The organism is Neptunomonas qingdaonensis (genome assembly GCF_900113275.1).
GTDB classification, from domain to species: domain Bacteria; phylum Pseudomonadota; class Gammaproteobacteria; order Pseudomonadales; family Balneatricaceae; genus Neptunomonas; species Neptunomonas qingdaonensis.
The window spans coordinates 345,114-456,140 of record NZ_FOOU01000002.1 but is presented as its reverse complement, the minus strand read 5'-3'; the positions used below and the strand labels follow the sequence as shown (position 1 = coordinate 456,140).

At 45.7% G+C, this 111,027-nt stretch carries 101 protein-coding genes (1 of these 101 cut by a window edge); 72 read left to right on the top strand and 29 right to left on the bottom strand.

Annotated elements, in window-relative coordinates:
- Positions 1–146 precede the first annotated feature (146 nt).
- Complete coding sequence (locus tag BM099_RS05015) at positions 147–2,441, top strand: COR domain-containing protein (protein ID WP_177201087.1); 2,295 nt, start codon at positions 147–149, stop codon at positions 2,439–2,441.
- A gap of 144 nt (positions 2,442–2,585) precedes the next feature.
- Here BM099_RS05015 and BM099_RS05010 read toward each other — a convergent pair whose 3' ends face one another.
- The gene (locus BM099_RS05010) at positions 2,586–4,385 is read right to left on the bottom strand and encodes a TniQ family protein (RefSeq protein ID WP_090725217.1); all 1,800 of its coding nucleotides are present in this window, start codon (positions 4,383–4,385) and stop codon (positions 2,586–2,588) included.
- Between the two features lie 578 nt (positions 4,386–4,963).
- Between BM099_RS05010 and BM099_RS05005 the strand changes: the two genes are divergently transcribed.
- The 10 genes from BM099_RS05005 (at position 4,964) to parC (ending at position 20,637) form a co-directional block, all read left to right on the top strand.
- Positions 4,964–6,532 (top strand): type I restriction-modification system subunit M, encoded by a 1,569-nt coding sequence (locus BM099_RS05005; RefSeq protein ID WP_090725291.1) that lies wholly within the window; start codon positions 4,964–4,966, stop codon positions 6,530–6,532.
- On the top strand, positions 6,532–7,761 hold the full coding sequence (locus BM099_RS05000; protein WP_090725214.1) for a restriction endonuclease subunit S: 1,230 nt from the start codon (positions 6,532–6,534) through the stop codon (positions 7,759–7,761). Before BM099_RS05005 ends, BM099_RS05000 begins: the two co-directional genes overlap by 1 nt.
- A gap of 24 nt (positions 7,762–7,785) precedes the next feature.
- A complete protein-coding gene (locus BM099_RS04995; RefSeq protein WP_090725212.1) occupies positions 7,786–10,686 on the top strand; it encodes a type I restriction endonuclease subunit R in 2,901 nt (966 codons plus the stop codon).
- Positions 10,687–11,241: 555 nt separating this feature from the next.
- The gene (locus tag BM099_RS04985) at positions 11,242–11,961 is read left to right on the top strand and encodes a hypothetical protein (RefSeq protein WP_090725206.1); all 720 of its coding nucleotides are present in this window, start codon (positions 11,242–11,244) and stop codon (positions 11,959–11,961) included.
- A 1,100-nt stretch (positions 11,962–13,061) separates the two neighbouring features.
- The gene (locus tag BM099_RS04980; protein ID WP_090725204.1) at positions 13,062–13,529 is read left to right on the top strand and encodes a hypothetical protein; all 468 of its coding nucleotides are present in this window, start codon (positions 13,062–13,064) and stop codon (positions 13,527–13,529) included.
- Positions 13,530–13,649: 120 nt separating this feature from the next.
- Positions 13,650–14,756 (top strand): GmrSD restriction endonuclease domain-containing protein, encoded by a 1,107-nt coding sequence (locus tag BM099_RS04975; protein ID WP_090725201.1) that lies wholly within the window; start codon positions 13,650–13,652, stop codon positions 14,754–14,756.
- The gene (locus tag BM099_RS04970) at positions 14,743–15,393 is read left to right on the top strand and encodes an MAE_28990/MAE_18760 family HEPN-like nuclease (protein ID WP_090725198.1); all 651 of its coding nucleotides are present in this window, start codon (positions 14,743–14,745) and stop codon (positions 15,391–15,393) included. Before BM099_RS04975 ends, BM099_RS04970 begins: the two co-directional genes overlap by 14 nt.
- A 285-nt stretch (positions 15,394–15,678) precedes the next feature.
- Positions 15,679–17,199: an AAA family ATPase gene (locus tag BM099_RS04965; protein ID WP_090725196.1), complete on the top strand. Its 1,521-nt coding sequence runs from the start codon at positions 15,679–15,681 to the stop codon at positions 17,197–17,199.
- 9 nt (positions 17,200–17,208) lie between these two features.
- Complete coding sequence (locus BM099_RS04960; protein ID WP_090725193.1) at positions 17,209–18,066, top strand: HNH endonuclease; 858 nt, start codon at positions 17,209–17,211, stop codon at positions 18,064–18,066.
- Positions 18,067–18,366: 300 nt separating this feature from the next.
- A complete protein-coding gene (gene parC, locus BM099_RS04955; protein ID WP_090725191.1) occupies positions 18,367–20,637 on the top strand; it encodes a DNA topoisomerase IV subunit A in 2,271 nt (756 codons plus the stop codon).
- Here parC and BM099_RS04950 read toward each other — a convergent pair.
- Entirely contained in the window at positions 20,631–22,217 is a 1,587-nt protein-coding gene (locus BM099_RS04950) for a hypothetical protein (RefSeq protein WP_177201086.1), read from the bottom strand. The two genes, parC and BM099_RS04950, sit on opposite strands and share 7 nt — an antisense overlap.
- 215 nt (positions 22,218–22,432) lie before the next feature.
- Between BM099_RS04950 and BM099_RS04945 the strand changes: the two genes are divergently transcribed.
- From BM099_RS04945 to BM099_RS04880, 14 genes are all read left to right on the top strand, one after another.
- On the top strand, positions 22,433–23,689 hold the full coding sequence (locus BM099_RS04945; RefSeq protein ID WP_090725185.1) for a glutamate-5-semialdehyde dehydrogenase: 1,257 nt from the start codon (positions 22,433–22,435) through the stop codon (positions 23,687–23,689).
- Positions 23,667–24,383 carry a nicotinate-nucleotide adenylyltransferase gene (gene nadD, locus BM099_RS04940; RefSeq protein WP_244889914.1) on the top strand — a complete coding sequence of 239 codons (717 nt, stop codon included), beginning with the start codon at positions 23,667–23,669 and terminating at the stop codon, positions 24,381–24,383. Before BM099_RS04945 ends, nadD begins: the two co-directional genes overlap by 23 nt.
- A 6-nt stretch (positions 24,384–24,389) precedes the next feature.
- A complete protein-coding gene (rsfS, locus tag BM099_RS04935; RefSeq protein WP_090725180.1) occupies positions 24,390–24,761 on the top strand; it encodes a ribosome silencing factor in 372 nt (123 codons plus the stop codon).
- Positions 24,758–25,225 (top strand): 23S rRNA (pseudouridine(1915)-N(3))-methyltransferase RlmH, encoded by a 468-nt coding sequence (gene rlmH, locus BM099_RS04930; protein WP_090725177.1) that lies wholly within the window; start codon positions 24,758–24,760, stop codon positions 25,223–25,225. The genes rsfS and rlmH overlap by 4 nt, the downstream gene beginning before the upstream one ends.
- A gap of 2 nt (positions 25,226–25,227) precedes the next feature.
- Positions 25,228–27,144 (top strand): penicillin-binding protein 2, encoded by a 1,917-nt coding sequence (mrdA, locus tag BM099_RS04925; RefSeq protein ID WP_090725175.1) that lies wholly within the window; start codon positions 25,228–25,230, stop codon positions 27,142–27,144.
- Positions 27,137–28,279 (top strand): rod shape-determining protein RodA, encoded by a 1,143-nt coding sequence (rodA, locus tag BM099_RS04920; RefSeq protein ID WP_090725173.1) that lies wholly within the window; start codon positions 27,137–27,139, stop codon positions 28,277–28,279. Before mrdA ends, rodA begins: the two co-directional genes overlap by 8 nt.
- An 8-nt stretch (positions 28,280–28,287) precedes the next feature.
- Positions 28,288–29,316, top strand: coding sequence for a lytic murein transglycosylase B (mltB, locus tag BM099_RS04915; RefSeq protein ID WP_090725170.1), 1,029 nt, complete (start codon positions 28,288–28,290; stop codon positions 29,314–29,316).
- Positions 29,317–29,322: 6 nt separating this feature from the next.
- Positions 29,323–30,195 carry a septal ring lytic transglycosylase RlpA family protein gene (locus tag BM099_RS04910; protein WP_090725168.1) on the top strand — a complete coding sequence of 291 codons (873 nt, stop codon included), beginning with the start codon at positions 29,323–29,325 and terminating at the stop codon, positions 30,193–30,195.
- Between the two features lie 110 nt (positions 30,196–30,305).
- Positions 30,306–31,454 (top strand): D-alanyl-D-alanine carboxypeptidase family protein, encoded by a 1,149-nt coding sequence (locus BM099_RS04905; protein ID WP_415860140.1) that lies wholly within the window; start codon positions 30,306–30,308, stop codon positions 31,452–31,454.
- A 70-nt stretch (positions 31,455–31,524) separates the two neighbouring features.
- The gene (locus BM099_RS04900) at positions 31,525–32,379 is read left to right on the top strand and encodes a D-amino acid aminotransferase (protein WP_090725166.1); all 855 of its coding nucleotides are present in this window, start codon (positions 31,525–31,527) and stop codon (positions 32,377–32,379) included.
- A gap of 2 nt (positions 32,380–32,381) precedes the next feature.
- Positions 32,382–32,654 (top strand): YbeD family protein, encoded by a 273-nt coding sequence (locus BM099_RS04895; RefSeq protein ID WP_090725164.1) that lies wholly within the window; start codon positions 32,382–32,384, stop codon positions 32,652–32,654.
- Positions 32,654–33,310, top strand: coding sequence for a lipoyl(octanoyl) transferase LipB (lipB, locus tag BM099_RS04890; RefSeq protein ID WP_177201085.1), 657 nt, complete (start codon positions 32,654–32,656; stop codon positions 33,308–33,310). The genes BM099_RS04895 and lipB overlap by 1 nt, the downstream gene beginning before the upstream one ends.
- A 1-nt stretch (position 33,311) precedes the next feature.
- The gene (gene lipA / locus BM099_RS04885; protein WP_090725162.1) at positions 33,312–34,295 is read left to right on the top strand and encodes a lipoyl synthase; all 984 of its coding nucleotides are present in this window, start codon (positions 33,312–33,314) and stop codon (positions 34,293–34,295) included.
- 203 nt (positions 34,296–34,498) lie between these two features.
- Positions 34,499–34,939: an OsmC family protein gene (locus BM099_RS04880; protein WP_090725159.1), complete on the top strand. Its 441-nt coding sequence runs from the start codon at positions 34,499–34,501 to the stop codon at positions 34,937–34,939.
- Between the two features lie 27 nt (positions 34,940–34,966).
- On the opposite strand, the gene holA is transcribed toward BM099_RS04880, so the two are convergent.
- From holA to leuS, 3 genes are read right to left on the bottom strand one after another with little or no spacing between them, the layout of a single operon-like run.
- Positions 34,967–35,995 carry a DNA polymerase III subunit delta gene (gene holA, locus BM099_RS04875; protein WP_090725157.1) on the bottom strand — a complete coding sequence of 343 codons (1,029 nt, stop codon included), beginning with the start codon at positions 35,993–35,995 and terminating at the stop codon, positions 34,967–34,969.
- A 30-nt stretch (positions 35,996–36,025) separates the two neighbouring features.
- Positions 36,026–36,526: an LPS-assembly lipoprotein LptE gene (locus BM099_RS04870; RefSeq protein ID WP_177201084.1), complete on the bottom strand. Its 501-nt coding sequence runs from the start codon at positions 36,524–36,526 to the stop codon at positions 36,026–36,028.
- Positions 36,527–36,586: 60 nt separating this feature from the next.
- Positions 36,587–39,181, bottom strand: a complete 2,595-nt coding sequence (gene leuS / locus BM099_RS04865) for a leucine--tRNA ligase (RefSeq protein ID WP_090725153.1) — start codon at positions 39,179–39,181, stop codon at positions 36,587–36,589.
- 159 nt (positions 39,182–39,340) lie between these two features.
- On the opposite strand from leuS, the gene BM099_RS04860 reads away from it, so the two are divergent.
- Positions 39,341–39,910 (top strand): zinc ribbon-containing protein, encoded by a 570-nt coding sequence (locus BM099_RS04860; protein ID WP_090725150.1) that lies wholly within the window; start codon positions 39,341–39,343, stop codon positions 39,908–39,910.
- 86 nt (positions 39,911–39,996) lie between these two features.
- Here BM099_RS04860 and BM099_RS04855 read toward each other — a convergent pair whose 3' ends face one another.
- From BM099_RS04855 to BM099_RS04845, 3 genes are all read right to left on the bottom strand, one after another.
- Positions 39,997–40,554 carry a DUF4124 domain-containing protein gene (locus BM099_RS04855; RefSeq protein ID WP_143083730.1) on the bottom strand — a complete coding sequence of 186 codons (558 nt, stop codon included), beginning with the start codon at positions 40,552–40,554 and terminating at the stop codon, positions 39,997–39,999.
- A 34-nt stretch (positions 40,555–40,588) separates the two neighbouring features.
- Positions 40,589–41,692: a phosphoribosylaminoimidazolesuccinocarboxamide synthase gene (locus tag BM099_RS04850; protein ID WP_090725148.1), complete on the bottom strand. Its 1,104-nt coding sequence runs from the start codon at positions 41,690–41,692 to the stop codon at positions 40,589–40,591.
- A gap of 318 nt (positions 41,693–42,010) precedes the next feature.
- Entirely contained in the window at positions 42,011–43,294 is a 1,284-nt protein-coding gene (locus BM099_RS04845; RefSeq protein WP_090725146.1) for a DEAD/DEAH box helicase, read from the bottom strand.
- A 330-nt stretch (positions 43,295–43,624) separates the two neighbouring features.
- Between BM099_RS04845 and BM099_RS04840 the strand changes: the two genes are divergently transcribed.
- The 7 genes from BM099_RS04840 to BM099_RS04810 all read left to right on the top strand — a co-directional run bounded on the left by BM099_RS04840 (position 43,625) and on the right by BM099_RS04810 (position 49,261).
- On the top strand, positions 43,625–44,338 hold the full coding sequence (locus BM099_RS04840) for a proteasome-type protease (RefSeq protein ID WP_090725144.1): 714 nt from the start codon (positions 43,625–43,627) through the stop codon (positions 44,336–44,338).
- Positions 44,339–44,582: 244 nt separating this feature from the next.
- Positions 44,583–45,266 carry an MOSC domain-containing protein gene (locus BM099_RS04835; protein ID WP_090725141.1) on the top strand — a complete coding sequence of 228 codons (684 nt, stop codon included), beginning with the start codon at positions 44,583–44,585 and terminating at the stop codon, positions 45,264–45,266.
- 84 nt (positions 45,267–45,350) lie between these two features.
- The gene (locus BM099_RS04830; RefSeq protein WP_090725138.1) at positions 45,351–45,722 is read left to right on the top strand and encodes a hypothetical protein; all 372 of its coding nucleotides are present in this window, start codon (positions 45,351–45,353) and stop codon (positions 45,720–45,722) included.
- A 355-nt stretch (positions 45,723–46,077) separates the two neighbouring features.
- Positions 46,078–46,761, top strand: coding sequence for a PEP-CTERM sorting domain-containing protein (locus BM099_RS20625; RefSeq protein ID WP_244889913.1), 684 nt, complete (start codon positions 46,078–46,080; stop codon positions 46,759–46,761).
- Positions 46,762–46,926: 165 nt separating this feature from the next.
- Positions 46,927–47,169 (top strand): Trp family transcriptional regulator, encoded by a 243-nt coding sequence (locus BM099_RS04820; RefSeq protein WP_090725133.1) that lies wholly within the window; start codon positions 46,927–46,929, stop codon positions 47,167–47,169.
- 32 nt (positions 47,170–47,201) lie between these two features.
- Positions 47,202–48,593, top strand: a complete 1,392-nt coding sequence (locus BM099_RS04815; RefSeq protein ID WP_090725130.1) for an anthranilate synthase component I family protein — start codon at positions 47,202–47,204, stop codon at positions 48,591–48,593.
- A 2-nt stretch (positions 48,594–48,595) separates the two neighbouring features.
- The gene (locus tag BM099_RS04810) at positions 48,596–49,261 is read left to right on the top strand and encodes an anthranilate synthase component II (RefSeq protein ID WP_090725128.1); all 666 of its coding nucleotides are present in this window, start codon (positions 48,596–48,598) and stop codon (positions 49,259–49,261) included.
- On the opposite strand, the gene lnt is transcribed toward BM099_RS04810, so the two are convergent.
- Genes lnt through miaB form a run of 5 tightly spaced genes read right to left on the bottom strand, consistent with a single transcriptional unit; the run spans position 49,233 to position 54,456 of the window.
- Positions 49,233–50,735 carry an apolipoprotein N-acyltransferase gene (lnt, locus tag BM099_RS04805; RefSeq protein ID WP_090725126.1) on the bottom strand — a complete coding sequence of 501 codons (1,503 nt, stop codon included), beginning with the start codon at positions 50,733–50,735 and terminating at the stop codon, positions 49,233–49,235. The two genes, BM099_RS04810 and lnt, sit on opposite strands and share 29 nt — an antisense overlap.
- 10 nt (positions 50,736–50,745) lie before the next feature.
- Complete coding sequence (locus tag BM099_RS04800) at positions 50,746–51,582, bottom strand: CorC family transporter (protein ID WP_090725123.1); 837 nt, start codon at positions 51,580–51,582, stop codon at positions 50,746–50,748.
- 10 nt (positions 51,583–51,592) lie between these two features.
- On the bottom strand, positions 51,593–52,051 hold the full coding sequence (ybeY, locus tag BM099_RS04795) for an rRNA maturation RNase YbeY (RefSeq protein WP_090725121.1): 459 nt from the start codon (positions 52,049–52,051) through the stop codon (positions 51,593–51,595).
- Complete coding sequence (locus BM099_RS04790; protein WP_090725119.1) at positions 52,048–53,088, bottom strand: PhoH family protein; 1,041 nt, start codon at positions 53,086–53,088, stop codon at positions 52,048–52,050. Before BM099_RS04790 ends, ybeY begins: the two co-directional genes overlap by 4 nt.
- 27 nt (positions 53,089–53,115) lie before the next feature.
- Positions 53,116–54,456, bottom strand: coding sequence for a tRNA (N6-isopentenyl adenosine(37)-C2)-methylthiotransferase MiaB (gene miaB, locus BM099_RS04785; protein WP_090725117.1), 1,341 nt, complete (start codon positions 54,454–54,456; stop codon positions 53,116–53,118).
- A gap of 152 nt (positions 54,457–54,608) precedes the next feature.
- Between miaB and BM099_RS04780 the strand changes: the two genes are divergently transcribed.
- Positions 54,609–54,932, top strand: coding sequence for a DUF1820 family protein (locus BM099_RS04780; RefSeq protein WP_090725115.1), 324 nt, complete (start codon positions 54,609–54,611; stop codon positions 54,930–54,932).
- A 63-nt stretch (positions 54,933–54,995) separates the two neighbouring features.
- Here the strand turns inward: BM099_RS04780 and BM099_RS04775 are convergent, their stop codons facing one another.
- Together BM099_RS04775 and epmB are read right to left on the bottom strand one after the other, a co-directional pair.
- Positions 54,996–55,481 (bottom strand): hypothetical protein, encoded by a 486-nt coding sequence (locus BM099_RS04775; protein WP_090725113.1) that lies wholly within the window; start codon positions 55,479–55,481, stop codon positions 54,996–54,998.
- A gap of 141 nt (positions 55,482–55,622) precedes the next feature.
- The gene (gene epmB, locus BM099_RS04770; RefSeq protein ID WP_090725280.1) at positions 55,623–56,642 is read right to left on the bottom strand and encodes an EF-P beta-lysylation protein EpmB; all 1,020 of its coding nucleotides are present in this window, start codon (positions 56,640–56,642) and stop codon (positions 55,623–55,625) included.
- 199 nt (positions 56,643–56,841) lie between these two features.
- On the opposite strand from epmB, the gene efp reads away from it, so the two are divergent.
- Both efp and epmA read left to right on the top strand, forming a co-directional pair.
- On the top strand, positions 56,842–57,402 hold the full coding sequence (gene efp, locus BM099_RS04765; RefSeq protein ID WP_232348864.1) for an elongation factor P: 561 nt from the start codon (positions 56,842–56,844) through the stop codon (positions 57,400–57,402).
- Between the two features lie 56 nt (positions 57,403–57,458).
- Complete coding sequence (gene epmA, locus BM099_RS04760) at positions 57,459–58,424, top strand: EF-P lysine aminoacylase EpmA (protein ID WP_090725108.1); 966 nt, start codon at positions 57,459–57,461, stop codon at positions 58,422–58,424.
- Between the two features lie 11 nt (positions 58,425–58,435).
- Here the strand turns inward: epmA and BM099_RS04755 are convergent, their stop codons facing one another.
- Positions 58,436–59,593, bottom strand: coding sequence for a MalY/PatB family protein (locus tag BM099_RS04755; protein ID WP_090725105.1), 1,158 nt, complete (start codon positions 59,591–59,593; stop codon positions 58,436–58,438).
- Positions 59,594–59,972: 379 nt separating this feature from the next.
- Here BM099_RS04755 and BM099_RS04750 point away from each other — a divergent pair, with 379 nt between their 5' ends.
- The 3 genes from BM099_RS04750 to rimI are packed head-to-tail and all read left to right on the top strand — an operon-like array spanning position 59,973 to position 62,921.
- Positions 59,973–61,514 (top strand): 2-isopropylmalate synthase, encoded by a 1,542-nt coding sequence (locus BM099_RS04750; protein WP_090725102.1) that lies wholly within the window; start codon positions 59,973–59,975, stop codon positions 61,512–61,514.
- 5 nt (positions 61,515–61,519) lie between these two features.
- Complete coding sequence (locus tag BM099_RS04745) at positions 61,520–62,476, top strand: uracil-DNA glycosylase family protein (protein ID WP_177201083.1); 957 nt, start codon at positions 61,520–61,522, stop codon at positions 62,474–62,476.
- A complete protein-coding gene (rimI, locus tag BM099_RS04740; RefSeq protein ID WP_090725100.1) occupies positions 62,469–62,921 on the top strand; it encodes a ribosomal protein S18-alanine N-acetyltransferase in 453 nt (150 codons plus the stop codon). Before BM099_RS04745 ends, rimI begins: the two co-directional genes overlap by 8 nt.
- A gap of 38 nt (positions 62,922–62,959) precedes the next feature.
- Here rimI and BM099_RS04735 read toward each other — a convergent pair whose 3' ends face one another.
- Both BM099_RS04735 and leuA read right to left on the bottom strand, forming a co-directional pair.
- Positions 62,960–63,880, bottom strand: coding sequence for a GGDEF domain-containing response regulator (locus BM099_RS04735; RefSeq protein WP_090725098.1), 921 nt, complete (start codon positions 63,878–63,880; stop codon positions 62,960–62,962).
- A gap of 226 nt (positions 63,881–64,106) precedes the next feature.
- The gene (leuA, locus tag BM099_RS04730) at positions 64,107–65,771 is read right to left on the bottom strand and encodes a 2-isopropylmalate synthase (protein ID WP_090725093.1); all 1,665 of its coding nucleotides are present in this window, start codon (positions 65,769–65,771) and stop codon (positions 64,107–64,109) included.
- 363 nt (positions 65,772–66,134) lie between these two features.
- Between leuA and BM099_RS04725 the strand changes: the two genes are divergently transcribed.
- Both BM099_RS04725 and BM099_RS04720 read left to right on the top strand, forming a co-directional pair.
- Positions 66,135–66,629 carry an Lrp/AsnC family transcriptional regulator gene (locus tag BM099_RS04725; RefSeq protein ID WP_090725091.1) on the top strand — a complete coding sequence of 165 codons (495 nt, stop codon included), beginning with the start codon at positions 66,135–66,137 and terminating at the stop codon, positions 66,627–66,629.
- Positions 66,630–66,736: 107 nt separating this feature from the next.
- Positions 66,737–67,417, top strand: a complete 681-nt coding sequence (locus BM099_RS04720; RefSeq protein WP_332311446.1) for an energy-coupling factor ABC transporter permease — start codon at positions 66,737–66,739, stop codon at positions 67,415–67,417.
- A 4-nt stretch (positions 67,418–67,421) separates the two neighbouring features.
- Here the strand turns inward: BM099_RS04720 and BM099_RS04715 are convergent, their stop codons facing one another.
- Both BM099_RS04715 and BM099_RS04710 read right to left on the bottom strand, forming a co-directional pair.
- Positions 67,422–67,958 carry a response regulator transcription factor gene (locus tag BM099_RS04715; RefSeq protein ID WP_090725089.1) on the bottom strand — a complete coding sequence of 179 codons (537 nt, stop codon included), beginning with the start codon at positions 67,956–67,958 and terminating at the stop codon, positions 67,422–67,424.
- Positions 67,951–69,201, bottom strand: coding sequence for an ATP-binding protein (locus BM099_RS04710; protein ID WP_090725086.1), 1,251 nt, complete (start codon positions 69,199–69,201; stop codon positions 67,951–67,953). The genes BM099_RS04715 and BM099_RS04710 overlap by 8 nt, the downstream gene beginning before the upstream one ends.
- Positions 69,202–69,579: 378 nt before the next feature.
- On the opposite strand from BM099_RS04710, the gene BM099_RS04705 reads away from it, so the two are divergent.
- Positions 69,580–71,166 carry a peptide chain release factor 3 gene (locus BM099_RS04705; protein ID WP_090725084.1) on the top strand — a complete coding sequence of 529 codons (1,587 nt, stop codon included), beginning with the start codon at positions 69,580–69,582 and terminating at the stop codon, positions 71,164–71,166.
- Between the two features lie 133 nt (positions 71,167–71,299).
- Complete coding sequence (locus BM099_RS04700; protein ID WP_090725081.1) at positions 71,300–72,085, top strand: TatD family hydrolase; 786 nt, start codon at positions 71,300–71,302, stop codon at positions 72,083–72,085.
- Between the two features lie 43 nt (positions 72,086–72,128).
- Here BM099_RS04700 and BM099_RS04695 read toward each other — a convergent pair whose 3' ends face one another.
- On the bottom strand, positions 72,129–72,530 hold the full coding sequence (locus BM099_RS04695; protein WP_090725079.1) for a hypothetical protein: 402 nt from the start codon (positions 72,528–72,530) through the stop codon (positions 72,129–72,131).
- Positions 72,531–72,568: 38 nt separating this feature from the next.
- Positions 72,569–74,488 carry a beta-ketoacyl synthase gene (locus BM099_RS04690; RefSeq protein ID WP_090725077.1) on the bottom strand — a complete coding sequence of 640 codons (1,920 nt, stop codon included), beginning with the start codon at positions 74,486–74,488 and terminating at the stop codon, positions 72,569–72,571.
- Positions 74,489–74,879: 391 nt separating this feature from the next.
- Between BM099_RS04690 and BM099_RS04685 the strand changes: the two genes are divergently transcribed.
- Positions 74,880–75,533, top strand: a complete 654-nt coding sequence (locus BM099_RS04685) for a YiaD family glycine zipper/OmpA-like lipoprotein (RefSeq protein ID WP_090725074.1) — start codon at positions 74,880–74,882, stop codon at positions 75,531–75,533.
- A gap of 24 nt (positions 75,534–75,557) precedes the next feature.
- Here the strand turns inward: BM099_RS04685 and zapB are convergent, their stop codons facing one another.
- Positions 75,558–75,746 (bottom strand): cell division protein ZapB, encoded by a 189-nt coding sequence (gene zapB, locus BM099_RS04680; RefSeq protein ID WP_090725071.1) that lies wholly within the window; start codon positions 75,744–75,746, stop codon positions 75,558–75,560.
- Between the two features lie 66 nt (positions 75,747–75,812).
- Positions 75,813–77,030, bottom strand: a complete 1,218-nt coding sequence (locus BM099_RS04675) for a flagellar assembly protein T N-terminal domain-containing protein (protein ID WP_090725068.1) — start codon at positions 77,028–77,030, stop codon at positions 75,813–75,815.
- A 165-nt stretch (positions 77,031–77,195) separates the two neighbouring features.
- Between BM099_RS04675 and BM099_RS04670 the strand changes: the two genes are divergently transcribed.
- Positions 77,196–77,888: a FlgO family outer membrane protein gene (locus tag BM099_RS04670; protein WP_090725065.1), complete on the top strand. Its 693-nt coding sequence runs from the start codon at positions 77,196–77,198 to the stop codon at positions 77,886–77,888.
- Positions 77,885–78,325: an LPP20 family lipoprotein gene (locus tag BM099_RS04665; protein WP_090725063.1), complete on the top strand. Its 441-nt coding sequence runs from the start codon at positions 77,885–77,887 to the stop codon at positions 78,323–78,325. The genes BM099_RS04670 and BM099_RS04665 overlap by 4 nt, the downstream gene beginning before the upstream one ends.
- Before the next feature lie 105 nt (positions 78,326–78,430).
- Here the strand turns inward: BM099_RS04665 and BM099_RS04660 are convergent, their stop codons facing one another.
- The 3 genes from BM099_RS04660 to map form a co-directional block, all read right to left on the bottom strand.
- A complete protein-coding gene (locus tag BM099_RS04660; RefSeq protein WP_090725061.1) occupies positions 78,431–78,727 on the bottom strand; it encodes a DUF1244 domain-containing protein in 297 nt (98 codons plus the stop codon).
- A gap of 78 nt (positions 78,728–78,805) precedes the next feature.
- Positions 78,806–81,502, bottom strand: coding sequence for a [protein-PII] uridylyltransferase (locus BM099_RS04655; protein WP_090725059.1), 2,697 nt, complete (start codon positions 81,500–81,502; stop codon positions 78,806–78,808).
- A 17-nt stretch (positions 81,503–81,519) separates the two neighbouring features.
- The gene (map, locus tag BM099_RS04650; protein WP_090725057.1) at positions 81,520–82,290 is read right to left on the bottom strand and encodes a type I methionyl aminopeptidase; all 771 of its coding nucleotides are present in this window, start codon (positions 82,288–82,290) and stop codon (positions 81,520–81,522) included.
- A 269-nt stretch (positions 82,291–82,559) separates the two neighbouring features.
- Between map and rpsB the strand changes: the two genes are divergently transcribed.
- The 26 genes from rpsB (at position 82,560) to rpoS (ending at position 110,208) form a co-directional block, all read left to right on the top strand.
- Entirely contained in the window at positions 82,560–83,291 is a 732-nt protein-coding gene (gene rpsB / locus BM099_RS04645) for a 30S ribosomal protein S2 (protein WP_090725054.1), read from the top strand.
- A 106-nt stretch (positions 83,292–83,397) separates the two neighbouring features.
- The gene (gene tsf, locus BM099_RS04640; protein WP_090725053.1) at positions 83,398–84,261 is read left to right on the top strand and encodes a translation elongation factor Ts; all 864 of its coding nucleotides are present in this window, start codon (positions 83,398–83,400) and stop codon (positions 84,259–84,261) included.
- An 87-nt stretch (positions 84,262–84,348) separates the two neighbouring features.
- The gene (gene pyrH / locus BM099_RS04635) at positions 84,349–85,107 is read left to right on the top strand and encodes a UMP kinase (RefSeq protein WP_090725051.1); all 759 of its coding nucleotides are present in this window, start codon (positions 84,349–84,351) and stop codon (positions 85,105–85,107) included.
- Positions 85,097–85,654: a ribosome recycling factor gene (gene frr / locus BM099_RS04630; RefSeq protein WP_090725049.1), complete on the top strand. Its 558-nt coding sequence runs from the start codon at positions 85,097–85,099 to the stop codon at positions 85,652–85,654. The genes pyrH and frr overlap by 11 nt, the downstream gene beginning before the upstream one ends.
- 45 nt (positions 85,655–85,699) lie before the next feature.
- The gene (uppS, locus tag BM099_RS04625; RefSeq protein WP_090725045.1) at positions 85,700–86,464 is read left to right on the top strand and encodes a polyprenyl diphosphate synthase; all 765 of its coding nucleotides are present in this window, start codon (positions 85,700–85,702) and stop codon (positions 86,462–86,464) included.
- A complete protein-coding gene (locus BM099_RS04620) occupies positions 86,457–87,269 on the top strand; it encodes a phosphatidate cytidylyltransferase (protein ID WP_090725043.1) in 813 nt (270 codons plus the stop codon). Before uppS ends, BM099_RS04620 begins: the two co-directional genes overlap by 8 nt.
- 7 nt (positions 87,270–87,276) lie before the next feature.
- Positions 87,277–88,632 (top strand): sigma E protease regulator RseP, encoded by a 1,356-nt coding sequence (gene rseP / locus BM099_RS04615; RefSeq protein ID WP_090725041.1) that lies wholly within the window; start codon positions 87,277–87,279, stop codon positions 88,630–88,632.
- A 32-nt stretch (positions 88,633–88,664) separates the two neighbouring features.
- Complete coding sequence (gene bamA, locus BM099_RS04610; RefSeq protein WP_090725039.1) at positions 88,665–90,989, top strand: outer membrane protein assembly factor BamA; 2,325 nt, start codon at positions 88,665–88,667, stop codon at positions 90,987–90,989.
- Between the two features lie 28 nt (positions 90,990–91,017).
- On the top strand, positions 91,018–91,512 hold the full coding sequence (locus tag BM099_RS04605; RefSeq protein ID WP_090725037.1) for an OmpH/Skp family outer membrane protein: 495 nt from the start codon (positions 91,018–91,020) through the stop codon (positions 91,510–91,512).
- 2 nt (positions 91,513–91,514) lie between these two features.
- Positions 91,515–92,564 carry a UDP-3-O-(3-hydroxymyristoyl)glucosamine N-acyltransferase gene (lpxD, locus tag BM099_RS04600; RefSeq protein ID WP_090725036.1) on the top strand — a complete coding sequence of 350 codons (1,050 nt, stop codon included), beginning with the start codon at positions 91,515–91,517 and terminating at the stop codon, positions 92,562–92,564.
- Between the two features lie 8 nt (positions 92,565–92,572).
- Complete coding sequence (fabZ, locus tag BM099_RS04595; protein WP_198064065.1) at positions 92,573–93,007, top strand: 3-hydroxyacyl-ACP dehydratase FabZ; 435 nt, start codon at positions 92,573–92,575, stop codon at positions 93,005–93,007.
- A 3-nt stretch (positions 93,008–93,010) separates the two neighbouring features.
- A complete protein-coding gene (gene lpxA, locus BM099_RS04590; RefSeq protein ID WP_090725033.1) occupies positions 93,011–93,781 on the top strand; it encodes an acyl-ACP--UDP-N-acetylglucosamine O-acyltransferase in 771 nt (256 codons plus the stop codon).
- A 20-nt stretch (positions 93,782–93,801) separates the two neighbouring features.
- Positions 93,802–94,971 carry a lipid-A-disaccharide synthase gene (lpxB, locus tag BM099_RS04585; RefSeq protein ID WP_090725030.1) on the top strand — a complete coding sequence of 390 codons (1,170 nt, stop codon included), beginning with the start codon at positions 93,802–93,804 and terminating at the stop codon, positions 94,969–94,971.
- Positions 94,956–95,564 carry a ribonuclease HII gene (rnhB, locus tag BM099_RS04580; RefSeq protein ID WP_232348862.1) on the top strand — a complete coding sequence of 203 codons (609 nt, stop codon included), beginning with the start codon at positions 94,956–94,958 and terminating at the stop codon, positions 95,562–95,564. Before lpxB ends, rnhB begins: the two co-directional genes overlap by 16 nt.
- 11 nt (positions 95,565–95,575) lie before the next feature.
- Entirely contained in the window at positions 95,576–99,070 is a 3,495-nt protein-coding gene (gene dnaE, locus BM099_RS04575; protein ID WP_090725028.1) for a DNA polymerase III subunit alpha, read from the top strand.
- An 86-nt stretch (positions 99,071–99,156) separates the two neighbouring features.
- A complete protein-coding gene (accA, locus tag BM099_RS04570; protein WP_090725025.1) occupies positions 99,157–100,113 on the top strand; it encodes an acetyl-CoA carboxylase carboxyl transferase subunit alpha in 957 nt (318 codons plus the stop codon).
- Positions 100,114–100,123: 10 nt separating this feature from the next.
- On the top strand, positions 100,124–101,419 hold the full coding sequence (tilS, locus tag BM099_RS04565; RefSeq protein WP_090725023.1) for a tRNA lysidine(34) synthetase TilS: 1,296 nt from the start codon (positions 100,124–100,126) through the stop codon (positions 101,417–101,419).
- Positions 101,420–101,504: 85 nt separating this feature from the next.
- A complete protein-coding gene (locus tag BM099_RS04560) occupies positions 101,505–103,136 on the top strand; it encodes a CTP synthase (RefSeq protein ID WP_090725018.1) in 1,632 nt (543 codons plus the stop codon).
- A gap of 48 nt (positions 103,137–103,184) precedes the next feature.
- A complete protein-coding gene (gene eno / locus BM099_RS04555) occupies positions 103,185–104,480 on the top strand; it encodes a phosphopyruvate hydratase (RefSeq protein WP_090725016.1) in 1,296 nt (431 codons plus the stop codon).
- Between the two features lie 109 nt (positions 104,481–104,589).
- On the top strand, positions 104,590–104,886 hold the full coding sequence (gene ftsB / locus BM099_RS04550; protein WP_090725013.1) for a cell division protein FtsB: 297 nt from the start codon (positions 104,590–104,592) through the stop codon (positions 104,884–104,886).
- Positions 104,887–104,888: 2 nt separating this feature from the next.
- The gene (gene truD, locus BM099_RS04545) at positions 104,889–105,914 is read left to right on the top strand and encodes a tRNA pseudouridine(13) synthase TruD (protein WP_090725011.1); all 1,026 of its coding nucleotides are present in this window, start codon (positions 104,889–104,891) and stop codon (positions 105,912–105,914) included.
- A 17-nt stretch (positions 105,915–105,931) separates the two neighbouring features.
- A complete protein-coding gene (gene surE, locus BM099_RS04540; protein ID WP_090725007.1) occupies positions 105,932–106,684 on the top strand; it encodes a 5'/3'-nucleotidase SurE in 753 nt (250 codons plus the stop codon).
- 26 nt (positions 106,685–106,710) lie between these two features.
- A complete protein-coding gene (locus BM099_RS04535) occupies positions 106,711–107,346 on the top strand; it encodes a protein-L-isoaspartate(D-aspartate) O-methyltransferase (protein WP_198064094.1) in 636 nt (211 codons plus the stop codon).
- Between the two features lie 13 nt (positions 107,347–107,359).
- On the top strand, positions 107,360–108,298 hold the full coding sequence (locus BM099_RS04530; protein WP_244889912.1) for a polyprenyl-phosphate transporter: 939 nt from the start codon (positions 107,360–107,362) through the stop codon (positions 108,296–108,298).
- Positions 108,299–108,400: 102 nt separating this feature from the next.
- The gene (locus tag BM099_RS04525; RefSeq protein WP_244889911.1) at positions 108,401–109,168 is read left to right on the top strand and encodes a peptidoglycan DD-metalloendopeptidase family protein; all 768 of its coding nucleotides are present in this window, start codon (positions 108,401–108,403) and stop codon (positions 109,166–109,168) included.
- A gap of 41 nt (positions 109,169–109,209) precedes the next feature.
- Complete coding sequence (gene rpoS, locus BM099_RS04520) at positions 109,210–110,208, top strand: RNA polymerase sigma factor RpoS (RefSeq protein WP_090725001.1); 999 nt, start codon at positions 109,210–109,212, stop codon at positions 110,206–110,208.
- A 29-nt stretch (positions 110,209–110,237) separates the two neighbouring features.
- Here the strand turns inward: rpoS and fdxA are convergent, their stop codons facing one another.
- Together fdxA and mutS are read right to left on the bottom strand one after the other, a co-directional pair.
- Positions 110,238–110,561 carry a ferredoxin FdxA gene (gene fdxA, locus BM099_RS04515; RefSeq protein ID WP_090724998.1) on the bottom strand — a complete coding sequence of 108 codons (324 nt, stop codon included), beginning with the start codon at positions 110,559–110,561 and terminating at the stop codon, positions 110,238–110,240.
- Between the two features lie 92 nt (positions 110,562–110,653).
- A protein-coding gene (gene mutS, locus BM099_RS04510; RefSeq protein ID WP_090724995.1) for a DNA mismatch repair protein MutS crosses the window boundary here: on the bottom strand, positions 110,654–111,027 show its 3' portion. It continues 2,212 nt past the right edge of the window; 374 of the gene's 2,586 nt are visible here — the last part of the coding sequence; its start codon lies off the right edge, out of view; the stop codon is at positions 110,654–110,656.

The window sequence follows — 111,027 nt, the reverse complement described above, 5'->3', positions numbered from 1 at the left end:
TTGAGGCACTGACTCAACTGACCTCGCTGACTGTAAGCCATTGCGATGCTTTAACCAGCCTGAGCGGCCTTGAGGCACTGACTCACCTGACCTCGCTATATTTAAACGGGTGTAATGCCTTACTCGACTATGTAGGACTAGATCAGTTGCATAACTTAGAGGTGCTTCAGATTGACGCCCGATACTACCACCAAAAAAACCAGCACTCGGATCCATCTAGGGTTCCTTGGTCCATAATGAAAAACCTACTACTTAACATGCCACAACTTAGTTTATCTGGCTCAATCAATATGGAGTATGTGCCTGCTGAACTCACCCACCCAATAGACCAAACCGCACTGGAAGATTGGTATTTTGAAATCGAACAGCAAGGTTACAGCAACCCCAAAACATTAAAAGTTATGCTGCTGGGTAATGGCCAGATAGGCAAAACGCAATTGGTACGGCGACTGCGGGGCAAAAGTTTTGACGAATCCATCCCCAGTACCCATGGTATTCAGATACATCATTTCACACCAGACGGTGAAGATTTCGAGATCAAGAGCTGGGACTTTGGTGGGCAAGACGTATACCTAGGCACTCACAGTTTATTTATTGATAACCGAGCCCTATACCTCTTGCTATGGCACCCTGATTACGAAAACAATAATCTTGTACTCGATGAACAACTCACCATTCGTAATCGCCCATTAAGCTATTGGCTGGCCTATTTAAAATCGTTGGCAGGTGCCAATGTACAAGTGCTGGTATGTCAAAGCCAGTGTGATAATCCGGGCGATGATAGGCGTGCCCCTATTCCACACCCAGTGCCTCTCGATGCACTGCGTGAAACAGTGATCAGCAATAAAACACCTGATGGCCTCAGTGCGTTTACTCCTTTGTTTAAGCGTGCTGTCGCCCATCAGCTAGATCGTAACGGCGTAGTCTGGATACCTAATTCTTGGTTTGCTGTGGAAGAAGCAATTCAAGAACTATGCACTCAACAAAAACTCCTACACTATTCAGACTATCTGGCGCTATGTGATAAACATCATGTCGCTGCACCTGGCACGCTTGCCAATTACCTCCATCAGGCGGGTGTGGTCTTTTATCGCAAACACCATTTTGATAATCAATTAATTCTTGATCAGGCATGGGCCCTACAAGGTATTTACCTGCTGTTAGAACGCAAAGAAGCCTTACCACTACTATCTGCAAGTAACGGAAAATTCACCCGGGATACTATAGAACAGTTACTCTGGCGGTACGAAAGTGAGTATAGCAAGCAAGACAAGTCTCTTTTTTTAGAGATGATGCAGCAGTGCGGTGTCTGTTTTAAAGTTGATGATGATGACTATATAGCACCCGATGCGCTGCCTGATAAAGCATACAAGGAAACTGACATAGAGCAGATTTGGCAAGACACCGATGCTGAGCATCATGTTCGCCTGCATTATGACTTTTTACATGACTCAACTATGCGTTACCTATTAAGTAAGATAGGAGAAAAAGCCAAAGCGGCTGCCTGCTATTGGCGTTATGGCTGTTGCTACTATGATGCAAAATCTCAATCCAAGGTCTGGTTTGACTCAACCCTTTTAACCGATAAAGAAAAAATAGAGACAGGCACTTTTGAGAACTATGGTCAGCCCGGCTTTATTGATATAAAAACCGCAGGCAGGAATGCAGAGAAGCTGATTTGTCATCTGTTAGATTCAATCAAAGGAGTTCAGCACTTGGAACAAAAAAGCCGTATCGAGTGGCAAAAGGGGCAACCAGATTCTTCACAAAAGCATAAAGGTTTATCACCCGAATCGGAACTCACTCCCTTTGGCGCATTGGAACCCGCTTCCCTGCCGCCCTCTACACGCTCAGCTGTGTATTTTTCTTATGCTTGGGGTGAGGATACAGACGAGCGACAACAAACCTGTGATCAAATCTACAACAAGTTATCTGAGGAAAATGAACTCAATATCTATCGTGATAAAAATGCAACAAAACCCGGCGATAGTATTGCAGCATTTGAGAGAAAGATTGGCCAAGCTGACTTTGTACTGCTGATAATGAGCGAAAAGTCTCTCTACTCAGTACATTGTATGAATGAACTACGATTAATTTACGAGCGCTCACAGCAACAGCAATCTGATTTTGTAGGAAGAGTAATACCCGTAGTGCTTAGCGATGCGAAAATTAGTACTAGGATCGATAAGTTCAAAGTAGTCGAACATTGGGTATCACAAGGACAAGAATTAGAAGACCTGATCAATAAAGTAGGTTTGGAGGCTGCTGGTGCGGAATCAGCAAATGAGAGGCAAATGATCAGAAGTATCAGTAACTGTACAATGAATGCCCTGACCTGGATCGGCGATTTGATTACAGAGCGACAACCAGAACTACAAGTAGACGCCACAATAGAGTTATTAAAAAAGCGGATTGAAGAACAAAAAAACCGTAAAAACTAATCTCTTTGTAGTGTGGGCTCACGTGCCGTCAACCAAGGTTTTTTCACAGCCCTTAATTTAATTACCTTCCCATTGTCCAGGAAACGCTACGATATTTACAACAACAGGTTGCCGAAACTATTGTTAAATTTATCAGTAAGATATTTATGGACAAATGGCTTTCGGAGAGTAAAGGTTAATAATGCCACTGTTGATTTTTGGTCCAGAAATTAGACGGTATTTGTTCATTAGGTGGCGTGGGATTTGATGCTTTAACGCATAAGTTGTAGTGAAAACAGAGAGACTGGAAGTAGGTATTAACTTGATAGGCCGTGCTGTTCTACCGGTGTTATGACACTCATATTTTAAGAAGCCGCGCTGTAAAAAATCATATATCGCATTGATGCTAACCCCTAACTGATGGGCTGCCTGGTATGGACTGAGGTAGCCCTCAGGCTGAAAAAATGAATCAACTCCAATGGTAAATTGGTATAAATTCAGTGGTTGACTCTTCTCTGGGGTGAAAGTGAACAAGTGCTCTCGTTGTAGCATTTTTTTTATGGTCATCGTAATGCTTTCACCGCGCAATTGAAGTTGCTTGAACGTGGCTTTTTTGTATCCTTTGGGAAAGCGTTTACAGGCTAGCTGTTGGAGGTGGGATATCCAGTTATTGATTTCTTCGGCGTCAATTAACCAGTCACGATTTAAGTCATCTGGCTTAATTATGTGTTGAATCACATCTGCTGAGAAAACCTGTCTTGCTTGGTAATTGCTGATTTGGAGGGCACTAGCCGCCTCTGATAGTGATAAGTAATGAGCTAGGTTCTCTTTCAGCTCTAAAATTTCTTCTCGTAAAAACACTGCATGCAGACCTCTTGTAAGAAAGTGCTCCTTGAGCAGTTCTTGCCTGACATAAACATTAATTCGGCTGCTGGAGCATTGCAGTAATTGCATTGATGTTTTTTTACTGAGGTATTGGGCTGATTTATGAATTTGTAAAGTCGTGCGGGAAATGCTGCTGGAAAAAGATGAGCTGGAGTATTTATCCTTTAAATAATTTTCAAACCAATAACGTAAAAAGGAATAAGCATTTGATATATAGAAGCTACCAGTATACAAATCGTCGTATAAATCACGGAAGCAGTGGCGGATACCTTCCTTCCCTCGCCTCGACATAGGGCTTGATTCAAAGTGTTGCAGTAGAGAGTAATAGCCATGTGGCCAATCTTTTAAATAGTTGAAAGCAATAGAAAAAATAGGGATGAGATCTTTGTTACTGTTGGTTTTTAGTCGAAGTGCAGAGTTGGCTATCATTCGGTGATGGAATTTCACAAAAAAATGTAGCAGTAAAAGGAAATCAAATAGCGTTACTTCAGGTAACCCTTCTATGCCAAGTGTTGATGGCTCGTTGGTGATTAACTGATGGATTGCATTGCTGACTTCCTGCTCTTGCGGATCAGGATTAGAAGGCGTGTATTCAGACTTGGCTATCCATTCGAGCTTTCTGGCTAGATAGGGAGTGGCCCACGTCAAGCGCGTATTGGTGTCCGGAAGGCAATCAAGCAGTACTGTTGAATGCTTGGTGCAATGCGTAGTAGCAAGAAAAAGGTGGTGTACAGGTTGATACCCAAGCTCAATAAAACATTGGGGGCAAAACTTGGGTCTGTTTAGTCCAACTGACTGGGCTGGAAACTCTAATGAGTTGAAACGGAGTGTTCCGTCTTGACTGGACTGAACCGTCATTTTCTGGAATTCACGTGGTGAGAGGGTGCATAGGGTTGCTAATGGTCTAAGATCTGTTTTGCCTAAGAGCAAGCTAGTGGTGGGTAAGCGGTTGTTAGCAATGAGCACTCCAGAGCAGCGTAAAACTTGTATCGGGTTCTTATAACCGTTTAGCCCGCTGAGCCTTATCAAATAGCTGAGAATGTGTTCATTGGCTTTGGGCTTTGGTCTGGCTATAAACATAGGTCGTCAGTTTTGTGGTGACTGATATAAAAAGAATAAGCTGAAATTAAAATAATGGCATCATAATTGTCGCCTAACAATGGTTTTTTACTTTTTGCACTGAGTCATGTTTGGCGTGAGCGTATAACGTTTATTTATGCCTTGAATTTTATGGACAGGTAGCCTGTGCGAGAATGATTAAGGAGCCCTGAGCGGGTATAGTCTCATGCTCTCGTTTATACATGCCAATATGATTAATGTGATTGTACAAAGCGTTCCTGACTGATTCTGAGGGCTCCTACGTATATTCTTGACTTAGAAGGCTGTGCATAAATACCCCGTCACCAGCACCACACAGTGAATCACCACTAATTCACACCTTACCTTGGCAGTTCGGGTGCAGATGGAAGGTTTAGTGCCCAGTATTGGGCTTATTTACTATCCGATAGCGAGTCTTTTAACTGTTAGCGTGTTGGGCGGGTATCGGTTGAGGTTTTCTCAAGCTATAGTCCCTTCTTCATACTATGGCGGTAGCATTGCTCCAGTATAATAAATTGTATAGACCAGTAAATGGCTGGGTTCAGGATGATAAAAAGCTAATGGTAGAGCAGCACAAGAAACAACTCGAAAAACAACTCTGGAATATCGCTAACGCCCTGCGTGGCAATATGAGTGCCGATGAATTCCGCGATTACATCCTCGGTTTCATCTTCTATAAATACCTTTCTGAAAAAATGCACCGCTATGCCGATGCCATTCTCAAAGAAGACGGCATCGCATTCGACAGCATCGATGAGACCAGTGATGAGGGGCTAAAGTATCTAGAAGCTATCAAAACCGAAGCCATCAATCAGCTCGGTTTTTTCCTTAAGCCCTCGGAACTATTCCATGTTATTGCTGAAAGGGGTGAGCAGGGCGAGTTTATTATTGAGCCATTGGGGGTCGTGCTGCGCCATATCGAACAAAGCACCATGGGTAGTGATGCTGAAGACGACTTTAACGGCCTGTTTGATGACCTGGATCTCACCTCGAACAAACTGGGCAAAACTGAAAAATCCAAAAATGAGCTGATCAGCAAAGTTCTCACCCACTTGGATGCTATCGACTTCCGTTTGGATGACACTGAAATCGACGTGTTGGGCGATGCCTACGAGTACCTGATTGGTCAGTTTGCCAGTGGTGCCGGTAAGAAGGCCGGTGAGTTTTACACGCCTCAGATGGTGTCTAAGTTGCTGGCTAAGATAGTAACCTTTGATAAAACCCGTTTACGTAATGTTTATGACCCTACCTGTGGCTCCGGTTCCTTGCTGTTACGTGTCGCAAAAGAGGTGGATGAAGTGAGCGAGTTCTTCGGTCAGGAATCCAACCCCAGCACCTACAATCTGGCACGCATGAACATGATCCTGCACGACGTGCACTACAGCCGTTTTGATATTCAGCAGGATGACACCCTCGAAACGCCACACCATACCGACAAGCGCTTTGAAGCCGTTGTCGCCAATCCACCATTTTCTGCTGACTGGTCAGCTAATGTCGGTTTTTTAACCGATGAGCGCTTTGCTGATTACGGCAAGCTAGCGCCAAAATCCAAAGCTGACTTTGCCTTTGTGCAACATATGTTTTATCAGCTGGATGACGATGGGATCATGGCCGTGGTGCTACCTCATGGTGTGTTATTCCGTGGCGCAGCAGAAGGCCATATTCGCCAGTTTTTGATTGAGCAGAAAAATTGCTTGGATGCAGTCATAGGTTTGCCCGCCAATGTGTTTTTTGGAACCTCCATTCCTACCTGTATTTTGGTGCTGAAGAAGCAGCGCGAGCATAACGATAACGTATTGTTTATTGATGCCAGCGCCCATTATGGCAAAGCGACCAATCAGAACTACCTGCGTGATGAAGATTTGGATCGCATTTTGGATGCGATTGAAAAACGCGAGTTTGTCGATAAATTCGCTTATGCCGCCTCGTTAAAAGAGATTAAAGAAAATGATTTTAATCTGAATATTCCGAGGTATGTGGATACGTTTGAGGAAGTAGAAGCTATTGATTTAGTAGTGGTATCAAATTCTATTAGATCATGCGAAGCAGAAATTGAAAACGTAGATAAAGTGTTGGTTGATTTCTGTTCTCAACTTCAAATTGAAGTTCCATTTACGGAGAAGCTGTAGTGTTGACCCTTGCAAGAGCAGCTTTAGATATTAGATTTCCAAAATTTGCTGATGATTGGCTTCCTGAGACAATTGAAAATTTAGCTCATGTAACCTCTGGGGGAACGCCAAATAGAAGTAATAAAGGGTATTGGGGTGGAGATATTCCATGGGTTACAACTTCGAAAATTGATTTTAATGAGATTGAAGAGGCTGATGAATTTATTACTCAAGAAGGCTTGGGTAATTCATCTGCCAAATTATTTAAGCGGGACACTCTCTTAATTGCACTATATGGACAAGGGGTGACACGAGGGAAAGTCGCTATTCTTAAGAAACCTGCCGCAACCAATCAGGCTTGTGCGGCTGTTAGCTTTGATGCTGAAAGAGTATTGGTAAAATTTGCTTTTTACTATCTTCAAAGAAATTATGAAGCAATTAGAAATATTGCTAACGACGGCGGACAAAAGAACTTGAGCGGAGGTTTAGTAAAAGCTATTAAGTTACATGTTCCCCGTAACTTGGAAGAGCAACAAAAAATCGCTGACTTTCTCTCCGCCGTCGATAAAAAAATTAGCCTGCTAAAACAAAAAAACGCCTTATTGCAGCAATACAAAAAAGGCGTGATGCAGCAGCTGTTTTCCCGGCAGATTCGTTTTAAGGATGATAACGGAAATGATTTTCCTGATTGGCAAGAATATCGACTAAACGGCGTTTTAGTGCTGCAAGAAAACTCGCTAAATATGCTCGACAATGAAGAGTATGAACTAATCACTGTTAAACGCAGAAATGCCGGTGTTGTTAGCCGTGGAGTTTTCAAAGGAAAAGAGGTGCTGGTTAAAAATCAGTTCATTTTAAAGAAAAATCAATTTGTTATCTCTAAGCGACAAATAGTTCATGGCGCATGCGGAATGGTGCCTGAATCATTAGATGGGGCAATTGTTTCAAATGAATACAATGTGTTTGAGGCCAATAATGAAAAGCTAGATATTCATTATTTTAACTTGCTAGCGACAACGTTAGATATGAAGAAGGCCTTTTTTAGAAACAGTGATGGTGTGCATATCGAAAAACTGTTGTTTAAGACAAAAGGTTGGCTGAAAACCAAAATGCTTTTCCCGTGTGTCGATGAGCAGAGAAAGATTCTAAAATTCGTTAAAGCACTCGATAACAAAATCGAACTTGCCGCCCAGCAAATCGAACTCACCCAAACCTTTAAAAAAGGTCTGCTACAGCAGATGTTTGTGTAAATAGCGGTTGCTAAGGAGAGCATCTTGTCAGTACAACCAGAAGCCATATTAGAAGACAACTTGATTGCCCAGTTAAGTAAGCAGGGCTTTGAAGTAGTTAGCATCAATGATGAAGCCTCGCTGCTGGCCAATTTAAAAAACCAACTGGAAAAGCTCAATGATATGCAGTTGAGCAGCGGTGAGTTCAAACAAGTGCTTAACCGTCTGGGCAAGGGCACAATATTTGAAAAAGCCAAAACCTTGCGTGACCGCCTGCAAATCAACAAAGAGGATGGCACGGCAGCTTATATCCGTTTTTTGCATGAAGAGTCCGAAAAAAACAACTATCAGGTCACCCAGCAGGTCACGGTAGAAGGCCGCTATAAAAACCGTTACGACGTCACCGTGCTGATCAACGGTTTGCCGCTGATCCAGATCGAACTCAAACGCCGTGGCCTGGAGTTAAAAGAAGCCTTTAACCAGATTAACCGCTACCAGCGCCACAGTTATTGGGCGAGCTATGGTCTGTTCCAGTATGTTCAGATTTTTGTTATCAGCAATGGGGTGAACACCAAGTATTACGCCAATAACAAAAGCCAGAGTTTTAAACAAACCTTCTTCTGGGCTGATGAACACAATAACCGTTATACCGATCTAACTAAGTTCGCCGAGATGTTTTTACGACCTGCGCACCTGAGCAAGATGCTCAATAACTATGTTGTACTAAACGAAACTGGCCGTTTTTTAATGGTGATGCGCTCTTATCAAATCTACGCTACTGAAGCGATTGTAGAGCGGGTAAACACCTCTGATCAAAACGGTTATATCTGGCATGCCACTGGCTCCGGTAAAACCTTGACCAGCTTTAAGGTCGCGCAAATCCTCACCACCTCGCCCGAGGTACATAAGGTGGTGTTTGTGGTGGATAGAAAAGATCTGGATTTTCAAACCAGTAAAGAATTTAACGCCTTTGCTAAAGGCTGTGTTGATAGTACCGACAACACCAAAGTACTGGTCGATCAGTTCACGGATGCGCCCGTACCTGCTAATAAAATCAATGAGCAGCGTAATAGCAAGCTGATCGTCACCACTATTCAAAAGCTTAATAACGCTATCAGCCATAAACGTTACACCAAAAAGATGGACAAACTTAAAGATAAATCCATCGTGTTTATTTTTGATGAATGCCACCGCAGCCAGTTTGGTGAGACCCATCAGCGCATCGTCAGTTTTTTTAATAACCACCAACTGTTCGGCTTTACCGGTACACCTATTTTTGTCGAAAATGCCCATAGCAAAGCCTCACGTAAATACACCACTAAAGATCTGTTTGATGAGTGCCTGCACAAGTACACCATTGTCGATGCGATCAAAGACGAAAACGTCCTCAAGTTTGGCATTGAATATGTAGGGCGTTACAAAGAGAAAGAAGGCAGCAAAAACGCAATCGATATCGAAGTGGAAGGTATCGACACCCAGGAGCTCCTGGAAGCCCCTATGCGGCTGAATAAGATAGCCGACTATATCATCGCTAACCATAAGAGCAAAACCCACAGCAAAGCCTTTACAGGCATGTTCTGCGTCAGCTCAGTCCCTGCCCTGATTGAATACTACAAGCTGTTCCAGCAGAAAAAAGAAGCAGGTGAGCATGATTTACGCATAGCCACTATTTTCTCCTACGCTGCTAATGAAGAAGACCCAGATGCCAATGGCTTTCTAGACAGTGTGGATGAGGCTCCGGATATAGAGGGGATCGCAGAGGCTTCGTCAAATTACGGTGCCAACACCTTTACCCATAGCCGCGATAAGCTGGAACAGTTTATTGGTGACTACAATCAGATGTTTGGTACGAGATACACGACCAAGGATAGTGAGTCGTATTACAACTATTACAACGATATCTCTAAAAAGGTGCGTGAGCGAAAAATCGATATTTTGTTGGTGGTGAATATGTTTCTGACCGGCTTTGATAGCCAACCATTAAACACATTGTATGTGGATAAGAACCTCAAACACCACGGTCTTATTCAAGCCTATTCCCGTACTAATCGAATTCTGAATGAGCAAAAGTCTCAAGGTAATATTGTCTGCTTCCGTAACTTAAAAGCAGCAACCGACACGGCATTAACATTGTTTGCTAACAAGGATGCTAAAGAGACGGTGATCATGCCGCCTTATGAAGAGTTCCTTAAATTGTTTAATCAGGCCTATGGCAAGCTGCTGTCGATAGCGCCCGATTTAGAGAGTGTAGATGACTTGGCTGATGAGGAGCAGGAACTAGCCTTTGTGCAGGCGTATAGAGAGCTGCTGCGCCTGAAGAATATATTAAGTACCTTTGCCGATTTCAGTTTTGATGATGTGAAGATTGATGAGCAAGAATTTGAAGATTACAAAAGTAAGTACCTAGATTTATACGACAAGGTGCGCACCGATAACCAAACCCAGAAAACCTCAATTCTTGAAGATGTCGATTTTGAGCTAGAGCTTATACACCGTGATGAGATCAATGTTCGGTATATCACTCAGCTGATTGCTAAATTGAAAGGCACGGATAATAACAAAGACTATGAGTACCAATACAAATCCATTATGGATCTATTGGGCGGCACACCTGAGCTACGCAGCAAGAAAGAGCTTATTGAGAAGTTTATCAAGACCAATCTGGATAAAGTGCAAACCCCTGAGCAAGTAGGTGAGGCTTTTGATGCCTATTGGGAGGTCGAGAAACATAAGGCTCTTACTGAGTTGTGCGAGGAAGAATCGCTGGTTACTGATAGCTTTAAAGCGATGGTGGATAGAATGATATACACCAATCGCAGCCCACTGCGTGACGACGTGTTTGATGTGCTGCAAGCCAAGCCTAAACTACTACAGCGCGAGAATGTATTTAATCGTGTGACAGACAAGGTCAGAGGGTTTGTTGAGACGTTTTATAAGGGTTTTTAAGAGGCTCATAGCAGGTGAGCTAGTCCGAGTCAGATGTTGTATTAAAAGGGAATAAATTGGATGTCATGACGAGCAGGTATCGTACGCTTGGACAGGGTATGGGCCGGATGGATGATGTGGAGTATGTAATCAGAACTAATACACAACCCAGCTACATAGAATGTATGAAAGCCAAGATCGAGAGCTCGATAGGGGAGCGTATTTACAGCAAGGGCCTCGGCACTGTTGAACCAATATTCGGAATTATTGAAAATAAAATGCTTTAAGCGTTTTACGCTGAGAGGTTAATGGAAGGTAATGCCAGTGATTACATTAATATCGAGAAGATCGCGACCCAACGCATTGAGTGAAGATTAAAGGTCACTTCCTGCTTACTCATAAGTCTGAAAAGGCAGCATGGGAATCAATATAAACGTGTTTTAATTGATGAAATCAGAGTAATAAAAAATCGATCAGGCATTAATAATAATCAAGAAAGGGTTTTGAGGATGTGTGTTTTTATGCAGGAATGTCAAATTCGACAGTCTTGTTATTATTTTATAAGGAAGTGGGGTATTGAAGAATTCATCTATTTATCTAGTTATTTTTATTTTATTTTCTCTTTTATGTTCATATGTTTTATGCACATATATTCCTGGTTTCAAAAGAGAACTTGGATTTTATGACACAATATCTGTAAGTGATGGAGATGAAAATGTAGACTTAGATAAAGCCTTAATTGTAGATGCTTGTAATCAGGATAAAACATCCTGCTTAAAAAATGTAATCTTAATTAAAGGTCGATTAGATGAGGGGACGATAAGTTCAATCAAAAATCTAAAAGGCCCGAACAATAAAATAATTTGTTTTGATAGCCCTGGAGGGAGTATTAATACTGCTACAGAAATAGGTTATTGGATTAAAGAGAATGGTTTTGATACTTGCTTGGCGGAAAAATATATCGTTAAAAATAAAAGGGTATTGACTACTACGGTTTGTTACTCTGCATGCCCGTTTGTTTTTGTTATGGGTAACGAAAGAATTATGATAGGTAATGATTTTCAAGTCGGTCTTCACCATTCAGGTGGAACCGTTGATTTTTGTTTTTGTTCTTTTAACTATAATTCTTTAGAATTTGTTGCCAATAATAAATACAAAGAGATGGTAGGTTTATCTAACGCAAGTGAGCAACATATAAATATGCTTGATGATAGCTTACTAATTGACTTTAGTGAGATTTATATATTGCCACCAACTAAGTTTGATAAATATAAACTGTTCACAAAAAAAATATAACAAACGCGTCAATTAGGACGCTCTAAGCTCGCGTCAATTAGGACGCTCTAAGCTCGCGTCTATCATGCGGACGTTGATGTAACGGAGCAAGGAATTGTTTTCATTTATATAGTCTCAATTATATCGTGCCTGACTCTGTCAAAGTTTGGTGTACAGCAAGACTTCCTCGGTTAGCGGGTATCTTTTTATTTAGCAGTGTTTCGTGTTTTATCTTCGTGATCGATGATCCCGACATAGGGAGGTCGGGTATGTAAAACGATTCAACAATAATGGAGATGAGTAGTATTGTAGAAATTCATGGGTCTTCCTCTTTTTTGGTTTGGTTTAATGCCCATAGGCGCTTCACGCACGAATTCCTAAACGCCATTTAGCGCCATTTAAGACGCTTGCCGACCATGTATGTGTGAAAACCATTTTCCGATTTTTATAGTGTATTTGAAGGTAGAATGATGCGTGAATTTCGTCTTTGTCGGACCTATTAATAGAAATTCATCGTTTGTGCCGTTGATGTACTCCTGAAAAGCTCTGACCTGTATTATCTTATATTGTGGGATTTAATCGCATGTTTACCATGATGCGCTGATTAAATGACCGGAGAGAAAACTACCTGTATCAAGCCTGAAACTATGTCACGGAAAAATTCGGCCATGAAACTTCTTTTTGCTTTTTGCTTTTTGCTTTCTGCGCATCATTATCATCAATACTACGGTAGCTTTGCAATATTTCTTCTACAGTCTCTGATTAACTGTCAAATTTTAATCAAATGACGATTTTTTTTGTCCAGAAATACAGAAATAAAGTGCTAAGTTATTGATCTTTATAACTGACAATATATGATTCTAAAATAGGGATTGAATGTGTCGGGCAGGGGATGGCTCTTTTTTGCAAAACTCACGGCTGTCTAAGTACTCTTATCTCTTTGAATTATAATAAATTAATGCTTTTGTGGTTTTTTCTTGAAACCCCAAAAGGGTATAAATTAATAGAAATCCATAGGCTCTAAAGAGGTTTTACCCACAATGCGAAAGATACTTGGTTCCTTCATATTGGTTTTTTCAACTCAATGCATCGCAGAACCGAGCACGTCAGCAACATATTTAATGGAAGACTCTTTATCAATGTTTGAATGGGGGCTTTACCGCACAGAGGAAAGCTTTAAAGAAAAGAAATTTAAAGATTTAGACATTGTAGTTCGAAATATGTTTAGGGCTGAATATGACTGGGATCTAAATAGAATTAATCTGACAGTGAATGTCTACCCCTCTTATAGCAGCGTAATGAATACCGGTGCCAAAAATATTTGTAGAGCAGTGATTTTAGATATTAAAGGTGATCTTGGCTATGGCTTTGATAAAGAGTTGAGACATTTAATAAGTATAAGTAGATTTTTTGTTCATAAAGGGTTTTCAAATAAAAATGAGCCTCAAAATTTAATGGAAGACTTGGAACATATGACAAATGTAAAGGTTCAGGTTTTAGCGAGCAAAACTAATGAATCGAAGTTTAGTCTAAAAGCAGCCTGTACTAGCGGGTTATCAGAAAAAGATATATATTTTTTTGATAGCTGAAATAAGAAAAATCTTGAAAAAGCATTAGGTTGAGAATGTAAATTAGTCTTGTAAGAATTTCATTACATGGCAGAAATAATTAACTTACCCGCTTAAATAAAGAATAAATGGAAGAATATTATGTCACTTCTTGACGAAGTTAATGAGAAAAGAAAAGAGATTAGGACTGATGGGTACGCTATGTCTATTAGCGAATGGGGATCACTTTACGAAAGTAAGGAAATTGATATTCATCCAGAATTCCAGCGTTTCTACCGCTGGAGTGATACCCAAAAAACTAACCTTATAGAATCAATATTGTTAGGTATTCCGATTCCACCAGTATTTGTGAGTCAGCGTAAAGATGGGATATGGGATGTGGTAGATGGACTGCAAAGGTTATCCACTATCTACCAATTCATGGGGATATTAAAAGATGAAAATTCTAATAATGTAGAACCATTAACTCTCTCAGCAACAAATTACTTACCCAGCCTTGGCGGCAAGAAATGGAACAATCCAGATGATGAAAATAACTCTTTTAGTCAAGAGCTAAGGTTGATTATTAAACGCTCAAAAATTAATGTGAGTATCGTTCTTAAAGAAAGTGACGAGACTGCAAAATATGATTTATTTCAGAGGCTAAATACGGGTGGTTCAGATCTAAGCCCTCAAGAGGTGCGAAATTGTATTTTGGTGATGCTGAACAAAGAGTTTTATAACTGGCTTCAATCACTTGCTTCCTATCCATCATTTCAGGAATGTATAGCTTTAAGTGAGCGGCCACTCAAGGAATCATATGACTTGGAACTTGCACTTCGATTTTTAATATTTTCCGATATTGATGCTGAACAGCTTGAGAAACTTGGGGATGTGGGAATATTTATTACTGAGAAAATGAGAAATATCGCAATTAATGATGACTTTGATAAAGTCTCTTGGGAAGCGCTATTTAAGAAAACATTCGATTTACTTAGAGATAACCTTTCCGATGAGTCATTTAAAAGGTATAGCACTGACAAGCAGAAGTTCTCTGGTGGTTTTTTGTTGTCACAATATGAAGTAGTAGCATACGGCGTTGGTTACAATCTAAAAAATGGAAACCCTGTTATAGATCTGAGAAGGAAGGCCGCTGGTATATGGAGTGATCAGCGATATACCGACTGGTCTGGTTCAGGCATAACTGCGACACGTAGACTTCCAAGAATACTACCATTCGGCCGCGAGGTTTTCGATGGCAACAATTAGAACTAAAGAGGACCTTGTTGATAAGATTGGGCAAGATCATGTTTGGAGATTGAGAGAGATTTCCGAATTAAAAAATCTTATTCAAGAGCCTACCATTTCAAAAATTAGAAAGAGAGTGTTATGTCGTTCAGGAATCGCATTATTGTATGCTCACTGGGAAGGTTTCGTAAAAAAATCTGGCACATATTTTTTAGAATATATAGCAGCGCAGAGACATACTATATCAGAACTAAAAAGTAATTTTGTCACATTGCTTGTAAGAGGAAAAATAGACAAAGCTAGTGAGTCTAATAAATATTCTGCGTTTGATGAAGTTACAAGATATATAATTGATAATCAGTCAACCCGAGCAAAAATACCAACAAAAAATGTTGTAGAAACACAATCAAATTTATCTACTAATGTGCTAAAAGAGATCATGTGGTGCTTGGGGCTAGATTATTCATTTTATGAGTCTAAAGAGAAGTTGATTGATTTAATGCTTGTAGGAAGAAGGAATTATGTTGCACATGGTGAAGCTCTTGAGATTGAAAGTGATGATTTTGTAGAAATGATTGATGAGGTATTAGGACTTATGAATATATTTAAAAACCAGTTAGAGAATTCCTGTCTAACAGAATCGTACAAGGCCGCATGATGCCTATCACGGAGCTTCAACCTGGGTTTCGGGCGTTGATGCTGTCGGATTAGTCCCACAGTCCTTGGCCTTCGGGCGGGTAGTTATCTAAAATCCAGTAAAAGAATATTACCCCGCAGGATGCAACGGATGGCACGTTATAAACACTACGATTACCAGCAAAGCAAGATGATGCTGATGCGTCTTGCAGACCAGTTCCAGCCCGACACTTAGGGCTCTTATCATTATTAGTACTATTTTATGGCAGTCGATTAAGAGCTCGTTTCAGATTACGGTGGTTAAAAAGTGAAATTTGTATTAATCCCAAGAGACATAAATGTACCAACCTCTGCCATTGATACGGTATTTTTAAAAATCGATCATTGGAATGATTATTCGTTCGTTACGATGTTTCATATGACTGTATTTGATGATAAAGGTCACAGCTCAGATATAGGCAGTTTGAAAATTGGATTTCAAGGGCAAGATATCTCAGTTCCAACATACAAAAAAATTGAATCCCCTTTTAACTTTTTGGATGAAAGGTATTTCTCTGTAGGAGATGATTTAGAATTTTATAAGAACCTTCGAGCAGCCTTGCCATTATCTGCTGGGAATCATGTTCTTAAATCACTACGAGATGTGGCTTATGATAAAAATATCTTATTACAGGCTTTAGAGGAGGAGGTTTTTAAAACGTCTCACCTAAGGAGCGTTAGCCTAACTGCAATATCTGGACAGTTCTCACGGTTTCTATCTGGGGCTGCATCATTAACAAACTTCAAATTTTCTTTTAAAAGGGAGGAGAACGCTAAGTTTTCTGAAATTACATTAGAGTTTGATGTGACAGTGAAGGCTAAGCCACGAAATAACATACATGCCATTATTGGGCGGAACGGGATAGGAAAAACGACACTTTTAAATGGAATGATAGAAGGGATTATTGGGGGGGCGAATGAGTGTGCGTTTTATGATCGCGAAGGAGACCAGGAATCTAAGATTCCAAATGATTATTTTAGCCGATTAGTATCAGTATCATTTAGTGCATTTGATCCGTTTGAGCCTCCGCAAGAGCGGCATGATCCCACCAAAGGAACCTGTTATAGCTATATTGGGTTAAAAGCAAATGATGGTTCTGATGAGGGTTACTTAAAGCGACTTAACGAGTTAAGAAATGATTTTGTTAAAGCTTTGAGTTCTTGCTTCATGCAGACGGGCAAGAAAGAACGCTGGCTAAAAGCTATAAAAATTTTGGAATCGGATGAAAATTTTGCTGAGATGCAGTTAGGGAGTTTGACTTCGCTAGATCAAGAAGTGTTATCTGCTGGAGCGATCAAGAAAGCTTCTCTGATGAGTTCTGGGCATTTTGTGGTTTTGCTTACAATTACAAGACTTGTTGAAACCGTTGAGGAAAAAACGTTAGTCCTCTTTGATGAACCCGAAGGACACCTACATCCTCCTCTGCTATCAGCTTTTATACGTTCATTGAGCGAGCTTCTCCATGATCGTAATGGTGTTGCAATTCTAGCGACTCATTCCCCCGTGATTTTGCAAGAAATACCCCAATCTTGTGTTTGGAAAGTGACTAGGTTTGGAAAGAAAACCCAAAAAGAGCGGCCTGGAATCCAAACATTTGGTGAAAATGTGGGGGTGCTTACAAGGGAGGTTTTTCGTCTGGAGGTAACTAAATCTGGTTATCATGATCTTCTAGTTGCATCTGTCCAGAGCGGTGATAGTTATGATGAAATACTAAATAGCTATGATGGTCAGTTAGGCTTCGAGGGTCAGGTGTTGCTCAGGACTCTGATCTCCGCACGGGATAAATAAGGTTAATTCATGAAAAAATTACCTTATCCGCCATTTAGCTTTGAAGATGCTTATCAAGCATCCTTGGATAATGTAGGTGTTGGAACTGATTTGTATACGAGGTTGTTATTTGAAAAACAGCTGATCCTGGACAACGAAGATAAGTATAAGCAAAAAGCAGAGTCACTTTGCCTACATACTTTCCAATGTGCGCGGCATGGTCACTCCGAGGATAAGATTGTAGGTGATGTTACTAAAGATGATTTGAAAATACTTTATGAGACATATTTTCTGAAAGAGTCAACTGCCGCTCGGGATATTTATGAGGCAATTAAAGCTTCTACCGGTGGGGTCTGTCCGATATGTGGCTTTGGGAGTGTGCATACTTTAGACCATTACTTGCCTAAGTCGCGTTACCATTTGTTTTCCGTATTACCTATCAATTTAGTCCCCGCATGCCGAGACTGTAATACTGGGAAGGGTAGCTCAGTTATATCTCAACCTGAAATGCTATCCATACATCCATATTTTGATGATTCTATGTTTTTTGATGAGAGGTGGATCAGGGGTACGGTAAGGCACGACACTATCCCCATTGTTACTTACTCTGTTTATCCTCCTGCAACATGGTCGGCACTATCTAAAGAAAGGGTTGAAACTCACTTTGTGGCGTTTGGCTTAGGCGACGCTTTTTCTGTACAGGCTACTACCGAGATGACAACAGCAATAGAAACTGTCCGGGGGTTGTTACCTATAATGGAGGAAGGAGGTGTTTCGGGGCACTTCCATAGAATATCGCAGTGCCATCAACCTAACTCTTGGCGATCAATTTTCTACATTACATTAGCTGAGGATGATTGGTTTTGCCGAGGAGGTTTTTTAGACTAGTGTTGTTTGTTCTACGCCACTACCTTAGTCGATCTATACTAGCTTTATTATTAATAGTTTTGTGCAAGAGGTTACATGTTTTTATATTGTCGCTTAATGCGTTTCTTGCATGCTATCCTTCGAGTGGTTCTGAAGTAAGGATGAATATTTTGCCATATTATGGTTAATTTTGGCTTATAAATGTCATTATATGGTTTATTTTTATGCAGCCGTATTGTTTTTATACCCTGATATAAGTGATCTATTTGGGTTTTTTGTGACAGGTTATGGTTTATAAGACAAGTTGATGGATATTAAAACATGAGTGAAGTAATAACAGACGATAGCATCGAACGTTTATCGCTGAAGGATTTTACCGAAAAAGCGTATCTGGACTACTCCATGTACGTCATTCTGGATCGTGCTTTGCCACATGTTGGCGATGGCATGAAACCTGTGCAGCGCCGCATTGTTTACGCAATGTCCGAGTTGGGTTTGAAGGCCGCTGCCAAGCATAAGAAGTCTGCGCGTACGGTCGGTGATGTGTTGGGTAAATACCATCCGCATGGTGATAGTGCCTGCTATGAAGCGATGGTGCTGATGGCGCAGCCATTTAGTTATCGCTATCCACTGGTGGATGGTCAGGGGAACTGGGGCTCACAAGATGATCCTAAATCATTTGCTGCGATGCGTTATACCGAAGCCAAGCTGACTAAGTATGCCGAAGTCTTATTGCAGGAAGTGAGTCAGGGTACGGTCGATTGGCTACCCAACTTTGATGGAACCCTGCTCGAGCCGGCGGTACTGCCGGCGCGTTTACCCAATATCCTGCTGAATGGCGGCAGCGGTATTGCGGTGGGTATGGCTACTGATATTCCGCCGCATAACCTGCGGGAAGTGACCTCTGCCTGTATTCATCTGCTGGATAATCCCAAAGCGGATATTGCTGAGTTGTGCACATTTATTCCAGCGCCGGATATGCCAACGGATGCCGAGATTATCTCTTCGCCCAGCGACCTGCTGAAGCTTTATGAGACAGGTAAGGGGTCGGTGCGGATGCGGGCCGTTTACACGCAGGAGCAGGGCGATATTATTGTCACTGCGCTGCCGTATCAGGTGTCGGGTGACAAAATTCTCGAGCAGATCGCACAACAGATGCAGCAGAAAAAGCTGCCGATGGTGGCGGATCTTCGTGATGAGTCTGATCATGAAAGTCCGACTCGCCTGGTGATTATTCCGCGCTCCAACCGTATTGATGTCGAGCAGTTGATGGCGCATCTTTTTGCGTCGACAGACCTTGAGAGAACCTATCGTGTCAATATGAACATGATCGGTGTGGATGGGCGTCCGCAAGTAAAAAATCTGCGTATGATTTTGACTGAATGGCTGAGTTGGCGCACCGGTGTTGTACGTCGTCGTCTTGAACATCGCCTGTCGAAAGTGTTGGATCGGCTGCATATCCTCGAAGGTTTGATGGTTGCTTATCTTAATATTGATGAAGTGATTGCGATCATTCGTTATGAAGATGAACCTAAACAGGAGTTGATGAGGCGCTTTAACCTGAGCGATATTCAGGCTGACGCAATTCTCGATCTGAAGCTGCGCCACCTGGCTAAGCTTGAAGAGTTTAAGATCAAGTCAGAGCAGGATGAGCTGGAAGCTGAGCGTAAAAAACTTGAGCTGATATTAGGCTCTGATCAAAGAATGCGTACGCTGATTAAAAAAGAACTCACGCAAGATATGGAGACATACGGCGATGCACGGCGTTCGCCTCTTGTGTCGCGCCAGGAAGCGCAGGCGTTTAGTGAAAAAGATCTGCTTTCGTCGGATCCTGTGACGGCTGTTATTTCGAAGCAGGGCTGGATACGTGCCGCAAAAGGGCATGATATAGACGGTGCTGGTTTGAGTTATAAGTCTGGCGATGGATTTAAATTGGCGTGTGCCGGCCGCATGAATCAGCCGCTTATTCTGCTTGATTCAACCGGACGAAGTTATACGCTGGAAGCGCATACCTTGCCTTCTGCCCGCGGACAGGGGGAGCCGATTACCGGACGTATAACCTTACAGAAAGGGGCTGTCATAGAAGCGGCTATATCCGGTAAAGATGATGATAAAATATTATTGGCATCCGATGCCGGATATGGATTTATTACCTCTATTGCTGACCTGTCGAGTAAAACCAAGAATGGTAAAGCGGCACTGACTTTGCCGAAAAATGCGCACGTGCTGGATCCTGTCAAGGTTGACGATATGGCGCAGGCATTATTAGCGGCTATCACGAGTGAGGGGCGTTTATTGGTATTCCCTGTATCTGAGTTGCCAGAGCTGGCACGAGGAAAAGGTAATAAAATTATAAACATCCCTTCTGTACGGGCGGCAACACGGGAAGAGGTCGTTTGTGATGTGGCCATCTTTATGCCTGATGCCACGTTGCAGGTGCATGCGGGTCGACAGCACCTGAAGCTGAAGCCCTCTGATCTGGAGCATTATCGGGGTGAGCGGGGGCGCCGTGGTAATAAGTTGCCGCGTGGGTATCAGCGTGTCGATAAGCTTGAAGTGATGAGTACTAAGAGTGAGACAGCAGATCAATGATCTGCTGTTGTTTCTTTGACAGGCTTGCTGAGCAGATGAGTTGCTTGTTTGTTAAGCAAAGCCTGATAGGAAGCCGTTAACGAAAGAATTAATACTTTATCTTCATCTTCCCGGCGCACATCAGCGCTGGATAGCAGCGTTGCTTTCAGTTGGCGTGCTTCGGTTAACGCTGTGTGGCTTATCAGCTCATTGCTCTGCGTGGTACGTGTCAGGAATAACGCCTCTTCTTTAATTAAATTAAACTTTGCCCGGTTGCCACGAACAATAGCCATGTGGAGATTAAGGACAGGCTTAAACGATTTGATGCGTGCCTGATTGAATGCTCTGTACAGCAGGGTGAAGAGTTTTGCAGCGCATAGCGCATGTACACCATGACCATCTTCTTCATCCTGATCATCAAAGAATAGTTGCAGATCTCCACTGGCGTCGATAGAAACGGCACCGCCATAGATAGCGGCTACTTTTTTGATCAGTTTTTCGTATGTTTGCAGTAAATAATTATGTTCTTCTGGTTCCACGTAATCCGCATGGCCTGTTGTGGCATCGATATAAAACAGGTAGGCGGCATCCTGTGGTTGCAGTGATAGTTCTAACTGGTGCTCCAGGCTGTAAAGATCAAGCTGTTCTTCAGTGCGCTCATGAGCGCGCAAGGGGTTGGGCTTTGCAGAAGCCGGGGCTGCCTGAGACGTGCTTTGTTGGTGCTCTTCCAGTTCATAGGTTGCTTCACGCTGTGGTTGTCGGGGTTGCACTTCATCATCATCGGGCTGCATGGGCGAGGGAGTAAAGTGCGGCATACGCTGAGTCGTATCGGGTCTTAGTAAATTCACCAATTCGTCATCGTTGAGCGTTTCGTCTGACGATGAATCATGAAGTTGATGAGTCTTTAGGGTGTCTGAGTTGTTCTCGTCTAACGCTTCTTCCGGGCGGGTGGCGCTGGGATTGTTGCTGCTGTCTACCTCCAGTATCGGTGGGATCTTGCCTGGCGTGTCTTCCAGCGCTGCTTCTAAGGTTTGAGTAAATGAGTCAGAAACTGTGTTTTGAGTCGATTCCTCTTCGTTGTGAACTTCTGTTACTGCTTCTGATGCTGTTTCTGCTGTAAGAGCATCGTTTTGCTTTTCAGTGCCTTCGGGCTCATCTGAGCTGATTTTTAATGGTTTTAACGCTAACCATAATGTCACTAATGTCGCCAATAATGTGATTAAAGAGAGAATGGATACTTGCCATAACAGGCCGGACAGCATGTCTTTCTGTGCTTCATGGTTGCTATAGAGCTTTAATGTTCCGGTAGGTGTTTGTTGATTGCCGAGGATGACTTGTTGCTCAGTCCCGTTGTTTTCACCTGCCCTGGCAATGAGTTTGGATTGTTTGTTGTAGATGGCGACGCCATTAACTAAGCGGGCTTCTGTGAGGTTATTCAGGTAAAAGTTCAGGCTAATGATATCTTCAGCCAGAAGGTAAGGCTGGATAGTAATCGCGGCTTGGCGGGCAGTGTGCCGTGCAGTTATCTGTGCTTCGTTTTTGGCGATACTGTCAGTCACCAGATAAAGGTAAGATGCGCTAATAATCCAGCCTGATAGCATTACCAGTGCCGTGGCAAATATTAATCGGTAGTGCGGTTTTTTCAGGATGAATTGCATTTGACTGGTATGTGTCCGTATTAAGGTCGTTGCCACATTAAAATGTGGATCGATGATATCAGTTAGTGGTCTTTATGGTCACTCATATAAAGCAGTTCATGACCCGGCAATAATAGCATTGTATAATTATAGGTTACGTGAACGCGGAAGGGTAAGTGATGAACGTCGAACTATATATGAACATGTTAGGACAAAAGGCCAGAGAAGCATCCCGATTGGTGGCGCGTGCAGATACGGGCATCAAAAATAAAGCGTTACTGGGTATGGCTGCAGCGCTTGATGCTAATCGCGCTGAGCTAATAGACGCGAATAGAAAAGATCTGGAAAATGCTCGTCAGAATGGCTTGGATGCAGCCATGCTGGACAGGCTGGAGATGGGTAATAAAACCATCGATGGCATGATTGAAGGCTTACGCCAGGTGGTGGCACTGCCTGATCCTGTTGGCAGTATTACCGATATGAATTACCGCCCTTCCGGTATTCAGGTAGGCAAAATGCGTGTGCCACTGGGTGTTATCGGCATTATTTATGAATCCCGTCCGAATGTGACGGTTGAAGCTGCCAGTTTGTGTCTTAAATCAGGCAATGCGACTATTTTGCGTGGTGGCTCAGAAGCGATTCATTCTAACCAGGCCGTGGCTGCCTGTATCCGTACTGGTTTAACGGCGGCTGGACTGCCTGCTGAGGCTGTGCAGGTTGTTGAAACAACGGATCGGGAGGCGGTAGGCAAATTAATTACCATGCCGGAATATGTCGATGTGATCGTGCCGCGTGGGGGGAAGGGTCTGATAGAACGTATCAGTCGTGACGCCAAAGTACCGGTGATTAAGCATCTTGATGGCATTTGCCACGTATTTATAGACCTGCAGGCAGATAGAGCTAAAGCGGTTAATATAGCGCTCAATGCTAAAACTCACCGTTACGGCACCTGCAATACGATGGAAACCTTACTGGTTCATGAAGGTGTTGCTGAAGAGGTGCTGGGTGATTTAGTTGATCGTTTTAAGGCGGCAGGCGTTGAGTTACGTGGTTGTGCGCAAACACGAACACTGGTACCTGCTATAAAAGAAGCGACAGAAGCGGATTGGTCTACCGAGTATTTGGCACCGGTATTGTCGATTAAGGTTGTTGCTGATATTGACGCCGCGATTAAGCATATTAATCATTATGGATCTCACCATACGGATGCCATCGTGACAGAAAACTATACATTGTCGCGCCGTTTTCTGCGTGAAGTTGATTCAAGCTCTGTCATTGTTAACGCGTCTACACGCTTTGCCGATGGCTTTGAGTATGGACTAGGTGCGGAGATAGGTATTTCGACCGATAAAATCCATGCGCGTGGTCCTGTCGGGCTTGAGGGATTAACTTCTCAGAAATACGTAGTGCTGGGTGACGGTCATACACGCAAATAACTCTGTAGGCAGCTCTTTAGGTAGTTCTTCAGACGAGCACGCCAACAGTGCGCATGTGTTCATGGGTGGGACTTTTGACCCCATCCATTTCGGGCACCTCAGAACGGCACTGGAAATACAGCAATGGTTGAGTGTCGGGCATGTTTATCTGATGCCTGCCAATGTGCCAGTACACCGCGAAACGCCAGGGTCTACAGCGAAAGCCCGTTTAGCCATGGTAGAGCAAGCCATTGACGGTGAAAGTGCCTTGCGTTGTGATCCCCGGGAGATTATGTCTGATCGGCCATCATTCACAATTTACACATTGGAAATGTTACGTAAGGAACTTGGTCTGGCAAAGCCGGTCTGTATGGTAGTGGGAATGGATTCTTTTCTGTCATTTGATCAATGGTTTCGCTTTGATGAGTACCTTGAATATTGTCATATCATTGTTGTGGCACGCCCCGGTTACCATTTTAAACCGAATCAGGTCTTAAAGCAGTTGTTGGCAAAGCATCAGGTTGAGCGAAAAAGTGATATCCTGACACAGTCAGCAGGCTCCATTCTGGTTCACGAGTTAACACCGTTGAGTATTTCAGCCACCTATATCCGTGAACTGATTGCTAACGGACAGTCCCCCCGGTATCTGTTACCGGATGGCGTCTGGAATTTTATACAAGAACATAAACTTTATTTTTCAAAAAAGGATAGTTAATTGTCGATGCAAACTGAGCAACTTATTGCACTAGTACGTGAAGCGCTTGATGATGTGAAAGCGCGGGATATCGATGTGATTGATGTGCGTGGTAAATCGAGTATTACAGATTTCATGCTGATCGCCAGTGGAACATCAAAGCGGCACGTAGTGTCATTAGCTCAGGCAGTATCTGACAAAGTGAAGCAGGCGGGTGTCGAACCCCTTGGCACAGAAGGGCAGAGTGATGGTGATTGGGTATTGGTTGATTTGGGTGAATTGGTCGTCCATATCATGATGCCGGATGCCAGAAGCTATTACGATTTAGAGCGTTTATGGCGTTTTGATCCATTGGACGATGAGACAGCTGAGGCAAATGTGAGTGTTCTGAAAGGATGAAGATTCGGTTGCTGGCTGTGGGTGGAAAAATGCCTGATTGGGTAACGACAGGTTTCCACGAATACAGCAAACGCCTCCCTCATGAAATGACGCTGGAATTGATTGAGCTACCTTTGGGGCACCGTGGTAAAGGGGCCGATATGGCGCGTGCGATTCGTCAGGAAGGTGATGCTATGTTGGCGGCGATTCCCAAAGGGGATCGCATTATCGCATTGGAAGTGCAGGGTCGTTCATGGTCGACAGAGCAGTTGGCTGATAAGGTCAGTGAGTGGCAGATGGATGGTCGTAATATTTCCTTATTAGTCGGTGGCCCTGATGGTCTGGATCCTCGTTGTGTCGCTCTGGCTGATCAGAAATGGTCTTTGTCGGGTTTGACCCTTCCTCATCCTTTAGTGCGCGTTATTCTTGCCGAGCAGGTTTACCGGGCTTGGACAATTATTCAAGGTCACCCGTATCATAAGTAGCTATGTCCCGATTTGAGCGTTTAAAAGACCATTCTCAGGAAGGCCGAACCTTTTCTTTTCGGGCGTTTCTTGCATTTATTATTGTACTGCTGCTGATCGCTGTGCTGCTGGGGCGGCTCTACTATCTGCAAGTGCTTCAATATGACCGTTTTGCCGCCATGTCGGAACAGAACCGCGTGCAGCTGCAACCGGTTGCACCTACGCGCGGCCTTATATATGACACAAGTGGGATTTTGTTGGCGGATAATCGCCCCAGTTACAGTGTTACTCTGCTTAAAGAAGAGGTCGGCAAAGAGCTCGATTCAACCCTTTCAGCGTTGCAAAATATTATTGATATCAGCGATAAAGATATCGAATCTTTCAAAAAACGGCTGAGTCAGCGCCGTCGTCCTTATGAAACAGTGCCGGTCAGATTTCGTCTTACCGAAGAGGAAATTGCTAAACTGGCCGTCAATTACCATCGTCTGCCTGGCGTTCAGGTCGAAGCCGATTTGATACGCTATTATCCTTATGGCGAAACTCTGGTGCATGCGATGGGGTATGTCGGGCGGATTAATGAAAAAGAGCTGCAGCAGACTGATCCTAAAGCGTACGCAGGCACTAATTACATTGGCAAACTAGGCATTGAGAAATTCTATGAGCCGATACTGCATGGTTCAGTAGGAATGCAGAAAGTTGAGACCAATGCACGCGGCCGGGTAATGCGTATACTGGAGCGGACTGAACCGGTACCTGGCCAGGATCTGCAGCTATTTATTGATCTGAGATTACAGCAGATTACTGAAAAGCTGGTGGAGGGAGAAAAAGCGTCTATTGTTGCGATTGATCCTGAGACAGGTGGCATTATAGCGTTGGTATCGACGCCTGGTTATGATCCTAACCTTTTCGTTACCGGCATCTCTACAGCTGACTATTCGGCATTACGTGATTCACCAGACCTGCCACTATTCAACCGGGCGTTACGTGGCCGCTACCCGCCTGCCTCAACGATTAAGCCGATTATAGGCCTGGCGGCAGTGGATTCGGAGACCGTATCGGCGACACATACGGTTTGGGATCCTGGTTTTTATACCCTAACGCACGGTGGACGAAAATACCGCGATTGGAAACGTGGTGGTCATGGCAAAGTCGATATGAAGCTTGCTTTCGCGCAATCTTGCGATGTCTGGTTTTATGATGCAGGCTACCGAATGGGCATTGATCCCATGTCGGATTATTTAGGCAGCTTTGGTTTTGGTCAGGTTACCAGTCTGGACTTGCCAGAGGCGTTAAACGGTATTCTGCCTTCCCGGGAGTGGAAGCGCAATAAGTATAAGTTGCCCTGGTATCCAGGAGATTCATTGAATTTAAGTATTGGCCAGGGTTTTTTGCTGACAACACCATTACAGCTTGCCACCGCCGCCACAGTGCTGGCTAATCGTGGTAAATGGGTGCAGCCCAGACTTCTTAAAGGGGTACGTAACATGGATGAAAATGGTGCGTTAAAGATTGCGATGCCTGAACTTCCGAATCCGCGTTCCTACCCTGAAGATGTAAAGCTTAAACACCCGGAGTATTGGGACATAATTGTTGAAAATATGGTTGAGGTAGTGCATGGCCCGCGCGGAACTGCACGTAAAATAGGATTGGATGCGCCTTATCAAATTGCCGGGAAAACCGGCACAGCGCAAGTGGTTGGCATCAAGCAAGATGAGCGTTATGACCGGGATAAGCTCGATAAACGTTTCCATGATCATGCACTTTTTCTGGCCTTTGCGCCTGCGGACAAGCCTAAAATCGCCTTGGCTGTTATTGTTGAAAATGGTGGCGGAGGTTCGAGTACGGCAGCACCACTGGCGCGTAAAGTGATGGATGCATATTTGTTAGGTATTGATCCATCAGTTGAAGACGCTGATCTGGTAGGCATTGCGCATGAATAGTCGTGACTTTGAACGGAGCATGCCAGAAGCCGGGCATCATCTGCGCCGTAAAAAAGGCTGGTGGAGCTATACACATCTGGATGCCTGGATGCTGTTTTTCCTGTTTGTATTGTGCTGTTTTGGACTGTTCGTACTGTATAGCGCCTCAGGACAAGATGTTGATTACGTCATCAGGCAGGCGATTCGTATTGGTGCCGGTTTTGCCGTGCTGATCGTACTTGCGCAGTTCAGCCCGCGTATTCTGATCCGCTGGGCACCCTGGGTGTATGCGGCAGGCGTTGTGCTTCTCTTGATGGTCATGTTTTTTGGCGTGGGAGCAAAAGGGGCGCAACGCTGGATCGCTTTGCCGGGGTTTCGGTTTCAGCCTTCGGAGGTTATGAAACTCATATTGCCCCTTATGGTGGCGTGCTATCTGGCGGGAAGGTCGCTACCTCCGAGTTTTAAACACTCGCTGGTCAGCCTTGTTCTTATAGGTATGCCGACGGTTTTGATCATGAAGCAGCCGGATTTAGGGACCTCTCTGTTGATTGCCGCTTCCGGTGTGTTTGTCCTGCTTTTTTCTGGCATTCGCTGGCGTTATATTTTAGGTGCATTAGGTATAGCCGCTGCAGCATTGCCTGGTTTATGGATGGTGATGAAGGATTACCAGCGACAACGGGTGCTAACATTTATGGACCCGGAAAGTGATCCGCTTGGGTCCGGTTGGAATATCATTCAATCAAAAACGGCCATAGGATCAGGGGGAGTCTGGGGTAAAGGTTGGCTGGGTGGAACTCAGTCGCAGTTGGACTTTTTGCCTGAATCCCATACCGATTTTATTATTGCCGTTATTGCTGAAGAGTTAGGCTTTGTAGGCGTCGCGGTGCTGCTGTTTATTTATATTCTTATTATTGGTCGTGGGTTATGGATGGCGACGCGGGTTTCAGGTAGTTTTGGCCGACTGGTTGCCGGTAGTATCGTGTTAACTTTTTTCGTATATGTGGTCGTTAATATTGGTATGGTGAGTGGGTTATTACCGGTAGTGGGAGTGCCATTGCCTATGATTAGTTATGGCGGTACGTCTATAGTTACTCTAATGGCTGGTTTTGGTATTTTGATGTCTGTCTATAGCCATAAACAGATGGTGATGAGGTGAGTACGCAGATGAAATTGAGCGGGAAAAGAAAGATCGGATTATTGGCGTTGATGTTTTCCTGTTTCGTTCAGGGTAATGAAACCGGCGGGTATAGTCAGCACCCGGAGGCTGAGAAGTGGCTTGAAAAAATGCAGGCAGAAGCCTTCAGTGCTGACTATCTGCGCTCCATTTTAGCCCATGCTGAAAAGAAAGATTCGATATTGAATGCAATGAACCGGCCTGCCGAAAAGCGACTGGATTGGGGCGGGTATCGTAAACTGTTCGTGCAACCAAAGCGCATAACCCGTGGTGTCGATTTTTGGAACGAACATGCGGAAACGCTTCAGCGGGCTGAACAAGTATATGGTGTGCCGGCAGAGATTATCGTGTCTATTATCGGTATTGAAACTCATTATGGACGAAATGTTGGTAGTTACAGGGCGCTTGATGCGCTGGCCACGCTGGGGTTTGATTATCCCCGTCGGGCTGAGTTTTTTCAGGAGCAGCTGAAAGATCTTTTGATACTCGCTCGAGATGAAAACAGAGAAGTCGTTGATTTGAAAAGCTCGTATGCCGGAGCAATGGGGTATGGGCAGTTTATGCCTTCGAGCTTTTTGGCCTATGCGGTGGACTTTGATCGCGATGGTAAACGGGATTTGTGGAGTAATCCTGTCGATGCTATTGGTAGTGTCGCCAATTATTTTGTACAGCATGGCTGGCAGCCACAGGGTGAAACGGTTATTGAAGTAAGGTTAAAAGGGACGGTTCCTGAAGCTGACCTCAATACAGGGGAGAGGCCGAAGCGCTTAGTGTCTGAGTGGGCCGCATTCGGAGTTAAAATTGATCAGAGTTATCCGCAAGAACAAGCGGCTGTTTTATTGCGCATGAAGGATAAAGAGGTTGAAAGTTTTTGGTTAGGCTTAAACAACTATTATGTGATTACTCGTTATAATCGAAGTCGCTTATATGCAATGGCAGTATATGAGCTAAGCCAGGCCATAGTGGCTGAAAAGGTAGCGATTCATGCGGCGGAAAAACGACTTGGCGTGAAAGGGTAATTGAGTATGAAACTTATCGTTTTATCTTTTTCAATATTTGCGTTGCTGCTCAGTGGATGTGCCAGCAAAAAAAGCACGAGCCGTTACAGTATTGAACATGATCACGGGCCGTCTGGGCCTGTTGATGTCTCTAATGTTCCCGATGCAGTGCCTAAAGTTGAACCGCGCAGCCGCGGTGGAAACAAAAGCACTTACAGTGTCTTTGGTAAACAGTATTCAGTTCTCGATGATTCGGATGGCTATCGTGAGCGTGGCGGAGCTTCCTGGTACGGTAATAAGTTTCATGGACATCTGACATCAAACGGTGAAACTTACGATATGTACAAGATGACCGCTGCACATAAGTCATTACCTATACCGACGTACGCCAAGGTGACTAATCTGGCCAATGGCCGGCAGGTGATTGTGCGGGTTAATGACCGTGGGCCATTCCATCGGGGCAGGATCATCGATCTCTCTTATGCGGCCGCTTCCAAGCTAGGTGTGTTACGCCACGGAACTGCTCATGTTGAAGTGGAGGCGATCAACCCCATCACCTGGAATGCCTCTAAAATGGTTGCGGCGACAGAACCACAAAAAAATATCACGCCTTCAGCAACGCCAGCAGTGTTGGCGCCTTCAGTGGCATCGAATACTCTGGCCGCCGGCCGCTACCTTCAGGTTGGGGCATACTCGGCTGAAGCGTCAGCACGTAATGTGGCGAGTCAGTTGGGGGGGGATTTTATGCACGTAGCCCACGTGAATAATATTGAGCGGGCAAGCGGCAGACTCTACCGGGTTTTACTGGGGCCTGTAACGAACCAGTATGAAGTAGATAATATGATTGAAAAGCTCACCCAAAGGGGGTTTCTTGGTGCACATCTGGTAAACTTGCCGTAATTAAATGTTAATACGCCATTAAAAATGAATTGAGTAGAACTAAATCCAACGATTAGCGTCTATTCTCGAAACAAACTAGCCTACCTATTCAGGGATTTACTGTGCAAAGACTGAAAACAGCCTTTTTTACTTTTCTATGCCTTTTTCTTGCAACGGGATACCTGCAAGCCGCCACTACTCTGATGCCCTCTGCCCCCCAGGTTTCAGCGACTTCCTATCTGGTGATGGATGCTGATACGGGTAAAGTGGTGCTTTCTGATAAAGCGGATGAGCGTTTTGCACCGGCAAGCCTGACGAAAATGATGACCAGCTATATCGTTGAGTATGAGCTTGATAAGGGTAATATTGGTAAGGATGATCTGGTACTGGTCAGCGAAAAAGCCTGGAGAACGCCAGGCTCGAGAATGTTTATCAAAGAAGGTACTCAGGTAAAACTGGATGACCTGTTGAAAGGTATTATTATCCAGTCGGGTAATGATGCATCCGTTGCTGTTGCAGAGCATATTGCCGGCAGTGAATCGGCATTTGCTGATCTGATGAACCAGCATGCCAAGTTACTGGGTATGGATAATACGCATTTTGCAAACGCGACAGGTTTGCCGGCAGAGGGGCATTTCTCGACAGCAATGGATTTGGCGATTCTTGCCAAAGCGATTATCCAGAAATTTCCTGAGCACTACGGCATCTATTCTGAAAAATATTACACCTATAATCAGATACGCCAACCTAATCGCAATAAGTTGTTATGGCGTGATCACACGGTCGATGGCATAAAAACCGGACACACGGAAGAAGCCGGCTACTGTTTGGTGGCTTCGGCAAAGCGTGATGGTATGCGTCTTATTTCGGTTGTTATGGGCACTAATAGTGAAGAATCCAGAGCACAGGAAAGCCAGAAAATATTGGCATACGCTTTTCGTTACTTCCGTACACACAAACTCTATGGCGCAGACGAACTGCTGAATACCGCTAAAGTATGGGGTGGACTTGAAGATCAGGTGCATCTGGGATTGAACGAAGCATTAGCTGTAACTATACCTCGTGGCCAGGCTGATCAATTAGAGGCTACCATGGATGTGGATAAGGTCATTAAGGCGCCTGTCATTAAAGGACAGGAATATGGCGCTGTTCGCGTGACGTTAAACGGAGAAGATGTAGTCCGTGTTCCGTTGGTCGCAATGGAAAATGTCTCTGAAGGTGGCATACTTAAGAAAATATGGCATACCATTATGTTATTTTTTATGAGCTTGATTAGCTGATAAGATTCTTTTTAATTGGTTTTTGTATGAGCTCACATTTGAAAATGTGAGCTTTTGCGTTTTGGTGATAATGGAAACAGTCTATTTAAACGGGCACTACGTCCCGGCTGAAGAAGCCAAGATATCAGTATTTGATCGTGGCTTTTTGTTTAGCGACAGCGTCTATGAGGTTATTCCTTTTTATCAGGGGGTAGGCTTTCGTTTAGATGAACATTTGCAGAGATTAGAGCATAGTCTTCGGGCGTTGCGGATCGAACTGGATTTCGACTGGGCATCTATGCTGAGTCGCTTAGTAGCGTTAAATGGCAGCGGTAATCTATCGGTATACTTACAGGTGACACGCGGTAGTGCAGGCAAGCGTGTGCATGCTATTGACCCCAAGCTGGTGCCGACTATCTTTGCCTGTTGTCAGCCTATTCGTGATATTTACCAGGAAGGTATTGAGCGGGTTGAAGGGATTAAGGTTATTGTCACTGCAGACCTGCGGTGGCGTCGTTGTGATATTAAAGCAACTTGTTTGTTGCCCAATATTCTGGTGCTGCAACAAGCCAAAGAAGCGGGGGCGCAGGAAGCGCTTCTACTGCGTGATGGAACACTAACGGAAGGCGCCAGCTGTAATTTTTTCATTGTTGAGCGCGGTGTGATTTATACACCACCTATAGGTACTGAGATTCTCAGTGGCACAACGCGTGCTCTGATTCTTGAGCTGGCGGATCAGAATGGGATTCCACGTCAGGAAACTGATATTGATTATCAGCGCTTGATAAATGCCGATGAGGTGTGGATATCCAGTTCGACAAGAGCCATTGTACCTGTGCTTCAGGTAGATGATTATGTTGTCGGTGATGGGTTAAAAGGGCCTGTCTGGCAGCGAATGTTTGAAATTTTTACTCGTTATCAGCATCAATTGATGACGGGGGAGTAATCATGAGTCAAGAACAACCACCAAAAATTGAATTTCCCTGTCCTGATTACCCGATTAAAGTCGTGGGTAAAAACTCGGATGACTTTGAAACATTTGTAGTCGAAGTAATGAGGGTGCATGTGCCAGATTTGGATGTGAGCCGAATTACGATTCGCGATAGCAGCAAAGGGACCTACCGATCGATTCGGATGTTTATAACGGCTACCGGTGAAGAGCAGCTTAAGAGCTTGCACGAAGAACTGATCGCTTCTGACCGGGTGCATATCGTTATCTGATGATTATTGATAATACAGTTATTGTCCGCAATCTTGGTATTCAGCCGTATCAGCCTATATGGCATAAAATGCAGGCATTTACGGATCAGCGCAACGCGGAAACAGCGGATGAAATCTGGGTACTTCAGCACGAACCTGTTTTTACACAGGGGCAGGCCGGAAAAGAAGAACATCTGCTTTTAACCGGCGATATACCGGTTGTGCAAGTCGATCGGGGTGGCCAGGTTACTTACCATGGCCCTGGACAACTGGTTATCTATCTGTTGCTGGATCTGCGCAGAAATAAGCTCGGTGTTCGTGATGTAGTGACGTTAATGGAAAAGGCTGTTATTGCTACATTGCAGCATTATGCTGTTGATGCATATGCAAAACCTGATGCGCCGGGTGTTTACGTAGGTGATGCTAAAATTGCCTCGCTTGGCTTGAGAGTGCGTCGTGGTTGTACTTTTCATGGTTTAGCGCTGAATCTTGATATGGATCTTGAACCATTCTTAAGAATTAACCCGTGTGGATATGCCGGTATGGCGATGACGCAGTTGTGTACATTGGTTGCCGATGCCGATCCTCAGCAAGCGACGCAATGGCTTGTGAATTACTTGACTAAAGAAATAGGTTATAATTCCGTTAATCATCAAACTTCCTTGGACTCACAATAATATGGCGAACAGTTCCGATAAAGCCTCTTCAGTAGTGAAGGTGGAACAGGGTGTTAAATTACGTGGTGCTGAAAAAATGGCACGTATTCCCATCAAAGTCATCCCGACAGAAAAGGATGAAATGCCTCGTAAGCCTGCGTGGCTGCGTGTTCGAATGGGGTCAAATAAAGAAGTAAAAAGAATTAAAGATAAGCTGCGTCAGCATAATCTGGCTTCTGTTTGCGAAGAGGCCAGCTGCCCGAACATAGGTGAGTGTTTCACTAACGGAACAGCCACTTTTATGGTGATGGGTGATATCTGCACACGTCGTTGCCCGTTCTGTGATGTGGCACATGGTCGTCCTAATGCACTGGTTGAAAACGAGCCAAGAGAGTTAGCCGAAGCCATTACCGATATGGGTTTGCGTTATGTTGTTATTACATCAGTCGACCGCGATGATCTGCGGGATGGCGGTGCACAGCATATTGCCAACTGTATTTCTGAAACGCGCCAGCGTTCTTCGACCATTCAGATTGAAACGTTAGTGCCGGACTTCAGAGGACGTATGGACGTTGCACTGGATATTCTGAGTGCGACGCCGCCTGACGTGTTTAACCATAACCTTGAAACAGTGCCGAGACTTTACCGCAAGGTGCGTCCGGGCGCTGACTATCAATGGTCGCTGGATCTGCTCAAAGGCTTTAAAGAAAAATGTCCTGATATTCGTACTAAATCAGGTCTGATGGTCGGTGTCGGTGAAACCAACGAAGAGATCATTGAGGTATTGAAGGATCTGCGTGCTCATAATGTGAACATGCTCACGATTGGTCAATACCTGCAACCAAGCCGCAGCCACTTGCCGGTCGATCGATTCGTTACTCCAGACGAGTTTGATGAGTTTGCCCGGATTGCAAAAGAACTAGGATTCAGCCATGTAGCCAGTGGACCGCTGGTAAGATCTTCTTATCATGCTGATCTCCAGGCTAAAGGCGAAACGGTCGGTTAATCGCTGGGTATTTTGTTTGAAATAACAGGTACTGCTGTCCTGGCAGTACCTGTGATTCCTTCTTCCTCTATTTCTTTTCTTCCCTGTTCCATTCGTCGCTTTTCTTTGATCTGATTTTTCGTCTTAATAAAGCGGTTCTGATGACTTCCTAGCATGCTATTTACTGATATAATAATATTAGAAAGTTCTTATATGGAGTTGTTATGTCTGTCACCAAAACGGTACGTGTCGAAACACTAATGGAAGATTCATTCCGCGTTGAATCAACTATTCGTGGCCATAAAGTCATTATTGATCAGCCTGCGGCGGGTGGGGGAAGCGATGAAGGTCCAACACCGCTGGAGTATTTTCTGTTTTCGTTGGCGGGTTGTGTGGCGACGATTGGTCGCGTCGCTGCCAGGCAGAGGAAAATTGAGCTGCGTCGCTTTGCTGTTTTTGCGGAAGGCGATTATGATCCGGCGGGCCTGTTAGGCAAGCCTACAGAAAACAGATCTGGTTTTCAGGTTGTCAGAGTAACCGCAGAAATTGATGCTGATATGACGGCTCAGGAAAAGCAGGCATTTCTGGATGAGGTGTGTGAGCGTTGTCCTTTGCATGACAATATAAAACTGTCAACTGACGTCGTGCATACGCTGGCCGAATAGTGCGCTGCTATTCTCTGATGAATTAACTCAGGAGAACGAGGAAAGTTGAAGGCGTTTGCCTGAAAGGGTGATGGCAATATCCGAAAGCATTAGCCAAGGTGAGCCAGTGCCCATTCCCTTAATAACTTTATCAAGATCTTGGCTGGTTTTAAGCAGGTCTTCTAATGTTGATATGCTAAGTCGTTCGGCGCAGCGTTTCAGGGTTTGTTTGCGTTTCCCCCAGATGCGTTCTTTCTGGCAGATGGTTTCGTAAGCCAGGCCTCGTTCTATGCCTTGGCGAATAGCATATAAGGTGCGAATCTCGCGAGTCAGTGCCCACAATACAATGGGGGGTTCTATGCCTTCCTGGCGTAAAACATTGAGTATTTTAATGCAGCGCTCACCTTGTCCCAGTGCAATGGTATCCATTAAAGCGTAGACATCGTATCGGGAGCTATCAGAGACGGCATTGACGATCTGCTCTGCCGATAAGGTGCCGGTCGGATGTAATAGATGGAGTTTATCTAACTCCTGTTTAGCTGCCAGTAAATTTCCTTCAACCCGGTCGCATAGCAGTTGTATGGCGCTGTCATCCAGCTGCATATTTTTACTCATAGCTCTGTGCCTGATCCACCCGGGGAGTTGATTTATCTCAACGGGCCAGATCTCTACACAAACACCTTTCTGTTCGATAGCTTTGTGCCAGGCAGACTTTTTGGCAGCACCGTCTAGTTTTTCGGCAATTATCAGCAGGATATTTTCAGGGGGGGCGTGCGCGATATATTCCTGGATAATATCGCCTGCCGCTTTATTGATTTTATGGCTGCCGACGCGTATTTCAATTAGCTTCTGCTCGGCAAATAGCGATAAGGCATTAGCGCACTCAAGCAGGTATTCCCATTTGAAATGCCCCTCTACATGCAGTACCTCACGTTCACTGAAGCCTTTGTCGCGAAAAGCGCTACGTAGCTGGTCGCAGCACTCTGCGCTCAATAGAGGCTCATCACCTGAGACCAGATAGACAGGCGCATGTGTTTGTTGCAAATGACCGGCGAGCTGCTCAGCAGATAGCTTCATATAAACAGTGTCATCAACAGTCAGCCGGCACTAGCGTGTTCGTGCTATGTACTGGCGAACAATACGCTCAGAAATAGATTGCCACATCTCCTCACGAATCTCTTTCTCCAGAGAGTAACTGGCTGTTGCCGCATCAGCATCGTAATCATAAATACGTTCAGTACGCGCTACCAGAGGCCCGGATATTGACTCTCCGTCGCTGTTGAGTATTTCAAAATTAACCAGCAACAGAATTTCATACTCATCTACATTGGCTTTGCTATCGAGTGTGATGGAACGGCGATTTTCCTCAACTTGTTTAATAGTAAGCTGATAAGGCGCATTCTCCTGGATATTAATGCCTTGTTGGGTAATGGTACGTTTGAGAGCTTGCTCAAAAGACACAGATGTACCGCTTTTTAATACCAGCGTCACTAGTCTGGACGATTCTGGAATATCCATTGAACCGCGCAATTTAAAGCCGCAGCCGGACAGCAGAATAGCGGCCAAAGTGAAACAGATTAATCTATTCAAAAAGCGGTAGTGGGTCATCTGCTTAATAGCTCCTTTGTAACGTATAACCATCAGCTTGCAATCGTCAGTTTCCAAGAATCAACCGACAACAATGTTGACCAGCTTGCCGGGAACAATAATCTTTTTACGAATCGCTTTACCGTCCATGAATTTCTGCACATTTTCCATACCTAAAGCAGTGTGCAAAATGGTGTCCTGATCGGCATCGGCAGCAACATCAATTTTTGCCCGCACTTTGCCGTTCACCTGAATAACCATTTCGATGGATGAGCGCACCAGTGCAGACTCATCAAAGCTTGGCCAGGGTGAGTTTAACAGGTCAGTGGTATAGCCAAGTTCTGTCCACAGCTGGTGAGTAATGTGTGGAACGATTGGAGATAGCAACTGAATCGCTGTTTGCAGTGCTTCACGCATAACCGCACGTCCCTGATCACTGGCATCGACAAATTTAGTGATGCTGTTGAGCAGCTCCATAACGGCAGCAATAGCGGTATTGAATGTTTGACGGCGTTCAATATCGTCAGATACTTTGCGGATGGTTTCATGTACTTTACGCCGCAGTTCTTTCTGCGGTTCAGTCAGAGCGCTGCTGTCCAGTGTAACTACATCTTGTCCGCCCAGAAGGTGGTCGTGTACATGTTTCCATAATCGGCGCAGGAAGCGGTTAGCCCCTTCAACACCCGAATCAGACCATTCCAGTGATTGCTCAGGTGGTGCTGCAAACATCATGAACAAACGTACGGTATCGGCACCGTATTTATCGATCATCACCTGCGGATCAATGCCGTTGTTTTTTGACTTTGACATCTTCGTGACACCGGCTTGCTCTACCGCTAGTCCGTCATCTTTATGCACCGCACTGATAATGCGCCCTTTGTCGTCTGTCTCGGTGACTACATCGGTAGGCGCAATCCACACTTTGCCGCCTTTATCATCTTCCCGGTAGTAGGTATTAGCCAGTACCATTCCCTGACAGAGTAAGCGGGTGAAGGGCTCATCAGAAGTAACCAGGCCTTCATCACGCATCAGCTTATGGAAGAAACGAGAATAGAGCAGATGTAGAATAGCGTGCTCAATACCGCCGATATACTGGTCTACCGGTAGCCAGTAATTGGCTTTTTCCGGATCAAGCATAGCATTTTCGGTTGAACGGCTCGCGTAACGAGCGTAGTACCAGCTTGATTCCATAAAGGTATCGAAGGTGTCAGTTTCACGCTCAGCCGCACCGCCACATGAAGGGCAGGTGGTGTTAATGAAGCTGTCCATCTTTTTGATCGGTGAGCCGCTACCATCAAACTCAACGTTTTCTGGCAACACGACCGGTAACTGATCTTCAGGGACGGGTAGTGGGCCGCATGTGGGACAGTTAATCACCGGAATTGGCGTACCCCAATAACGCTGACGGGAAACACCCCAGTCGCGTAGCCGGTAATTGATAGTGACTTTGCCTTTGCGCTGACGTTCCAGCTCAGAAGCGATCGCTTTAAAGGCAACCTCATATTCCAGATCATCAAAGTTACCTGAGTTGATCAGAATACCTTTATCAGTGAATGCTTCTTTTTCGATATCGACTTTTACATCAATATTAGTAGAGTCGATAACTTGCTTGATCTGCAGATCGTATTTTTTAGCAAATTCCCAGTCACGTTGATCATGAGCAGGAACGGCCATGACTGCACCCGAGCCGTAATCCATCAGGACAAAATTAGCTGTCCAGACAGGTACTTGTTCCCCTGTCAGAGGATGCGTCGCGTTAATACCCAGTGACATGCCACGTTTTTCCATGGTTGCCATATCGGCTTCAGCCATTTTGATGTTTTTACATTCATCAATAAACTGAGCCAGCGTGGGATTAGATTCAGCGGCTTTGAGTGCCAGCGGATGTTGAGCTGCAACGGCAACATAGGTCACACCCATTAACGTATCAGGGCGGGTTGTAAAGACATCCAGATCGCTGCCATCTTCAACGTGGAACGTTAGCTCAACACCTTGAGAGCGGCCAATCCAATTGCGTTGCTGGGTGATAACCTGTTCTGGCCAGTCGGTCAGTTTGTCCAGATCGTCGACCAGCTGGTCTGCATAATCGGTGATTTTCAGAAACCATTGTGGGATTTTCTTGCGCTCAACTAATGCGCCAGAGCGCCAGCCCCGTCCATCAATGACCTGTTCGTTTGCCAGAACCGTCATGTCGACAGGGTCCCAGTTCACTTCTGCATCTTTTTTGTAAACCAGCCCTTTTTCCATAAGACGGGTAAAGAACCACTGCTCCCAGCGATAATACTCAGGATGACAGGTCGCTAGTTCGCGGTTCCAGTCATAACCAAAGCCCATCAGCTTCAGCTGATCGCGCATATAATCGATATTTTCGTAAGTCCACTTGGCTGGCGGTACATTGTTATTCATCGCCGCATTCTCAGCAGGCAAGCCAAATGCGTCCCAGCCCATAGGCTGAAGAACGTTTTTTCCTTGCATCCGCTGGTAGCGTGAAATCACATCGCCAATGGTGTAGTTACGAACATGGCCCATGTGCAGGCGGCCGCTAGGGTAAGGGAACATCGAAAGACAGTAAAATTTCTCTTTACTGGTGTCTTCCGTACATAAGAAACTATTGTTCTCTTCCCAGTACTGCTGAGTCTGGGTTTCAATCTTTTGGGGTTCGTATTGATCGTTCATCGTAGTATCTTATAGAAATCTCTAACAATAAAACCGGCTTATATTGATGCCGGTTAAAGAGTCTGCTGGTAAGTTCAGGGTATGCTGCATAGCATACAATATAAGCCCTGCTATCAACAGCAGTATAGGCCGTCTAATTCTGTAGTATCGGAGTTGAAAATGGATAATGAATCTAAAAAGTCATCAGAGAGTAATCAGCCAGGGTTTAAGCAAGATGTGCCGAGCATATACAATCGTGTACTGGATCGTTTGACTGACACGCTGGAAAACGTAGAACACCACTCATGGGATTATTTGCAGGAAAAAATTGAAGAGGCCGTCGAGTTGGAGCTGACGGCAGAAGAGATGACGCGTGACGAGATGGATCTGCTGACGGCGTATCTGAAACGTGACCTCAAACAGCTTGGTTATTATGCACATGAAACCGGTGAAGGAATCGCTGCCTGGTTGCATTTTGATCTGAATGTTCTTGAAAACACCGTGGTAGAAAAGCTGGTTGCGCTGGCAGACCAAACCCGCATAGATCAGGAGCGCTTAAGAGAGCAGCTGGCAAATGAAGCAGATGAGTATATGGCGGGTGAAATTGCAGCGGTAGGAACATTTGAATGTCAGAGTTGTCAGCAACAGATGCAGCTGAAAAAAACCAGCCTTATTGAGCCATGTAAGGCCTGTGGTGCCGAGCATTTCCGGCGTATATCAAGACCCTGGAGTGCGCTTGATATCATCTGATTTTTGCATCAGGGCTACTACATCAGGGCTGCTACATTTCAGTTAACACAACTGACATTCAGGCGGCTGGATATACATCAAAAAGGCTAGTGACAGAAAAGCTCGACATTTTCTTTAGTACCCTGAAGGGCGTTGCGTGCAGCAGCGCCTGTTAGTTTTTGCGTTTTTCCGTTGGAGAGGTTGATGCCTTTAATCCCTTCTTTCTGGTAAGCGGCGTAACGCTGTTGATATTTCTCACACATATCTTTATCACGGGCTTCTTGTTTTAACATGACCTTTTGCTCAGCCAGCGCGTTTTCCTTATCTCGTTCAATGCGCTGGATGTCACGTTTTTTCTGATTGAGCAGGCGCTCTTGTCTTCGTGCGTTGGCACGATCAGCAGGCGCTGTTTGGAGTTTGATTTCTTGAATATTAGGGGCCAGCACACGCGGTGTGCTGGAGTAGTGAAGCTTACCGTTTTCGTCACGCCACTTATAAATTTCTGCACGTGCCGTTTGGCTGCTAAGCAACACGGTTAGTGTGAGAGCAAATATCAAAGTAAGTGACATAGGTGTACGTAAAACAGGTTTACGTAAAAGCGCTGTACGTAAAACAGGTTTACGTAAAAGCGCTGTACGTAAAACAGGTATGCTTAAATATGGCATCAATCGCCTCGAATCTTGATTAAAAAATGATTTTCTAATCTATAAGATCGTATTGATTACGCAAAATTTCAATAATATCTGCTTTAGGATTGTCGGAAAGCAGCAGTTTTTTTCCAGTAACTTTTTCTGCAATGCCTACGTAGGTAGCGGAAATGCTCATCATGACCGCTTCAGGTAATGCGTTGTCACGAGCGAGTGTTGCGCGTTCAGGCATGCGTTCTTTATTCAACAGAATGTCGGGGTCTGGAAAATGGTTAAGCAACCATTGGCGAAAGCCCTCTTTAGAGTTTTCAACAATCTTGCCTTCACGGTAGGCCGCACCATCCCATATACGCGAAGAGTCGGGTGTGCCGACTTCATCCATGTAAATGAGTTTTTCATTTCCAACAGCATCAGTAACATAACCAAACTCAAACTTGGTATCGACAAAAATCTGATCCAACGCGGCCAGTGCATCACTGATAACGCCAAAGCCTTCCTTGAGCAGTTTTTCGTACTGATTGATATCGTCTTTGCTGCGCAGGTTAAAGGCAGCGAAGTTATCCTCTAAATTGTTGCGCGTGATGTTCACATCATCCGCTTCGGGTACACCCGGAATCCCTTTGAGGATGCCTTTGGTCGAAGGGGTGATCAGCAGTTCGGGGAGCTTTTGGTCTTTTTGCAGACCATCAGGTAACTGTATTCCACAGAACTCACGCTCGCCTTTAGAGTAGGCGCGCCACATGGAGCCAGTAATGTACTGGCGGCAGATCGCCTCAATCATCACTGGTTTGGCTTTTTGCACGATCCAGACAAACGGATGCGGGATGTCCAGAATATGGCTATCGGCTAAGCCGTTTTCACGGAACAGTTTAAACCAGTGATTGGATATTGCGTTGAGAGCAGCGCCTTTGCCGGGCACGCCATTCATACCGCCTTCGCCATGCCAGATACAGTCAAACGCCGAGATGCGATCACTGATGACCATGATAGCCAAGGGCGCGTCAGCAGCAACATCGTAACCTTTCTGCTGGATAAGGCGACGGCTGTCTGCTTCGGTTAACCAATAAACAGAACGCACTTTACCGCTGTGGACTGGGCTATCGGTACGAATCGGCAGGTCGTTATTAACGGCGAGCACTTTATCGGCAAGACTCATGGGTAAACTGTCCTGTTTGGGAGTGAATTACGTAAGCTATTTTAAAAATTAAGATGATTAAGGGAGAAATTTTACCAGATTCGAAAAACAGTGACAGACTTTTTACGTCGTTGGGCCCCGGGCTGCTAACAGGCTGATGTCGCGTGGAATGCTTCAGTACACTTCAGGTATGTATTTTCAGAGATATGCTTTGCAGGTATGACTTGTCCGGGGATAACTTGATCGGGAATAAATAGTTCGGGGATAAATTCTTCAGGGTAAAAGCTCAGGCATGTCGTCGCAAACATGCCTGAACAGCAAACGGTTATCTAATAGCAGCTATTTTTTAAGCTGTTTTTGTTTCTGCCTGGTTTTGCCCTTAGCTTTAGTTTCTGACACCTTGTTACGGATGATCTTCGTTTGGCTGGCTTTGTTGGTGCGTGGTTTATGCGCTTTTTGTGAGAGCTGTTTGCGGATGTTGTCGCGGCTGCCCACTTCATAACCTTTCTGATAGATGCGCTTGATAGGGCTGCCGATCAGGCGTTCGATATCATCCAGTGCGCGTTCCTCTTCACGGCTGACAAAAGAAATAGCGTGGCCTTTCGCGCCCGCACGGCCTGTGCGGCCAATACGGTGTACATAATCTTCGGCAAGGTAGGGCAGGTTATAGTTAACAACATACTCAAGCCCTTTAATGTCTAACCCACGAGCGGCAACCTCGGTCGCGATCATTACCTGCACTTTACCGGCTTTAAAATCCGCTAAGGCGCGTTTGCGTGATCCCTGTGTTTTATCGCCGTGGCAAACCACATGAGTGATCTTGTCCATTTTCAGATCGACGACTAATTCATCAGCCTGGGCTTTGGTGCTGGTAAACACCAATACCTGAAACCAGTTATGCTTTTTGATCAGCTCAACAAACAGATCGGGCTTGCGACGCTCTTCAACCGGATAAACCACATGTTCTACGGTATCGGCGGTCGCGTTTTGTTTAGCCGCACGAATAATTTCGTGGCGAGTCATCAGCTTTTTTGCTAACTCATTAACGGTAGGTGTCACTGTGGCAGAGAACATCAATGTTTGATGTTTCGCTGATGTTTGTTGGATGAGCTTGTGAACGTCGCTGATAAAGCCCATATCGAGCATTCGGTCAGCTTCATCCAGCACCACAAACTCAACTTTAGACAAACTGATATTACATTGCACAACATGCTCAAGTAATCGCCCTGGCGTCGCAATCAGAATATCGACCCCGGCTTTTAGTTTGCCTTTTTGCGAGTCAGTACTCACGCCGCCATAGATACCCTTAACCGTAAAGGGTAAAAACTGTGCATAACCTTTTATCGTATTGGTTAGCTGCTCAGCCAGCTCACGTGTTGGGGCGAGAATCAGCGTACGCACATGCCCTGGCAGCGTTGTCGCAGGGCGGTCATGCATCTGTTGTAAAATAGGCACAGTAAACGCCGCTGTTTTGCCGGTACCCGTTTGTGCATTCGCCAGCACATCCTTACCACGGCGCGCCGGCACAATCGCCTGCTCTTGAATCGGTGTCATCTGGCTGTAGCCGCAGGCATCCAGAGCACGTTGCAGCTCGGGAGCCAGGTCTAAAGAGGAAAACTTCATTATCTATCCTTTGTGGGCACAGCCACAGCCAAAAATACAGGGCGGCTATTATAAAGGAAAATGATGGGTGTCGTGTGTTTTTCGTCAGTGTTTTAACGTGCGTGCGTGGTCGTTAGCGAATGAGTTTGGGTGGGCTGATGGCTGATCTGTTGGCTTTCCTCAGTGGCTAACGTCTTGGATTTTCATATCAGAGTGTAAATAAATAATATTTCTCTGCGTTAAGTTCTATAATGTGCGCCATTTGCGGGGCCTATGTTCCGCAATTCAGTCATTCCCGGTGTCCGTGTGCCTTTTGTGGCTGCAATATGACATCCTTATCAGGAGTTTATAGTGACCTACTGTTTGGGTATAAAAATTGATCAGGCGACGATAATGATATCGGATTCTCGCACCAGTGCGGGTGTCGATAACATTAGTACTTATAGCAAGATGTGGCGCTATGGGGTTCCTGGTGAGCGACAGTTTGTTTTATGCAGTGCCGGTAACCTGGCGACTACCCAGTCCGTGATAGCTAAACTTGAGCGCGATGTTAAAAACGGCGCAAGCCCGAGTTTGCTTACCGTTAGCGATATGCATGAATTGGCTGAATATATCGGTAAAGTAAGTGTGGCTGTTCAGGCCAAAGCCGGTGGTGGTGGTGTGTTTGAAGCTACGTTTTTATTGGCAGGCGAGATACAGGGATCAGCGAATGCGTTGTATATGATTTATTCGCAAGGCAATTTCATAAAAAGCTCAAGTCACGTACCCTATTTACAGATAGGGGAAGCAAAATATGGAAAGCCTATCTTGGATCGGGTGATTCAGGAGAGCACATCTGTTGATCAGGCGATTGTTTGCGGTCTTATCTCCATGGACGCGACGTTAAAAAGTAATTTGACGGTAGGTCCTCCTATTGAGCTATATGTTCTGGAGAATGGCAGTCTCAAATTAGGCCAATACAGATTATTTGGCGAAGATGACGAATATATGCGTAGTTTACGTAATCTTTGGAATACGGCGATGGAAAATGCTGTCGATGCAATGCCATCATTGGTCTTGAATTAAAATGCTGTAAGTAAATACTTGTCCGCTATTTTGTGCCATTACTTCTGATTTTTTCTATTACGCCCTTTTCGTGACATTAGACTGAATAAATGCCTCTGAAGAGGCCGGTAATGTCGGCGGTTATACCGCTGTGATTTGGTGTAGTAAAATGTGCTTTAACGCATCTGCCTGGATTTTTAGATACCTAAATCGGCACAACGAAGTAAGATGGATGCCTCCTTTTCTGCTTAGATAAGAGGGTGATATGCACAATCAGCATTACCTCAATAGCGTCTATTGCGGGCAAGTAGCGCAGCGCTATGGGCTTGAAACCGCAATGGATAAAACCAGGGTGGATAAAAAATTATATCTCTCTGATATGGGGCTGGAAGGCGACCAGTGTGCCGATCAGCGTTACCATGGCGGACTTGAACGAGCCTTGCATCAATACCCTTTGGAACACTATGCATACTGGCGCAAAAAGTATGGCACTGATAACCCGTGGCAGGCCCCGGGAATGGGTGAAAATCTGAGTTCAGAAGGGATGACTGAAGACACAGTGTGCCTGGGAGACCGCTATCAATGGGGTGAAGCTATCATCGAAGTTAGTCAGCCTCGTTCGCCCTGTTTTAAGCTGAATAAACGGTGGGGGATCGATAAGTTTTCTGTTGAGATGCAGGCGCTAAGCCTCTGTGGTTGGCTGTATCGGGTGATTCAGCCTGGAGTCGTGAGTGTCAATCAGCCGCTTGTGCTGCTGAAAAGAGTGCCTGATGCGATGACGGTGCGTGAAGTCTGTGAGATTTTCTTTGCTGATCCGTTGAATAAAGAGGGTCTGTTAACATTGAAGAAGCAAAGCAAACTGTCGAGTAGTTGGATGGCTAAGGTCATACTGCGTCTTGAAACTAATGAAGTCGAAAACTGGAGCTTCAGGTTGTTAGGGCATGCATGAGCTGGCTAACTAGAGTATGCAGAACTAAAGCGATAGGGTCATTAATGTTTACTCAGGTTGATAAAGATAAAGCAGGTTTTTCTTATGAATAATTCACAATACTTCTATCGTACCGTCGTTTATACGCAAAAAAATAATGAAATCGGCTTGGTTGATATTAATCAGCCGGATAATGTGACGCCTTTAGATGAATGGCTGGGGCTTGTCGTGTCGTTAGCGGATGGCGCTCATTCAATTCAGGAATTACTGGATTACATCAGTAGTAGATATGCTTCTGCTCCAGCTAACCTTGAAGCGACATTGCATTCGGTGATTAAAAGACTGCAGGAGGGTGATCTTATTAAGCTCAGCGACAGCCCTGTGACACTGCCTTATTATCTGGCCGAGCCTATCGAAGCGCTTGATTTAGAGAAAGCGCGAAAGCTAATAGCAGAAGATGGATACACTGTTCATTAACGCTCTTGTGAGTTGCAAAAAAACGGGCCCTTGCTTCACCCCTAAATGACATGATCCTGTATTGGCGCCAGTCACAATAGTTGACAAAGTGTCAGGTTTTTTTACAATTCAAACTTAAGTTTGAATTAAAAATTTTTAATTTATTGATATACATCAGTTATGTCATTTTCGGCCTGTTAATTGCTGTATTTTCTGGATGGGTAAAAGAGACGTCAATATTATTAGTAGCAACTAAATAGAGGCAAGTAAAAGTTGCTTATACGTGATTCTATTTAGGTAGTGTTAGCGGAATGCTTCTGTCGTTTGTTTGATATCAGTGTTAAAAAATCAGTAATTAAGGATTAAGGATAGTAGAGTGAAAAAGATAATTGGCTTGGTTGCTTGTTTATTTGTTGGTTCGGCTAATGCGGGATTCATTGAGCATATCAAGAATGGTGATTTTGAGACTGGGAGTTTTTCTAAGTGGAATGTTGGTAATAATGTTGTTAATACCGGCACAGGTGATTGGAGTATAAACAATGGTACGCTCAATACCGGCTATGGTTTCGGAGTAGACCCTTTAATCCAATTAAGCCCTTCAATCAGTGGTGCTTATGATGCTGTGACCACAAGGGGAGATGGAACCGCAGGGTTTCATATCTTGTATCAGGATATAACACTTCCTAGCTCATTTGGTGCCGCTGTATTAAGTTGGGATGATTGGATTTCAAGCGACGCCGACTATTCCGACCCTGATCGAGAGTGGAGAGTTTTGATTGAAGGTTTAACTTTTTCGCTTAGTTCTGAGGTTTTCTCAACGGCCCCAGGTCCTGCTGAATCTCTTGGGCTTCAGTCACGGTCGTTTGATGTGACATCACTGTTGACCCCTTTTGCTAATCAAAGTATTAGGATTAGCTTTGAGCATCAGGATAGTAATGGTAATTTGAGTGTTGGGTTAGATAACGTTAGTTTCATAACGGTTCCTGAGCCCGCATCCCTGGCGTTACTGGGTCTGGGTCTGGTTGGTATCGGCTTCTCAAGAAGAAAGAAAGCGGCTTAATGTAAAAGTAGCGTTTTTTTCAAGAGCCTCGATATCATTCGGGGCTTTTTTGTATCATCTCTCCTGTCCTGTCCTGTCCTGTCCTTTGCCTTCCTTCCTCTCTTTTTATTAAACGCGCTGTTTAACCTATTGACAATTATTCTGCTTGCACTAGCATACTAGTACATGAATACAGACAAGCAATATACTCTTGAATTAATGGAGCATCTGCTGGCATTAAAAACGCCAGACGAGATGGAGCAGGCGTTACGAGCGCTGCTCACCCCGGCTGAATTCTGTGAAGTTACCAAACGTTTGCAGATTTTTAAGATGCTGCAGCAAGGTGTGCCACAGCGTCAGATTGCAGAAACGTTGGGTGTGGGGATAGCGACCGTGACGCGTGGCTCGCGCGCGCTTAAAGGCGAATAAGAATGATTGCTAGTGAAGAAGGTTAAATAAATATGACATCGCGTAAACCGGATCGTATCGATCTGTCCCGTAAGCCGCATTATGTAACGATCGCCTCTGATTGTGATTTTTTTGATCTGTTCAAGAAGATTGAGAAACAGTTTGATACCTGTTTTATGCTCGAGTCGTTGGGTGAGGATAGCTTTATCTCCCGCTATTCGATTATCGGTTTTGATCCGGAAAAAATTCTCTGGGCAGAGGGTAAGACGCTGACGATTCAGCAGCGTGATGGCCGTTGCGAGCAGTATGAAAGCGATAATCCATATTATCTGTTGCGTGATCTGATACCGCAGGATGTGATCTCGCGTAAGTATGCGGGTGGATTAACCGGTTATATCGGTTACGACAGCATGAACTATTTTGAGCCGACACTTAACCTGCAGCGCAGTGATATGTTTGAAGCGTTTAAGTTTGGCCTTTATAAAGATGGTTTGATTCTCGATAAGATGACCGGCGAAGTGATCTATTTTTATTATACGGATAATCGTTTGGCGTTAGTTGAGTCGTTGATCGCGCAGGAGTATGCGGGCAACGGCGAACTGGAAATCACGCCGATGGGTGAGACGATGACGCGTGAAGAGCACGCTGCCGCTGTGATGAAGGTTAAGCAGGATATTATTGACGGTAAAATTTTCCAGACAGAAGTTGGCTTTAAAAAGCGCTTTAAACTGGAAGGTGACAGCATCAATATTTACGAGAAACTGCGCGAAGTGAATCCATCGCCGCAGATGTATTACGTTAAGTTTGGCGAGCAAAAACTGATAGGTGCCAGCCCTGAGCTGTTGTTCCGTTTGCGTCAGGGCGAGATGGAAACCTTCCCGTTAGCCGGTACGGCAAAACGTGGTGCGACTGAAGAGGAAGACCGCGCACTGGCGCGTACCTTGTTGAATGATCCTAAAGAGATTGCAGAGCACAATATGATTGTTGATCTGCATCGCAATGATATTGGGCGTGTAGCGCAGTTTGGTACAGTAAAAGTGCGTAGCCTGATGGATATTAAGCGTTTCAGTCATGTGCAGCATATCTCCAGTGAAATAGTCGGCATTATTGCCGAAAATGAGGACATGTTCTCTGCATTAGCGAGTAACTTCCCTGCGGGTACCTTGACCGGCGCACCGAAGATCGAGGCGATGAAGGTGATTGATGATCTGGAGCTGGATGGTCGTGGTCCGTATGGTGGTGCGGTGGGGCACTTCTCGTTTAATGGCGATTGTACGTTTGCGATTCCGATTCGTACGGTGTTCGCTAACGGCGAAAATGCCTATGTGCAGACCTGCGGGGGGAATGTCTACGACTCGAATCCTGACGATGAATATGAAGAGATTCGTCGCAAATTTGCCGGTACTAAAAAGGTGCTGGATCTGTTTATTAAGGGGGAGAAGTGAGTATGAAAGTTTATATTATCGATAACTATGACTCCTTCACATATAACCTCTATCAATTTATTGGCGAAATCCTGACGTCTGAAAAGTCCAAAGGCTTCCTGGAGGATTTCGAAATTATCGTCAAACGCAATGATCAGGTGACCTTGTCAGAGATTCAGGCGGCTAATCCTGATCGCATTATTATTTCACCTGGCCCGGGTTCGCCGGATGATAAGCATTACTTTGGTGTGTGTGCGCAGGTTATTTCTCATTTTGGTAAAACCACTCCGTTGTTGGGCGTGTGTTTGGGGATGCAGGGCATAGTGCATCAATTCGGCGGTAAAGTGGTGAAAGCACATCTGCCGATGCACGGTAAAATCAGCCCGATTACGCATAACGGTGAGGGAATTTTTCGTGGTATTCCTGATCAGCTGGAAGTGATGCGTTATCACTCACTGATGGCGGAAGCGGAGAGTTTTCCTGAGTGTCTGGAATTAACCTCGGTTGTCGGTGAACTGACGCTTGATCAATTTGCTGACTACGAGAAAATCCACCAAGGGGGTGACTTTGAAGTCATGGCCGTCCGTCATCGTGACTATCCGATCGTGGGTATTCAGTTCCACCCTGAATCCTTTGCCACTGAAGGCGGCAAAGAACTGATCAGGAATTTCCTTTTTTCCGACGAATAAAGCAAGCAGCCAGCAGTAATAAGCTGAACAGTAACACAGGCGCGGCACCGTATTTTTGATAGGGTGTTGTGCCACTTCTGTTTTCAATACTTCCGCTTAACACTGCCTGCTGATAAGCAGGTGCCTGTGCTGTGATATCGCCATAGGGATCGATTATCGCGGTGAGTCCATTGTTGGTGCTTCTGACTAACCAGCGGCCATTTTCCAGTGCTCGCATACGGGCGATTTGCAGGTGTTGAGCGGGCGCTAAGGAATGGCTGAACCAGGTGTCGTTGGAGACGGTAAGAATCCAGTCACTGTGGATAGATAATTGCCTGACGAGTTCCGGGTAGGCTATTTCGTAACAGATTGCTGCAGCTATCTTCATATCACCAATGCGCAGCGTTGTCTGTGTTTCTGCCGGTAAGCTGAAGCTCGACATGGGTAGATTGAAAAACTCGATCACGCCTCGCAGATAGGTTTCCATGGGTACATATTCACCAAAAGGAACCAGTCGTTGTTTATGATAAATATTCGTTTTGCCGGTGAGGACTGCCAGGCTGTTGTGGGCGCGGTAGCCGTCGGGGTGCTCGCTATCGGCTTCAATAGACGGCAGCCCACTGATCAGTGAGCGGTTGTCTTTGTCGAAGCGGTACAGCAGCTCAGACAAATAGGGCTTTGCTGAGGAAAGAAGTGATGGAATGGCTGTTTCGGGCCAGATAACTAATGATGCCTGAGTGTCCCGCAGTGTTATCTGACTATACATATTCAAAAATTCTGGCAGATAGTTTTTATCCCATTTTAACTGTTGTGGGATATTAGCTTGCACAATATCGACCTGTTGAATGTGTCCGCTGCTTTGTGTCCAGTCTTTTGGCAGAATAAGTGCCAGACAGGGTAGGCTGATCAGCACTGCCAGCGCGATTCGTCGGGGTGTACGATGTGCTTTTATCAGTTGAATAACGCCAATAGACAAGCACAGGACAGTCAGTGATAACAGCCAGACGCCGCCCAGCGGAGCCCAGAATTTGAAGGGCGAGTCGATCAGGGCATAACCAAGATAGAGCCACGGAAAGCCGGTTAAAAACCAGCTGCGGAACCATTCAAATAGGATCCATATACCGATAAAGCCAGCCGCTGAAAAGCGTGATGGTGAAAGCCATTTAGCATAGCACCAGCCTTGCAGGGCAAATGTCAGTGCCAGCCCCATGGCAAACGCCAGCGTCATGATGGAGGCGAGCAGGACAGAGGCATTTCCGTAGGTATGAATGCTGACATATACCCATGAAACCCCGGTGCCAAAAAAACCTGTGCCAAAGCACCAACTGATCCAGGCCGCCCTGCGTGGTGATAGGTCCTGCAGGAGCAGATAGAGAATGCCGGGGGTGATTAGAATCAGCAACCATAAATCGAAAGGTGCAAATGCCAAGGGAGTCAGCGCGCCACAGAAAAGCGAGATCAGGGCGCGGTATTTTGCAAAGGTCAGCTGCTTCATGGAAGGTGGCTTATAGTTTCCGTTTTACCTGCAGTAAGCGAATACGCCGATTATCAGATGACAGCACTTTAAAGGTGAAGCCCTGTATCGAGACCTCTTCATCCTTGCGAGGCAGGTGTCCGAAGCGATGCGTAACAATGCCGCCGATCGTATCAAACTCATCGTCGGGGAAGTCGGCATTGAAGTACTCGTTAAAATCTTCGATCTCTGTGAGTGCTTTGACAATATAGGCGTTCTCATCAAATAAGCGGATGTTGCCTTCATCATCGTCAAAATCGTGCTCATCTTCGATTTCACCGACAATCTGTTCGAGTACATCTTCGATGGTGATGAGCCCGGCGATACCGCCGTATTCATCGATGACAATAGCCATATGATTACGCGTTGCCCGAAACTCTTTCAGCAAGACGTTAAGTCGTTTGCTTTCAGGAATGAAGGTTGCTTTACGCAGCTTACTGTAAATATCGAACTCTTCTTCGCCGTTATCAATGATCATCGGTAGCAGATCTTTGGCGAGAAGCACGCCAATGACTTCGTTAGAGTTCTCGCCTAGCACAGGAAAGCGTGAGTGTGCGGTAGAAATAATGAGTGGCAGAAACTCTTTGGGTGTTTGTTCGGCGTTAACAAATGTCATCTGAGATCGCGGGATCATCACATCCCGAACCTGCATTTCTGCAACCTGTATGGCGCCTTCAATGATGGTGAGGGCTTCTTGATCCAGTACACTCTCTTCTACCGCATCCCGTAAAATATCCAGTACTTCATCGCGGGTTTTGGGTTCATCAGAAAATGCTTGGGCAAGTCGCCCAAACCAACTTCGTGGTTGTCCCGATCGACCTTCGCTCATAATTTTTTTTTCACACTCCTTGCTGATAAGGGTCAGGTATATTTAAAGTCGCCAGTAGTGTTACTTCCAGCGTTTCCATTTGTTCTGCATCGCTATCATTTATATGATCGAAACCGATAAGATGCAAGGTTCCGTGTATTACCATATGTGCCCAATGGTGCATCACAGGCTTGCCTTGTTCGCTGGCTTCCTTTGCCACAATGTCTGCGCAGATGGCCAGATCGCCGAGTAAATCCATTGGAATCCCTGCAGGGGCTTCGAATGGAAAAGAGAGTACGTTGGTGGGGGATTCTTTGCCGCGATAATCGCTATTCAGCTGCTGGCTCTCTGTTGGCTCAACCAGACGAATGCAGATTTCACCTGCAGTTTTGCGACCCTCGAGTGCTAAAGCAACCCAACGCTGAAAATCTTCATCTGAAGGGAGATCGGATCTTTCGACCTCGCTTTGGAGCTCTACGTAGAAGCTCATGCCCGGGCGCCTTTACTCTGACTTATATTCTGATCCAGGTTCTGACCTTTGTTCTGCTCTTGTTCCAGGTCGAAGCGGTCGTAAGCCTCAACGATATGCTGTACCAGCGGGTGGCGCACTACATCTTTAGACGAAAAATGAGTAAATCCAATACCTTTGACCCCATCAAGTACATGAATAGCATGTTTGAGGCCCGACGGTGTACCTTTGGGTAGATCGACCTGGGTAATGTCGCCTGTGATAACAGCGGTAGTGCCAAAGCCGATACGTGTCAGAAACATTTTCATCTGTTCACGTGTTGTGTTCTGGCTTTCATCAAGGATGACAAAAGCACCATTGAGAGTGCGGCCGCGCATATAGGCGAGCGGCGCTACTTCAATAATGTTGCGTTCCAGCATTTTGTCGACTTTTTCAAAGCCCAGCATTTCGTATAAAGCGTCATATAAAGGGCGCAGGTAAGGGTCTACTTTCTGTGATAAATCACCGGGTAGAAAACCGAGCTTTTCGCCGGCTTCAACGGCAGGGCGAACCAGTAGAATACGTTCTATCTCTTCACGTTCGAGCGCTTCGACAGCACAGGCAACGGCCAGATAGGTTTTTCCGGTGCCGGCCGGGCCGATACCAAAGTTGATATCATGCTGAAGAATGGAGCGTACATATTTCTGTTGATTTGGCCCGCGAGGTCTTATTAGTGCTTTTCGCGTGCGGATGCAGATATCGTCTTTCGGTAATTTATTACCGTTTCCGCTACGCTGCTCAATGCCCGACTGTTGTAACAAAAGGTGGATCAGTTCGGCGCTAATGCTCGTGCCGTCTATCGAGTCCTGATAGAGCTGTTTGAGCATTTCACCCGCCAGCTGAGCGCGTTGAGGTTCGCCGGATACCTGGAACTCGTTACTGCGGCTATGTATCTCTACACCTAAGCGCGATTCAATCTGCTTGAGGTGTTGATTAAGCTGGCCGCAGAGGTTAGCGAGGGCTTCTGCATGAAAGGGCGTCAGTAGAAACTTAACGTCTTGGGTTGTTTGTGAGGTCATACCGGCGTTGTTCAATCCGCAATGGGGTTAGTCAAGCTCAGAGCTGATAAGCTCACCAAGCAAGGAGTTCTGATATGCATCCAGAATGCGTACATCGGCAAAATGGCCTATCAGGTTGGGGTTGTCGCATTTGAAATTGACGACCCGGTTGTTTTCGGTGCGCCCTGACAGCAAGCCTGGGTCCTTTCTGGAATAGCGGTTTACCAGGATGCGCTGAGTTGAGCCAATCATGCGACGGCTGATCTGCATGGTTTGTTGAATGATGCGTGTTTGTAGAATCTGTAAACGCTCTTTTTTAGTCTCTTCTGTAACCGTATCAGGCAGATCAGATGCGGGTGTGCCCGGGCGCCGGCTGTAGATGAAGCTGAACGAGTTATCAAAGCCGATCTCCTGAATCAGATTCATGGTGGCTTCAAAGTCTGCTTCGGTTTCACCCGGAAAGCCAATAATAAAATCAGATGACATGGTGAGTTGAGGGCGGACTTTCATCAGTTTTCTGATTTTTGATTTATATTCCAGAGCGGTATGGCCGCGCTTCATCGCCATGAGTATGCGGTCAGATCCTGACTGCACGGGTAGATGAAGATGATTAACCAGTTCTGGAACATCAGCAAATGCCTGAATCAGTCTGTCGGTAAATTCAACCGGATGCGACGTAGTAAAGCGGATACGATCAATCCCATCGACGGCGGCAACACTTCGAATCAGCTCGGCCAGGTCGGCAGTATCGTCATCATGGGTTGCACCGCGGTAGGCATTTACGTTCTGACCTAATAGGTTGACCTCTCTGACACCTTGTTCGGCCAGCTCAACGCACTCGGTAATGACGTCATCAAGTGGCCGGCTGACCTCTTCGCCGCGGGTGTAGGGCACCACGCAGAAGGAGCAGTATTTGCTACAGCCTTCCATGACGGACACAAAGGCTTCAGCGCCATCAGCTTTAGGTGCAGGTAGAGAATCGAATTTTTCGATCTCAGGGAAGCTGATATCAACAATCCCTTTTTTCCCCTGATTGCTCAGATCAATCATTTCGGGCAAGCGATGTAATGTTTGCGGTCCGAAAATCATATCAACGTAGGGCGCGCGGCTGAGGATGTTTTCTCCTTCCTGGCTGGCGACACAGCCGCCCACGCCAATCACCAGATCGGGGCGTGCTACCTTTAATTTACGCCAGCGACCCAGTTGATGAAATACTTTCTCTTGCGCTTTTTCCCTGATAGAACAAGTGTTTAATAACAGGACATCGGCTTCTTCCGGCTTATCGGTTAACTCCAATGCATGGCTTTCTCCGAGTAGGTCTGACATGCGTGCAGAATCGTACTCGTTCATTTGACAACCATGAGTTTTAATAAATAGCTTTTTCGCCATTACACACCTTGTTCGATCATTTACAAAAAGACCGGTTATTGTACTGGATAGGGGCTGGTTTTAATAGTTTTTGGCGCGCTTGTTAATATCGGTTTTATCCCCATATAACAGTTAGAAATTAATAGCGGGTATGCGGAGTTAATAAAAGGGCTATGGCCGAAGAAGAGAGTATCTATCGTGTCAAATTTGTAAATCAGGATCAGGTTTATGAGGTCTTCGTCAAACAAATTTTTCAAAGTGATATGTGGGGGTTTATTGAACTTGAAGAGTTTGTATTTGGACAGCGTTCGGAGTTGTTGGTAGATCCGGGAGAAGAGAAGCTTAAGCAAGAGTTTGCTGAGGTTGAACGCAGCTATATTCCACTGCAGTCTATTATTCGTATTGATGAAGTGAAGAAAGAGGGTGTCGCTAAAATTAGCCAGGCTAAAGGAAATGTTACTGCTTTTCCGGTTATGCCGCCGCCTGCCAAAAAATGACCTTCCGGGCAGCGAATATTCTGCCCGGATTTTATTTGCCCGCTTTAACTGACGCCCCATCCTCTAACGAACACAGCTTCCGGTAGTGTGTTTGGTTAGCGTGTCGCCTTGCGCCACTTCTACGCTGCCATCACTGAAGACAATCTCAATCTGATCGATATCAATGCACTTAACACCCTTTTTGCTCCAGGTGTTTTTCCACGAATGGCCTTTGCTGTATTCGCCCGGATAGATAGGGCCCGCTACGCGAAGGTATGCGTTTTCATCACGGCTTTTTTTGGCACGTATAACCTTGCCATTTTTATCAAACGCTGTGGTGCGAAACAGAACGTATTGATATGTCCCTGAGGATATATTTGAAAAGTGAATATACGCTCCGGCACGGCCACGGTGTTTTTCTGATTTGGGCTCTGCCAGCTCTAAAGCGATGAGCGGTGGTGGAACATAGACGGGGGCGGGTGCGGGTGGTGCCTGCACTATTTTGTCGGAACTGCAGGCGGCTAATAGCGCCAGCGTGATAAGTAGAGATGATCGTTTAATGAACTGCATACGTAAATCCTGCGCCTAGGCTTTTTACAATTTCGGGTTGGTAGACACGTGTTTCATTGATGAGTTTCCCTCGATACACCCATGTATACACTCATATATACACCTATAAGCTTAAGGGGAACTGATCAGGCTTTCTTGAATTTAATCAGATTCCTTTAAGAATAGCAGTGTTTTTGAGGGGCGGCCTGGAATTTCTCTGGCGAGTTTAGGCACTAAATAGCCGGGAAGCTCTGCTTGCAGTAAGGTGATTAGCTTAATTGCCTCATTGTCGCTGATGTCAAAATGTGCCGAACCATGCACGGGATCAAGAACAAACAGGTAATAGGGTAATACCTTGTAATCAAACAGCTTTTCGCTGAGTGCCTTGAGACAATCGACTGTGTTATTAATGCCTTTGAGCAGAACGGCCTGATTCAGTACAGTGACGTTGGCGTGTTGTAGTTTTGCAATCCCATCAGCAACCTGACAGTCGATTTCATTCGCATGATTGATGTGCAGAACGCAGGCTATTTTGAGTCGGGATGATTTTAATATGTCGCAAAGCTCGTCAGTAACGCGTTGCGGAATAACGACAGGCAGGCGGCTATGAATTCTCAATCGCTTGATATGCGGAACCTTTTCAAGGTCGTTAATCATGTTCTTTAAGCGTTTATCGGGTGTTGCCAGCGGGTCGCCTCCAGAAAAAATCACTTCGGTGATGCTGGGGTCATTGTTCAGGTAAGATAAAACCTGTTGCCACTGCTGGTTACCCAGTTGATTTTCCTGATACGGAAAGTGACGTCTGAAACAGTATCGGCAATTGATGGCACAAGCGCCACTGAGAATAAGCAGAACCCGGCCTTTGTATTTATGAATCAGCCCGGGTGCAGGATTTGTGTCGCGTTCTTGCAGAGGATCGTTAGAATAGCCCGGATAACGCTCCATTTCGTATGTTTGGGGCAGAATCTGTAAGAGCAGAGGGTCTTGAGGATTACCCTTCTCGATCCGGTTCAGATAAGGTGTGGGGACGCGAAGCGCAAAATCTTTGGCGGCTTCAGAGCATGCGTTGACGCTCTCATGGCTCAGGTTAACCCGCATTAGTAGTTCGTCAAGGCTACAAATAGACTGTCGAAGCGACGTTTGCCAGTCAGTTTCTAATAGAATAGGTGATATTTGGTTCATCGTAGCCATGGTCCGGAGTAATTCAATTTTGCTCGCATTCTCCTTTCAAGTAGAATGGGTGTCAATTTTGAGGTGAAAACCTTTCTAGCCCGACTCTTTTGGTAGAGAAACCTTTATAGAGAAATTTTTATAGAGAAATGTTTTTAGTGAAATGTTTCTAGTGCATTTATCCTAGCTTAATTATTGATTAGAGAAAATTATGGCATATTCCGCGAACCAGTTAAAAAACGGCCTTAAAGTTATGCTTGAAGGTGATCCATGTACGATGCAGGATGTTGAGTTTGTTAAACCCGGTAAAGGTCAGGCGTTTACACGCGTAAAAATGCGTAATTTGATGACCGGTCGTGTTTGGGAGCGTACCTTCAAATCAAACGAGAGTGTTGAAGGTGCGGATGTAATGGACCGCGATATGGAATATCTGTATTTCGATGGTGAGTTATATCATTTCATGGTGCCGGTTACGTTTGAACAGTACGGCGCTGATGCGACAGCCGTTGGTGATGCGGCGAAATGGTTAAAAGAAAATGACGTGTGTATGGTTACACTCTGGAATGACAATCCTATTGCCGTCACAGTAGGCAACTTTGTTGAGTTGGAAGTGACTGAAACAGATCCGGGTATAAAAGGTGATACTGCTCAGGGCGGATCGAAGCCCGCTACGTTGGCAACCGGTGCCGTGGTTAAGGTGCCTTTGTTTATCGAGCAGGGTGATATATTGAAAATTGATACGCGCAGCGGCGAATACGTTAGCCGCGCATAATTCTTTGAGTGTTTTAAGAAACGGCAGCTTCGGCTGCCGTTTTTAGTGGGGGAAGTATGTCTGATTGGAAACCAACGGCCAGCGTCGAAAATTTGCATAAAAGAGCCGCGATTTTCGCCGATATACGCCGCTACTTTGCTGAGCAACAGGTACTTGAAGTTGATACAGCTGTGTTGTCTCAATGCGCTGTTAGTGATCCGTTTATCGACTCATTGGACGTTGCTTTTCGTGGCCACCCTGATGCGAGTGCAGAAATGTGCTATCTGCAAACCTCTCCCGAGTATGCCATGAAACGTTTGCTGGCTGCCGGAAGTGGCTCTATCTATCAGATGGGGAAAGTCTTTCGAAATGGCGAAGAGGGGCGTTACCATAATCCGGAATTCACTATGCTGGAGTGGTATCGTTTAGGCTTTGATGATAAGAATCTGATGGATGATGTCGAGCGTCTTGTCCGCTTGGTATTGGGTATCGGGCCGATTCGCCGTTGTACCTATGCAGAAATTTTCATGGAGAAACTGGAGGTTGATCTTCAGGAGATCAGCACTGCTCAGCTAGCCGATGTGATGCGGCAGCACGTCGAAGTAAATATGGATCCGGATGATCGGGATGGCTGGCTGAATCTGCTTATGTCGCATGTTATTGAGCCTTTACTGAAAGAGGAGCCTGTTTTTATTACTGACTATCCTGCCAGCCAATCAGCGTTGGCGCGTATTAAAACGAATACTGATGGCCAACTGACGGCTTCTCGCTTTGAGTTGTTTGTTAACGGCATAGAGCTGGCAAATGGATATCATGAATTGACCGATCCTACTGAGCAGCAGCACAGGCTGGAGGCCGATCAGCGCAGTAGAAAACAGTTAGGCTTGCCACAGCGTCCACTGGAACAGCGCTTGGTTTCAGCGCTGGCTGGCGGGCTGCCCGACTGTGCCGGTGTTGCGTTGGGCGTCGACCGGCTTATTATGCTTGCATTACAGGCTGAACACATCGAAGAGGTCATTCCTTTTACCTTTCGTAACGCCTGATGTTAGTTCCTTTATGCGCAGGGAAGATGGTTAAGCAGAGCGTTTTTAATGCGCTTAACCGCTTCTTCCAGCATAGGTCTCGGACAGCCGAAATTTAGCCTCATGTAGTTGCTGTCACCAAAATCCCGGCCAGGAGACATACCAACGCCTGCTTGTTCAAAGAAGTGGGCTGGATTCTCCAGTTTAGCGGCAGATATATCAATCCATGCCAGATAGGTTGCTTCAATCGGATTGAGCTTCAGGCCGGGGATCTGGTTGATCTCCTTTGTCAGGAAATCTCTGTTCTCGCGCAAATAGTTAAGCTGCTTTTGATTCCAGGCATCACCCGCCTGATAAGCGCCGATGGCGGCGGTATAGCCAAGTAAGTTGACATCAGGCACGATCCCTTTTCTGATGTTGATGAACTGCTTGCGCAGCTGTTCATCAGGGATAATGGCAAAAGAGCAGCCCAAACCTGCGATGTTGTAGGTTTTACTCGGTGCCATTAAGGTGATGGTGCGTGCGGCAATATCAGGATTAAGTGTTGCCAGAGGGATATGTGCCAGGCCCGGTTGCAGTATCAGATCACAGTGAATCTCGTCAGAGCAGATAATCAGCTGATGCTTTTTGGCAATGTCTGCCAGTTGCTGTAGCTCCTCTTGGCGGTATACAGTGCCGCCCGGATTGTGTGGGTTACAAAAGAGTATCAGGTGGGTGTCGGGGGTAATCGAATTCTCAAGCGCCTCAAGGTCGAGAATAAAGCGCGTTTGTACTTGCTTCATCGGTACCTGAATCACTCTGCGTTTTGATAAGTGAGGTGCTGACACAAAGGGCGGGTAAATAGGCTGAGGTGCAATGATGTCGTCGCCTGCTTCGCCAACCGCACGACAAGCCAGGTTAAGTCCACACACCAACCCTGGCAGCCAAACAAGCCAGTCGGTCCTGATCTCCCACTGGTACAAAGACTGCATTCGTTCAACGACTATCTGATTCAGCTCCGCTGGCGTATTAGTGTAGCCAAAAACACCATGATCGATGCGTTTCTGTAGTGCTTGAGTAACGCTGGGAGGTGCCATGAAGTCCGTATCGGCGACCCACATGGGCAGGATTTCTGTGTCCCGATAACGTTCCCACTTCAGGCTGGCGGTATCACGTCGGTCTATCAAGGTATCAAAATCTATGGGCGGCATCGTGGTTTCCTGCTTTATTCAGAAGTCGCTACAAATGCGTGCTTCGTTAGAAGTGCTATTTGTCGCGGTCGAAGGTTGCAAATCGTTAGCTTCAGGTTATAGTTATCGCTAATTCAAATCAATTCGGTTAGCGGCTGAGTATGCAATTCGTGACCCCCTGTGTGATCTGCAAAACAGAGGTTAATCAAACGATATCTCCGTTTGCTGTCATGATGCGGCTGCAGCTTTTACGTCCACTGCTTTAGGGCAGTTAATATCGAGTTACCTCATCCCAGCAGGCTATCGGGCTTGGCCGATAGCCTGCTAGTAAATACATTAAAATAATTCGTTTAATTCAATGTATTTTTCCCGCATTGAATAACTGATTGGAGCCCCTCCGATGAGCAGTACAAATCAAGTCATAATTTTTGATACAACATTACGAGATGGTGAGCAAAGCCCTGGTGCGTCAATGACCAAGGAGGAAAAGCTGCGTATTGCCAAGCAATTGGAAAAAATGCGGGTTGATGTAATCGAGGCTGGTTTTGCGATCGCTTCACCGGGTGACTTTGCCTCTATTAAAGCCATTGCTGATACGATAACCGGAAGCACTATCTGTTCTTTGTCGCGTGCTCTGGATGCTGATATTGATCGTGCCGGCGAAGCACTGAAAAATGCCGCCTCGGGTCGAATTCATACGTTTATCGCGACCTCACCTATCCATATGAAGTATAAGCTGCAGATGACACCGGACCAGGTAGTCGAGCATGCCGTGCATGCGGTGAAGCGTGCACATAATCTGATCAGTGATGTGGAGTTTTCTCTGGAAGATGCCAGCCGTTCTGAACTGGATTTTATGTGTCGTATTATCGAGAAAGTAATTGATGCCGGTGCGCGTACCATCAATATTCCTGACACGGTCGGTTATGCCATTCCCGAAGAGTTTGGCTATACCATCGGGCAGTTATTACAGCGTATTCCTAATGCGGATAAAGCGATTTTCTCGGTACATTGTCATAACGATCTAGGACTGGCGGTGGCTAATTCGTTGGCAGCGGTGACTGCGGGTGCACGTCAGGTCGAATGTACAATTAACGGACTGGGTGAGCGTGCCGGAAATGCGTCGCTGGAAGAGTTCGTTATGGCGATTCGTACCCGAAAAGATCTTTTGGGCTTAGACACCAATATTGATACGACGCAGATCGTGCCTGCTTCGCGTTTGGTCTCCAGTATTACCGGCTTTCCGGTTCAGCCAAACAAAGCGATTGTTGGTGCTAATGCGTTTGCACATGAATCCGGTATTCATCAGGACGGTGTGCTGAAACATCGTGAAACTTACGAAATCATGACGGCTCAGGATGTGGGTTGGCAGACCAATCGGATGGTGATGGGTAAGCACTCCGGGCGTAACGCCTTCCGTTCACGCCTGGAAGAGTTGGGTACTAGTTTCAGCTCAGATGTTGAACTAAACCATGCTTTTGCGCGCTTCAAAGAGCTTGCAGATAAGAAGCATGAGATCTTTGATGAAGATCTGGTTGCGCTGGTATCTGATGTGCGTGCGGCGGATGCGTATGAGAAATATAAACTGTCTTCTCTGAATGTGACTTCCCAGACCGGTGAAGTGCCTGTCGCTCAGGTCACCCTGATGGTTGAGGGTGTTGAGCATAAGGCTGAATCGGAAGGTGGTGGTCCGGTTGATGCAGCACTCAAAGCGATTGAAGCAATAGTGCACTCTGAATCCAGCCTTGAACTGTATTCGGTTAATGCCATCACCAGCGGTACAGATTCACAAGGTGAAGTAACGGTACGTTTGGAAAAAGCAGGTCGCATTGTTAACGGCATGGGGGCTGATATCGATATCATCATCGCTTCGGCGAAAGCCTATGTGCATGCGCTCAACTTGTTGGATGCCAATGTGCAAAAAGCACATCCGCAGGTTTAATGGCAGTGGCAGTTGAGCAAACAGTTGAGCATTTGCGCGCCGAGCGGCGTCGACACCAGTATTTAGAGGCGATGGGGGTGACCAGTTGGTTGCCTCGCTCTGCTTTGCCGGGTGCGCGTCCTTCTCATGAAAGCGTCTATGAATTTCTCTATGGGCACGAAGCGGATGTTTTTGAATCAGATGATGTGGCTGAAGATGCATCCCACATCAGCGAAAAAGTACATCATCAACAGGCGGTGGCACCTGTTACGGCGGCATCGCTTGATTTGCTGGCGCCATCAGACAGATCGTCTAAGCAACGCAGGGAAGCGCCGACACCGCACGATTCCTTAACGCGTAGCAGTGTGGCGGCAGGCGTGACGGCTACAGTTGTTCAGGACTCTGATCAGACATCTGTTCAGGCAAGGACTGGTCAAGAGCCGAGCGAAGCCGAAGTGGCAATGCCACACGTGGAGATCAAACCGCGTTCCGGTAAAGAGAAAGCCCCCCGTTTTCGTCTGGGATTCTGGTTGTATAAAGACCTGCTGGTGGTTGATAGCCTGCCGCTTCTGAGTCGTGGTGGGATAACGCAAGGTAAATATCAGGCACTTTGCGCCAACATGGTGAAGGCGATGGGGCTGGATGCTGAGCTTTTGGCCGCACCTTACGTGCTGGCTTGGCCTATGCTGGCAGGTGACTCGCTGGATCAGGGTAAAGCCGAAGCCTCGCTGGCTGTGAAGCATAAAATCCAAAAGTTGTTACAGCAGGCGACACCGCGTTTACTGCTGTTTTTAGGTGAGTCTGCCGCTCAAATGGGGATGCAGCGTGAAGAGGGCATTGATGAGCTGCGAGCGGTTGTTTTCAACTATTCATCCCAGATCAAAGCGATGACATCGCTTAGTCTGACGCAGATGCTGCAAATCCCTGAGTGTAAAAAAGAGGTCTGGGGCGATCTGCAGAAAGTCCTGCCTGTTAATGCCTGAGCTCGTTTCGTTATTTAGCGCTGATATTCCGCTGATAATGCAGATTGAAGCTCAGTGTTTTACCGACGACCATTGGTCTGAAAAACAGATACAGCAACAACTTCTGAATGTGAATGCTATAAATCTGGGTATTAAGGTTCAGGGCGATCTCGTTGGATATGCTCTTGTCGGGTCGGTATTAGATGAAGCTGAACTTTATCAAATAGCGTTGCTTCCTGAGTGTCAGGGGCGTGGCATGGCAACAGAATTATTGGCGCAACTCTGCCAGCAGTTGGCGGTGGCAGGCATGCAGCGTTTATTGCTGGAAGTGCGCGAGCGTAATGTAGCCGCTATCCGCCTGTATGAGTCATTTGGCTTTACACAGGATGGACGGCGTAAAGGTTATTACGCCAGCGTTGCCGGAGTGGAGGATGCATTGCTCTATAGCTACCGTATTCGTGGTTAGCTAGGATGTTACTACCTAGCTACGCTGTTTCCAGATAGCTAGGATGCTTCTAAATAGTGGGTAAATCGATTTCTTCCTGATTCTTTGGATATGTATAAGGCTTTATCCGCCTGCTCTATCAATTCGGCTGTGTTTTTTGCATTGCCGAGGGTGGAAGAAATTCCAAAGCTTGCTGTGACGTGTGGACGGGTTGCTGAAAAGGCATGCACCAGATTTACTTCTGCTAGTGCTTCAATAATGCGTTCACATAACATTTTTGCGCCTTCTATAGGCGTATTCGGCAAAATAAGTAAAAACTCTTCTCCACCATAGCGCGCTAACAAATCGCCTGCGCGGAACAGCTGCGCCTGAATGGTTTTGCTGAAGGTCTTCAGGCATATATCGCCTTGCGGGTGCCCATAATTGTCGTTATAGGCTTTGAAGTGGTCGATATCGATCAGAACCAGTGATAGTTCTGTTTTTTCACGTTGAGTAATTCTCCAGGCGCGATCTAATGCTTCGTCCATGCCGCGTCGGTTGATAGCGTCTGTTAACGCGTCAACGTGCGTGAGCTTTAACAGTTGTTGGTTGGCTTCATCTAATGCGGCCTTCATTTGTGCGATACGTGCCATGGCGCGTATTTTTGCGCTCAGGACAGTACTGTTAACCGGTTTGGTCAGGTAATCATCACCGCCGGCGTCTATTCCTTCGACTAAGTGCTCTTCGTTGGTTTTTCCGGTGAGGAAAATGATGGGTATCCAGTGTTCTTTTAAGCGCTGGCGTATCTGGCGGGTTAGCTCAAATCCATTTATATCCGACATCTCAACATCCATGAGAATGAGGTCAATGTCTGTTGTATCGAGAACAGTGTGGGCTTCCTTTGCGCCTGTTGCTGTGAAAGGTGTATAGCCTTCGTTAGCAATGATGGCGCTAACCATTTCGCGTATAAGTCTGTTGTCGTCAACAACCAATATCTGCATGAAAATGTACCTGTAATTAGCTAAGCCGTTTTTTAAAAAGCTGTATAAAACTGCATACGATTGAATATAACAACATAAAAAATAGGCTTAATTAGGCGAGTTTAATTTAATGAGTGTATTTAGTTATAACCCAAAAAATGAAAATAACCATTAAAGAATTGAGGATATTGTAGATTGTTGAGGAAAGCAGCGGTGACGACGAATCGTCACCGCGGGGTTGAATGGCTTATGCAGCACCTCTGAGGGCGTTTGAATTGCTTTGTGCGAAGGCCGTTAAGACTGCCTGTATTGCGGCCGCGGAGGTATCTGTCGCCACGGCAACAGCAGAAAAACGAATACCATTAATCGTTAAGGCAACACTGGCTTGTGCCTGTGCTGTTGTTCCTTGCGTGAGAGAGTGCTCGTCAAATTGAATGATCTCTATCTGAGTGCTGTAGCGTTGCGCCAGAGCATCACATAACGCATCGACGGCCCCGGTGCCTGTTCCTCTTAACGTGTCGCTCAGGCCTATTACGAACTGAGCATTGACTCTTCCATCATCCGTATGCAGGTCGTAATCTTGCAATAACCAAGACGCAGGTACCGTCGTAAAGTGCTTTTTAAACAGTGCTTTAATATTTGCCGGTGAGATCTCTTCTCCGCTGATTTCTGTCGCATGTTGGACTACTTTGCTTAATTCGCCATGCATCCATTTAGGTAAAGTAATACCGTAGTCACGCTCCAGCACTAAGGCTACACCGCCTTTGCCGCTTTGGCTGTTGATGCGGATGACCGCCTCGTATTCCCGCCCGATATCTCTGGGATCAATGGGCAAGTAGGCGACTTCCCAGAAAGGAGAGTTATGCACTTCGTGGTAATTAATCGATTTGCGAATCGCGTCCTGATGACTACCCGAAAATGCCGTGTAAACCAGCTCGCCAGCCCATGGATGACGCGCAGCAACCGGTAACTCGGTGCAGTATTCGACAACATCGATGATCTCTTTAATGTTGGAAAAATCTAATTCAGGATCGATTCCCTGAGAATACAGATTCATTCCCATTGTGACGATATCCATATTACCCGTACGTTCGCCATTGCCGATTAATGTGCCTTCAATACGGTCAGCACCGGCCATCACACCTAATTCTGCAGCGGCGACACCGCAGCCCCGGTCATTATGTGTGTGTAAGCTGATACGCACTCGCTGGCGTTGTTTCAGATGGCGGCAGAACCACTCGATCTGATCCGCAAATACGTTTGGCGTCGACATTTCGACGGTGGCTGGCAAATTGATGATGATATCGCGCGCATTTTCATCAACCCATTCATTAATCACTGCATCGCAGACCTCTACAGCGTAATCCATTTCGGTGCCGGTAAAGCTTTCGGGTGAGTACTGAAAGCTCCATCGTGTTTGTGGGTATTGTGCGGCATAGTCTTTTACCCAACGCGCGCCTTGTACGGCAATGGCTTTGATGCCGTCCCGATCAAGCCCGAAAACTTGTTCGCGCTGCACAGTTGAGGTGGAGTTGTAAACATGTACGATGGCTTGTTTGACATCTTTTAAGGCGTCGTACGAGCGCTTGATCAGGTCCTCTCTGGCCTGTGTTAACACCTGAATACAGACATCGTCCGGTATCAGGTTTTCTTCGATCAGTTTACGTACGAAATCAAAGTCAGGCTGTGAGGCAGAAGGGAAGCCTACTTCGATCTCTTTAAATCCTAGCTTGACCAACAGTGTGAACATACGGGTTTTTTGTTCGATATTCATCGGGTTGATCAGCGCCTGATTACCATCGCGAAGATCAACACTACACCAGTCTGGTGCGTGAGTGATCTGCTTGTCTGGCCATGTGCGGTCAGCAAGACGAATAGGGGTAAAAGGACGATATTTGCGATGATCAAACATAACCGGCTTCCTGTATCTGTCTGTTGATTCTATAAGTATCAGTGGGCAAAAGTATTTTTTTGCAAAGCCCTGATTCGCGTTGTTTCTGCGCCAGGGCTTGCGGATGTGTTACTCAGTGTTCGCTGCACTTGTGGTACAAAAGGTTGCCTGGTCAGCATCGGGTGCAGTGAGAAGGTTCGCTTTTGGCTTATTTCTCTTCGGCTATCGGGTGGATGCCGGTCTGTGATTCCGATGATGAAAAGTGTACGTAGATATGAGCGCAATTACCTTGCTAATATTGCTAGTTGTTAGTAGTTTGCGCAAAATTATGTAATATTAATTAACATAAAGTTTTATTTAATTGCGCATAAGGGGTGTTTTTCAATGATTGGCGTTGAACTTGATCGTTTTGATATCACAATATTGCGCGAGCTACAGCGTGATGCTTCGCTTTCTAATCAGGAGTTGGCCGAACGGATTGGCTTAACGGCTGCGCCTTGCTCACGCCGTGTAAAACAGCTGGAAGAGAGTGGCGTCATTGCCAGTCAGGTTGTTCGTATCAATGAGCGCAGCGTTGGCTTAAACCTGATCGCCTTGTTGCATATTAGTATGGATAAGCATATCCCTGAGCGTTTTGAGGAGTTTGAGAAAGGCATTAGCGCAATACCTGAGGTGATGGAGTGTTACCTGATTACCGGGCACGATGCTGATTATCAGCTCAAGGTGGCAGTGCCCGATATGGATAGCTACCACGACATTTTGTTAGGAAAGATCACGCGTATTAAAGGGGTAACCGGAGTGAAGTCAGCCTTTATTATGCGTAAAGTCATCGATACGACAGCAGTGCCGTTGCATTACATAAGCAAACAAAGGAGGTAGTAGGAGGATAAGAGCATCAGCATTCTACGTCGGGAGGGTAAAAGCTGAAGTATTCTATCTTAGGAAGATAGGAGTAGAATGATCAGGTAATGATGTTATCAAAGTAAATGATTGTTGAAATGAATATTACAGAGAGTCTACTTTCAGGTTCGTGGCTTTGGATGGCCAATATCTTATATGTGAGCGCATTGCTTGTGGCTGTCTGGAGAAGCCCTTGGCGGGTCATTTCGGCTAACCGTGGGCTGCAGCATCTTTTTTTTGGTGCGACAGTTTTATTGCTGATTATGTGGAGCATGCGGGCAGGGATCTCTCCTGGTTTAAGTATCCATTTTCTTGGTGTTACCGCACTGACGTTAATTCTGGGATGGGATTTGGCGATTCTTTCAGCATCACTGGTGCTGCTGGGTATGACGCTACTGGGAAAAGAGAGCTGGCAGGGTTTTGCGGTTAACGGACTGTGTCTGGTGATTATTCCTGCCTTTTTGTCTCATGCAATTCATCAGTTGGTGGATAAAAAACTACCGAAAAACTTTTTTATCTACCTGTTTCTTTGCGGCTTTATAGGCTCATCTATAGTGATAGCAGTTTCTGGATTGATGATGTCTATAGTGCTGTGGCTGGATGGTGTTTACCCCTGGAGTAAAATTACTCAGGAATATGTGAATTACCTTCCTCTGATTATGTTTCCTGAAGGGCTGATGAACGGTATTTTGATGACCGGTATCATGGTGTTTTATCCTGACTGGATCAGAACTTTTAATGCCCGGCTGTATATCGATGAGCAGTAACTGATCACTGTCTGGCGGGGTGCTTTGCCAGCTTACGTTGCAGAGTCCTGCGGTGCATGTCTAATGCGCGGGCTGTGGCTGATACATTGCCATCATGTTCACTCAATACTTTCTGAATATGCTCCCATTCCAGCCGATTGACAGACATCGGTTGGCTTGAAATGTCGATCTCTTCATCGGCATCGTTTTGCTGCAGAGCTGTCAGGATATCATCTGCATTGGCGGGTTTTGGCAGGTATTGTGTTGCCCCCAGCTTGATAGCTTCTACTGCGGTGGTAATACTGGCGTAAGCGGTTAACACAACAATACGTACCGCAGGATTCGCTGCGGTTAAGGGCTGAATAACGGTGAGGCCGGACGCTCCATCCATTTTAAGATCCAGCGAAACAAGGTCGGGTGACCAGGTTTTAATAATGTCTAATGCCTCGTCGGCACTGCGTGCTACTTTTGTATTAAAGCCACGTTTAGTCATGGCGCGGGCTAATACACGCGTAAAAGTTGCATCATCATCAACAATTAAAAATTTCAGTGGGTCAGCCATGAACGCTCCTTTGAGATAAACGGACTTCTGTGATGGTGCCTTTGTCTTGCGCCGCATAAAGCTTAACATCACCATCATAGTGGGCAAGCGTGGTTGAGGTAAGGAATAACCCAATACCCAGTCCTTTACCTTTAGTTGAGATAAAAGGTTTGCCTAAGGTGTTGGTCTGCTCGGCGGATAAGCCTGCGCCATAATCACGAATGGTTAACCAAATAGCACCCGAATCCCAGTGCAGGGTTATTTCAATGTTTTCAGGACAGGCATCAGCCGCATTGTTCAGCAGGTTTAAAATAGCTTGTCTTAATGCGGTGGTATTGTGTAAGTCAGGTGGCAGATCTTCTTGAATGCTGACGCTGTAGGTGACTTCTGGACGGGTGATTTTCCATTGCTCTAATACTTCACAAAGAAACGTTGTCGCCAGTGAGGTTTTTTCACTGTTTTTTTCTTCCGCCACTGATCGTGCCATCTGTTGTAGCTTATCTGCGCATATTTTTACCTGTTGCTGCAGAATTTCAATATCCTCTTTATGCTCAGGTGATAGGCCTGTATCTGATTGCATCTCATGGAGAATGACGCTCATGGTGCTCAGCGGTGTGCCTAACTCGTGAGCTGTACCGGCCGCCATTGTACCTAACGCGAGTATCTGCTGGTGATGGACTTTCGCTTCCCGCTCTTCGCTGAGTTGCTGCTGTTGGCGTTGCAGCGCACGGTTAATGCGTACAATAAAATAGGTAATGACAATCACAGTGAGAATGAAGTTTAACCACATGCCGAGCATGTGAAAATTAAAAAGCGAAGCTAACGAGTGTTGGTGCTCGGATAGTGCAGTAACGACGGGAACATAGTAAACAAGTAAAGAGCCATAGATGGCCGTTACGGTAACCGCCATCATCCAGATGTATCGATTACTAAGTGTCATCACCGTGATGATCAAAGGGATCAGCAACATAAAAATAAAAGGATTGGTGCCGCCGCCAGACTGATAAAGAATAAAGCCGTAAATAATGGCGTCGGCGAGTAATTGAGTGAAAAACTCTGGTTGAGTGACTGGCCAGGGGGAATGAAGTCTGGCGTACGTCATTAGGTTTAACAAGCCTAATAGCAGCAGCGCTAATCCTGTAGGCCATGGATTTAAATCAATTTTGAGATAAAGTAGCGCAAATGCTACAGCACAACATTGACAAAACAGGATGACAAAACGGATATAAGTCAGTTGTAAAAGCTGTTGATGGTTACCCGCCACACCTTACTCCAAAATAAAATCAGAGCGAATTATAACTGAAAAGTATCGAGTTGCAGATTGAGACAAATTGTCGCAGTTGCGGCCGGTCATTAGAAAGAGGTGGGAGAGGAAATTAAATCACAACCTCTCATCTACTAAACCGCTACTGCTCTTCATCTCAAGTGCATCAGCTATCATGATTTTATATAAAGGTATCAGTGGCTGGTGGTTGGCTTGATGTGTCTAATCATGTGAAACAACATCACTTGGATTGTTTCTCTCCTCCAGATCGGCGAAAATAGCCAGCAATCCTATTTAATACATGCAGATTTGTAGTAGCGCTTGGTTATATTCAATTTTACGCTGCTACGCTATGCATCACTCAGAAGATTCTATCTCATGTCGAACGCTGCTATTGCGCAAGAAGTCTCTAAACGCAGGACTTTTGCGATCATATCCCACCCTGATGCGGGTAAAACTACAATCACTGAAAAACTCTTACTGCTGGGTAACCTGATTCAGAAAGCCGGTACGGTTAAAGGGAAGAAGAGTGATCGTCACGCTACCTCTGACTGGATGACGATGGAGCAGGATCGCGGCATCTCAATTACGTCTTCCGTGATGCAGTTTCATTGGAATGACCGTGTAGTGAATCTTCTTGATACCCCCGGCCACGAAGATTTCTCGGAAGACACGTATCGCACTTTGACGGCAGTGGACAGTGCTTTGATGATTGTCGATGGTGCCAAGGGTGTAGAAGATCGCACGATCAAACTGATGGATGTATGTCGGTTGCGAGATACGCCCATTTTTTCGTTTGTTAACAAGATGGATCGTGATATTCGCGATCCGATAGAGCTGTTGGACGAAATAGAAGAGGTTCTCAAAATTCAGGCGGCGCCGATTAACTGGCCCATTGGTATGAGTAGCTTTTTTAAAGGGGTCTATAACCTTTATACCGATACGATCCATGTATTTAAATCAGGACAGAATGCCGTTTTATCTGATGATGTACGGATTCAGGGTTTAGACTCAGATGAGGCGCGGGCTTTATTAGGTGATGACTACGAAGACTTTGTCGAAGAAATTGAATTAGTACGTGGTGCAAGCCACCAATTCGATAGAGAAGCATTTCTTGCCGGTAAGCTCGCGCCGGTATTTTTTGGTACGGCATTGGCTAACTTTGGTGTCCGCGAGATGCTGAATGATTTCGTTGAATGGGCTCCACCACCGATTGCCCGTGAAACGACTTCCCGCGAAGTATCTGCTGATGAAGAGAAGTTCTCCGGTTTCGTCTTTAAAATTCAGGCCAATATGGATCCTAAACACCGCGACCGTATTGCGTTTATGCGCATCTGTTCAGGCAGCTACACGCGTGGCATGAAAATGAAACATACGCGCATTAATAAAGATGTCAGAATTGCCGATGCGGTCACTTTTCTTGCCGGAGACCGTGAGAACGTAGAAGAAGCCTGGTCGGGCGATATTATTGGATTACATAACCACGGTACTATTCAGATTGGCGATACCTTTACTGAAGGTGAAGACCTGAAATTTACCGGCATACCGCACTTTGCTCCAGAGATGTTCCAGCGTGTCAGGTCGTTGGATCCGCTTAAAGCGAAGCAGTTGCAAAAAGGTTTGCAGCAGTTAGCTGAAGAGGGGGCAGTACAGCTATTTCAGCCGCTCAAAAATAATGATTTGGTGCTGGGCGCTGTCGGTCAGCTGCAGTTTGAGGTCGTTATGTTCCGTCTGAAAGATGAATATAAGGTCGATTGTAAGTATGAGCCGGTGGCTGTGCAGACGGCTCGCTGGGTCGAGTGCCGCGATGCTAAAATGCTGGAAGATTTGCGTAAAAAGGGATATGAAAATCTGGCGCTGGATGGCGGTGGTTTACTGACTTATCTGGCACCTACGCGTGTTAACCTAAGCCTGACTGAAGAGCGCTGGCCTGATGTGCGCTTCCGTGCCACACGCGAGCACTAATCACTTATAACTAAGCGCTTATAACTAATCACTTATAACTAAGCGCTTATAACTAATCGCTTATATTAAGTACCACTATTAGATTCTTTAAGGGAGTCTGGATCACCAGCAGCAGTCGTTAAGGAGATTCAAGATGGCAAATTGGCGAATTATTGATAGTCATTGTCATCTTGATTTTCCGGTGTTTGATGCAGCCCGTGCTCAGTTGGTTGACAGTGCGCTGGAAGCAGGCGTGAGTCATATTGTCATTCCCGCTGTGGTTGCCAAAGATTTTAAGCGCGTCGTGGATACGGCAGCTGCTTATCCTAATACCTCATTTGCACTGGGCTTGCATCCCTGTTTTATGCAGGCGCATCAGACAGAAGATCTGCAAACGTTAGTCGATTATGTGACGACTAACCCGGTGTGTGCCATCGGAGAAATAGGTCTGGATTTTTATATCGCAGATTATGATGCCGTTTCACAAATATCTTTGTTGAAAGCTCAGTTGAAAATAGCCAAAGCACAGCGCCTACCTGTTTTGTTACATGTGCGTAAGGCTCACGACATCATGCTAAAAACACTCAGGGACGTAAGATTTGAACAGGGTGGCATCGTGCATGCGTTTAGTGGCAGCTTGCAGCAAGCAGAACAGTTTATAAAAATGGGTTTTAAGCTGGGGTTTGGCGGGGCGATGACATACCCAAGAGCGAATAAGCTGAGAAGACTGGTGGCGACACTCCCGCTTGAGTCCATTGTGCTTGAAACGGATGCGCCTGATATGCCTTTATCAGGACGGCAGGGGGAGTTTAACCAGCCTGCTTATGTGGCGGATGTTTTAAAAGAGATCGCTGGATTGCGCGCAGAGTCGATTGAATGTATTGCTGCCACAACAACGGCCAGTGTTGAACAACTGCTTTCTTTAGGGAGTCGGCAATGATGAGCATTGTGCATTAACGTTAAGCACTCAGATCCAAGCCGTATTATTGATAATTGGCGTTGTACAGATCATTCAAGGCTTGCCAGGCGGTGTTAGTTTTATCATTTTTAGGCAAGCTGTATAAACGACCATTGTTATCAAGAGCCGTTGCCAGGTAGCTATTATCAGCTGGTTTCAAAAGAATAATCATCAGACTGCGAGGGTAGTTGGGCCCGGTAATTTTTTGTTGGTAGGCATTTTCTACTGGCTTCAGTACGCCATTCTGACTGGCGATAATGCTTAAACTGATACAAGTACGCGTCATGCCTTTACACAGCGTGCCCTCTTTAGTATCTATCAGATAGAAACTCTTGTCTTTGCTCTCAGAGATGAAGGAGTTTGCTGAGAAACAACCACTCAACAGCGTTGTCATCAGCATAACTAATGTCGCTACCCGCTTAATCATGGGGACTTTCTCCAGGCAAATATTTTTCGGACAAATTTTCATTCGTCAGTGTATTCGCTAAACGGGTTGGCCGTGTTCAGATCTATCCGGTTTTCATATCCGGGTAGGCGAATACTGTTTTCTGTGATCTCAAGATCATCCCCGGCTAACACGTGATGATCATATTGATAGATAGGTTTAGTCAGCCCCAGTGTCGTTTGCTGGTCGTACTCATTGGCGCGGGCCAGAGTGGCTACTTTTCTGTTTTCCCACTCGGCTATTTTTGTCTGGCCGTGCTTTTTCGTCAGCATCTGCTTTACGATGTGTGGTGCTAGCATCGGCGCGCTGGCATTGTTTCCGCCAAACCCCTTGGAGTTAAGGATGACACTGTCCATGCCCAGAGCACCCACTTCAATATGCTGCTGGGAAAACAGCAAGTTTGATTGGTGTACATCAGAGGCAATTTCATCAGTGGTTTGAATGCCGGGAATATAGCCGTAAGCCCAAGTACCCAATGACGTGGTTAGTTGATCTCCCCCGGCTGTACCTTGCGAGTGCCCTAAATAGCATTTAATCGCCGCGACTGGCCATGATTTAATATCAAATGCTTTGGCTATTTCGTTGATGACATGTGATTCGGTCACACGGTTTTGCGGAGTGCTGGTGCCATGTGCCTGTACGTAGGAACGTTGCTGTAGTGACTCTGCACCAAGCATATTTTTAATCAGAGCGGCCGCTTTTCCCAGAGTGATATAATTGCCGATACCAGGGGCCGAGATAGATTTTTTATGGCCGTCTGCATTAACAAAAACCTCTGGGATCGCGCCGTATACTTCAGCACCCAGTTCAAGTGCGAGGTCATCACTCATTAATAAGATAAACTGGCTGGATTCACCGATGGTAAAGCCACAGTTTTTGCCAAATGGCCGACAGGCTTTACGGTAATCGGCATCATTGAGTTCTGTCAGTTTGTCTAATGCCAGCAGATCTTTATCTTCCGCCAGCGCACCCATGGCGCGAAAGCCTTCAATGACTTCTTGAGTGACGGGCGCATCACTACCACCAATCATAGCCACTTTATGCTTGCCTGAGCGAATATCCTGGATACCGCTACGCAGGTTGTATAAAAAAGTAGCGCAGGCACCCAGTGCGCCCCCGGTTGCTCCTACGTTGCCTAAAATATAGGCGTTAACAAAGTCCGCCGGCATTTGCGCATAGCCGAGCGGCATCTGTTTTGAGCTGGTGCGTTTACCAATAGACGGGTATTTAGTCAGCCCACCAAAACCAAAATCATCTAACTGACCAATCGAATTACTGGCATAGACAGCAATCTGGTCCGGGGATAAGCGGTTTAAGATATCTTCGAACGGAATGCCCGTCGATAGCAATGCATCAGATGCACTGAAAATAGTCATTTGCAGGTTGCGAGGATGGTTTCTGGACTGGTAAAGCTTGCCTGGTTGAAAACCTGTCGGCAGTTGACCTGCTGACTGAACCTGTGCTGTTTTAAAATCGGGTAAAATAGTATCCAGGTTACCGCTAACGGTTATCTCTACTTCCTGACCGTTTCCCGGAGTGATTGTCCAGTTCTCTGGGATGATATTGGGTAGATGGCGTTTGCGCAGCGTAAAGCGAATACTGCTGTCTGGTGTGCTTTTTAATGTGGCTACTTTGTTAAAAGTAACTTTGTTGACATCAAAACAGTCGGGTTCTATACGGCGTATCAAGGTTGAGTTTAAGAGTTGATCCGCAATGCTGGACAGCAGGGCGGCTAATGGCAGTTGTTCACCGGCCTTGTTGTAGTAGTGGCCATCCTGATAAGTTGCCAATCCGGTTAATGTAGCCAGCCCTAGCAAAGTATTCTGTTGATTTTGCTGATCTAGTTTGTCAAAAATCAGACGACGGTATGCGTGATGAAAAGAACTACGACCTGCGGGATTGATTCCACCGAAACCGACGATAAGAGGTAGATGTGACAAAGAAGACTCCTCGGCTGGAACTATACTGGATAAACATAACTGTTTTAGTTCTGTAATCCATATATTCTAGCGGCACAGTGGATCTGTGACTAGATGGAATCTTAGCTAATCTCGGGAAATTACCTATTAAGTGCCCCGAAAGCGGGTCTGCAATAGGCTATCAGTACTAGTCTAGATGTAATGGCACGGTTCTTTTTAGGTAATAAGCTTTTATTCAGTAGAAAGTTATGCCTGATTATTATTAAAGAAAGTAAAGTATTTTGAGCTTTTGGCATAAACTGGAGTCATATTACTGGGCGCATGTTAGTTTTGAAGTAATAGAGTGTTCAGGTTTTTTCAGCTACATTGATATCAATATTAAAAAGTGTATGACACGTTTAAGGAATATTTCATGAAAAAATTAGTCGTAGCGCTATTGGCCGGCAGTGTACTGGCGGGGTGTACAACACTAGACCCTTATACTCGTGAAGAGAAAACCGGGAATGCCGCAAAAGGTGCAGGTATCGGTGTGGTTGCCGGTGCATTGCTGGGTTCTGCTGTATCAGGTAAAGGCGATAAAACTAAAGGAGCGGTGCTTGGCGCTTTAGTCGGCGGTGCTACCGGCGGTGGTATCGGTTATTACATGGATCAGCAAGAAGCTTTATTACGCCAGCAGTTAGAGGGCACAGGCGTTGGTGTGGAGCGTATCGGCGACGATATTCGTTTGATTATGCCTGGTCATATCACCTTTCAGACAAACTCTTATCAGCTAGCAGGTAATTTTTATCCTGTGCTGGATTCAGTTATTACTGTGTTGAGAAAGTTTGATAAAAGTGTGATCAGTGTTAATGGCTTCACCGATAGTACGGGTTCGTTTGAACATAACCAGCAGTTGTCTGAGCGACGTGCGGCGAGTGTTGCTAATTATTTATCAGGCGGCATCAGCGCATTGCGCATTAATACTCAGGGTTACGGAGAGCGCTATCCGATAGCCGATAATGCCACAGAATCGGGGCGTTCGTTGAACCGTCGAGTAGAAATTAATATTAGAGGGACTCAAAAGTAATCTACTGAGCCCCTTTTTACTGCGTTATTCTGCAGTGTCTACTGAGTCGAATTTACTCAGCAAGTGCTGCAGATTTTCCTGCCAGGCCTGTTGCTCCTCTTCCAGTTGTTGTTTCGCTTCGCGTAATTCAGTAATTTCCATTCTCAGCAACTCGACTTCGTCGATCATGCTTTCGATTTTTGTTTCTAACTGGTTGAACAACTCGGTTTGCATTGGGCACCCTTTTGGATATGACAATAAAGATGCCGATTATAGAGCGCGGCCGGGCGAAGTAAACCATTACCAGAACATCACAATGTCATCAGGTTGAATATTGTGTTGTGCAGTTGAGCCGTTGATATGCCCTTTTACTGTGGTGGCTTGAACATCATCAACAATCATTGTCAGGCGTGTGTTAATAAGTTCCGTCGTTGTCTGGCTGGTTTGATTGTAAAACATGGTTTTGCGATAGACCGTGAGCTTGTCGCCTCTTTTTAAGCCACTCTGTTTTCCTGCATTAATCCATAAATCGCTTTCTTGTGTGCGGGTTATTCTCGCGGAGAATGGCAAGCAGCGGAGAGATTTGGAAAGGTCGAGGCTGATTTCATCAAGTAACTTATTGATGCTTTGTCCATAATCGCTATTCAAAAAGGCCGGGGTGGCGAATCCGGTTTTTTCTGTCGGTGCAAGATTCCAGCGTCCCTGAGTTGCGTAATGTTTCTGCTCAAGTAGCGTGCCGCTAAAACCATCGTGAATGAACAGGTCCAGGCTAAAGTTTCTCAGGTGCTTTTTGCTTTTGTAATCTAACTTATTGTAGGTGTCGATAAGCCAGTTTTTTTCGTTAATGGTGCCGGGGGTATTCATAGATACATCACGAATAATGCCGGATACAATAAATTGGCTGTCGAGTTGTTGTGTATAGGCCATCATGGTGGTGAGCGTCCCGTCATCCAATTGTCGCGATGTGGCTGTGCCCAGTTGTTTGTGCAATAGTAAGTTGCCGGCATTGAGTGCTGATATGCCGTCATAGCTGTTCAATCGTGTTGTTAACTGTGAGGCTAAACTGGATTCAATATTTCTTATATTGCCAAGGTTAGCTTGCGTGGGGTGCTCAAGAGGAAAGGCTGCTACGGCGATTGTTTTTCGAAAACTATTGCCACTATTGCCATTGCTGCAGGTCGTTTTAGTATCAATGTCAGCACGGATCCGCACATGTAGTTTGTTGCCGATAAGCTTTTCTTCAAGGATCTCAATATTGGACAATGAGCCCATTGTTGAGATGCGCATATTATCAATTTCCAGTATGCCGTCTTCGAGTTGCTGAGTACTGCTGATATAAGCGGCAGCTTGCAGCGATGCCTGCTGTTTAGCGTCGCTTATGGCTTGCTCCCGTGCTTTTGTAAGGTCGCTGTTGTAGATGAAAGCCTGTCCTGTTGCTTCAACAGTGGTGGCATAGGCATGGAAACTGCTAAGCAATAATACCAGGGATAGTAAATATTCTTGAAAATGTCTCAACATGAGAGCAACCTGACCGATATATTAAGAATAGGTGAGCAATAGGTGAAAGGTATGCAATTTACGCCTGACATGCAAACTGTGTGTTGATGTATGTGTTGACGCCTGTCTTAATCTGTTCTTATAGATTTTGTTAGTGTGCTGTAAATGGAGTGTGGGCGAGCTGTTATGATAAAAAAGATAGGGTCAATCGTACTGGCGAGTCTGATTAGTGTGGGCTGCGGTTATCAGCAGCCTGTACCCGTTAAAATTGAAAAACTAAGTCCGCAAGCCAGTAAGGCCTTATTAAATGAGGCGCGTAATACCACACTGGCTGAGCCTGTCCCGTTTGCGGTGGTCGCGGAGAATAGGGCTAAAGTTGACCCTGTTAGCGAAGCTGTTGAGCAGATGGCAGTGCAGTTGGTGAATGGCTTGAATCAAAATAGAGTGAAGCGCTTCCCTATTGCTGTGCTGCCTTTTAAATCGTTGCGTCAGAGTGTGCCTGATCCATTATTGGGTGAGCGGTTATCGGAAAGTTTTATCTTCCCGTTGCAGCAGCGCGGCTATAATCTTGTCGATTACCGGGCCATTAGTTTAGCAACGACGCTAAAATCGCCTGTATCAAAGCAAAATATGTCCGCCTTGCGGGAGCGTTATAAAATCTATTTTGTGCTAACCGGAACCTATGCGCATCATCCTGATGGCATCGTCATTAATGCCCGGGTGCTGGATACTACAACCCGCCAGGTATTGGCATCTGCACAGACGCATATTGTTAATCAGCGTCTTGAAGGGGCGCTGCCAGGATTCGATCCGGTTAAAGCATTGAATAATGGATATATCATTGAAAATGGTGCAGTTCCGATGAGGTCTCTTAAATGAAGTTTGTGTTGATCCTGTTGTGCGTGTTTTTAAGCGGCTGTGAAACCGTTGTGCAAACAGCGAAAGAGATTGGTAATGAGTTACCGTCTCCGTCTTTTGTCAAGCAGCCAGCCCCCGATCCAATCTGGGTGCAGGCAACAGGATATGCGCCAATTAGCTTACAGCCGGGTGAAACGCGCCAGCAAAAAGTAGTGATGGCGATGCGTGCGTCAAAGCTCAGGGCTTATCAGGAGCTGGTTGGGGTGGTGCATGGGCAGTATATTTACGGCACGACTACCGTTGAGGATATGGTAATGCAGCGGGATTCGTTTAAAGCGGCTGTGGCAGGCTTCGTGCGCGGAGCCCGGGTCGTTAAGTCGTATCCGGTGCAGGATGATACGTATGCGACGATTCTGGAAGTGGATATGGCTCAGCTACAGCGGGCATGGGTTGAGTAGACTGCAGGGTATGCGACGATTCTGGAAGTGGATATGGCTCAGCTACAGCGAGCCTGGGTTGAACAGGCCGCTGCAGTAGAGAAATAACTGAGAAAATCTCTGCCGTTATTTGTCAGTTGTCGTTTTCGCAAAAGCAGCCAGTTGTTCGCTGCTTGCTTCTTTTTGATACTTCTCTTTCCAGTCTGCATAGGGTTCGCCATAGATAATCTCTCTGGCTTGCTCGTAATGTATTTCCTCGCCGCGTTCTTCAGCCGCGGCTTTGTACCACTTGGATAAGCAGTTACGACAAAATCCTGCCAGGTTCATGAGGTCTATGTTTTGAGCGTCTTTGCGCTTATCCAGATGGGCGACCAGTTGGCGGAACGCTGCCGCTTCAATTTCAGTTTTGGTTTGTTGGTTCATGCTAGGCCTCTTGATGGCTGTTCTTTTCATGACAGCGCTATTTATGACGCTCTCATTGATGAAAGTTCTGTCTGTTATTTATTCATCGCGTATATGTTCGTCAAGCTCGCTGCATACGCGCCTCTGTAGCTCCTGACATAGATCGGGATCGCTAATGGGTAGTCCTTCATCATCGGTGATAAAGAAAAAATCCTCAACTCGTTCACCAACACTGGCTATTTTTGCTTTGCGTACAGAAATGTTGAGTTCAGCAAAAATCTGACCAATTCGGGCGAGTAGACCGGGACGATCGGGACTGCGCACTTCCATGATGGTGAGCTGTAAATTGGGGTCGTTACTCAGGCTTACGGTGGTCGGCAAGGCAAATAGCTTCATTTGTCTTGGTACGCGCCGGTGTATAATGTCCGGGTAGTCGTCGGGATCGTCCAGTTCTTCGATCAGACGTTCCTGAATGCTTTGAAGATAGCTGGGGTTCTCTGACAGAGGCTCGTCATCATCAGTCAGAACGGTATAGGTATTTAAAGAACGACCATCATCAGTCAAAATGATGCGCGCGTCCTGAATGTTCAGATGTAGTTGATCCAGTGTAGCTACGGTGGCTGCGAACAGGTTTGGAACATCTTCACTGTAAATAAAGATTTCGGTAGCCCCTTCGTGAACCCTGTATGAAGTCTTTTGAATCAGAACGAGCGGTAGTTCGCTTGATCCGTGTTCAAGAATGGACTGTGTCTGCCAGGCAACATTTTTGGCTTCTTCGCGTAAGAAATAATCCTCACCCAGCATGGCCCAGAATTCCTTGATTTCATCTTCGTGCTGGCCTGAGTTGGATAATATGGCCATTGCTTCATGTTGTACCTGATTAATACGATCCTCTTTATTGATAGGATTTTCCAGTCCGCGTTTTAGTGCTCGCTTGGTTTCCATATATAACTGTCTTAGCAGAGTGGCGCGCCAGTTGTTCCATAAAGTGTGATTCGTGGCGTTAATGTCAGCAACGGTAAGTGCGTAAAGATAATCAAGATGAACCGTGTCGCGTACCTGCATGGCAAATGTATGAATAACATCAGGGTCGGTAATGTCTTTACGTTGTGCAGTCATCGACATCAGCAAGTGGCTGCGGACAAGCCAGGCCGTGAGGTGGCTGTCCCATTTCCCCAGGCGGTGACGTTCACAAAAAACCAGAACATCTTCTGCGCCGAGTTCTGAATGGTCTCCACCGCGTCCTTTAGCAATGTCATGATAGAGACCGGCAATATAAAGCAGTTCTATTTTAGGCAGACTGTTAACCACTTTGTGCGCAATCGGGAACTGTTCCCGATGATTTGAGTGGCGAAATTGACGCATCATCTGGATTACTTTTAGCGTATGCGCATCGACGGTGTAGATATGGAATAGGTCGTGCTGCATCTGGCCGACAATTTTACCGAACTCTGGCAGGTAGCGCCCCAGAATGTCGTAGCGGTTCATACGTTTCAGCTCGGTGGATACACCGTTGGGCGAGCGCAGAAGTTCCATAAATAAGCTGGTATTGCGCAGGTCATTACGAAACTCATCATTAATCAGGTGACGGTGATCCCGTAGCAGACGAATCGTGGATGCACGAACGCCGAGTATTTCATCGTGCTGAGCCAGTAATACGAAAGCCTCCAGAATGGCGAAAGGGTGATGCTCAAAGACTTTGTCGTAGGTGGCTTCCAGGTAATTATTATGAATCTGAAAGCGCTTGTTGATGGAAGTGACAGTTTGTTTGTCGTCAATCTTCAGAATGGCTTCATTAAAGTATTGCAGTAGCATGTCATTGAATTCTGCCATCGCAATCGCGACACGATAATATTTGCTCATGAACTGCTCGACAGCCAGTGCACCGTGTTGATCTTTGTAGCCGAAAAAGTCGGCGAGTGTGCGCTGATGATCAAATAGCAGGCGGTCTTCACGGCGTCGGCATAGCATGTGCAGTGCGTAGCGCACAGTCCAGAGGTAAAGCTCACCGCGGTTGAGGGTTTCCAGTTCAGATTCGGTAACAAATCCGTGATCAACCAGATCGCGAATATAAGTAGCACCGAAGTGACGTTTGGCTACCCAGCCGATCGTTTGCAGATCTCTCAATCCGCCGGGGGATTTTTTTAAGTTGGGTTCAAGGTTGTATTCTGTATCGTTGGTTTTTTCGTGACGGGCTTTCTGCTCTTTGAGTTTGGCGATAAAAAATTCTTTATCGGTCCAGGCACCTTCTGATGTGACGCGATCATACATGCGCTGGTGTATCGCCGGGTCGCCGGTCAGCGGTCTGGACTCGATCAGGTTGGTGGCAATGGTGATGTCATCACGGGCTTTTTCATAACATTCTTCTATGTTGCGCACACTGGAGCCAATTTCCAGCGCGATATCCCATAATAACATCAGAAATTTGCTGATACTCTCCTCGTAGACAGTCGGGTCGATATCATCAAGAAGAATCAACAGGTCAACATCTGAATGCGGGTGCAGTTCGCCGCGGCCATACCCGCCCACTGCGATTAATGAGATCTGCTGATTATCGGGCCATTTAAACAGATTCCATGCGGAGATCAGGATCTTGTCGATGATGGCGGCACGACCATAAATCAACTTGCGAATATCTTCGCCAGATTTGAAGCGGGCATCCATTTCAGCTTGCGCTTTTTTAATCGTGCTTTTGAATACTTTAATGGGCGATTCGCCGCTTGCCAGGCGAGCTTCGAATGCCGCCGAGTCAATAAAAGTATCCGTCTCGGCTAGTTGCAGTAAGGTCGTGTTCATTCTTTAATCCAGTGTGATTAAAATTTTTCTTCAGAACGCTGAGTCAGTACTTCATGGCCTGAATCAGTGACCAATATAGTGTGTTCCCATTGTGCGGATAAGCGACGGTCTTTGGTTTCTACGGTCCAGCCATCTTTTTTAGATAGTTTTACATCCCGTTTACCGGCATTGATCATGGGCTCAATCGTAAAAATCATACCCGCTTCGAGTTTTACTCCGGTTCCAGGTCTGCCGTAGTGAAGAACTTGTGGGTCTTCGTGGAACTCTTTGCCAATACCGTGGCCGCAATATTCCCGGACAATCGTGTAATGGTTGGCTTCTGCGTGCTTTTGAATGACGTGGCCAATATCGCCCAGAAAAGCGCCTGGCTTAACTAATTCGATGCCCTTATAGAGGCACTCAAGTGTCACTTCTGCCAGTCGTGTGGCATGCGGGGCTGCTTTGCCGGCGAAAAACATTTTGCTGGTGTCGCCATGGTAACCGTCCTTGATGACAGTAATGTCTATGTTAATCATGTCGCCGTCTTTTAGCGGCTTATCATTAGGGATGCCGTGACATACAACCTGATTGATTGATGTGCAGATAGATTTAGGAAAGCCGTGGTAATTCAGCGGGGCAGGGATGGCTTGCTGTTGCTGAGTGATATAATCGTGGCAGATTTGATCCAGTTGGTTGGTCGTGACGCCGACTTTAATGTGTGGTTCGATCATTTCGAGAACCTCGGCTGCGAGTCGTCCCGCGATGCGCATTTTTTCTATCTCTTCCGGGGTTTTAATAGTAATGGACATAGTGTTCCTTTGAAGGGTGAATCCTAAACTTGGTGGTTGTTAAGTGTTGGCGTTAAGCACAATGGCAGTGATTGTACCGAATTATCCTCTCTGAGCGAAGTCGACCTTCAAATTGAGCGCATCTTGTGGTATAAAACGCGCTCCCGAAATGCACACAGCATTGCGAGGAATATCTCACACACATATCGTCACAGTTTCCGGGTGCCGTTTTACGGTTGGATGCTGGGATATGTGGAGGTTGAACCCAATTAAAACAGGAAATGCTAAACATGGCACAAGTTACAATGCGCGAACTGCTGAAAGCAGGCGTTCACTTTGGTCACCAGACTCGTTACTGGAATCCAAAAATGTCTCAATACATTTTTGGTGCGCGTAATAAAATTCATATCATCAACCTGGAACACACACTGCCAGCACTAAACGGTGCTATCAACGTGGTTGAAGGTTTGGCTCAGAACAAAAATAAAGTTTTGTTCGTGGGTACAAAGCGCGCTGCAAGCAAAATCATTAAAGAAGAAGCGCTGCGTGTAGGTATGCCGTTCGTAAACCATCGCTGGTTGGGTGGTATGTTGACGAACTACAAAACTATCCGTCAGTCTATCCGTCGTCTGCGTGAGCTTGAAGGTGCATCTTCTGATGGTACTTTTTCTCAGTTGACTAAAAAAGAAGCGTTGATGCGTCAGCGTGAGATGGAAAAACTGGATCGCGCTATCGGTGGTATTAAGGATATGGGCGGTCTGCCTGATGCCTTGTTCGTTGTTGATGTTGATCACGAGCGCATTGCGGTAAACGAAGCTAACAAACTGGGTATTCCTGTTATTGGTATCGTTGATACTAATAGCAATCCAGATGGTATTGATTACGTTATCCCGGGTAATGATGATGCTCTTCGTGCCATTCAGATCTATGTTAAATCTATAGCTGATGCGTGCAGCGACGGTACTGAAGTTGCCGGCGGCGATAAAAGTGAATTTGTTGAGGTAGAAGCGGCTGCAGAATAATTTTCTGTCGCTGTTGAAGCTATTTTCAGCAGCATGAGTCGTATCAAGGGGAGCTATGCTCCCCTTTTCAGATTTTGATTGAATGCGTAATCAAGGGGTAATAAGAATGGCAAGTGTATCGACTAAGTTAGTTAAAGAACTGCGCGATCGTACAGGTTTGGGTATGATGGAGTGCAAAAGAGCACTAACTGAAGCCGGCGGCGATGTTGAAGCAGCCATTGATGAAATGCGTAAATCATCAGGCATGAAAGCCGCTAAAAAAGCGGGCCGTACTGCTGCTGATGGTGTGGTTGCTGTGCGCGTTGCTGATGATAATTCTTATGGTGTTATTGTCGAAGTAAATTCTGAAACTGACTTCGCCGCACGTGATGCAGGTTTTCTTGGTTTTGTTTCTAAAGTTGTTGATGCTGCGTTTGCCGCTAAAAGTGATGATGTCGCTGCGCTGATGGCAGGCGAGCTGGAATCCACTCGTGAAGCGCTGGTTCAGAAGATTGGTGAAAATATTGGTCTTCGTCGCATCGCTATTCTGGAAGGCGAATTGGTTGCTGCTTATGTTCACAGCAACAATCGTATTGCTACACTGGTTGCTGTTAAAGGTGCCAATGCTGACGTCGCTAAAGATGTTGCAATGCATGTGGCTGCAGTTAACCCGCAAGTGGTTTCTCAGAGCGATATGCCTGCAGAAGTCATAGCCAAAGAGAAAGAAATTATTCTGGCTCAGCCGGATATGGCGAGCAAACCAGCTGCTATTGCAGAAAAAATGGTTGTTGGTCGTATCAATAAATTTCTCGCAGAGAATAGCCTTGTTGAGCAGGCGTTTGTTAAAAATCCTGAGCAAACCGTTGGCGAAATGGTTAAGGCTGCTGGTGGTGAAGTTGTTTCTTTCTGTCGTTTGGAAGTGGGTGACGGTATCGAAGTTGAACAGCTTGACTTTGCAGCGGAAGTGGCTGCTCAGTTAAATAATAAATAATTCTGTTCGTTAGAAAGGTGTGTGTGCTGTGTTACAGTACGCACACCGTTTTAAGTCCTTTTAACTTCGTTCTGCGGAGACTCTGTAATGCCTGCCGTACATTCCAAACATGCTAAATACAAACGTATTCTTCTCAAGTTAAGCGGTGAAGCCCTGATGGGAGAAGAAAATTTTGGCATCGACCCTAAAGTTCTTAATCGTATGGCGCTTGAAATAGGTCAGTTGGTCGGTATTGGTGTTCAGGTTGGAATTGTTATTGGTGGCGGCAACCTGTTTCGTGGTGCAACGTTAAGTGCAGCGGGATTGGATAGGGTGACAGGCGATCATATGGGTATGCTTGCTACTGTTATGAACTCTTTGGCGCTGAGAGATGCGCTCGAAAGGTCAAATATAGCGACACGAGTTATGTCTGCTATACCCATGAGCGGTGTTGTTGATCATTATGATCGCCGCAATGCGATGCGCTATCTGAGTCAGGGCGATGTGGTGATTTTTTCAGCAGGTACCGGGAATCCTTTTTTTACTACGGATTCGGCAGCATGCCTGAGAGGGATTGAGATCGACGCTGATGTTGTTTTAAAGGCAACAAAAGTTGATGGCGTATATACTGCCGATCCAATGAAAGACCCTGCAGCCAAGCGTTATTTGCGTCTGTCTTATGATGAGGTGCTGGAAAAACAGCTGGGTGTAATGGATTTGACGGCGATTTGCCTAACCCGTGACCATAATATGCCTGTCCGGGTGTTTAATATGAATCGTCCAGGTGCTCTTGTTAATCTGCTGGGAGGCGGAGATGAGGGTACGTTGATATGTGGCGAGGTAACAGGAGATCAATATGCTGAATGAGATAGCTAAAGAAACTGAAGCGCGAATGAAGAAAAGCGTTGAGTCAGTAATAGATCATTTTAAGAAAATTCGGACAGGGCGGGCGCATCCGAGTATTTTGGACTCTGTTCAGGTTATGTATTACGGCGCTCCAGTCCCACTTCAGCAAGTTGCTAATGTTAGCGTTGAAGATGCCAGGACTTTAATGATTTCCCCTTGGGAAAAACAAACAGTTTCAGATATAGAAAAAGCTATCTACAAATCTGATCTGGGTCTGAATCCTTCATCTAACGGTGGTGTGATTCGCGTTCCGATGCCAGCACTGACAGAAGAAACGCGCAAGGTTTATATTCGACAGGCGCGTCAGGAAGCTGAATCAGCAAGAGTGTCGGTGCGTAATGTTCGTCGCGATGCTAATAATGATATGAAAGAACTATTGAAAGAAAAAGACATTTCGGAAGATGAAGAGCGCCGTGGTCAAGATAATATACAAAAATTGACCGATAAATATGTAGCCGAAATCGATAGTCTGCTTGAAAAGAAAGAAGCAGATTTGATGGAAATCTAAAATTAGAAGGAGGGCTGGTGTGAGCCGGCCTGTCTGCCTCTCTATATGTCAGTACATGCTAAATTAAATATTCCGATTGATAAAGTGTTGCCTAAACACATAGCGATTATTATGGATGGCAATAATCGTTGGGCTAAGGCACGTCGTTTACCTAGTCTCGCCGGGCATAAAGCTGGCGTGGATAGCGTGCGTAGTGTGATCGAAGGGTGTGTTGAATATGGCATACAATCACTGACACTTTTTGCATTCAGTAGTGAAAACTGGAAACGGCCTGAGCTAGAAGTTAGCGGGCTTATGGAGTTGTTTTCTTTGGCTCTGAACAGAGAGGCGAAGAAGCTTCATAAAAATAATATCCGCTTAAATGTGATTGGAGATAAATCGCGTTTTAGTGAGTCGCTGCAGAAAAAAATAGCAAAAGTGGAAGCGCTGACAGCAGATAATACTCTTTTGACCTTGAATGTTGCAGCAAACTACGGTGGGCACTGGGACATAGTGCAGGCCGCGCAACGTCTGGCGAAAGACTGTGTTGAAGGGCGCTGCGCGCCTGAAGATATAACCGAATCCGTTTTTGATCACTATGTGATGCTGCATGAACAGCCTAAGCCGGATCTTTGTATAAGAACCGGAGGCGAAAACCGGATCAGCAATTTTCTGGTCTGGCAGATGGCATATACGGAGTTCTATTTTGTCGATGATTATTGGCCTGACTTTAATAAAAACTCATTGGCAACAGCGATTCGGGACTTTTGTACCCGTGAACGCCGTTTTGGTAAAACCAGTGCCCAGGTAGAGGCAGAAGCGAGTGCTTAAGCAGAGAATAATTACTGCGTCGATACTTGCGCCTTTAGTTTTGTGCGGGGTTTTTCTGCTGCCGGTTATGGGTTTTGCTATTTTCTTCGCGTTGGTTACTCTAATTGGTGCATGGGAATGGGCGCTGTTATCTGGCTTAAAAAAATCCCTTCATCGTTTAGCATTTTGTTTTTTTGTTCTTGTGGCCATAGGGATAAGTAGTTGGTTTTACGAAACAGGCCATGGTTACTTCGTTCTGTTGCCGGCCGTTGTTGTTTGGTTAATGGCAATTTTCTGGATCTGTCGGTATCCAACCTCAGGGCTATGGGAAAAGTCTTTAGTCAGAACCTTATGCGGTGTTCTGTTACTATCGGCTGCCTGGCTGAGTATGGTGGAATTAAAGGCACTGGAGTCGGGTAATGCCTGGCTGCTGTTGATTCTGCTGATTGTTTGGGCTGCTGACATCGGTGCCTATTTTTCTGGAAAGCGTTGGGGTCGGGTTAAGCTCGCGCCGCATGTGAGCCCGGGGAAGACGCGTGAAGGTATGTATGGTGGTCTGGTAGCCGTTGGGTTGACGGTCTTAGCTTTTTCCTGGTGGAATGAACTCACGCTTAGTTCAGTAGTCTATTTAATGTTATTAAGTCTTGTCGTCGGGCTCGTATCAGTCATGGGCGACTTGTTTGAAAGCTTACTGAAGCGGCATGCAGGCGTTAAAGATAGCGGTACCATTTTGCCGGGTCATGGAGGGGTGCTGGATCGCATAGACAGTATTCTGGCGGCAGCACCTTTGTATTATCTCGGTTTAACTTTCCTGCCAATTGTGTGAATCATAGATGGAAATTATTCAAACGATTCTGGCTACCATTGTTACCCTCGGAATATTAGTTACTATTCACGAGTGGGGGCATTTCTGGGTAGCCCGTCGCTGTGGCGTTGATGTGCTTCGGTTTTCCGTGGGGTTTGGTAAATCATTATGGCTGCATAAAGGTAAAGACGGCACAGAGTACTCTATTTCGGCCATTCCTTTGGGTGGTTACGTCAAGATGCTGGATGAGCGCGAAGGCACTGTCCCCGAGCATCTGAAGTCAAGAGCGTTTAACAACAAACCTGTCATTCAGCGTATAGCCATTGTTGCCGCAGGGCCTTTGGTGAACCTGATCTTCGCTGTTTTTGCTTACTGGATGATGTTTGTTGTCGGCGTTAGTGCGGTCGTTCCAGTGATAGGATCTGTAGAAACGGGCTCTATTGCCGCAAAAGCCGGTATGCCTGTAGGCGCTGAAATCGTCGAGGTTGATGGCTATCCTGTTCGCTCGTGGGATGAAGTTAATTTACGTTTTGCTTCACATATCGGTGAATCGAAACAATTGTTTGTGTCGGTGATCAGTTCAGCTACAGCTAGCCCTAAAGTGTATACAATGGCATTAGATAACTGGAATGTTGATATTGAAAAAGAATCTCCATTATCGGCCATGGGTATTCGCCCTTACCGGCCTGAAGTTAAGCCTGTATTAGGACAGATTGTTGCTAATGGAGCTGCCGATCAGGCCGGCCTTCAGGTTGGCGATGTTATTCAGAAAATTAATGATACCCGAATTGATAATTGGATGGCATTGGTGGATATAATCCAGCAATCTCCAGATCAGCTATTGGAAGTGACCATTGAGCGCAATGCAACGGTTATGGTGTTGCGCGTCACTCCTGAGCGAAAAGTACTGGAGGACGGTGCTGTTCAAGGTGTTATTGGTGCAGGCGTAAAAGCGCCTGAATGGCCTGAGCATATGCTGCGCAATATTCAATACGGGCCTATTGAAGCTGTGGGTGCTGCGTTTAATAAAACAGTTCATATGGTGGGTTTGACACTGGATTCGATCTGGAAAATGATTGAAGGTGTTATCTCAGTAAAAAACTTGAGTGGCCCGATAACCATTGCTAAAGTGGCGGGCGCCTCTGCCGCATCTGGGTTTGAACCTTTTGTGAGCTTTCTTGCTTATCTGAGTATTAGCTTAGGGGTTTTGAACTTGCTGCCGATCCCTGTGCTAGATGGTGGGCATTTGCTTTATTACAGTATTGAGCTGATCACCGGTCGGCCGGTGAGTGAAAAAATACAGGTAATTGGATTTAAGTTGGGTATGTTTTTGCTTTTGTCGCTCATGACACTGGCCATCGTTAATGATTTTATGCGCCTGTAAAAAGCAGCGGCTTTTGACTGGGAAGAGGTTTCATGAAGAATAAATTTGGACTTGTACTTGGTTTGGTTTTGTTGGCCGGTAGTGTAAATGCCGCCTTTGCTCCATTTCAGGTGCAGGATATTCGGCTGGAAGGTGTTCAACGGGTAGAAGCGGGTGTTGTTTTCAGGAATTTCCCCATCGCATCCGGGGACATGGTGAATGAAGCCAATCTGGCTGAGGCGACTAAGCAGCTTTTCAAATCCGGCTATTTTGAAGATATAAGTATCGCCAGAGAAGACGGTTATTTGATCTTGACGGTTAAAGAGCGGCCTTCAATAAGCCTTATTAAGCTGGCCGGTAATAAGGTGATGAAGAAAGAAGACCTGTTAAAAGGCTTGTCACAATCAGGGTTGCGTGAAGGGGATGTTTTCAAGCGATCTGCATTAGACCAAATTGAGCAGGATCTATTGCGCCTGTATGTTGGGCAGGGGCGTTATGGCGCGGCTATCTCTACATCAGTGGAGCCGCTGGCTGGAAATCGTGTGGCACTGAATATTGATATAAAAGAAGGCAGTATAGCGTCGATTCAACATATCAATATTATTGGAAACAGCACCTTCTCAGATGAGGAGCTAAAGAAATTATTTTCGCTTAAGCTTCCAAGTTTTTGGTCGTTTTATACTAAAGATGATCGCTATGCCCGGGAGAAACTTTCTGCTGATTTAGAGCGCCTGCGTTCGCATTATATGGATCGGGGCTATGTTAATTTTGCGATAGATTCAACGCAGGTATCAATTACGCCAGATAAAAAGAATGTATTTATTACCGTCAATATTCATGAAGGCGAGCAATATACCATACGTGATGTTGATGTTTCCGGAGATCTTGTCATCGCAGAGGAAGCTCTGAAAGGTGCGATTTCGGTTAAACAAGGCGATGTGTTTTCGCGTAAAGCTATGATTGATGCGCAAGACGCTATGTCAAAAATGCTGGGTGATAAAGGCTATATGTTCGCCAATATTAATCCGGCACCGAGTGTTCATGAAGAGGATAAGTCGGTCTCGCTTAAGTTCTTTGTTGATCCCGGTAAGCAAACCTATGTGAGACGCATAAACGTTCGCGGCAATAGTCGTACAGCCGATGATGTTGTGCGTCGTGAAATGCAACAGATGGAAGCGGCGATTGTTTCTACCAGTAATATCGAAAGAACTAAGCAAAAACTGGATCGTACCGGGTACTTTCGTTCCGTTAACTTAGAAACTTCGCGGGTGGCTGGCACAGATGATCAGGTTGATCTGAATTATACGGTTGAAGAGCAACAGTCAGGGCAGTTTACAGCGAGTATCGGTTTTTCGCAAAATGATGGGATTATATTAGACTTGGGTGTTCAGCAGGATAACTTCTTTGGTTCGGGTAAAAAAGTTGGCTTCAATCTGACAAATAGTTCGACCACTAAAGAGGCCAGTTTTAACTATCTGGATCCTTACTTTACCGTTGATGGTGTCAGTCGTGGTTTTGATGTCTTTTATCGGGAAAGCGACTTTGAAGAAGATGATGTCAGTAGCTATTCTTTGGACGAGTACGGCGGTGGTGTAACATTCGGTTATCCGATTGATGACTTTCAGCGTTTGAGCTTTTCGCTGGGTATCGAAAATATTGAAGTGAATACTAATGATGAGGTACCGGTAGATGAAATACAGTCATTTATCGATACCGAGGGTAATCAATACCTGAATCTTAAGGGTACGCTTGCCTGGAATAATAACCACTTAAACCGTTCACTTTTTCCTTCGAGTGGTTATTCTCATCAAGCCAGCCTGGAAGTATCTATTCCGGGTAGTGATTTAAGTTACTATAAAGCACTTTATCAGGCCAAATACTATAAGCCATTCTTTGCTGATTCGGGTTGGATATTGGGGCTTAAAGGGCGTCTTGGTTATGCTCAAAGCTATGGTGATAATACCTATCCATTCTTCAAACATTTCTTTGCCGGTGGTTTAAGAACAGTCAGAGGTTATAGCAACAATTCCTTGGGTCCACGTGACTCAAATGATGATCCGTTTGGCGGCAATATGATGGTTGTGGGTGGTGCGGAGCTTATTTTCCCACTGCCGTTTATAGAAAATAAGAGTAGCTGGCGATCACTCTTTTTTGTTGATGCCGGAAATGTCTTTACGACAGACTGCTTGAGTTCAACATCGGCTGCTTCTCTCTGTTCAGAAGGGGTTGAGTTTGAAGAGTTAAGATACTCTGCAGGTTTGGGTATCAGCTGGTTATCGCCATTGGGTCCATTATCTTTCTCAATCGCTCAAGCATTAAATGAAAAAGCCAGTGATGAGACTGAAATATTCCAGTTCTCTCTTGGACAAAGCTTTTAAAATTGGCTTCTAAATTAAGGAACACAATATGAAGTTACTAAAGATTATTGCTATTTGCGTGTCGGTTGCATTTGCACCCGTTGTTCTGGCCGATAAAGTGGCTGTTTTAGGCTATGAAGAGGCTTTGCTTAAGTCAAATGCGGCGAGTGGCTTTCGTGAGACTTTGAAGAAAGAACTTCAGGGTGAGCAGAAGCGGGTGTTAGAGCTTGAAAAACAGGCAAAATCCTTGCGCGAGAAGATCCAGCAGAATGGCGCATCAATGTCGCAGGATGCGTTGAGACAAGCTCAATTACAGTTCCAGAAAGCGTTTGAAGAGTATCAGCGCAGTGGCCAGGCTTTGCAACAAAAAGGGGCTGAGCGTCAACAAGAGTTCATCAATGATATGCGTCCAAAACTTGATAAAATTATTAAAAAAATCATTGATGATAATAACTATGATGTGGTGATTGCCAAAAAAGCGACAGTCTATGTGGCTAAAGGTTTCGACATTACAGAGTCCGTAATACAGCAGCTTAATAAGTAATAATGTCCAATACTGTGCCAACGTATTTATTGTCTGATTTAGCCTCCCGTGTTGGTGGGAGGTTGTTGGGCGATGCCAACTTGAGTGTTTCTTCTTTGAACACACTTGACGCATCTGAACCAAGCCAGTTAAGTTTTTTAGCGAATAAAAAGTATGTTTCTCGTTTGGCTACAACACGCGCTACGGCTGTATTAGTCGCTGAAGAGTATGCCAAAAATCTACCCTGTGCAGCGATCATCGTCAGCGACCCTTATCTGGCGTTTGCACAGCTGACAAAACTGTTCGATTGGCGCGCTCCTTGTTCTCCCTATATAGATCAATCCGCTTCTATTAGTATGTCCTCCTCAATCAGTACGGATGTTTATATTAGTCCAGGCGTTGTCATTGGTGATAACGTAGTGGTTGAGTCCGGTGTGTATATCGGCGCCAATTCGGTGATTGGAAATAACTGTGTTATCGCCAGAAATACCCGCCTGGAGGCAGGTGTTGTGTTGTATGACAATGTACAGATTGGTGAAGGCTGTCTGATTCATTCAAGTGTGATTTTGGGGGGCGATGGATTTGGATTTGCCCCAGCGAAAGAGGGCTGGGTTAAAATACATCAACTTGGCGGTGTACGCATTGGACGGGATGTTGAGATTGGTGCGGGAACAACGATAGATCGGGGTGCATTGGACCATACCTATATACATGATGGTGTGAAGCTCGATAATCAGATACAGATAGCACACAATGTGGTGATTGGTGAACAAACCGCCATTGCGGGCTGTACGGCAATCGCTGGAAGCACTAGAATTGGCAGCCGTTGTACTATCGCCGGTTTAAGCGGCATAGTAGGGCATTTAACAATTGCCGATAATACTCACGTTACAGCGATGACCCTGATTAGCAAGTCCGTTACTGAGCCTGGGCAGGTGTTGTCTTCAGGAACGGGGCAGGAACTACATCGTGATTGGAAAAAAAATGTCGTTCGTTTTAAGCAATTGAATCAGATGGCGAAGCGTATTACCACGTTAGAACAGCAAGTTAAAAATTTTTCTAGTGAAGGTTAAAACAGATAATGGATGTTAAAGAAATAAGGGAGTACCTCCCTCATCGCTACCCGTTTTTATTGGTTGATAGAGTGCTTGAACTCGTGCCGGGTGAGTCCATCGTCGCACTAAAAAATGTGACTGTGAATGAACCTTACTTTAATGGGCACTTTCCTGAGCATCCCGTGATGCCCGGCGTACTCATTATTGAAGCGATGGCTCAGGCTGCCGGTATTCTGGGCTTTAAAACCATGAATAAAACACCGCAGGACGGTTCAATCTATTATTTCGTCGGCTCCGATAAATTGCGTTTCAAGCGTCCGGTAGTGCCTGGAGATCAGCTTAAACTAGAGGCAACTATTCTGTCTGAAAAACGTGGAATTTGGAAATTTGCGGTGAAAGCAACGGTTGATGGTGATATCGTTAGTTCAGCTACTATCCTATGTGCTGATCGAAAGGTGTGAAAAGTGATAGATCCACGAGCAATTATTGATCCTAAAGCTATACTCGCAGATAACGTTGAAGTAGGTCCCTGGTCTTATATTGGGCCTGATGTCATTATCGGCGAAGGAACAAGCATTGCCTCGCATGTGGTTATTAAGGGGGCAACAAGCATTGGCTCTGATAATCGTATTTTTCAGTTTTCATCAATTGGCGAAGACTGTCAGGATAAAAAGTATGCAGGTGAGCTGACCTACCTTGAAGTAGGTGACTCAAATGTATTTCGTGAAGGCTGTACCATTCACCGGGGTACCGTTCAGGATAACTCCCTGACTAAAATCGGTAGTCATAATCTTTTTATGGCATATGCGCATGTTGCCCACGATTGTATCGTCGGGGATCATGTCATCATGGCGAATAATTCAGCTATTGCCGGGCACGTAAATCTTGGCAGTCATACTATACTGGGTGGTTTTACTGCGGTTCATCAATTCTGTCGTATCGGTTCTCACGTTATGTGTGGTGCCGGTACTGTTGTATTAAAAGATGTACCTGATTATGTGATGGCCACGGGAAATCCGGCTCAGCCCCATGGGATCAATGCTGAAGGACTAAAGAGACGTGGCTTTACACCTGAAATGGTTAGGCAGATTAAGCAGGCCTATAAAATAATTTACCGCCAAAAACTGACGGTAGATCAAGCCTTGCAGCGACTCTCCGAGATGGCATTAGATACTGCCGAAATACTTCCATTAATTTATTCTCTACAATCCTCATCCCGGGGAGTTATTCGCTAGCAGGCTATCAGGAGGCTATAGTGACCAAGCTACGAATTGCGATGGTAGCAGGTGAGGCCTCGGGCGATATTCTTGGAGCGGGTCTGATTCAGGCAATCAAAAGGCATTATCCGGATAGCGTTTTTTACGGTATCGGTGGTGATTTGATGTGTGCTGAGGGCTTCGTCTCTGATGTTCCTATGGATAAGCTTTCTGTCATGGGGCTGGTTGAGGTGCTGGGACGTCTGCCCGAGCTTCTCTCGATCAGGAAGAAGCTTCGTCTTGCTCTTATTGCTAACCCGCCTGATATTTTTATTGGTATTGATGCACCGGACTTTAATCTTACTCTAGAGCAGCGCTTGAAGTCGGCAGGTATTGCGACGGTCCATTATGTCAGTCCTTCCGTATGGGCCTGGAAAGCGAAGCGTATATACAAAATCAAAGAGTCAGCAGATCTGCTGTTATCACTGTTCCCATTTGAAGCTCAGTACTATCAACCGACACAACAGTATGTTGTTTGTGTTGGCCATCCCTTAGCGGATCTGATAGCACGCGATCATCAGTTGCTGGATGCTCGTAGTAACTTGAACCTGTCGGGTGAGGGCAAGGTTGTTGCGATATTGCCAGGTAGCAGATCAAGTGAGTTAAAATATTTAGCGGAACCATTTTTAGGGGCTGCTGAGTTATTGCGACAAAAATTTCCTGATATGACCTTTCTTTTACCAGCAGCAAACCTTAAGCGCCGCGTTTGGTTGCAACAGCTTTTGGATGAGAAGTTTCCTGATTTGAATGTCAGATTGTTACTCAACCAATCCAGAGAAACCATGGCGGCAGCCGATGCTATTTTAATCGCATCAGGCACGGCAACACTGGAAGCGACACTATTGAGAAAGCCGATGGTAGTCGCTTATAAAATGTCGCCATTAACCTATGCTATCTATTCACGCATGATAAAAACCCCATATGTATCATTACCTAATATTCTTGCGGGGGAGAAGTTGGTGCCAGAGATACTACAAAACGATGTGACGCCGCAAAGGCTGGCAAGTGAAATGGAAAAAGCGCTTGAGGATACGGCTTATCAGTCACACTTAAATGTGCGCTTTTCTGAAATTAATAAAACCATCCAGCTGGATGCCGATGAAAGGGCAGCAGATGCGGTTATCTCACTGTTAAAGCAAAAAGGAGTGATAACATGCAGTCGTCCTTAATGCTGGATTTTTCTCAGTATGCTCGTGTGGCCGGTGTTGACGAAGCAGGCCGGGGGCCTCTGGTGGGTAATGTAGTAGCCGCCGCGGTTATTTTACATCCGGATAATCAGATCCTTGGTTTGGCGGACTCAAAAAAACTTTCTGAAAAAAAACGTGAAGCCTTATATGACGAGATTATGGAGAAGGCTTTATGCTGGGCCGTCGCATCGGCATCACCTGTAGAAATCGACCAAATAAATATTTTGCACGCCAGTATGCTGGCAATGAAAAGAGCAGTCATGTCTCTGAATGTTAATCCTGATTATGTTGTGATTGATGGCAATCGATGCCCGGACCTTCCCTATCCTTCAGAAGCTATTGTCAAAGGCGATGCCAAAGTGGCAGCTATTAGTGCGGCCTCTATTTTGGCGAAAGTGGTGCGCGATCGTGAAATGTATCTGCTGCACGAACAATATCCGGAATATGCTTTTAACAAGCATAAAGGCTATCCGACAGCTCAGCATATGAGTGCTTTGAAAAAATATGGGCCTCTTCCTGAATATAGAAAATCCTTTCGACCAGTGGCACAGCTACTTGAAACATCAGTGAGATAACGGGACAGAGCATGCCAACGACAAAATTTGCACATCTGCGTGTACATACTGAGTTTTCCCTGATTGATGGTTTAGTGCGCGTCAAAGGTTTAGTGGCGGCGGCTAAAGAGGCGGGTATGCCTGCCGTTGCGATGACAGACCAGGTGAACCTGTTTGCTTTGGTGAAGTTTTTCAAGGCGGCGACAGGGGCCGGTGTTAAGCCAATATGTGGCGCAGATATTTTAGTGCTTAATGAAACTGATAATGAAGCAGAACCCTATCGTGTCACTCTGCTGGTACAGAACGCGCTCGGTTATCGGCATTTAATGGAGTTAATTTCCAGAGCTTATGCACAAGGGCAGGGCTTTATTCTGGACAAAGCGTTGGTGAAAAAGTCATGGTTGATTGAAAAATCAGAAGGCTTGATCGCGTTGTCCGGATGTAGAGAGGGTGAGGTCGGCCGCGCGATGTTGTCTGGGAAAGGGATGGCAGACAGCCTTGTCGATGAGTGGATGGGGCTTTTTCCAGGACGCTTTTATCTTGAGGTGCAAAGAACCGGACGCGTTGGTGAAGATATTATTATTGCCGAAAGTGTGCGCTTAGGCCTGGAAAAAAACTGCCCGTTGGTTGCTACCAACGAAGTCATGTTTCTTAAAGAAAGCGACTTTGATGCACATGAGGCACGTGTTTGTATTAACCAGAGTCGCACGTTGGAAGATCCTCGACGGCCAAAGAATTACTCTGCACAGCAATACTTTCGCACTTCAGAAGAGATGCTTGAGCTTTTTTCTGATCTGCCCAGCGCCGTACAAAACACGCTGGAAATTGCCAAGCGCTGTAACATTGAGCTGGATTTAGGTACCTACTATCTTCCGAAATACCCGGTACCCGCCGGAATGATGATGGATGAGTACTTCTGTAAGGTTTCTGAAGATGGTCTGGAGCAGCGTTTAGAAGTACTGCTGGATAAAAATGACCCGGAGTATGCAGCAAAACGCAAACTGTATGATGAACGACTCACGTTTGAGCTCGATATTATTACGCAGATGGGGTTTCCCGGTTACTTTTTGATCGTCATGGACTTTATCCAATGGGCTAAGGATAACGGCATTCCTGTCGGACCCGGGCGTGGTTCGGGTGCTGGTTCACTGGTTGCTTATGCACAAAAGATTACCGACCTGGATCCGCTCGAATATGACCTGCTATTTGAGCGCTTTCTTAACCCGGAACGTGTCTCTATGCCCGATTTTGATATCGATTTTTGTATGGATAATCGTGATCAGGTGATTGACTACGTAGCGCGGACTTATGGTCGCGATGCTGTTTCGCAGATCATTACCTTCGGTACCATGGCCGCTAAAGCGGTTGTGCGGGATGTTGCGCGTGTGCAAGGTAAAGCGTTTGGTTTGGCGGATAAGCTATCAAAACTGATTCCGTTTGAAGTCGGCATAACGTTGACCAAAGCGATGGAGCAAGAGCCTGCATTAAGCGATTTTGTAGCAGGAAGTGAGGAAGCTCAGGAAATTATGGAGATGGCTTATAAACTCGAAGGGGTAACCCGGAACGTTGGTAAGCATGCAGGTGGTGTTGTTATCGCACCGACCAAACTCACTGATTTCTCAGCAACCTACTGTGATGCAGAAGGTCACGGTTTAGTGACTCAGTTCGATAAAAATGATGTAGAAGAAGCAGGCCTTGTTAAGTTTGACTTTCTGGGTTTGCGAACACTGACTATCATTGATTGGGCGATGAAGACCATTAATGCTATTCGAGCCAAAGAAGGGAAAGAGCCTCTCGATATCTCATTAATACCGCTGGAAGATAAAACGGTTTTTGATTTGCTGCAATCAGCCAATACAACCGCTGTATTTCAGTTAGAGTCCAGCGGCATGAAGGATCTGGTGCGTCGCTTGCTTCCTTCCCGCTTTGAAGACATTGTCGCGCTCGTGGCGCTGTTCCGTCCTGGGCCTCTTCAGTCGGGCATGGTTGATGACTTTATCAACCGTAAGCATGGGCGTGCAGAAATGGCATGGCCGCACGCAGATTATCAATTAGATAGTTTGCAACCGGTATTAGAGCCTACTTATGGGATTATTCTCTATCAAGAGCAGGTTATGCAGATTGCTCAGGTGATGGCGGGTTACTCTCTGGGCGGTGCCGATATGTTACGCCGTGCCATGGGTAAGAAAAAACCTGAAGAGATGGCGAAGCAGCGTGAAGGGTTTCTGGTTGGTTGTGAGCAGAATAATATTGATCGTGATCTCGCCGGTAACATATTTGATCTGGTAGAGAAGTTTGCCGGATATGGTTTCAATAAATCACACTCCGCTGCCTATGCGCTGGTGTCATATCAGACTGCCTGGCTGAAAACACATTATCCGGCACCCTTTATGGCCTCGGTTATGTCGGCGGATATGCAGAACACCGATAAAGTCGTCATCTTTATTGAAGATTGTCGTGCCATGGGATTGCCGCCAGCCTTGCCGGATGTGTGTTCTGGCGACTATATGTTTACGGTGAACGCTGAAGGGCAGATCGTATATGGCTTGGGAGCGATTAAAGGCGTCGGTGAAGGGCCCATCGAAGCGATCGTTAAAGCGCGCAATGATGGTGCGGGTGATTTTAAAGACTTCTTTGATTTTTGTAAGCGTGTGGGTGCGAAGAAACTCAATAAGCGTGTGCTTGAGGCGTTAGTTCGCTCGGGTGCGCTGGATAAGCTTGGGCCGGATCGTTCTGTATTATGGGCGGCTATAGGTGATGCGCTGCGTGCTGCTGATCAGAGTGAGCGAAATCAGGATTCCGGCATATTTGACTTGTTTGGTGAGGTCGAATCGGAGCAGCCACGCGATCCTTTCGAAGAATATCTTAATGTACGTCGCTGGTCGGATAAAGAGCGCCTCAAAGGTGAAAAAGATACGCTGGGCTTGTATCTGACAGGGCACCCTATTGATGAGTACGAAAAAGAGTTGAGCCGTTTCGTCTCGAAAAAGATAGTGGATCTGCAGCCTGCGCGAGGCCGGCAGCAAAAGATCGCCGGTCTGATTGTTGATCAGCGCGTTAAAAAGACCAAGCGTGGCGACTCGCTTTGTTTTCTGACGCTGGATGATCGCTCGGCGCGTATTGATATCACCGTTTATGGTGAGCTGTATGAGCAGACGCGTGACTGGGCGGTTAAAGATACGATCGTCATTATGGAAGGTGAAGTGACCCAGGATGACTATTCCGGGGGGCTTAAAGTTCGTTGCAATAAGCTCTCGAGCATTCCGCAGGCCCGGGTACAGTATGCTCAGATTGTCAAAGTTAAAACGGCTGAAAAAATGCTGTCTGCTCGTCATCTGAAGCAGTTTGAAGGGGTTTTGCAAACTTATCGCTCTGCGGAAGGACTTCCTGTTGCCGTAGAGTATTGCCGGGATGATGCTTCAGGGGTGGTCAAACTGGGTGATAGCTGGAGGGTAAACCCTTCGGATGAGTTGATTTTAGCCCTGAAAGATCATTTTGGCGACGAAAGCATCATACTAGAGTACTGATCAGGGTGGTTATCCTGTCGGTGTAACGGTAAAATCGGCAGATTGAATTTGATATATTTATTTACTGGTTAAGCGGAAAGAATCGAATGAATCCGAATTATCTGGATTTTGAGCAGCCTATCGCAGAGCTCGAAGCCAAAATTGAAGAGTTAAGGCTAGTTGGTGATGGTACAGAGATTAACATTACTGATGAACTAACCAAGCTGCTAGGAAAAAGCCGCAGTTTAACGGAATCGATCTTCACAAATCTTTCTGCATGGCAAATTTCACAGTTATCGCGTCATCCAAAGCGCCCTTATACGCTGGATTACGTACGCTTGATGTTTGAAGATTTTGAAGAGATTCATGGCGATCGGCATTTTTCTGATGATGCCGCCATTGTTGGTGGTATCGCACGTCTGGAAGGTCGGCCCGTGATGGTTATTGGTCATCAGAAAGGCCGTGAAGTCAAAGAAAAAGTACGTCGTAATTTTGGCATGCCGCGCCCGGAAGGTTATCGTAAGGCGTTGCGTCTTATGGAGATGGCAGAGCGCTTTGAAATGCCGATTCTGACGTTTATTGATACACCGGGCGCTTATCCTGGTATTGATGCAGAAGAGCGTGGTCAGAGTGAGGCGATTGCTTTTAATCTGGCAAAAATGTCTCAGTTTAAGACGCCGATCATCTCTACCGTAGTCGGAGAGGGTGGTTCTGGTGGCGCTCTGGCTATTGGTGTATGCGATGAGCTGGTGATGCTTCAATACGCTACTTATTCGGTGATCTCTCCTGAAGGTTGTGCTTCAATCTTGTGGAAAAGTTCTGAGCGTGCGCCTGATGCGGCTAAAGCGATGGGGATCACGTCGGGTAGCCTGCATGAACTTGGCTTGGTGGATAAAGTGGTCGCAGAGCCATTGGGTGGCGCACACCGTAACCCTGAAGCTCTGTGTATCAACCTGAAGAAAGCGTTAATCGACACATTAGGCAAGTTAGATAAGCTGTCTGTTGATGAGTTATTAGAGCGTCGCTACAAGCGCCTGATGTCTTACGGGTTAACATCTGCTTAAAGCAGCAGTAATGAACCGCCAGGCGTTGATATCTGCTTTTTTAGAATCAATACAAGCTTACCCCGGCAAACGCTGGGTTATCGCTTTAAGTGGCGGTTTGGATTCAATTGTGATGCTGCATCTGGCAGCATCACATCTCCCTTCCTGTAAACTTCACATACTCCATGTTAACCACCATTTGCAGGAAAGTGCTGATGCGTGGTCGGCTTTTTGCCAAAAGCAGGCTGAGAGTCTTGCGCTTCCGTTCACTCAAATAGATGTGTTCCCGGAAAATAGCAGCGAAGCGGCAGCGCGTGATGCCCGGTATGCGGCGTTTAGTCATTTTCTAAAGGCAGGTGATGTACTGCTTCTGGCGCATCATGCAGATGATCAGGCAGAAACTGTTTTATTTCGCTTGCTTCGTGGTAGTGGTTTGCATGGGTTGGCGGGAATGCCCTCGAGTAGAATGCTGGGGGGCAATAACATTGTACGTCCGCTACTATCGGTTCCCCGGCTTGAGCTGGAGACGTGGGCGCGTGCGCAGCAGTTAAGCTGGATAGAAGACCCGAGTAACCAAAGTTCGCTTTATGATAGAAATTTCTTGCGCTTAAAGGTACTTCCGGTTTTAAAGGAGCGCTGGCCCGCAGTGGTTGAGCGACTATCAGCGACGAGTCAACTGTTGCGGCATGAGCGACAGATGCTTGATGAGTATCTTGATCAGGAGTTAGCTGGGCTGTTGCTGGGTAAATGTGCGCTTGATGGTGATTTGCTGGCCTCTGTTGCGTCCCATAAGCGAAAAGCGCTCATTCGCCGCTGGGTTTATAATCTTCAGGGCGATACGTTGAACGAGATTCAGCTTGCGCAGGTGGATCAGGATTTTTTTCACTCAGCCGCCGACAAAAACCCTCAGTTTACGTTGAAATCGGCCCTTTTACGTCGCTATAGAGGCAACCTGCACCTGTGCTCCCTGGCAACAGATGAGGAATGTATCGAAAGGCTGCCGTTGTACGAGGGGCGTATTGACCTGAAAGGGGGTGTTTTGACGGTAGAGTCTTGTCAGGCTGGGAGTGATCGCCTTAAAGTGCTAGATAAGGTTGTTTGTGTTAAAAGGCTTGAGGGGATGAGTTGCCGGCCCGTTGGTCGAGGGCGAAAGACGCTTAAAAAGCTCTTCCAGGAAGCCTCCATTCCTCCTTGGCAGAGACAAAACTGGCCGGTTTGTATGGTGGATGACGAGATCGTTGCTCTACCTGGAATCTGTATCTGTGAAGGGTGGAATGCCACATCTTCTGACACGCCGGGATTCTCGCTAAGTTGGGAACCTTTCTGATTGTCCCGAGCCCCTTTCTTTGCTACCCTGTAGCCCCATCTTTGGTTAGTTTTTTTTCCTCACTTTCAGCTAAAACAGGTTCCACATGACGCGTTACATTTTCGTCACAGGTGGTGTCGTGTCCTCTTTGGGCAAAGGCATCGCATCCGCTTCGCTTGCAGCTATTTTAGAAGCGCGCGGTTTAAAAGTTACTATGTTGAAACTTGATCCTTATATCAATGTCGATCCTGGTACGATGAGCCCTTTCCAGCACGGGGAAGTGTTCGTTACGGAAGATGGGGCTGAGACGGATCTTGACCTTGGGCATTATGAACGATTTATTCGTACTACTATGAATAAACGTAATAACTTTACGACGGGACGTGTTTATCAACACGTACTGAATAAAGAACGCCGTGGCGACTATCTGGGAGGCACCGTTCAGGTGATCCCGCATATCACTGATGAAATTAAGCGTCGTGTTGTTGAAGGTGCTGGCGATGTTGATGTAGCACTTGTCGAAATTGGTGGGACGGTGGGTGATATAGAATCGCAACCCTTCCTCGAAGCTGTGCGTCAGTTGAAAGCAGAGGTTGGTTTCTCCCGCGCCATGTTTATGCACCTGACGCTGGTGCCATATATTGCCACCGCCGGTGAGATTAAGACCAAGCCATCCCAGCATTCAGTTAAAGAGCTGCGCTCGATCGGTATTCAGCCAGATATTCTGGTATGTCGTTCAGAGCAGGCCATTCCTGATTCAGCACGACGTAAGTTGTCGCTGTTTACTAACGTAGAGGAACGTGCCGTTATCTCTATGCCTGATGCCGAAACTATCTACGATATTCCTAAAATGCTCTGGGATCAGGGATTGGATGATATCGTTGTTGAACGTTTCAATCTGGACGCGCCAACAGCAGATCTGAGTGAGTGGATAGCTGTTGCCGATGCGCATCTTCATCCGGATGGCGAAGTTAAGATTGCCATGGTTGGAAAGTACATGGAATTGCTGGATGCGTATAAGTCGCTGATCGAAGCGATTTCCCATGCCGGTATCAAGCTGCGCAGAAAAGTACGTATTGAGTATATTGATTCCGAGCGTGTAGAACGTGAGGGCGTAGAAATACTTAAAGATGCCTGCGCGATTCTTGTTCCGGGTGGCTTTGGTGAACGCGGTGTGGAAGGCAAAATTTCTGCGGTTCAGTATGCACGTGAAAACAAAGTACCGTATTTGGGTATCTGTCTGGGAATGCAGGTCGCTGTTATAGAGTACGCGCGTCATGTTGCCAAACTAGAAGGTGCAACATCTACAGAATTCGATAAACACGCAGAGCACCCTGTTATCGGCTTGATAACCGAGTGGACAACAGAAGAAGGTGATGTCGAAGTACGCACTGCTGGCGCTGACCTGGGTGGCACTATGCGACTGGGTGCACAGAAGTGTCATCTTAAAGAGGGATCTACGGCCGCTCGTTCATACGGTAGCACCGATATTGTTGAACGCCATCGCCATCGCTATGAAGTAAATAATAATTACGTTTCGATTCTTGAAGAAGCTGGATTAAGTATTGCAGGACGTTCAGTAGATGGTGAACTTGTCGAAGTGGTAGAAGTGCCTGATCATCCGTGGTTCGTCGCATGTCAGTTCCATCCCGAGTTCACGTCATCTCCTCGTGATGGACATGGACTCTTCACTGGTTTTATTGAAGCAGCATTAGCTGAACAGGCGCGCCGTCAGTAAGAGTCCGTGCCGGGATTTTCATCGTTTTAGGAATATTGGAGAGAAAGAATGGCTAAGATTGCCGATATCAAAGCACGCGAAGTACTGGATTCACGAGGTAACCCAACGGTAGAAGCAGACGTGATTCTGGCGTCCGGTGTTGTGGGTTCTGCATGTGCCCCTTCCGGTGCCTCTACTGGTTCCCGTGAAGCATTAGAACTGCGTGACGGCGATAAATCCCGTTACTTAGGCAAAGGTGTTTTGAAAGCAGTAGCGGCTATCAATGGTGTTATTCGTGATGCCCTGATGGGAATGGATGTTACCGATCAGCGCGCATTAGATAATGTTATGTTGGCGTTAGATGGCACTGAAAATAAAGAGCATTTAGGCGCCAATGCGATTCTGGCAGTTTCTTTGGCTGCAGCCAAAGCGGCGGCTGTTGAAAAAGGCATTCCACTGTACGCACATATTGCCGAAATTAATGGTACCCCGGGGCAGTTTTCATTACCGGTGCCTATGATGAATATTATAAATGGCGGTGAGCATGCTGATAACAACGTTGATATTCAGGAGTTTATGGTTCAACCCGTCAACTTCACTAAGTTCTCAGATGGCCTGCGTTGCGGCGCTGAAATTTTCCACTCATTGAAAGCTGTGTTGAAAGCTAAAGGTTTGAGTACATCTGTGGGTGATGAAGGTGGTTTTGCACCGGATCTTGCATCTAACGAAGAAGCGTTGGTTGTTATTAAAGAAGCCATTTCAAATGCAGGTTATGAGTTAGGCAAGGATGTCACGTTAGCGTTGGATTGTGCAGCCTCTGAATTCTACAAAGATGGCAAGTATGATCTTTCCGGTGAAGGCAAAGTTTTTGATGCAGAAGGTTTCAGCGATTACCTGGCAGCGCTGACCGAAAACTACCCCATCGTTTCAATTGAAGACGGACTGGATGAGTCTGATTGGGATGGTTGGGCATATCTGACGAAGAAGATTGGCGATAAGGTGCAGTTAGTTGGTGATGATTTGTTTGTTACTAACACAAAAATCCTGAGTCGTGGTATTGAACAGAATATCGGCAATTCCATTTTGATTAAATTTAATCAGATCGGTTCGTTATCTGAAACGCTGGATGCTATTAAAATGGCAAAAGATGCGGGTTTCACTGTGGTGATATCACATCGTTCTGGTGAAACAGAAGATACCACTATTGCTGATTTGGCAGTGGGTACAGCGGCAGGACAGATTAAAACGGGTTCATTGTGCCGTTCTGATCGCGTTGCTAAGTACAATCGTCTGCTGCGTATTGAAGAAGAGCTGGGTGCTAAGGCTATTTATAACGGGCTTGCGGAAATAAAAGGTCAGGCGTAACGTCTGTATCTCTTCAGAAGGGGGCTTCGGCCCCCTTTTTAGACTCTGTTTTTAAGTTCTGTTTTTAAGTTCTGTTTTTAGGTTTTGTTTTTAGGCTCAGGGGCATATTGTGTTTCGCTGGTTTATTGCATTATTACTCGTCATACTTTTGGGACTGCAGTTTCGTCTTTGGTTTGGTGACGCCAATATTATGCATATATTAAATTTGCAGAAACAGATTGGTGAACAGGTCGAAGAAAACGAACGTCTGCAGATGCGTAACAGGCAGCTTGAGGCTGAAGTGACTGATCTGAAAAAAGGTCTTTCTGCTATTGAAGAGCGTGCCCGTAGTGATCAGGGTATGGTGCGCGAAGGTGAGACGTTTTATCAGCTGGTTGAACCTCCTTCCAAAGAAATTGAGAATTAATAATGGACCTGCCAACCCAGTATCACTATCTGAACACTAAGCCAATCAGTCAGGCTGTTATTCGTCAGCTACCTGAGGACTTTCAGGTGGTTGAAATCCCTTCTTTTGTTGCAGAAGGGGAAGGCGAGCACGAGTTTCTTCTGATTCGCAAAACGGGTGAAAATACCGACTGGGTAGCAAAGTTGCTGGCTAAGTTTTGTCAGATTCCCATTAAAGATGTCGGTTATGCCGGGAAAAAAGATCGTCATGCGGTTACTCAGCAGTGGTTTAGTGTTCGTTTGCCGATAACGCGTAAAATAGACTGGGCACTGTTTGGTGGCGATTCAATAGAAGTTCTTGAGTCGGTGCGCCATCAGAGGAAATTGCGATTAGGCGCCTTGCTGGGTAACCGCTTTACTATCCGGCTGAGAAATCTGACCCATGAAAGTGAATTCCTCGAACGCCTTGAAAGCATTAAAACAGGTGTGCCGAATTACTTTGGTGAGCAACGTTTTGGCCGGGAGGGTGGAAACCTGATTAAAGGTCTGGCGATGATTAATGGCGAGTTTAAAGAGCGCCAGCGTCACAAAAAAGGCTTATATATTTCGGCCGTCAGATCCTGGCTATTTAATCACATAGCATCCCAGAGAATTGAGCAGGGACTATGGGATAAAATTATGCCAGGCGATATCATGATGTTGAATGGTTCGCGTAGTCATTTTCTGGCTGAAGCAGTCGATGATGCGCTCATAGCAAGGTTGCAAACGTTTGATGTACATTTGAGTGGGCCGCTTTGGGGAAGAGGTACGACTCTTGTGGCTGATCAGGCCGCTGCATGGGAAAACAGTATTGTGGACCCTTGGCGGAGTGTAACCGAGCGTTTGGAGCACTTGGGATTGCAACAGGAACGCAGAGCGTTAAGATTAGTACCTGAAGGGCTGCGCGCTATTAAAGAGTCGGATGGGCAATGGCTATTAAGCTTTTCGTTGCCGGCCGGTTCTTTTGCGACTAGTGTATTGCGGGAATTGTGTGAGACTTTACAGACCTAAGCAGAAGAAAAATAATTATGAATATTCTGATCTCCAATGACGACGGCGTATTTTCTCCAGGGCTGGAAGCGCTGGCGCAGGCATTGTCTGAAGTGGCTCAGGTGCAGATCGTTGCTCCTGACCGAAATCGTAGCGGTGCCAGTAATGCACTAACCTTGTCTCGTCCCGTTGATGCGCATCAGCATGAAAACAATGGATTTTTCAGCTTGAATGGCACCCCTACTGATTGTGTTCATATGGGGATTTCCGGATTATTTGGCATGCTGCCTGATATTGTTGTATCGGGTATAAATGCAGGCGCTAATCTGGGCGACGATGTTATCTATTCTGGTACCGTTGCTGCGGCGATGGAGGGACGGGCATTAGGGTTGCCGCCGATCGCTATCTCATTAGCCAGTCATGATCCGAAATATTATGCGACAGCGGCGGCTGTCGCCAAAAATATACTGATGAATATTGAAAAACTCAAATTACCTGCGCGTACCGTATTGAATATTAATGTGCCGGATCTGCCGCTTTCTGAAATCAAGGGTATTCATATTACACGATTAGGCCACAGGGCCGCGGCTGGGAAACCCGTGGCCGTAGCGGACCCGCGGGGAAAAATACGTTACTGGGTGGCTGGTTCTGGCGATGCGGTAGATAAAGAGCCGGGAACCGACTTTCATGCGATTGAACAAGGTTTCGTTTCAATTACGCCTTTACATATCGATATGACCTTGTATGCAGGTATGGAAAGTCTGGGAGAGTGGTTGGAGGATCTTCAGTGAATGATATCCGTCTTCAGGGTATAGGTATGACCTCACGAAGAACGCGTGATCGTCTTATTACGCGTCTTCGGGAACAAAATATTACGGATGAGCAGGTACTTGCTGTTATCAAAGAAACGCCCCGTCATATCTTTATTGATGAGGCGCTATCTCACCGTGCTTACGAAGATACCGCATTACCTATCGGCTTTAATCAGACGATTTCTCAGCCCTATATTGTGGCGAAAATGACAGAGTTACTACTTGCTGCCGGTCCTCTGAAGCGTGTTTTGGAAGTCGGAACCGGGTCTGGTTATCAAACCGCGGTGATTGCGCAGCTGGTAGATCAGGTTTATTCAGTGGAGCGAATTAAGCAGTTACAAGACAAGTCGAAGGAGCGCTTCCAGCAGATGGGATTGAAAAATATCTATCTCCAACATACGGATGGTGGTATGGGCTGGCCGTCTAAAGCTCCTTTTGATGGCATCATGGTAACGGCCGCACCGGAAAAGATCCCTGAAGAGCTGTTAGCTCAGTTAGCTATTGGTGGAAGGTTAGTGATTCCCGTGGGGCAGTCTCAGCAACAATTAAAGCTGGTCATTCGGGTAAATGAGATGGCTTTTGATACCCATATTATTGAGAATGTTAAGTTCGTGCCTTTATTGGCCGGAACAATACGATAAGGAGATAGATATTGTGAGCCAGCAGCGTCGCTTAAAAGAGTATTTTATCTTGGCTTGCAAAGGCGTTTTGATGGGCGCTGCCGATGCCGTTCCTGGTGTGTCAGGCGGAACCATTGCTTTTATTACGGGTATTTATGAAGAGCTGATCGGCAGTATTCGCCGCTTTGATCTTGATGCAGTCAGGGTGTTATTTTCTCAAGGGCCACGGGCTTTCTGGAAGCATGTTAATGGTAATTTTTTACTGACGTTGCTCAGCGGAATTATTATCAGCCTGGTGACGTTTGCCAATATCGTTTTGTTTATGCTGGCCAGTTATCCCGTTATGCTCTGGTCGTTCTTTTTCGGGCTGATTCTGGCGTCAACCTGGGTGATATCAAGGCATATTCCCCATTGGGACTCTACCTATATTACATTGTTTCTGACGGGGGCAGTGCTAGCCTATTTAATTACCAGTTTAACCCCTACAGAGATTCCGGTGAGTGCAGTGACGGTATTTTTATCAGGCAGCATCGCGATTTGTGCAATGATTCTGCCTGGGATATCGGGTTCGTTTATTTTATTGTTATTAGGAATGTATGCTCCGGTACTGCAAGCGATTAAAGATGCTGAGCTAGCCATCATCGGGTTATTCGGCGCCGGATGTGTTGTCGGTTTATTAAGTTTTTCCCGATTACTGAATTGGTTATTTACAACACACAGAATGCCAACATTGGCTGTGATGTCTGGTTTTCTTCTGGGGTCATTAAACAAAGTCTGGCCCTGGAAATACACGACGGCCTACACATTAAATAGCCATGGTAAGCAAGTACCATTAGCCCAGGATAACGTGTCTCCTTTTGTCTATGAGGCGTTAAGTGGTCAGGACTCTTTCATGATGGCATCCATTGCTTTATTAATATTAGGTGTAGTAATTGTACTGTGGATGGAAAGAGGCCAGTCAACGAACAGATAAATTGTGTATATCCGACAGAATAGCAAAGAGATTAAAATAAAAATCATTCTGATAAGCGTAATGCTTCTGATGTTGCAAGGGTGCGCCTCGGGATATGCCCCCGTGAGTGACCGTTCCAGTGCGCTTGATAATAAAGTGGAGCTGGTCAGGTCTTCCAGGTATCGGAACGCACCGACAACGTATCGTGTTAAACGAGGCGATACACTGTATTCAATCGCATGGCGCTACGGATTAGATTACCGTGAGTTGGCTCGCGCTAATAATATAGACCAGAGCTTCAGAATTAATGCGGGTCAGACACTCTATTTGAAAGGTCCCGTTACTGCCGCTGCAAAAGTGGCGCCTGGCATAGTGGCATCTACGAAGACTAAGGGGGAGTCGGGTGTAAAGCAGACAGCGCCCCCAACTGTCACTCCTGATCCTCAAGCTGAAAAAATTCAGCCGTCCGCAACAGTAGTACATCAAAAAGAACCTGTATCAGCACCCGTAGCGAGTAAAGATCTGATTTGGCAATGGCCAGCAAAAGGTAGGGTCATCAGTACTTATTCAGATAAGGGTAATGTTAATAAAGGTATTAATATGGAAGGGCAGCGAGGTGAGCCAGTGTATGCCGCTGCTGCAGGAAAAGTCGTGTATGCGGGGAGCGGTTTACTGGGTTATGGAAATCTTATAATCATTAATCATAATCAGGAATACCTCAGTGCTTATGCTCACAATAGTAATATTTTTGTAAAAGAGAACGAAAATGTTAATGCTGGAGCGAAAGTTGCCGAAATAGGTAATAGCGGTACAACTCGCACGATGCTTCATTTCGAAATCCGCAAGGATGGTAAGCCAGTTAATCCGCTACGATATCTACCCAAAAGGTAGACCATATTAATTTTGATAGTGCTAGATAGGTGATGACGGTGATGACGATTCTCGAAAAAAGTAAGCAGAAAAAAGAAGAGCTGTTACTCGATTCTGATGATGGCGATAATCTGGATATGGATACAGAGGCGACTGTTGATGACGAACCTGAGTTTCTCAACAGTGGGCGTGGACGCGGTAGTTTGGCACATAAAGATTTAATGAATGCCAAGTCTTTAGATGCGACTCAGCTGTATCTTAATGAGATTGGATTTTCACCGCTACTCAGTGCTGAAGAAGAGGTCTACTTTTCCCGACTTGCGTTAAAAGGTGATATGAAAGCGCGCAAGCGAATGATCGAAAGTAACCTCCGTTTGGTGGTTAAAATCTCGCGTCGTTATATTAATCGTGGTCTGACTTTGTTGGATCTGATTGAAGAGGGTAACCTTGGTCTGATTCGTGCCGTCGAAAAATTTGATCCTGAACGTGGTTTCCGGTTTTCTACTTATGCCACCTGGTGGATCAGACAAACGATTGAACGTGCGATCATGAATCAAACACGTACGATTAGATTACCCATACATGTGGTCAAAGAGCTGAATGTGTATCTGCGCGCTGCACGTGAGCTGTCTCAGAAACTCGATCATGAGCCTACAGCTGAAGAAATTGCTGAGTTGGTGAGTAAGCCTGTAGATAAAGTTCAGAAAGTTCTGAGGCTGAATGAGCGAGTCACCTCCATTGATATACCTATGGGTGATTCCGATAAGTCTGCCATTGAAACTATCGCTGACACAGAAACCTCGGATCCTGAAGTGCTGCTTCAGAATACCAATATTAGTGGTAATCTCGACAAGTGGTTGGATATGCTTCCAGACAAGCATGCTGAAGTTTTATCACGCCGTTTTGGCTTGCGTAATTATGAAATGAGCACGTTGGAAGAGGTGGGTACAGAAATTGGTCTGACACGTGAACGTGTCAGACAAATTCAGGTTGAAGCGTTGCGTAAGCTGCGTGAAATTGTTGAGAAAAACGGTCTGAGCAGCGAAGACTTACTGGCATAATCGTTGTTAATTATGTCATCTACTCGTGATTATTTAATGAGAAGGGCAAGCTTGTTAGGCTTGTCTTTCCATTCTTCCGCATCTTCCATGGGTTCAATACGCTCGGTAATATTGGGCCACTTTTCTGCCAGTTGAGCATTTATCTCTATAAATATCTGCTGATCTTCCGGGACATCATCATCTAAGAAAATCGCTTCCGCAGGGCATTCCGGCTCACATAAACCGCAATCTATGCATTCATCAGGATGGATGACCAGAAAATTTTCGCCTGCGTAAAAGCAATCTACCGGGCAGACTTCCACACAATCCGTATATTTACAGCGTATACAGTTTTGCGTCACTACATAGGTCATTATTTACCTCCACGCATATTTTTTCGGCTGGCAATTAGGACTGCCATTGGTTTTGTAAATAGTTTTGTTATTTGGCTTCTTTAAAGAGTGCCTTAAAGTTTACTTTTTAATGAATATAGCAGTTCCAGTGCCTCACGTGGAGAGAGATTGTCCACATCCAGCTGTTTTAGTTGTTCGATGGCCGGGTGGGTATGTGAGTTGAACATATCATCCTGAATGGGCGGTGGCGGTGCAGCACGCTTGCTTGATACAACAGAATCGGCTTCCAGCTGAATTAGTTTTTGTTTTGCCTGAGCGATCACGTGGTCAGGCACCCCGGCCAGTTGTGCCACTTGTAAACCGTAACTCTGGCTTGCGGGTCCATCATGAACTTCATGCATGAAAACGATGCTGTCCTGGTGTTCCAGAGCGTTGAGGTGAACGTTAAAGACACCTTCCTGCTGCTCAGGAAGCGCGGTAAGCTCAA

Excerpts from the sequence above, each read along its gene's own strand:
- zapB (WP_090725071.1), bottom strand. The coding sequence starts at position 75,746 with ATGCAAACCGAGTTGTTCAACCAGTTAGAAACAAAAATCGAAAGCATG.
- BM099_RS04810 (WP_090725128.1), top strand. The coding sequence starts at position 48,596 with ATGAAAGTTTATATTATCGATAACTATGACTCCTTCACATATAACCTC.
- BM099_RS05005 (WP_090725291.1), top strand. The coding sequence starts at position 4,964 with ATGGTAGAGCAGCACAAGAAACAACTCGAAAAACAACTCTGGAATATC.
- lnt (WP_090725126.1), bottom strand. The coding sequence starts at position 50,735 with ATGAAGCAGCTGACCTTTGCAAAATACCGCGCCCTGATCTCGCTTTTC.
- BM099_RS04820 (WP_090725133.1), top strand. The coding sequence starts at position 46,927 with ATGAATACAGACAAGCAATATACTCTTGAATTAATGGAGCATCTGCTG.
- BM099_RS04910 (WP_090725168.1), top strand. The coding sequence starts at position 29,323 with ATGAAACTTATCGTTTTATCTTTTTCAATATTTGCGTTGCTGCTCAGT.
- pyrH (WP_090725051.1), top strand. The coding sequence starts at position 84,349 with ATGCCTGCCGTACATTCCAAACATGCTAAATACAAACGTATTCTTCTC.
- BM099_RS04900 (WP_090725166.1), top strand. The coding sequence starts at position 31,525 with ATGGAAACAGTCTATTTAAACGGGCACTACGTCCCGGCTGAAGAAGCC.
- efp (WP_232348864.1), top strand. The coding sequence starts at position 56,842 with ATGGCATATTCCGCGAACCAGTTAAAAAACGGCCTTAAAGTTATGCTT.
- lipB (WP_177201085.1), top strand. The coding sequence starts at position 32,654 with ATGATTATTGATAATACAGTTATTGTCCGCAATCTTGGTATTCAGCCG.
- uppS (WP_090725045.1), top strand. The coding sequence starts at position 85,700 with ATGTCAGTACATGCTAAATTAAATATTCCGATTGATAAAGTGTTGCCT.
- rnhB (WP_232348862.1), top strand. The coding sequence starts at position 94,956 with ATGCAGTCGTCCTTAATGCTGGATTTTTCTCAGTATGCTCGTGTGGCC.
- BM099_RS04675 (WP_090725068.1), bottom strand. The coding sequence starts at position 77,030 with ATGTTGAGACATTTTCAAGAATATTTACTATCCCTGGTATTATTGCTT.
- rsfS (WP_090725180.1), top strand. The coding sequence starts at position 24,390 with ATGCAAACTGAGCAACTTATTGCACTAGTACGTGAAGCGCTTGATGAT.
- dnaE (WP_090725028.1), top strand. The coding sequence starts at position 95,576 with ATGCCAACGACAAAATTTGCACATCTGCGTGTACATACTGAGTTTTCC.
- parC (WP_090725191.1), top strand. The coding sequence starts at position 18,367 with ATGAGTGAAGTAATAACAGACGATAGCATCGAACGTTTATCGCTGAAG.
- BM099_RS04780 (WP_090725115.1), top strand. The coding sequence starts at position 54,609 with ATGGCCGAAGAAGAGAGTATCTATCGTGTCAAATTTGTAAATCAGGAT.
- BM099_RS04975 (WP_090725201.1), top strand. The coding sequence starts at position 13,650 with ATGTCACTTCTTGACGAAGTTAATGAGAAAAGAAAAGAGATTAGGACT.
- rlmH (WP_090725177.1), top strand. The coding sequence starts at position 24,758 with ATGAAGATTCGGTTGCTGGCTGTGGGTGGAAAAATGCCTGATTGGGTA.
- lipA (WP_090725162.1), top strand. The coding sequence starts at position 33,312 with ATGGCGAACAGTTCCGATAAAGCCTCTTCAGTAGTGAAGGTGGAACAG.
- holA (WP_090725157.1), bottom strand. The coding sequence starts at position 35,995 with ATGAAGCTATCTGCTGAGCAGCTCGCCGGTCATTTGCAACAAACACAT.
- bamA (WP_090725039.1), top strand. The coding sequence starts at position 88,665 with ATGAAGAATAAATTTGGACTTGTACTTGGTTTGGTTTTGTTGGCCGGT.
- map (WP_090725057.1), bottom strand. The coding sequence starts at position 82,290 with ATGTCCATTACTATTAAAACCCCGGAAGAGATAGAAAAAATGCGCATC.
- BM099_RS04870 (WP_177201084.1), bottom strand. The coding sequence starts at position 36,526 with ATGACCCACTACCGCTTTTTGAATAGATTAATCTGTTTCACTTTGGCC.
- accA (WP_090725025.1), top strand. The coding sequence starts at position 99,157 with ATGAATCCGAATTATCTGGATTTTGAGCAGCCTATCGCAGAGCTCGAA.
- BM099_RS04670 (WP_090725065.1), top strand. The coding sequence starts at position 77,196 with ATGATAAAAAAGATAGGGTCAATCGTACTGGCGAGTCTGATTAGTGTG.
- BM099_RS04790 (WP_090725119.1), bottom strand. The coding sequence starts at position 53,088 with ATGACCTCACAAACAACCCAAGACGTTAAGTTTCTACTGACGCCCTTT.
- rodA (WP_090725173.1), top strand. The coding sequence starts at position 27,137 with ATGAATAGTCGTGACTTTGAACGGAGCATGCCAGAAGCCGGGCATCAT.
- BM099_RS04665 (WP_090725063.1), top strand. The coding sequence starts at position 77,885 with ATGAAGTTTGTGTTGATCCTGTTGTGCGTGTTTTTAAGCGGCTGTGAA.
- rimI (WP_090725100.1), top strand. The coding sequence starts at position 62,469 with ATGCCTGAGCTCGTTTCGTTATTTAGCGCTGATATTCCGCTGATAATG.
- BM099_RS04860 (WP_090725150.1), top strand. The coding sequence starts at position 39,341 with ATGGATAATGAATCTAAAAAGTCATCAGAGAGTAATCAGCCAGGGTTT.
- BM099_RS04835 (WP_090725141.1), top strand. The coding sequence starts at position 44,583 with ATGCACAATCAGCATTACCTCAATAGCGTCTATTGCGGGCAAGTAGCG.
- BM099_RS04800 (WP_090725123.1), bottom strand. The coding sequence starts at position 51,582 with ATGAGCGAAGGTCGATCGGGACAACCACGAAGTTGGTTTGGGCGACTT.
- BM099_RS04980 (WP_090725204.1), top strand. The coding sequence starts at position 13,062 with ATGGAAGACTCTTTATCAATGTTTGAATGGGGGCTTTACCGCACAGAG.
- frr (WP_090725049.1), top strand. The coding sequence starts at position 85,097 with ATGCTGAATGAGATAGCTAAAGAAACTGAAGCGCGAATGAAGAAAAGC.
- BM099_RS04700 (WP_090725081.1), top strand. The coding sequence starts at position 71,300 with ATGGCAAATTGGCGAATTATTGATAGTCATTGTCATCTTGATTTTCCG.
- rpoS (WP_090725001.1), top strand. The coding sequence starts at position 109,210 with ATGACGATTCTCGAAAAAAGTAAGCAGAAAAAAGAAGAGCTGTTACTC.
- fdxA (WP_090724998.1), bottom strand. The coding sequence starts at position 110,561 with ATGACCTATGTAGTGACGCAAAACTGTATACGCTGTAAATATACGGAT.
- mrdA (WP_090725175.1), top strand. The coding sequence starts at position 25,228 with ATGTCCCGATTTGAGCGTTTAAAAGACCATTCTCAGGAAGGCCGAACC.
- BM099_RS04720 (WP_332311446.1), top strand. The coding sequence starts at position 66,737 with ATGATTGTTGAAATGAATATTACAGAGAGTCTACTTTCAGGTTCGTGG.
- leuA (WP_090725093.1), bottom strand. The coding sequence starts at position 65,771 with ATGTTTGATCATCGCAAATATCGTCCTTTTACCCCTATTCGTCTTGCT.
- BM099_RS04850 (WP_090725148.1), bottom strand. The coding sequence starts at position 41,692 with ATGAGTCTTGCCGATAAAGTGCTCGCCGTTAATAACGACCTGCCGATT.
- eno (WP_090725016.1), top strand. The coding sequence starts at position 103,185 with ATGGCTAAGATTGCCGATATCAAAGCACGCGAAGTACTGGATTCACGA.
- BM099_RS04815 (WP_090725130.1), top strand. The coding sequence starts at position 47,202 with ATGACATCGCGTAAACCGGATCGTATCGATCTGTCCCGTAAGCCGCAT.
- BM099_RS04830 (WP_090725138.1), top strand. The coding sequence starts at position 45,351 with ATGAATAATTCACAATACTTCTATCGTACCGTCGTTTATACGCAAAAA.
- BM099_RS04845 (WP_090725146.1), bottom strand. The coding sequence starts at position 43,294 with ATGAAGTTTTCCTCTTTAGACCTGGCTCCCGAGCTGCAACGTGCTCTG.
- tsf (WP_090725053.1), top strand. The coding sequence starts at position 83,398 with ATGGCAAGTGTATCGACTAAGTTAGTTAAAGAACTGCGCGATCGTACA.
- BM099_RS04750 (WP_090725102.1), top strand. The coding sequence starts at position 59,973 with ATGAGCAGTACAAATCAAGTCATAATTTTTGATACAACATTACGAGAT.
- tilS (WP_090725023.1), top strand. The coding sequence starts at position 100,124 with ATGAACCGCCAGGCGTTGATATCTGCTTTTTTAGAATCAATACAAGCT.
- BM099_RS04535 (WP_198064094.1), top strand. The coding sequence starts at position 106,711 with ATGACCTCACGAAGAACGCGTGATCGTCTTATTACGCGTCTTCGGGAA.
- BM099_RS04775 (WP_090725113.1), bottom strand. The coding sequence starts at position 55,481 with ATGCAGTTCATTAAACGATCATCTCTACTTATCACGCTGGCGCTATTA.
- BM099_RS04725 (WP_090725091.1), top strand. The coding sequence starts at position 66,135 with ATGATTGGCGTTGAACTTGATCGTTTTGATATCACAATATTGCGCGAG.
- BM099_RS04655 (WP_090725059.1), bottom strand. The coding sequence starts at position 81,502 with ATGAACACGACCTTACTGCAACTAGCCGAGACGGATACTTTTATTGAC.
- BM099_RS04660 (WP_090725061.1), bottom strand. The coding sequence starts at position 78,727 with ATGAACCAACAAACCAAAACTGAAATTGAAGCGGCAGCGTTCCGCCAA.
- BM099_RS04945 (WP_090725185.1), top strand. The coding sequence starts at position 22,433 with ATGAACGTCGAACTATATATGAACATGTTAGGACAAAAGGCCAGAGAA.
- BM099_RS04895 (WP_090725164.1), top strand. The coding sequence starts at position 32,382 with ATGAGTCAAGAACAACCACCAAAAATTGAATTTCCCTGTCCTGATTAC.
- BM099_RS04960 (WP_090725193.1), top strand. The coding sequence starts at position 17,209 with ATGAAAAAATTACCTTATCCGCCATTTAGCTTTGAAGATGCTTATCAA.
- ybeY (WP_090725121.1), bottom strand. The coding sequence starts at position 52,051 with ATGAGCTTCTACGTAGAGCTCCAAAGCGAGGTCGAAAGATCCGATCTC.
- surE (WP_090725007.1), top strand. The coding sequence starts at position 105,932 with ATGAATATTCTGATCTCCAATGACGACGGCGTATTTTCTCCAGGGCTG.
- BM099_RS04855 (WP_143083730.1), bottom strand. The coding sequence starts at position 40,554 with ATGCCATATTTAAGCATACCTGTTTTACGTACAGCGCTTTTACGTAAA.
- BM099_RS05010 (WP_090725217.1), bottom strand. The coding sequence starts at position 4,385 with ATGTTTATAGCCAGACCAAAGCCCAAAGCCAATGAACACATTCTCAGC.
- epmB (WP_090725280.1), bottom strand. The coding sequence starts at position 56,642 with ATGAACCAAATATCACCTATTCTATTAGAAACTGACTGGCAAACGTCG.
- truD (WP_090725011.1), top strand. The coding sequence starts at position 104,889 with ATGGACCTGCCAACCCAGTATCACTATCTGAACACTAAGCCAATCAGT.
- rpsB (WP_090725054.1), top strand. The coding sequence starts at position 82,560 with ATGGCACAAGTTACAATGCGCGAACTGCTGAAAGCAGGCGTTCACTTT.
- miaB (WP_090725117.1), bottom strand. The coding sequence starts at position 54,456 with ATGGCGAAAAAGCTATTTATTAAAACTCATGGTTGTCAAATGAACGAG.
- leuS (WP_090725153.1), bottom strand. The coding sequence starts at position 39,181 with ATGAACGATCAATACGAACCCCAAAAGATTGAAACCCAGACTCAGCAG.
- epmA (WP_090725108.1), top strand. The coding sequence starts at position 57,459 with ATGTCTGATTGGAAACCAACGGCCAGCGTCGAAAATTTGCATAAAAGA.
- BM099_RS04685 (WP_090725074.1), top strand. The coding sequence starts at position 74,880 with ATGAAAAAATTAGTCGTAGCGCTATTGGCCGGCAGTGTACTGGCGGGG.
- BM099_RS04705 (WP_090725084.1), top strand. The coding sequence starts at position 69,580 with ATGTCGAACGCTGCTATTGCGCAAGAAGTCTCTAAACGCAGGACTTTT.
- BM099_RS04695 (WP_090725079.1), bottom strand. The coding sequence starts at position 72,530 with ATGATTAAGCGGGTAGCGACATTAGTTATGCTGATGACAACGCTGTTG.
- lpxD (WP_090725036.1), top strand. The coding sequence starts at position 91,515 with ATGTCCAATACTGTGCCAACGTATTTATTGTCTGATTTAGCCTCCCGT.
- BM099_RS04950 (WP_177201086.1), bottom strand. The coding sequence starts at position 22,217 with ATGCTATCAGGCTGGATTATTAGCGCATCTTACCTTTATCTGGTGACT.
- fabZ (WP_198064065.1), top strand. The coding sequence starts at position 92,573 with ATGGATGTTAAAGAAATAAGGGAGTACCTCCCTCATCGCTACCCGTTT.
- BM099_RS04735 (WP_090725098.1), bottom strand. The coding sequence starts at position 63,880 with ATGCAGATATTGGTTGTTGACGACAACAGACTTATACGCGAAATGGTT.
- BM099_RS04605 (WP_090725037.1), top strand. The coding sequence starts at position 91,018 with ATGAAGTTACTAAAGATTATTGCTATTTGCGTGTCGGTTGCATTTGCA.
- BM099_RS04970 (WP_090725198.1), top strand. The coding sequence starts at position 14,743 with ATGGCAACAATTAGAACTAAAGAGGACCTTGTTGATAAGATTGGGCAA.
- BM099_RS04755 (WP_090725105.1), bottom strand. The coding sequence starts at position 59,593 with ATGCCGCCCATAGATTTTGATACCTTGATAGACCGACGTGATACCGCC.
- rseP (WP_090725041.1), top strand. The coding sequence starts at position 87,277 with ATGGAAATTATTCAAACGATTCTGGCTACCATTGTTACCCTCGGAATA.
- mltB (WP_090725170.1), top strand. The coding sequence starts at position 28,288 with ATGAAATTGAGCGGGAAAAGAAAGATCGGATTATTGGCGTTGATGTTT.
- BM099_RS04715 (WP_090725089.1), bottom strand. The coding sequence starts at position 67,958 with ATGGCTGACCCACTGAAATTTTTAATTGTTGATGATGATGCAACTTTT.
- BM099_RS04560 (WP_090725018.1), top strand. The coding sequence starts at position 101,505 with ATGACGCGTTACATTTTCGTCACAGGTGGTGTCGTGTCCTCTTTGGGC.
- BM099_RS04880 (WP_090725159.1), top strand. The coding sequence starts at position 34,499 with ATGTCTGTCACCAAAACGGTACGTGTCGAAACACTAATGGAAGATTCA.